The sequence below is a fragment of the Methylophaga thalassica MP genome (assembly GCF_000214595.1).
Lineage (GTDB): Bacteria > Pseudomonadota > Gammaproteobacteria > Nitrosococcales > Methylophagaceae > Methylophaga > Methylophaga thalassica.
Map to the genome: position 1 here is coordinate 519,043 of NZ_AFIG01000003.1, position 115,343 is coordinate 634,385.

Consider the following 115,343-nt stretch of genomic DNA (forward strand, 5'->3'; position numbering starts at 1 on the left):
TGTCAGAGGTCGGGATCACTTCATAAATACAGCTTGAGATATGAACAGGAATACCTAGATCTCTGACTTTCTGAGCCAGTTCACGTGGTGCGCCGTTTCTACGCATATCAATGACAGCCACAACTTCGACACCAACAGACGCTAGGTCCAGTGCTGTTCGATATCCGTGATCATTCGCTGTAACAACCACACCTTTATTAAAAGGTTTAACCGCATAACGATGAATCAGACGTTGTGCTGCCGATCCCATCATCACGCCCGGTAGATCGTTGTAACGAAATACAGGTGGTTGCTCAAACGCACCAGCAGCCACGATCACCGTTTTCGCCCAGACTTTCGTGATGCCGTCTTTACCGACTAATGGCACTAATTTATCGCCATAAAAACCGCCGGCATACGCATCGGTAATTAAACGAATATTCGGGTTTGACTCCACTTTACCTAACAGGCTTGTCAGCGTATCGGCTGTCGTTTGGTCACCAGCATAGTCGTATGTCAGGCTGCCACCCGCCTGCTTGTTTTCATCAACAACAATCACATCCAGGCCTTGCTCAGCCGCTTTAACCGCTGCTGATAAACCAGACAGACCGGCACCGATGATTAACACATCACAGTGGGCAAACTTTTTCGGTTTAATAATACGTGGGTAGTTAAAGTTAACTTCGCCTAAACCAGCCGCCTTACGGATTTTGTCTTCCCAGAACGGAAACAGACTTTTTGGTTTATAAAACGTTTTGTAATAAAAACCGACCGGCAGAAACGGTGATAAATAATCGATATATTTGTTTTTATCTTTTAATACACCACCAATAGTATTAACGGCTTTAATATCCATACCATCAGCAACAGGCCAGACATCAGCACGGATATTGGTATCCACGCCGTCTGTCATCATGGCGTTGACATCATGATTGGCAAAACTCAATACACCACGTGCACGGTGATATTTAAAACTACGGCCCAGCACATTAATACCAGCCGCCCACAGCGCACTGGAAATGGTATCGCCTTCGTAACCTTGCACAGTCTGACCTTCATATTGAAAAGTCAGTGGCTTGTCACGGTTAATCCACTCACCTCGTTTCTTAGCAATACGGCTGGTCATTTAGCTTCCTCCTGACCCAGAAGATAAGTACGGTTGACCTTATCAGTCATCGTGTTACGTTCAGCGATAAACCAAGTACCGCTGGGGGTGTGATACCACCATTCTTTTTTCAAACCAGGTGCTCCATTACGATAGTGCACATAGGCAGCCCACTCAGAATCTGAACATGTGTCAGGGTTGGGCATATTTCGATATTCTCCGCCGTAGGTGAATTCACTCATCGGCCTGATACCATTAACGGGACATTCAAGTAGTTTCATAGCCTTACTCTTAACTTAGTGACCAACTGAAGCTGCGCCTTTTTCACCGGTCAGCTCATAGTCTTCAAAACGTGATAAACGGAATGATTTAATAAGATCAGGAGCCATATCTTTGGCTATTGTCTCGGCCATGGTTTTGCCACTGATTGGCGTGGCTTTAAATCCCCATGTGCCCCATCCGGCATCCAGATAAAACCCTTCTAGTGGTGTTTTACCCATAATCGGTGCAAAGTCAGGCGTGATGTCAGCCATACCCGCCCATTGGCGTACCACTTTGACATTCGATAAAAACGGGAACATATCGGTGATATGTGTGGTGAGTCCTTCCACGAAATCCAGTGATGAACGTGTTGAATGGAATTCATAAGGATCCAGTGATGACCCCATGACCAGTTCACCACGAGACGATTGACTCACGTACACATGCAAACTACCGGAAACTAAAATGGTATCGAGCCAGGGCTTCATCGGTTCTGATACGCAAGCTTGCAGGGGATGAATCACTATCGGTGTTTTCAAATCCACCATCTCAGTGATGCGTGGTGTAAAACCTGCCACTGCAGATAGAACACGATTTGTGCTGATATAGCCTTTAGATGTGTTTACACCAACGACTTTGCCGCCTTTAGTATCAATACCCGTGACTTCCGTCATTTGGAATATTTCAACACCCATGCGATCCGCTTCTTTGGCATAACCCCATGCCACGGCATCATGACGAGCCACAGAGCCTGGTGCATGATATAAAGCGCCCAGGATAGGTGCTTGGCCACTGCAGGAGATATCCAATTGCGGACAGGCTTTGGATATCTCCTCAGGACCAACGACATAACTCTCAACCCCAACATGTTTATTCACTTCTGCACGCCAGCGCATGGTTCTCATTGCTGATTCTGTGTGAGCTAAAGTGAAGTGCCCACGAGTTGAATAAAACAGGTTCAGGTCTAATTCTTCTGATAAATCTTCGTACAATTTAACGCTGGCATCATAGAAGTTAACCCCTTCCGGTGTCAGGTAATTTGAACGTACGATAGTGGTATTACGGCCCGTGTTACCGCCACCAATATAACCTTTCTCTAATACTGCTACATTGGTAATGCCATAGTCTTTCGCTAAGTAATACGCCGCAGCCAAACCATGTCCGCCGCCACCGATAATCACGGCATCGTACGATTTCTTAGGCTCGGTACAGTCCCTAAAAAAACGTGGTGCCGGGTGTTCACTACTCAGACCATATTTTAATAGCCCTAATGGCATTCTTAACCTCCACTCATAATGCTCAATACTACTTAAGTAGTATGCGAATCTACCTCTAACTAGGTAAACAATATTTCATGTGATGAAACATGGTTCTATTTACTCATGTCGAAAAAAACATGTCAATAGCCTTGTAAACTTTTTTTCACAATAGGAAACATTTAGTGCGGATAAATAAAAAAACCTCAGGTATAATCAGGCAAAACAGCCTTAAAGAAGACGGAGTATTCTTGCCGTGAGCAAACAGCAAACGATCGTGACGACTGAAACTGCGACACATCAGTCGTTAGATAAACACCTGGGAAATACGCTGCGCCATATTCGTACTGAAAATGGATTAACGATTGCGGATGTCGCTATGCGAGCCAATGTCAGCCGCGGCATGCTGAGTAAGATCGAGAACGGACTGACCTCGCCCAGCCTGGAAAAACTGGAACATCTTGCTAATGCTCTGGGTGTAAAGCTTTCGCGGTTATTTCATGATTACGACACGCCCATGGGTGGTGCTCAATATGTGAAGAATGGCGAAGGAATGGAAGTGGTTCGCCGTGGCACCAAAAGTGGTCACACATACCATTTACTGGCGTATGACACCGGTCCGAAAAAACTGTTTGAACCGTTTTTGATTACCTTAAATGAAGAAAGTGAAGTGTTTGATCCGTTTGAACATGCCGGCACCGAATTCATTTATATGTTGGAAGGTAAACTGGAATACACCGTAGGTGATGAGCGTTTTATTCTGGAACCTGGCGATTCTCTGACATTTCATGCAGAACAGCCCCACCGACCGGAAACAAAACTAAAAATGCCGATTCAGTATCTGGCTATCATCTACTACGATAGCCTCGATGACTTTGAAGACGATAGTTATAAAAACTAGTTTGTTTTTATTGAATAACATTCAAGAGCGAAAAACTCACGGAAACTGTTTAAAAGCGTTTTTTTAATCGCCAATAAACGTAAATCATTATTCTATCTTCGTTAGATTAGCTGTCGCCGATGAAGGCTTTTCTGAGCAGAACCATGATATTTAACATTTCGTATAACGCTCGCACCAGCAGTTAACCAAGTGCCTAAACGATTAGCTAGTCTGATGCTTGCTCTTGTTAAGCTTCTGAACATATAGACTTAGCCATATCTATTGTCTCTGTACCCAACAAACCTAAATCGACTTCCGACTCATCAATTATGAGTATCAGATTGGCAATAGATTTATACGTCTTTTTCAATTGCTCAATACGCATATCATTGGCATCAACATTATTTACAGCGACACCATCAAATAATTTACTAAGCCTTTTAATCCACTTTTGTTGTTCAGGTTCTTCACTTTCAAACATGGCTTCAAATTCTTTATAGCCAATCACATCAAAAGTACGACTCTTAGACTCAGATTTGACTAGCATCAACTCACCAATGCCTGTTTGCCAATCGCGATATATCCACGCTTCTCTAATAGCCAATCTCTTTGCTACATCGAACTGTGTAGCTCTCAATTTTTCATCTGCAATTCTATCTATGTTGAGAGAATCACATAAATAATCTGCACATTTTCGAGCAACTTCTAGATTTCGGTCTGCAGATAGATCACTAATTAACTGAACCTCGCTAACTTTTAGCTCATGCTTAACAATACGTGATATTTCAGAACCTAGTGCCATTAATTCACCTTCTGGCACCTCGATACTCCAAATCTCGCACAAATATCTTGCTCTATTTTCTTCAGTATGAGGTCCATCAGCTAGTGACTTTTCTAGTTTGTGGAGTGACCCTGAGAGTTTCTTACTATCACCATCATTACTTGCTCTAATATATGACTGCTCTTTTTTAATAGCAGTTATCCAACCTAACAGCGCCCCTAGACGATATAAAGTACTGATATACTTGTAATTATCGAAGTCTGTTATAACTTTTCCTCGTTCCAAAAACTTTGACTTTGTACCGTTAGAAAAGATTTCATTCAATCTCCAAAATATGCTCTCAGCAGACTTCCCTAGTGGTTCAGCATACTTTTTGTAGATTTCAATCTTTTGTTTTTTCTCTTCTTTTGTTGCTTTCAACTTCGGAAGAAGAAAGTCTCTTATGAATAACAAAAACACTGCTACTACTGACGAAATCACTACCGCTTGTATTCTAATATCCATATATTCTCTTTAATTTAGAATCAAAAAATCAATAGGGTCAGAGTGTTTAATCAATAGGGTCATAATCAATAGGGTCAGAGTGTTTGATTTTTGGCCTGCTCACGAAATTTCTCCGATTTTCTGTCACCACCACGATTAGTTGGCTCTATTCGTCTATTAACCTGAGTTTCAATTTCTCGCTTGAAACGGTCACTACCCAAAACCCATGCTTTATTAGTTGCCGTTCTAATCAACTCTAAAGTATTGTCTGAGATGAAGTCATCAAACAAACCAACATACCGTTCAAGCCTTTCAACATTGCTCTTACCTAATTTTATATAGCGTTCATGTGGCGTGAGCAACTCGATAACTTTCCCAACTCCATTAGCTTGATAACTTGACCAAGGGTATTCTGCTGGATGCTCTACCATACCTGCTCTCACAGGATTCATCTCAATATACCGCATTACAGTTAATAAATAATTATCACTATCGACAATTGTTGATCTATACCGTCCTTCCCACAAAGTGCCTGTTCGTTGATAATTTTTATTAATGTATAAAACATAATAACGCCCTATCGATTGCATCATCTTACTGATGGCACCCTCATGTTCGGTCGAAACTAATAAATGAACATGATTTGTCATTAACACATAGGCATGTACTTTAACTTCATACTGCTCGGAGAAGTCTTTGAGTTTAGCTAAATAGACGGTGTAATCTTCATCAGAAAAGAAAATAGCTTGACGATTGTTACCCCGTTGAATGAGATGCTGGGGACAACCTTTGATAAACAATCTTGGTAAACGTGCCATAAGCAATCCTTGCTTGAATAACTATCGAATTAATTTAATCCCTTTATTTAAAATCAAATACTCTGACCCTATTGATTCTGCTATTGATTCCAGGCCGAGCGAAGCGAGGTCCAGTGCAATGCGCTTTTTGCATTGCACGATTGTGCTTGGCCTTGTTAGATTTTTGACTCATATATCCAGCAAGTAATTTTATCTCTAATTGTTTCATCTTCTTGGCTTTGCACTCTCCACACATAAGACGAGTACCCATCAAGACTAAATGGCTGAAGTAGTTTTGTTTTTACTTTCTTTACACCAGCTTTAGTTAAAGCATCTATGTAACTTGAATCTAGGTCGTCAAAAAGAACCTTGCTGCCAACCTGTATAGCAGGGCTAATTGAATCTTGGCTTATATACTTATTGACTGATGTATTGAACAACTTAGATATATTAACGTCACGACCACACAAAAATAGATATGTTGAAACGCTTCTTCTCTTTGCCAATACTGCAAGTCTCGCTATGTCCTGAATTACTTCTTTCTTATTGGACGATCTTTCATAGCTCCTCTTGATTTCAGCAATTGTGTACACATTTTTGTTTTCTGGGTTCTCCCATGGATTAAAAATAACAATATCCGCACATGGGTTTTTCGAGCTTTCAAATCCTAAATCATCTCGAATAGAAAACTCTTTGTTTTTTAAATTTGAAGATGGCAGCAGAGCACGCAATTTATTCAACGCCTCTTCCTGTAAAAAACTCTCTGAAACTTCTTTTGAATCTCCGGCCTCATCATCATCCAGCTTTGAAATGGCTTTCTTAACCAAACTACGTCCTAAAAGAACAGCCCATTCATAATCAGGGTTATAAGGCATTCTTAACAATCCTTTCGTACTTCACTCCAATCTTCTCTTCTAAGTATTCCTTACTTAAAAGGTTGCTCCAAACAGGTGAGCCATCTTCAGTAATGTAAACTCTTTGAATAGTTATTCTGTCATCTACTATCCCTGTTCCTGGTGGATATATTTCTAACCAAATTAGAATGCCCTTTTCAAATAATTCGGGGTAATTAGGTGATGCATTTGTATTGCTCTTAAGCAATGACTTCAACTTTGCAAAAAAGCTACTTTCTTGGGCAATGTTCTTTGCTAATAACTCCTTGAACTCTTCTCCATAAATCCCATTCAAACCTTCTTTACAGAGCTTCTGCAGAATGATCTCAAAACCGTTGGTTATTGAAGTTCCTGTGTAATTCTTATTTTGTGTGCAAGCCACTATAACGCAATTTTCTTTATTTTCCGGAAAAAGCAAGCTGACTGAACATTTCGATTCGACCCCGCTAAAACCAGGAAAATCAAAGCTTTCAATGTTAATTGTTTTAGACATGTTTACCTTTTGTAAAATCTAACAGTCTGTTTTATAAGGCCACTGGCCTCATAATAAATATTAAAGGGGCGGCCTTATAATTCATTTTTAAAAACATAACAAATTGATTATTAATCAATTTTTATTTATTGCTTTTGAATTATGAGGCCAATTTTTTGAACTAACAGTGAAAAATAGTGCCTGACATTACTTATTTTGGAAAGGCGGTTTTATGAAGTCAGGTAATGATTTTATTCAGGTAGTCGCAGGAAACTGGCCGCCGACTCATTACTGTTAAGATGAGGGATCACTCCCAAGCAAGGGGCATTAATTCGGCTGGTTAAGGTCTCTATCATTTCAGTTGATTCTGATTGTTCAGCCACATGATTCGCCACCCAGCCAGCCAGTTTGAGACTTTGTTGTTCAATGGCTGCCACGGTTAATAAGGCATGATTAATACAACCTAGTTTAATTGCCACCACCAAAATCACTGGCAATTGAAGTTCAACAGCAAGATCGGCCATGGTGCTTTCTGAGTTTAGTGGTACATACCAGCCACCCGCACCTTCCACAATGACTGCGTCTGCCTGTTCAGCGATTAATTCATAGTTGCCTTTAATGTTGGCAATAGAGAGTGTTACCCCCTCTCGCTCCGCCGCAATATGGGGAGCAATCGCCGGTTCAAAGGCATAAGGATTGATCAGTGAATAAGCTAAATCCGTCTGGCTTTGTTTGATTAACGCGAGTGCATCTTCATTTTTCCACTGACCATCTAACCACTCACAACCGCTGGCAATCGGCTTCATGCCAACTGTTTTATAGCCTTGTTGTTGCAGTAGAGATACCAAGCCGACACTGATGAAGGTCTTCCCAACTTCAGTATCTGTGCCTGTCACAAAAAAATGTGTGCTGGTCATAATCGTTTAATCTCACTGATCGGAATATAAACACTGTCATCATCAGCTCGGCACTGACCTGATTGAGCTAATTTCCACGCATGACCAAAAATGACTTCATAACTGGCCGGTAAACCGTCAGCTTGGCGAAATGTTTCATACGAGGAAATCACTTTTTGCATCAATTGTTTGCCTGTCAGGCCACGACGGCGTCCTTCATTCACATTACGTGCACCAAGGATTTTTAGATCGCGCATCACACTCATTGCATCGTTGTAACTTAATGTGTAAGGCTCCATATCCAGCACACAATCCGCTAAGCCGCTGGCTGTCATGGCATCACCCACATCATGCATATCGTAGAATAAATTCACATGAGGATAGCTATCGACTTCAGCCCAAGCCTGACGCAACTCCGTCAAGGTATCAGGGCCAAGGCTGGTAAACATCAATAGTCCCTGTGGTTTTAGCACCCGAAAGATCTCGCTGAAACAACGTTTAGGATCACACCACTGTAATGCCAGATTGGCATAGATCAGATCGACACTGTTATCAGCCAGGGGAATGGCTTCCGCATCCCCCGCCAATACCTGTAAACGTGGCTGTTTCGGTAACCAGCGTTTAATGCCTTGATCATGCCGATAACGCTTTTCGGCCTGCTTTAACATTTGTGGTGCGATATCGACGGCGACTAATTGGGCATGAGGATAGCGCTTTTGCAATAACGATAAATTACGTCCCGTCCCCGCCCCTAAATCCACTATCGTCTGAGGTTCAATAGTGATGTAAGACAGCCGCTCTAATAATTCATCGGCTGTTTGTCTTTGTAACACTGCCACATCATCATAATGCTCGGCGGCGGCAGAAAATGACTGAGCCACTCTTTTTTTATCGGGACGATATTCACTCATGGATAAACTGTTCTATCACTAATTGGCATTGCTGAGGCTGGGAAATAAAAGGGGCATGACCTAAGCCAGGCATCACATCAATGCGTAGTTTTGGCTGCAATGTCAGCGCGTATTCTGCTAATGACAGCGGAATGAGGTGATCATTCTCTGCCATGATTATTTGTGTGGGGCAATTTACAGTGGCAAGCGCATCTCGTAAATCCCACTCAGCCAGACACTTTAAGCCTGCCTGTAATGCATCTGGTTCTGGTTCATGCTGTTGAGCCAGTTGTTCGCTTAATTGTTTTATCACTTGTCGAGGCTGATTCGCGCCTTTCGCTTGCAGCATAATAAAACGTTGCAAGGTCTGTTGTTGATCATCAGCTAAGCTGGCTGAAAATGTGTCAAAGACTTCTGGTGCCATCGCACAAGGCCAATCATCTGTTTGAACGAAGCGTGGATTACTTGCCAGCATAATCAGTTTTTTTAAGTTATCAGGATAATGTTTAGCCATAGCTAATGACACCTGCCCGCCTAATGACCAGCCCAGCCAAATGGCCTTTTCTGGTAAAGCCTCTGCTAGCTTGGCTAATAAGGTGCTTAATTCAAAATCACCTTCGTGCCAATCACTTTGACCATGTCCGGGTAAATCAACCAGATGACAACGAAAATGTTTAACCAATAAATCAACGAGTGGTTGCCAGACACCACTATGCATACTCCAACCATGTACCAGAACTAAATCAGGCCCTTGGCCTATGCTGTTAATGTGCATACGCCTGCTCCAGAGCAACAAGCAGTCTGTCCACATCCTGTTCTGTATGGGCAGCAGAAAACGTAATTCTCAATCTAGCCGTATTTTTAGGCACGGTGGGTGGCCGGATAACACCGACTAAAATACCTTGCTCTTCTAATCTCGCGCCTATTTCCAACGCTTTTTTATCATCACCGATAATCACCGGCTGGATCGGTGTCATCGATGGCATTAGTTCTAAGCCGAGTTGTTCAGCGCCTTGTCTGAATTGCTGAATTAACTGCTGAAGTTGGTCACGTCGCCATTGTTCCTTTTCAACCAGATCCAGACTCACCAGCGTCGCAGCCGCAATCGCCGGTGGTTGTGCTGTGGTGTACACATAACTGCGTGCTTGCTGAATTAAGGTTTCGATGACCAGTTCATCTGCGGCGACAAAGGCACCGCCAGTACCAATGGCTTTACCTAAGGTGCCCACCACAATGGGGGCTTTATCTGCTGCGATTTGATAATGAGATACTGTGCCGCGACCACCTTCACCAATGACACCAAAACCATGGGCATCATCAATCAATACCGCTGCACGGTGCTGTTCCGATAGCGCCATAATCTCGGGTAATGGGGCGATATCACCATCCATACTGAATAAGCCATCACTGACAATGAGTCGGTGTTTTGCTGTGGCGGCGTTATGGAGTCGTTTGTGTAACAGACTCATGTCCGCGTGAGGGTAACGTAACTGGTCGGCATCGGTGAGACGGCCACCGTCCAGTAGAGAAGCATGATTCCATTTGTCCTGAATCACGGCATCGCCGCGAGTAAGCAGACCATCAATCACACCCAGATTCGCCATATAACCAGTGGAAAAAAGTAATACGCGCTGTTGACCCGTAAAGTCGGCTAGCTTTTCTTCCAAAGCCTGATGATAAAAACTGTGTCCGGTTAATAAATGTGCGGCGCCACTACCGACACCTTCTTTATCTACCGCTTGTTTAAATGCTTGTTTGATAGCAGGATGGGCAGCCAATCCAAGATAATCATTGCTGCAAAATGACAAAATAGTTTTGTCACCAAGTTGAATATGCACGCCCTGCTCACCGATACGAAGCCGGTTTTGCCGGTAACGCCCCGCCGCTTTGCGTTCAGCTAAAGCGGCGGTCAGTTCATTATGCCAAGGGAGTTTGGCCACTCGAAAATAAAGACGTTATGCTGCTGAAGAACAGCTGTGTTCTTCGGTTTTTTCTTCACCCACCCAAGGTGTGATACCTAAACGTTTGAACAGTTGCTGATCATGGTTGGTATCAGGATTGTCAGTGGTTAACAGTTTTTCACCGTAGAAAATCGAATTAGCACCAGCTAAGAAACACATCGCTTGTAACTCATCGGTCATATGCTCACGACCGGCTGATAAACGCACAAATGATTTCGGCATCATGATACGAGCGACAGCAATAGTGCGAACAAACTCGATAGGATCCAGATTATCAACACCATCTAATGGTGTACCTTCAACTTGAACTAATAGATTGATAGGCACACTTTGTGGTTGGGTTGGCAGATTAGCCAGGCTGATTAATAAACCAGCACGGTCATGACGACCTTCGCCCATGCCCACAATACCGCCACTACATACATTAATACCGGCATCACGAACGTGGCTTAGGGTATTCAGACGATCTTCATAAGTACGGGTAGTAATAATTTCACCGTAATATTCAGGTGAGGTATCCAGGTTATGGTTGTAATAATCCAGACCGGCTTCTTTTAAACGTTTCGCTTGGTGCTCTTCCAGCATGCCCAATGTGACACAGGTCTCCAGACCTAAACTTTTCACACCCTCGACCATTTCGGCGACACGTTCCAGATCACGGTCTTTCAGACTACGCCAGGCCGCGCCCATACAGAAACGGTTAGCACCGGCTTGTTTGGCTTCGTTGGCTGATTTCATCACTTCATCAAGCGGCATCAAAGGCTCAGCTTTTACGGCTGACTCGTGATGTGCACTCTGTGGGCAATAACCACAGTCTTCGGCACAACCACCGGTTTTAATGCTTAATAAGGTACTAATCTGCACCGCATTAGCATCAAAATTGGCACGATGAACAGTTTGTGCTTTAAACATCAGGTCGTTAAAGGGCATGGCAAATAAGGCTTCAACCTCTTGCTGGCTCCAGTCGTTGCGGATTGTTGCTTGGGTTTCTGCTACATTCTCAGGCATGATGACTCTTTACTGATTTAAAGGATTAAATTAGGTCATGTCATGGCAAATCTGCTCTCACTGACACAACAATTGCAACAATTATACAGGAAAGTATTTCCAATTCCGTGTTTACTCTGCGGCTTGGTAACAGAAGGGCAAGCGCTATGTGAGAGCTGCATCGCTGAATTACCTGTTATCCAACAGTGTTGTATTCACTGCGCGATACCCATAGAACAAGGACAGATTTGCGGACAATGTTTGAAAAAACCACCCATTCAGGATTCCAGCCTGAGTCTATATCGCTATGAACAGGCAGTCCCCAGAATGATGTCAGCACTGAAATATCATCGGCAAATTCAGCTTGCAGACATCTGTGCCAGAGAATTTATTCTGCATCACGGATTGGTTAAACCACCGGATGTGTTACTTCCCATACCACTGCACCCGAGCCGACTCCGACAACGTGGTTATAATCAATCTCTGTTATTTGCCGATACGCTCGCTCAGTTATTGAAGATTCCCTGTCGACCAGAATTACTGAAACGCATCAAGAAAACAGCAACACAGACTCAACTTAATGCCAAGCAACGACATAAAAATATGCGACAAGCTTTTAAGTATGATTCTTCTTTTGTACCTGAGCATGTAGCTATTATCGATGACGTCATGACATCCGGTGCAACCACACATGAAGCGGCACGTGTATTAAAGCGAGCTGGCGTAGAGACAATAGAAGTATGGACAATTGCACGTGCAATAAGCCATTATTAGTGTTAACTAAATCACACTTAGGCTCATAAGGCGTTTGGATGCAAGATATCGCCACCTTACAAGCTCGTTTGGATGAACTGCTTCGCATCGCTAAAAGCAATGAGCGAAAACAAACCAATTTCCAGGAATATGAACTGGCACTTCTTGCCAGTAACAATCTTCATGAGCTGTTAGGGATTGTACTTGAGGAACATAAAGAACGTTTTCAGCTGACTGATGTGACTTTGCTGTTACATGATCCGGAATATGAATTCCAGCGCTTGATCGAGGCGCAGCCCGTCAAATCATCCTGGCTCGATAAACTGATATTTACTGAATCAGCCCATTTATTAAATCAATATTTCAGCCCCTTACGTAAACCACGCCTGATTCGTTACTCTCCTCATCAACACGCTTTTTTATTTCCTGATCAAGCTGAGCTCGGTTCCATCGCCTTGCTGCCATTAATCAGACATAACGTATTAATTGGCAGTCTGAATTTAGGCAGTCGCAACCCGAATCGCTTTGAAAGTCATATCGGCACTCAATTTCTGGAACATCTGGCCGCAGTCATGTCAGCCTGTCTGGAAAATGCCCGTTTACACGAACATATTAAATTAGTCGGCTTGCGTGATCCTTTAACAGGCATTAATAATCGTCGTTTCTTCGATCAACGCATCAGTGAAGAAGTCAGTCGGGCCAAGCGGGTAAATAGTCCATTAACCTGCTTGTTTATTGATTTAGATTTTTTTAAACGTATCAATGATCACTACGGCCATCAAGCGGGTGATGCGGTACTCAAACAAGTGTCACAATTACTCAATGACCGTCTGCGTAATAGTGATGTGCTGGCTCGTTATGGTGGAGAAGAATTTGTCATTTTATTAGCGGATACCAGCGCCGAAGACGCCGCTTTGATAGCAGAGCAAATTCGCCATCGCGTCGAGAAAACTGAATTTATTATTCCATCCGGTAAAGCCATACACGCCACTCTCTCTATTGGCTCGGCAACACTTGGTCAATATGGTCATATCCATGACACAAAATCACTGATAGCAGCGGCTGATCAGGCTGTTTATGCAGCCAAATTATCAGGTCGAAATCAAATCAAACAGGCACGTTAAATGTTACTTACGACGTTTGTCATTAATACTTTTGTTTTTGTCAGCACCATATTGATCCACTACGAGACACTTTACCAGCTAGCTAAGCGCCTCCCTGCCTTGCATATTATTCATCGTTATCGGGTTTTACTCTCGGTGATGGTGGTTATGGTGGCTCATATCGTTGAGATTTGGCTATTTGCTATCGCTTATTATCTGATGATACAGGCGGATGGTTTCGGCACGCTGATGGGAAATATTGATTCCAGTTTGCTTGATTGCAGTTATTTTTCTTTCACTACTTATACCACGCTGGGGTTTGGCGATATCGAACCGACCGGTTATGTCCGCTTTTTAACCGGACTCGAATCACTGACAGGATTAGTGATGATTACCTGGTCCGCCTCTTTTGTATTTCTGGAGATGCAGAAATACTGGCCAAAACGCTAATATTTATTGGCTTATAATCGCTGAAGGGTGTCTGACATTCATATAAAACTGTTTACCCTGTCGACGAATCCAGCCACGCACTTCAAGCGTTTGATTCAGGTAATTTTTTACATCTCCAAAATAGACGATATCTTTCTTTTTGATCGCTAATCTGAAATGCGTATTCGCTTCCAGAAAAACCGTCTTTTTGCCGTATTTTATTGATTTGAGTTTTAACCTAATTCGCTGCCAGCCACGGTAGTTCTTTCCTGTTTTTAACTCGGAAAGACGTTTTACCCGATAGTCAGACAAAGCCCAGAGGGCTTTTTTAGCTTGCTCAGCTTTGTTTTGTGCAGCAATAAGTTTATCGCTGTATCGCAAATTAGGTGGAATCAATGTTAGTGAGGCAAGCCCTTGTTCAATCAGCATGGCATTTAAATAACGGCCATCCGGCAAAAAACAATGAGCTAAAGCACGATCATATTTATCTCGCTGTTGCTGATCATATTCAATAAAAAGCTCCGGCTGACTTAACATTTCTTTTAGCCACTGTTTCGCCTGCTCACCACCGGCTTCGCCATCCCGATAACGGCTCTGGACCTCAGGGGTATTGATGCCCAGTAAACGAATGACTTGTCCTGATTGTAATTCGAGGGTATCTCCGTCAATCACTCGTTTAAGACTGACGCGGTAACGGTAGGGTTTTGACTTGACTGATATTAAGGTCGCATTGTCAGAGGGCTGATCGGAAAAAACAGTCCGCCCCTGCTCATTCTGTGATTGATAAACCGATGTGGGATAACAGACGGTCGGTATGATGATGGCGATAAACACCAGAATCATTCGCATCGTTTTCCTCCATGAATAACGATAGTGATGACTAAACTTCTTCGAGCATATTCGTTATTAGTGTTTTTTGCTTAACAATCTCTTCTCTGAGATCCGTAATCAAGGATTTCAACATTTGTGCAACTGAATTAAATCGTGTCGCGTGGCTCTCTGCATGCGCCGCTTCCACAGAACAATAAATAGCTAAATAATCGCCTTTGGCCACTGCCGCTGGTAATTCTTCCAATGTTGACTTGATTTCAAATAAGAGTTTTTTCTTTTCAGCCTCTGACTGACTGTCAGCGAGTGCCAGCAATAGCTCTTTGGAATTATCAATTTCATGTTTGATTTCCAGCCCTAATTCCTGAATACCTTGGGTTAGCACACGGAAGGCATCACCTTCGGAACCAGCCCTGGCAGCCGCACTGACTGCATTGGAAGCCAGTAAACGCATTTTCTTTAACATGGGATTAAGATCATCCATTGCCCTTGCCAGAGCATCTGCTTGCTGCTGCAAACTTGAAGAAGATATTTCTGATATCGCGTTCATTTTCCCACCGACACAATACTGTAATGAATGACCAGACTGATAAAAATAATCAATCCAACCCAGTTATTATTTAAAAATGCTTGTAAACAGCGTTGTGGCTGCCGGTCTTTTGCCAAAAACTGTTGATAGACAAACAGGGCACTAGCCAGACACAACCCCAAATAAAAAATAAAGCTCATCTCTAATTGCAGGCCGACTAATACCATCACCACGATATAGGCGACTTGCATAATGCCCTGAATAATCAGGTCATCATCACCAAATAACACGGCTGTTGATTTGACCCCAGCCAACAGATCATCTTCCCTGTCTGCCATCGCATAAAATGTGTCGTACATCGTTGTCCAGATAATATTAGCCAGAAACAATAACCAGGCCATCACCGGAACCGTATTCGTCTGTGCTGCAAATGTCATGGGAATCGCCCAACCAAATGCCATGCCCAGATAAATCTGAGGGAAATAGGTGTAGCGTTTCATGAAAGGGTAAGTCGCTGCCAGAAAGACACCACCCAACGATAACCAGATGGTCAAACTATTCAGCAAGGACACCAGAATAAAGGCCACCAAGGCCATGCCTATAAAGACATACACCGCTTGTCTGGCCGTTAACTCACCCGTCGCCAGAGGACGGTTTTGTGTTCGCCAGACGCTGCCATCTATTTCCCTGTCGGCAAAATCATTAATCGCACAGCCTGCTGAACGCATTAAAATCACACCTAAAATGAATACGATTAACACCGTGAGATCAGGCATGCCTTCAGCAGCAATCCACAATGCCGATAATGTTGGCCATAACAAAAGTAAAATGCCAATCGGTCTGTCCAGTCGCATCAACTGGATATAAGGCATGATACGTTGTTGAACCTTGCTCACACATGACTCCATTTTTCTGATGGCAAAAATATTTCACACACAAGTACTGGGTTACCTTTCAAGTAAAAACATGACCGTCTTGCCCATAAAATATCAGGACGTATGTCCAACCACTCGGTCGCTAATTGATACAACCAATGCTGCGACGTTAAACACGCGACCTGAATATCACTTCGGCTTAATGTTGGCTCATCAAATAACATCTGGCCTAATGGTTTTGTACCTAGGTTATCGAACCGAGACGGCAAGACTTGATAGGTGGATTGAGGAATAATCGTTCGGGCATAAATTTCCGGTCTGTCACCATCACACAATAAAACCTCACGCTCCAGTTGAATACGCCGTAATGGTTGCTGAAGAAATAGGCTTTCTTCAGGCAAAGCGGTATGCCAGTCATAATGTAATAACTCGACATTCACTGCTTGCTCACTGACCGATTGCAGTCGCTTGGTCAGTGATCCGCTATCCGTCAGCCACTCGCGTAAGTCATACGGTAATGATGGCTTACGAGCTGGCAGCCAGTTTGTCCAATGCTTCATTCAAAATCCAACTAATTAAACATGCCCAAAATCAAGTTTGTGGGCAAACCAACGTGTTACTAAGGCCTCGGCTTTGTCCGGCGCTAACTCCAGCATTTTATTGGCCGCCTGTTCCATCACCGTTAACAGTTCCTGATCTTCCAGTAAATTAGCAACGCGAAATTGCGGCAGACCAGTTTGACGAGTGCCGAGAACTTCACCAGGGCCTCGGATTTCCAGATCACGCTGAGCAATCACAAAACCATCATTACTTTCACGCAGACATTTTAATCTGGCCTGACCGTTCTCAGACAGTGGCGCATGGTACATCAAAACACAATGACTCTCGATCTGGCCACGTCCGACCCGGCCACGCAACTGATGTAACTGTGCCAGCCCTAGTCGCTCGGCATTCTCAATCACCATCAAACTGGCATTAGGCACATCCACACCGACCTCAATCACCGTGGTCGCCACCAGCATATCCAGTTCTCCAGACTTGAACGCCGTCATCACCTGCTCTTTTTGTGCTGATTTCATGCGGCCATGGACCAGACCGATTTTCAAATCTGGTAAGCAATCCTGCAAGGTAGTCGCGGTATCTTCCGCCGCCTGACACTGCAAATGTTCAGACTCTTCAATTAAGGTACACACCCAGTAGACTTGACGGTGCTGTTGGCAAGCGGCATGGACACGTTCAATCACATCCTGCCGTCGGCCATCTGAAACGACCACTGTTGTGACTGGTGTTCTTCCGGGCGGTAACTCATCAATCACCGAGACACTTAGGTCGGCATAAGCGGTCATCGCCAGTGTGCGGGGAATCGGGGTTGCTGTCATCACCAGTTGGTGTGGCATGGTATCCACATCACGGCCTTTATCTCGTAAGGCCAGACGCTGATGTACGCCAAAGCGATGTTGCTCATCAATAATGACTAAACCCAGCTGATTAAATACCACTTCATCCTGAAATAAGGCATGGGTGCCTACTGCTACTTTAATCTCACCGGACTTTAGCTGTTCTAATACCTGTCGGCGTTCTGCTGCGGTCTGTTTTCCAGCGCACCAGCCTACTTTCATACCCAATGGCGTCAGCCATTGTGTAAAGGTCTTGAAATGTTGTTCTGCCAGTAGCTCTGTTGGCGCCATCATCACTGCTTGTGCACCAGCACTGACAGCATCAATAGCGGCAAGTGCCGCGACAACGGTTTTGCCTGAGCCCACATCTCCCTGTACCAATCGCTGCATCGGAAACGGCTTGCTCATATCCGCTTCAATTTCCGTTAGTACTCGTTGCTGCGCTTTGGTTAACGGAAATGGCAATTGATTTAACAAGGCTTCGCGCTGTGCCGGGTCTGGATTTAATGCTGGTGCCCGATGATGTTGTGTCTGCTGACGCAGCTTTTTCATGGTCAGTTGCTGAGCCAGTAACTCTTCATAAGCCAGTCGTTTTTGTGCAGGATGTTGCCTGTCGATCAGTTGCTGGACAGGTGCATCTGGCGGCGGTTGATGCACAAACTTCAAGGCCTCCGTCAGAGAAAAATCAGCCACATTGTGACAACGGGCTTCAGGTATCACTAACTCTGGCATCAAGCCATTTTCAAGACTGGCAAGCGCCTGTGTGATCAGTTTACGCAGGGAAAGTTGATGAAGTCCTTCTGTAGTCGGATACACCGGTGTCAGTTCAGAATCGACCGGCACAATTTTACCGGCATCGATTAACTGATATTCAGGATGTACCATCTCAAAACTGGAAGGCCCATTACGTACTTCACCAAAACAGCGAATCTTCCGGCCTTTTTCCAGCTGCAATTGTTGAGCTTTAGAAAAGTGAAAAAAACGCAGGATCAATGAGCCTGTTCCGTCAGAGATATGACATAGCAATGAACGACGACGGCCAAATTTGACTTGGGAGAGTTGAATGGTGCCTTCAACCAGAACTTCCTGTTGCAATCTCAATGCACCAAGCGGCATTAAGCGGGTACGGTCCTGATAGCGGAGAGGAAGATGAAACAGCAGGTCCTGGACCTGCTGTACACCAATTTTGACAAGACGTTCGGCGACTTTTCCGCCCACGCCTTTTAATGAAGTCACGGGTTGTGATAATCCATTATCCGCCACCACAACCTTAACCTCCTAAAGGTTAATAATTACGCATTAAGATGCAGAATTGCATCCATTTCCACAGGCACATCTTTCGGTAAAGAAGCCACGCCGATCGCTGCACGTGCTGGATAAGGCTGCTCAAAATACTCCGCCATAATTTCATTAACAGCACCGAAATAGCTTAAGTCGGTCAGGTAAATATTCAACTTCACCACATCCTGCAAACTACCACCAGCCGCTTTGGCTACCGCAGACAAATTATCAAATACACGTTTAACCTGTGTATTAAAGTCACCTTCGATAACGGTCATTGTTTCGGGTACCAATGGAATCTGCCCTGACAGGTAAACCACATCACCCACTTTTACTGCTTGTGAGTATGTGCCAATAGCTTCAGGGGCATCCGCTGTATGAATAATTTCGCGAGACATTCATTTCTCCATCAAAGTCTGGTTTTAATTAATACGAGTAATTCTTTCTACCATGTCGAGGCGACGTAAGCGGCGGATAACACGCGCTAAATGCTGGCGATTAGCGACTTCGATGGTCAGACGTAAATCAGAGTAGCCACCATCACGCTCATCAACGACAACATTGTCGATATTGGAATCGGACTCAGATACCACGGCTGCAATCGTCGCGAGGACGCCACGTTGGTTTTTCACATGAATCATAATATCGACCGGGAAGTCACGTGATACGTCAGGCGACCAGGCCACATCCAGCCATTTTTCATTTTGCACGCGTAAATGCGAGGTATTTTTACAGCCACGTTGGTGAATAATGATGCCACGACCACTACTGACATAACCATGAATTGGATCACCCGGAATCGGATGACAACAACGGGCAAAGCTCACCACCATACCCTCGGTACCAGCAATCATCAGTGCCTGCGCTTCTGTATCCGGCGTTGATTCATGCACCAGTTTCTGGGCAATCAATAAAGCAGAATGGTTACCGAGACCGATATCCTCTAATAAGTCATCAAATTGTTTCAGTTCAAACTCATTAATCAGCTCGTTGAAGCGTTCAACCGGAATTTCATCCAGATTAGTCGAGAACGCGGTCAGGTGTTTGTTTAACAAACGACGTCCGAGTAACACCGCTTCTTCGGTCTGCAAATGACGTAAATAATTACGAATATTGGTTCGCGCTTTCGCCGTCACCACAAAATTGAGCCAGGCAGGATTTGGATGTGAAGCGGGTGAAGTAATGATTTCCACTGACTCACCGGTTTCCAGCTGACTGCTCAGCGGCACCAGATGACGGCCGACACGGGCAGCGACACAGTTGTTACCCACATCGCTATGAACAGCATAAGCAAAGTCGACCGCTGTAGCGCCACGTGGCAGTGTCAGAATTTCCCCTTTTGGCGTCGACACATAAATTTCGTCTGGGAATAAATCGATACGCAGATTTTCCAGAAACTCCATTGAGTCACCAGAGCCTTTCTGCATTTCCAGAATGCCTTGCAGCCATTGGCGTGCTTTACGGTGGGCTAAATTATTACCCACTGATTCACCGGTTTTGTATAACCAGTGAGCAGCAACACCCGCTTCTGCCATGTGATCCATATCACGGGAACGAATCTGCACTTCAATAGGCACACCATAAGGACCAAACAACACCGTATGTAATGATTGGTAGCCATTGGCTTTAGGAATCGCAATATAATCTTTGAATTTACCTTGTACCGGTTTGTAGAGGTTATGCACCACCCCCAGCATCCGATAGCAGGCGTCCACATCATCGACGATAATGCGGAAAGCGTACACATCCATCACCTCAGAGAATGACAGTTGTTTACTGACCATTTTTTTGTACAGGCTATACAGGTTTTTCTCACGACCCTGAATATCAGCACTCAACCCTTCCTGTTCCATTCGATTCAGAATAGACGCAGTGATCTGTGTGACAATTTCTTTGCGGTTACCACGCGATTTTCTTACTGCATCTTGAAGCACACGGTAACGAATCGGATACAGAACATGGAACCCCAGGTCTTCCAGCTCACAACGCATTAAATTCATGCCAAGGCGTTGGGCAATGGGCGCGTAAATATCCAATGTTTCGTTGGCTATGCGACGGCGTTTTTCAGGGCGTAAATGACCCAGCGTGCGCATATTGTGGAGACGGTCTGCCAGCTTAACGATAATAACGCGGATATCACGTGACATCGCCAGTAGCATTTTTCTTAAGTTTTCAGCCTGAGCATGCTTTTGCGTTTCAAAAGCGGCTTTTGCTAATTTGGTAACACCTTCAACTAACTCACCGACTTCTTCACCAAATTCAGCGGCCAGGTCAGCTTTTGTCAGAGCAGTGTCTTCAATCACATCATGAAGCAATCCGGCCATGATGCATTCATAATCCATATGCATCATGGCCAGAACATGGGCGACGGCTAACGGATGGGTGATGTATCGCTCGCCACTCCGGCGAGTTTGGCCTTCATGTGCGTTATCCGCGAAATGATAGGCTCTTCGTATCGCATCGACCTGGCCTGATTCCAGGTAATTTGCCGTCGCATAGCACAAGTCATCTATTGTCAGTTTGGGTTCTGACTCCTGGATAAAATCCAGTTCAGAAGCAACGGATGGCTTGGCACTCACTGTCGTTTATTCTTCCGTTTGTAATTCTTCGTCACTGACGATGCTTTCAGCAGCATGTTCACGGGCATTGGTCTTTTCGAGAATTTCACGACCAACTAAACCTGCAGCAATCTCACGTAACGCTAGAACAGTAGGTTTGTCATTATCAATGCTGACCATAGCGTCATCACCCATGGCGATTTCACGAGCACGTTTTGAAGCAACCAGGACTAATTGGAAACGGTTATCAACATTTTCTAAACAATCTTCAACAGTAGTACGAGCCATGGTTTTTCCCAGTTAAAATTTAAAGAATCAATTTTACGAAATATCTTAGCTTTGAGCCAGTAATTCAGCGATTAAGTCCGCTTGAATATTTTTTTGAATCGCTAAGGAATGACGCTGTGCAACGATGATAGATGACAAACTGGTCAGTGCCTGTTCAAAATCATCATTGACGATTATGTAGTCAAATTCAACATAGTGCGAGATTTCATTCTCTGCATCACGCATACGTCTGGAAATGACATCCTCATTATCCTGACCGCGATTGCGTAAGCGTTGTTCCAAAGTCGCTTTTGATGGCGGCAGAATGAATATGCCAATCGCTTGCTGGAAATTGTTTCTGACTTGTTGCGCACCCTGCCAGTCAATTTCCAGAATGACGTCAAAGCCTTCACTTAATAAGGTTTCAACTGTTTCAGAAGATGTGCCGTAGCTGTTATCAAATACCGTGGCTGACTCTAGAAACTGGCCAGCATCTCGCATCGCTGAAAAGGTTTGCTGATCAACAAAATGGTAATCCTTGCCATCGATCTCACCATCACGAGGAGCCCGAGTTGTGTGTGAGACTGATAGTTTAATTTCAGCATGCTGTGCAATAAGCGCATTGACCAAACTCGTTTTGCCCGCACCTGACGGTGCAGCCACAATAAAAAGATTACCCATCATATAATTCTGAACGCTGTTAGGAATAATTGGGCAATTATGACAAAAAGTCCTGTGTTTCACCATGAAGGATCTAATGCTGCCTCTATTTTCATAAATAAACCGATCTAAATGATGAACATAAGCAACTATTTTTATTAAGCCAATTCACATTGGCACAATTATCAATCATAATGATTGTGCGCAACAAATTATGTGCACTAGTACCAAGGTACAATATAAAAATAATTGTCCATGCATATAATTATCACAGCGTAACAAACTAGTGGAATTACCGACGATTCCTTCATAACTTCTTTGAAAGCAAACTAGTTCAGCGATTAACTACTTCCTCATTTGGAGGGGAAAATGAAAATATTAAAGACTTTAGCAGGTGTGGCTCTGTCACTCTTCATTGCAGGTTCAGCTTCCGCTGCTCACCTCAGCGACAAAGTTATTTATGCGACAAAAAATAAAAAAGAAAGCACAATTCAGCACTTTGCAGGCGCTTATCAGTACGTAAGTACAGATGGTAGCTTCACCGCTGGTACAGGCCCGGATTACGCATATCAAATCAATCCAGAGGCAACAACAAACTCGGTTAAACAAGACCAGTTAAACACCGCGTTTAATGCTGCTGAAGCTTCTGGTAATTATTCTGAACTGGTTGGCTACGATGTATCAGATTTTTACAGCACGGGTTCCTACCCTGCGGCTACAGAAAGCACCGACTTTTTCACCTCAGATGTGTTTTCAACCGGCTATGTGAATACAAGCTCACTCGGTCTGACATTTGAAGGCATCATGATCAAATCAGGTAACACTACCCTTGTCGCCTTATTCAGTGATGCGATTTCAGAGTTGTATTTCAAAACCTTTATTAAACAGGGCATTTCTCATATTGCCTTGTTCAACACAGCCCCTATCTCTGCAGTGCCAGTGCCTGCCGCTTTATGGCTGTTTGCTCCAGCATTACTTGGTTTAGTTGGTTTCCGTAGAAGGCAATCAGAGATTAAGTAAGATTGTCGTAAAAGCTCAAAAAAACGCGGCCAAAAGCCGCGTTTTTTTATGTCTGATTGAAAAGATTTTCAATCACTCAATATTCTGGATCTGCTCATTGAGTAGCGGCCTAGACTCTAACCAACTCAATAACTTACCGAGAATAAACCGTTCAAAAATGCCTGTTTGCCCACCAAACTGCCCACCACTTGTCTATGGCTTTTACGAAATCTTAGTGGTTAGCAATGGAAAAACAGTGCCGTTTTTATGCTGCTGTTAGGGTTTAAAAATAGCAGTTTTGAAAGGCTTTATCGAGTACGATTTCTGTCAATATAGCTTTGCCATTTTTTCACTGGTTCTACACAATAGTAATGAGTCAGCAGAAAGCTCACTTAGCCTGAAATGGACATTATGGTGTCCATTTTAATAGGAATAAGCTCAATATGGATACTATGGTATCCAAGAGAGATAAGACTGAGTGTCGAATGATAAGCATCAGGTCTACAAATTGTTATCCCTAAGGTAACTTTGTGTAGACCTTCGGGGCTAGGCAACGCGCCTTTACCATCTCTCTGGTAAATACTGCGTGAAATACAAAGGCATCACGATATTGGTTTGTTCTAACGCTGAAGAGCCTTGTGTACCCGTTAACTTAAAGGTTTTACGGGGAGTACATTTTTCAACGTAGGATGCCAACGATTTTGCTCTTGTACGTTTACCACTTTTGACTTCAACAGGGATGATATCGCCTTCATCGGTCGCCAAAATAAATTCGATTTCGGCGCGGGCGTCATTCCATGAATAGCTTGGGTCAACGCCAATAGCTGTGAGCTCTTGTTGCACAAAGTTTTCAGCCACATAGCCTTTGTATTCATAGTTTTGTTGCTTAATCTCTTTATAACTGCTGCCCAGCATATGATTGAGCAGGCCCACATCAAACAGAAATAGTTTAACCATATTGTCTTTTTTATAGGCCGCCAACGGAGATTTCGGTAATCCTTCAATAGGGTAGTTTGGCAAAGCTAAGCGGCAGCAGTTAAGCCAATGGATCGCGGTTTCAAAATCGCTATAACGAGATTTACGCTCATGCACATGCTTAAATTTAAAGCGTTTAACTGACTCATCGCTGACAAGTGATAGCTGGGCTGGAATGCTATTAAACACCGATTCAATCAGTGTGGCGTCGACCTTGCCCGCGTACTTACCAAAATCGCGGCGATAACCTTCAACTAAATCGGCATGAATTTTTGTGACTTTTTCAACACGCTCTAGAATGCTTGAATCCTTATACTGATACCAAGCAGAAACGGCTTCCGGCATACCACCCGTAAAAAAATAGTCGGTTAGTTTATCCATCAATTTAGTATGTACCGCCGGTGTACTTGCTTGACTATCAAATGCTTTGATCAGTGCTTGCTCGTTGGATGCGTAAATAAATTCTTGGAAGGTCAGTGGTCGTAAATTGTATTGTTCTACCTTGCCCACAGGGAAGGTGTTGAGCAAACCAATATTTGAACCGCTGGCTGCGACAAAATAGGACGGTGCTTTTTCAGCAAAGTACTTTAGTGAGGTAACGGCACGTTCACATTCGCCAATTTCATCTAATATCAGCAGATCGGTTTCTGGGTTGAACGCTTGGTTGGTTAACAACTCAATGTTCATTACTAGCTCGTCAGGTGACAGAGAGCCATCGAACGCTTCTTTGTAAGCAGGGTTTTCAAGTAAGTCGATACGAAGGATGTTGGCAAAGGTGTTCCCAAATAACTCTTGTAGCAGATAGGTTTTACCTGTTTGTCTTGCACCATCGATCAATAATGGCTTGCGCACCGGTTGATTTTTCCATGCTATTAGGGCGTTTAGTAAGTTGCGCTGCATTGTCATTTCCCGCCAATTAAGACTGTTAACTGCCTGTAGTATAACTCAGTCTACACTTTTACGCGCAGAAAAGTGAGGAATTTTACATTTTTATGCGCATAAAAGTGTAATCCGCAACCTTTGGCATTCAGGGATCCATTTCATCGCCTTGGCCAACGCGCAAGCTAAACCTAAAGGTGGGATATAAATCCAATTATATTGAGTAAAGTGGGAATATAGTCCTATATGTAAATTGTTGGAGTTGCTTGGGATTCAAAGTTGGACTATATTCCCATTAAAGGTTAAATAGTGGGAATATAGTCCCTTTGGTTGGTGATATGGCTAAGCGTGACTTACACAATGTACTGTTTCCAAAGCAGCGCAAAATCCTGACGCATTTTGGTGAAGACTTGCTGTTGGCGATGAAACGACGTGGTTTTACAAAAAAGCTACTGTGTGAACGTACTGGTTTTGATCATAAAACCGTGAATAAAGTCTTCGCCGGTGATCCGGGCGTTGCCATAGGCACTTACTTAAAAGTGATGGCTGTTCTTGGCATGGAAAGCAACTTTGCAGAAATGGCCGCTCATGATGAAGTGGGTATCAAGCTGCAAAACATAAAATTGCTGGAAGGTTCAAAATGAGCCGTGAAATCGTCGAAGTCTATGCCGACTGGCAGCCAATTGAAGCGCCTTTGCTAATTGGGCTGCTTGCTTACAGTGATTCAAGCCGAGGTGGCGTATTTAGTTTTGCCTACGATAAAGCATTTTTAACCTCAGCCTATCGCTTGCAAATTGATCCCATCCTGTCGCTTCACTCCGGTGAACTCTATAACGATGAAGCCGATAAAAACTTTCGCGCATTTCTTGATTCATCGCCTGATAGATGGGGGCGTATTTTAATGCAGCGGCGTGCGGCGATTGAGGCGCGCAAAGGTATTCGAGCAACAAGTCGATTAAACGAATTGGATTACCTGCTGGGCGTACATGACTCTTATCGGATGGGGGGGATTCGATTTAAGCGAGTAGGCTCGGATGCTTTTTTGGACGACAACTCTGAGTTTGCTGCGCCGCCAATGGCTTCTTTGCGAGAGCTAGAGCACGCAGCAATGCAGATTGAAAAAGACGATAATATCGACAGTGACGAGTATTACCGCTGGTTGAAAATGCTGATTTCTCCAGGCTCATCATTAGGTGGTGCAAGGCCCAAGGCTTGTGTCACAGATGAACAAGGCCACTTGTGGATTGCCAAGTTTCCCAATCTAAATGATACCCATGACGTGGGCGCATGGGAGATGGTCTGTTATGAATTGGCTCTTGCGGCAGGTGTTCACATGTTTCCAAGTGAGATCAAGCAATTTTCGTCACAGCACCATACCTTTTTAACCAAACGGTTTGACCGCGACGGTGAAAAGCGGCTGCATTTTTCATCGGCCATGACACAGCTTCAATACTATGATGGTGAACAATCTCAAGGTGCTAGCTACTTAGAGATTGCTGAATTTATTTCCAATTCTGGTGCACAAACCGCCGCCGATTTAGCTCAGTTATGGCGTCGAATCGTGTTTAATATTGCGGTGTCCAACACGGATGATCACCTGCGTAACCATGGGTTTTTATTAACAAAGAATGGCTGGAAGTTATCACCTGCTTATGATTTAAACCCGATAGTGGGTAAGCATGGCCTGCATCTGAATATTACCGATGCAGACAACGCTTTAGACTACCAGCTAGCCTTTGATGTGAAAGACTTCTTCAGACTTTCGCAAACCCAAGCCACGCAAATTTACGATGAAGTATTAATGGCGGTTAAGCAATGGCAAACCGTTGCTAAGCGGCTAGGGATCAGCCGAGCGGAGCAAGCCATGAAACAATCAGCGTTTAACGTTTAATGAGTCAGTGAAACTATATTTTCATTTTTCAGCAGATAAAGAAGTTTTAGTTTCACTTTATGCTTTGCCTCATACTCCATGTGTTTTAACACTTCGCTCATCCCTTGGGCTTTTGGGGCAGTTTGGGCAAAGCCTTAGTTCACGCCACTTAGCCATGCACTAACTCTGCCCACAGAGCATTTATTGTTTTGGGCACTCTCTACAAACTGGGGCAAGTAGCTACTTGTACCCTCAGAAAGCTGCACGATCTGGGCATTTATCTGCCTACTGCGTCCGTTTAGTACTGGCAAACTCCTAACTGAACTTAACAGATCAGTGAGGAAGCAAACGATGAACCCAACTACACAATCATCCACCACATCAACACACCCAGCGCGTCAGCAGCGGATTTTGCGCTTGCCCGAGGTAAAGGCCAAAACAGGCTTTGGCCGCAGCACCATTTATGCCTTGATGGCCAACGGTGAATTTCCCCGTTCCATTCGTATTGGTGCGCGTGCCGTGGGCTGGTTAGAAAGCGATATCGACCAGTGGATTGAAACCCGCCGTATCGGTGCTGCTTATGGCCGTGGATAAACCATCAGCATCAACCCCGTTACCTGCCAATGAGGTGAATAACAACATGCCAACATTACCGGCTGGTTTTGCCTATAACTCGCAAAACTGGCTGGTGATGCAACTGGCTGGGCAAGATAGCCCTGTTAAAATCTGCTCTTGGCTGCAAGTAGCGGCACGCACCCGCGATCCGCAAGGAGACAACTACGGCTATTTATTGCACTGGTTAGACGATGACAATCGCCATCGCTATTGGGCCATGCCCGCAGAACTCTTAGCCGGAGACGGCAGCGAGTACCGCCGAATTCTACTTAGCCGAGGCATGCGGCTAAGTAACAGTGTCAAAGCGCGGCAGTTGCTCTCGCTGTTTATTCAACAAATGGGCGAACTGGCCACGCAAAAGGCCATCAGCGTGAACTGCATTGGCTGGCATCATCACGCTTATGTGCATCCGCGCCTCACCTTTTACCCAAGCGAACACAGCAATAACCCGCGCATGGTGCTGCAAACTATGCACCCGATAGAAGGCTTTATTCAACAAGGCAGTAGCGACAGTTGGCGGCAGCACGTTGGCTGTTATTGTCTGGATAACCCGCTATTAATTGTTGGCGTTTGTGCTGCACTGGCTGCACCTTTGTTGCACTTGTGTGGGGTGGATGGTTTTGGTTTACACCTCTATGGTGCCAGCAGTACTGGTAAAACTGCGGCGCTGTATCCGGCATTATCGGTGTGGGGCGAGCCTAATCAACTGCGCCACAGTTGGCGTGCCACGGCCAACGGTTTAGAAGGCACAGCATTAGCGCATAACGATGCCTTGCTGGCGCTCGATGAAATGGGCGAAGTTGATCCAAAAGAGGCGGGAGATGTCGCTTATATGCTTGCCAATGGCCAAGGTAAAACCCGTGCAGGCAAATACGGTGAAATGCGCTTACCCGCCCGTTGGCGTTTAGTGTTTTTATCTACTGGTGAAGTGACGCTCGAAAGCCATCTTGCCAGTATCGGCAAGCGCGTGAAAGCGGGGCAGCAAGTGCGCGTGATTGATCTCAGTGCCGATGCCGGAGCGCAAATGGGCGTGTTTAACCATTGCCATGACATGAATGCCGCCGATTTAGCCGATCACCTAAAACAGCAAAGTCGCCAACACTACGGCTGCTTGGCCTTGGACTGGTTACGTTATTTAACGCAGCACAGCGCGCAGGTGCGACCCGTTTTCCAAAACGTACGCCAACGCTTTTTAGCCAGTTTACCACCCGAGGCTGACGGCCAAGTGCGCCGAGTTGCCGAAAAATTTGCCTTACTGGCCAGCGCAGGCCTGTTAGCCATTCAAGCCGAAGTACTTGATTGGCCAGCTCAAAGTGTCGAAGCTGCCTGTTTAAGCCAGCTTAACCAATGGATACTTGCCCGCGGTGGTGTGGCCGCCAATGAAGACCAACAAGCCATTCGCCAAGTGCGTAGCTTTATTGAGCAGCATGGCGAAAGCCGCTTTACGCCTAAACAAACCGGTTACAGCAGCCAAGTACGCCAGCGCGCGGGTTGGCTTGATACTTCTGGCCCACAAACCCTCTACCTGTTTTACCCAACTGGCTGGCGTGAAGCCACCGAAGGCCTAAGCCCAGATCGCGCCGCCAAAGCACTGATGGCCGCAGGCTACCTAGTCCCCGATGGTAATCGGCCACAGCGCAAAGTCAGCCTCCCCGATAACACCCGCCCACGAATGTACTGCGTGAAAGGCAGCATCTTGGATGACTAAAATGGCGATGAATCCTGTGTAGGCTTGTCGCCTTGCAGTGTGCCGACAGTCAACCTAAGGGCTGGGCGAGGATTAAAGGCTAAGGCAGACAATACCGCCAGTGTACTGGTTGTGTACTTGCTGTGATTGGTGATCGCCATTGCGCTGAATGATGGAAAATAATCTTGTGATCTAATCAGTAGATGATAAGATGCATGGCATGTATAAATGCACAGTTATCAAGGGGCGTGTAATGGAAGAGCTTAAATTTGGGTTTAATTCTCACGATATACCAGTAACGCTGGTTAACAATACATCGCCAAACGATGCTTGCGCGTCGTTCTACTTCCGTCAGGATGGTGAGTACTATCTGCTTTGGGTTGAGCACCAAAATGCTGAGTATCGAGAGAGTGATGACTTACCAAGGTATGCCATAAGCTGCGCCATCAACGAAGGGGATGATGAATATCCCGAAATTTACAGCGACACATCCAAAAACGATATTTTTAGATCCGATGACGTTAAAGACTTGATCGCTTATTTCCATTCTTAGGTTTCATCTTCAATTTTTGTCAGTAGAGAAATATGAAAAACCTCAAACAATCGCGCTGCGTGATTGGCATTAAAGGGCAAACGCCCGACCCCGATTTCCCCGTTGATATCTGGTTCGATTCGCTGAAATCGGTGGCCAATGTGCTGTCGAAAGAAAATCAGCAGTTGTTAAAAGTAATCGCCGAACAACAGCCACAATCGGTCACTGAGCTGGCCATGCTAACAGGCCGAGCGGTCAGTAATGTGTCGAGAACACTGAAAACATTGGGCAAGTACAACTTGGTTGAAATGCAAAGTACAAAAAACATGCTTCGCCCTACCGTCACCCATCAAGAATTTTTAGTAGTAGTCAATAATGAACAATAAAATCAACGTCCTTCTACAAGCAGAAGAAATTATTAAACCCTTAGCACTTGAGCATGTGCCACAAGACAGTGTCGTTGAAGCGGTAATTGACCAATGGTTACACGCCATTGCGACTGATAGCCAGTTTTACTGCAAGCCAGATATCAGCAAGCCAGAACAGCTCAAAGAGCGTGTAATCAGCCTGCTACAGCAAAATGGTTTATACACAACAAGAGACGCGTTCTTTAATGAGGTATTTGGTGCTTTAAAGCTAAAGCCTGATTTTGACGCTAAGTTTCGTTTTATCGACTTATTTGCAGGGATCGGTGGAGTTCGACTCGGTTTTCAACAAAACGGCGGCGTTTGTGTTTTTTCTTCCGAATTTGATAAGCATGCTCAGCAAACCTACAAAAATAATCATGGCGAGATTCCATTTGGCGATATTACAAAGATCCCTGCGAATGAAATCCCTGATCATGACGTTCTTTTGGCTGGCTTCCCATGCCAGCCATTTTCGCATGCAGGCCTTAAACTAGGGATTGAAGATACCCGAGGTACTCTATTTCATGACATAGCCAATATTCTAGAAACGAAAAAGCCTAAGTTTGCGTTACTTGAAAATGTGAAAGGTTTAATTAGCCATGATAAAGGCTATACGCTCAAGGTTATTTTAAAAACGCTAACCAAAATGGGATATAGCTGCAATATTCCTAAAAGTGTTATTGAGCATGGTTCTACAAAGGAAATTCAAGCCTTAGCCAAAGAAATGGTTCTGAAGTCAGTGGACTTTGGAATACCGCAGAATAGACAGCGCATATACATCGTTTTATGGCGTGATGGCGAAGTTAAAAGTTTTGAGTACCCAAAACCACTAGGTATTGAAGTTAAAGTTGGTGATATGCTTGAGGAAAACCCAGATCCTAAATTAACTATTTCTGATAGATTATGGGAAGGCCATCAACGTAGAAAAATTGAAAATAAAAAAAATGGCAAAGGCTTTGGTTTTGGCTTGGTTACGAAAGCATCCCCCTACACCAATACTATCTCGGCACGATATTACAAAGACGGTAGCGAAGTACTGATTGAACAGGTTGGAAAAAATCCTCGGAAGATTAGCCCAAGAGAGGCTGCACGATTACAAGGGTTCCCTGATGAATTTGAACCAAGCGCTTCAAAAGTGCAAGCGTATAAACAATTTGGTAATAGCGTTACTGTTAATGTAATTGATGGATTAGCTAAAAAAATTAGGAATATATTAGATGGCATTAATTGATTTAAGTGAGAAATTCAGAGAAATCAGAAGCTCAGTTGATGGGGTCAACTTTACTGATGTTAAGCTAACAGAAGAGTTCAAAAAAGAATATGAGCTTTATCTTAGTGAGAATAGGGCAAATGGTTACTCTAAAGTAGAGTTTGCTGATTTTTCTACTAAAATCACCACATCAACAGGTAAAGCCATTTTTATAACTAACTTTTGGTTCTATATTGCTGCAGAGCTTTCTAATTACTTAGATGGTCTATCACAACAAAAAAATATTTTTAAAGATATATATAAGGATACAGATCTTCAACAAGCTGCCGTCGCTCTAAGAGATGGAGTTTCCGAACAAGAAAAAAGCAAGATTGAAAATTATTTCAGTTCAAAGGGTTATACAAATGATGATCTTGAGTGCTTTTTATCATTCGTATCGGATTACAAAAGTTGGGGAGGAGGTAAAACAATAGATCGTAATGATTACTACGTATCCCCATTATTACAGGCTGGAAATTTGTTGGCAGAAACTCAAAGTGCAGTAGCCGAAATAGCAAAGCAAATGTCTGAATATCCAGCTTTGAAAGATTCATTTACACCCATATTTGTGAATAAGCCAAGATCATTACATATTGATACGCATGGAAAAGAGATTTTAAAATCAGAAACAATAAGATCTTTTGTAAAAGAAGTTTTTCAATACTTATATCGTGAGAATCTTAGCGATCCTTTGTCCTCTTGTTTGGTGGAAGTTGAAACCGATTTAGGTAAGAAGTATCTAGAGCTTGTCAGAGGAGATCAAAAAATATACAGATTATTTTTGGTTTCTGATACCCGCTTGGAAGATTCTGAACTGACATCAGGTAGCAATATTCGATACTTCAATGAACCATTTAATAATGGTAGTCAGTTGTTGTATCTAACGAATCAGTGGGCTGATAATAACGGAGATTCAAAAAATAGTCGTGACTTGGGGGCTTTTTCATCGATATTCAACGCTATTTATCAAGACTTGAAGATAGTTAAAAAAGATGGGTTTTATGTTCTTACTAGCACAACAAATAACGTTGGACAGGGAGAATATTTATCCAAACCCTTCCTCCTTCTCGCAGGCATCTCAGGCACAGGTAAAACCCGTTTTGTGCGTGAGCAGGCTAAAACCTCGGGGCAGTTTGCTGAAACCTATTGTTTAACTTCGGTGCGCCCTGACTGGCATGAGCCGAGTGATTTGCTTGGCTATATTTCTCGTCTTGCAAAAGACGGAAAAGCCGAATACATCACTACCGATGTATTGCAGTTTATAGCTAAAGCATGGCGTGCGATTGCTGATAACGGCTTAAACATTAAGCCTGAAGAGAACGAAGACCAAGGCAAGCGTTTAGTTGTGGCCGGTGAACGCGATGAGCTAGATAAGGTGCTGCCTTACTGGCTGTGCTTAGATGAAATGAACCTTGCCCCTGTTGAGCAGTATTTTGCTGATTATTTGTCGGTACTGGAAACCCGCGAATGGAGTTGGACAGATGATAGCTTTACCTACAGCTGCGATGCGCTATTGAAACCCGCCACCATTAAAGAAGTCGCGGATAAAGAAAAGCTGCGTGAAGCGCTAGGCTTTGAGGGTTCGCAATACGATGAGCTGTGGGCTGACATTTGCCAATATGGTTTAAGTATTCCGTTTAACCTGCTGGTCGCAGGCACGGTGAATATGGATGAAACCACTCACGGCTTTTCACGCAAAGTGATTGACCGAGCGCTGAGCTTTGATTTTGGTGCGTTTTTCCCGAACGACTATCACGACTTTTTCACCCCAACCAGTTGCAATAAACGCCTTAGCTATCCTATTTGGTCAAACGCCAGCAAAGCAGACTTAGACAATACCTTTGATGCGGATGGCACAAAAACCGTTGCGTTTTTATCGGCCGTTAATGCGGTGCTAAAAAATACACCGCTTGAATTGGCATTTCGTGCGCTCAATGAACTTCTTCTCGCGGTTGCCAGCAGCCAACCACAAGATGACCTGACTCTAAAAGCTGTATGGGACGACTTTATGATGTGTAAGGTTCTGCCGCGTATCGAAGGCGATACCGACAAACTGACTACATCTGATGGTAAGGCTTTGTTGGTTGAACTTAATACTGTGTTGGCAGACCAGTTTGCCCCTATTTGGTTAGCGTCTGACGCAGACGAAGCCAATCAACGCCCTGACTTGTATCGCGAGAAAATCGTGGCCGATGGTGCTACTGAAGAGGAAAAAGTACTGCGTATACCTTGCCGTTCAAAAGCGAAGTTGCAGTGGATGAGCGAGCGATTAGCCAGTGCGACCTTTACCAGTTTCTGGCCTTAATGAGTCGGTGCTGTTTGATGCCTTCTGCAATGAATGAAACCTATAAGCAGAACCCGTACAGTGATGGTGTAAGGAGTGGTAGGGAATGCCGGAGTTAATACGATTACAAACCCCTGACTTTGAGTTTTCGGTCTGGGCGAATGATATTAGCCAGCGGTTGCGCGTGTACCAGAATACAATGGCGCACAGGGCGAGCGCTAATGATGTACAACCTAGCTACGAATTGCGCTTTGCGCCTGCGGCGCAGCTGAGCAATGCGATTGAACCGCAAGGGCTAGTTGCAGATGGCTTAGTACAAAGTGGGTTAGATGAAAGTGACTTAGCCGAAAATGAACTTGTTGCCAATGGCTTAGCGAAACACGCTGAGCTTACATTAAATTCCCCGCTGTTTTTTGAGAATACTCAGTACCAGTTTGAGTGGGTATTTTTTAGTGAAGTCACTCATGCGCGGCTAACTCACCGAAGCCAAAACGTGAATGAGGCGTTTCGTTTTGCTCCCGAAGTAAAAACCGCAAGGGGCGTAGTGCCCGCACGTTTAACCGGCACCATTAATACTGGCAATGATGTGGGCTGGTTACGCTTGCCACTTACCTTTGAGCACAATGGCAAAACACAGACTCAGCACATAGCCTTTGAAGTGCTGCCAACCAAAATGGCACTTCACCAAGACTTACCCGCCATGTACCAAGCCATAGACAAAGTTTACCCTCTTTGGCGCTTTAGTTTGGTCGAAAAAACCGAACAAGACGCTGCGACTAGCCAGCAACGCGGGCATTTTCCACTTATGTGGTTAGCTAATTTTGCCGCGTTACGGGAGCGTTTTGAGCAAGGCTTAAAAGTGATTTGTGCAGCCCCTCATAGCCGTTTGCAACCGACGGTAGCCAATATTAAAGCGGCTAAATTAAAAGGCCGCCTGCCACATAAGTTAGCCGAGAAAGTTAAGCAAGACTTTGCCAATGGCCAGTACGATAAGCGCTATGCAGTCGAAAAAAAGCAACTGAGTGTCGATACCCCAGAAAACCGTTTTATCAAAATGGCGGTGAGTAAAAGTAAGCGGCAATTAGCGGAGTTTGAACAAAAGCTTAGGCAGAGTAACCAAGCACCAGAACGGCAACGGTTGTCTGATTCATTTTTAAATGAGCTGCATAGTTGGCAGCAGCCGCTACAAAAAGTGTTAGGTCAGAGTTTTTTAAAAGAGGTGGGTGCATACACAGGGTTAAGCCGTGAGTCGTTAGTGCTACAGCAAAAAACAGGTTACAGCGCGGTCTATCGCATTTGGCAGGAGCTGAAATTTTATTTAGATGTGTTTGGCAATCAGTCGAGCATTTCAATGAAATCAGTGGCCGAGATTTACGAAGTGTGGTGTTTTTTGTGTTTGAAACAGATTTTAGAGCAGGATCTCGGCTTTGAATTGGTCGAAAACGGGGCGACTAAGCTCGCCCAGAATAACTTTTTTGAGTACCAACTAAAAGATGGTTTTGCTGGAGCCTTTCGTTTTAAACGCAGCGATGGTGTGACCGCTCGGCTGGCACACGAGCCGAAATTTACCAAAAAGGGCCAATCAATCCGCTCGTACTTGGTTAACCAAGAGCCAGATATTGTGTTGGAAGTGACACTGCCTAAAAGCGCTGGTTCAACGAAAGCAGACTCATTAGAAGAAAAGCAGTTTATTTGGTTGTTTGATGCCAAGTACCGTATTAAAACTGAGAAAAACCGCTTTGATGACAGCAATGAAGATATCGAAAGTAAGGATTACGTACCAGACGATGCCATTAACCAAATGCATCGTTATCGGGATGCCTTGATTCGGCTATCAGAGCCCCGTTTTTCAGAGCCGCGCGATTCTAAATCACCATCAAGTGGAAACGCTGGCCAATCTCCTAAGAAAAGCCGCCCTGTTTTTGGTGCGTTTGCTTTATACCCAGGCTTTTTTGATCAAGCTACAACCCCCAACCCCTACGCAGCCGCGATAGAAGAAGTGGGTATTGGTGCGTTTGCCCTCTTACCCAGCCAAAACGAACTTAGTCAAACTGAATCAACCCAGACTAAGAGCTGTTATTCTGGTCACCAGTGGTTGCTAGAGTTCTTGCAAGCGCAAATTGGCACAGCGCCGAATGTACAAACAGGGCAAGGCAATGAGGCCATGTATCCTGTGGCTGGCATGGCGGAAAGGCTCTACGTACAAGAAGCAGCACGCATACCTTATTACGGCATGCGCCAAGTGCTGTATCCTGATTTGACGATGACCGTGGCATTGGGTGGGCAACGTGGCCGTGATAATGGCTACTTTGAACAATTTGAGCAAGGCACAGCGCTGTGGTATCACCTGCCGCAAAGCACGTTTTTGCAGAAATTTAAGCAGCATATTGCCGAGGAAATTCGCTATTTAGCATTGGCATCTACCTCAGACACTCAAAGTTCAACCAAGCAAATTGACAAGCTCTGGCCAGTTAAACGAGTCACAGTGTTACCACGTTACGCCATTACCGAAGATCAAGCAGGTAAGAAGTCAGGTTCTGCTGATTTGTATTATTTATTTGAGTTAGGCAAACCACTGTCACTGCAAACGCCAGTGACCAATGTGCCGCATCGTCCAATGAAAAACTCGATGAAACTCACAACCTTAACGCGCCTAGAGAGCGTCACTAAGTTTACCGAGGTTGAAAAAGTGTACGAAGCGGCAATGGTGTGAGCGAGTGTTATTAATTATGCAGAAGATGAATTGGCCGAAAATGCAGTTGTTCGGTTATTCCGAACAACTGCTAAGTAAAATCGACATCAAAAAATATCGAGCTATTTGGCGCTTTTGATATTAAAATCGCATCAACAACACCCCTCCCGCTACCCGTTAGATCAGCGCCCCGCGAGGGGTTACTCGTTTTTAAGGCTTCTAATTTTTGCTACCGTAATCAGTTACGGCACCAAAATTAGCTTCCAACCACACATCATTCTCCGGCCCACAAATGTGGTGCAGCAGCGCTAGGTTGATTTGGTGGCTGATCACGTTGCCGTTTCGTTTTTGGCTTTCTTTTTTCAAACCTCTCAGTAATAACCCTGTGCATGATTTTCCTATTTGCTCCGGCGAACTGGGCAGGCAAAAGCCGCGGTTTTGCTGTTTGGGGTGCAAGGTAGCGCGCTTTCCTGTTTTAGACAAAGGCGTGATGCACCAAAAGATACAGGCGTTGGCCGGTGTGTTTGCTTGCAATGTTCTGGTTTGTATTGTGCCGTTCATATATACCGGTAAAAAATGTGCTGGTAACAAAACCAACCCGCCTTGCGCGTGGCCATCAACCTCAGGTAAAGGTAGCCAATACAGGTTTGGCCATTGCTCGGGGCTTTGCCATTTTTCTACGATCTCTTGTGCGCCAATGCTATTTAGCCATTGGTGAATCGGGCAGCCTGGGTGTGCTTGTTTAACGCGTGGTAACTGAAAGGTCAGCCAGCGGGTTAAGCGTTCAGCGGCATTATCGCACTGGCTTAATGCTGGGTAGAGGGTAAACGCGCCATGCCCAACCAGTAAAGTGACCACCTGCTGTATCCATTCTCTATCCCAATCGTTAGCACTTGCCCATAACACGTCACTTATCACCTTGTTGGTTCGTCATGCCGTCTATTTTCAGTCGTCGAGTGCAGACGCGGTGGTGAATTAGATGAAAGAAATGGCCATCAAACTCACCAGTCAAATCGGTTTTTTATGATGACCTGTGCGCGGCTAACTATTTGATATACATAGTCCAATACGGCTCTGTTTGGCGGCATTTGGCTAGTGAAAAAAATCGAGACGCCAAACGATCGTTTGCATTCTGGGTTTAAAAAATCAAACGGTTTGTACTTTGGATTCGAGGTTGGTTTAGGGTGAAAAAAGTGCCAAACCTTGCTTTGAGCCTGTACTGGCAAGGCCTACCAGCGTTGGATTTCAATCGAGAAGCCAAACAGTAAATGGGCTAGTTTCCCTGTTTGGCGTTTCGATCCAAAAGCCAAACGGATAGTGGTTTTGGCGTATGGGGGTAAAGGCATGGGGAAGTGTGTGGCGGCTGTTGAAACTCATGGATTAGCAAATGAGGCATATAGGGGGATTGCATCAGCTGATCAAAGTAAGTAGTTGGGTTGGTTGATTCAGCTTAAATCTGGATGTGGTATTTTGTAAGCAAGCTATTCAAATTACAGCCCATTGTCCCAACTGCCCACGGTAAGTGAGCGCGCGTTACAAGTTATCTATAATTGCATATTAGAAAGTGCTTTTTGATACATAATAGCTAATCATTCTTGTGTTTGCGGGATTGCGGTGATATGTTTTTGTATATAATTATTCTTAATTGATGCATCAAGGCGTATCGAAATGAGTTATGTAACAGAGCAGATACTAGAAAGTCTTCGAGAAGCTCGGGTACGCAAGGGGTTTAGCCAAAGAGAGTTAAGCGCACGGTCGGGTGTACCGCAAAGCCATATTTCGAAAATCGAGTCTGGCGGTGTTGATTTAAGAATATCCAGTTTAATTGCACTTGCCCGTGTACTCGACCTAGAGCTATTGGTTGCGCCTAAAAAGTCCATTCCTGCCATCAAGTCAATCATTCGAAGTGGCCAAGGTATTAACGGCATCAGCGACGAGGGTGAGCCAATGTCGCCCGCATATCAGTTAGAGGAAGACGACAATGACTAACCATGTCTCTACGCTCAACGTGTTGCTCTACGGGGAACCTATCGCAACGATCACTAACGTGGGCAATGACAGAACGCTTTTTGCCTTTATGGATTCGTACATTAATGACGAATCGCGGCCCGTGTTAGGGCTGGGTTTTAAAGATGCACTGGGTGGCTTACTGACTAATTTTAAACCGACCCAAACCAAGTTAACTCCGTTTTTCTCTAACCTTTTGCCAGAAGAAACCATGCGTCATTACCTGGCTGAGCGTGCCGGAGTGAATCCAGCACGGGAGTTTTTTCTATTGTGGGTGTTAGGACAAGATTTAGCAGGTGCGATCACGGTTGAACCTGCTGATGGCGAAGCGCTGCCGCCTAATGTGCATCAAGACATTGACGAAGAAACGAAAATTGAAGCGCCGATGCGCTTCTCATTGGCGGGTGTGCAGTTGAAGTTTTCAGCTGTACAACAGGCAAACGGTGGTTTGACTATTCCAGTAACCGGTCAAGGTGGCTCTTGGATTGTGAAATTGCCATCGTCTCGCTTTGACGCTGTGCCAGAAAATGAATATTCGATGATGGAATTGGCTCGCATGTTGGGGATGGATGTGCCAGAAACGCAGCTACTCCCGATTAACCAGATTGCTAATATCCCAGATGGTATTGGTAAATTTGGCGATGCTTTTAAAAATGCTCAGGCGTTTGTGATCAAGCGCTTTGATCGTGCAGGTGATCAAGCCATACATATTGAAGATTTTGCGCAAGTGTTTGGCGTCTATCCTCAAGATAAATACAAAAAAGCCAGTATGCGCAATATTGCTCAGGTTATCGGCATCGAAGGTCAAGACGAAGACATTGCAGAATTTACGCGTCGATTGGTGTTCAATACCCTAATTGGCAATGCGGATATGCATCTGAAGAATTGGTCTGTGATTTACAAAGACAAGCGCGCAGCATCGATTGCGCCTGCCTATGACTTTGTCTCGACCATTCCTTATATCCCCGATGATAGTGCATCGCTGAAGGTGAGTCGTAGCAAGAAATTCAGTGATTTCACGCTGGATGAGCTGTCACACTTGGCGGCTAAAGCCATGCTGCCAGAAAAATTGGTGTTAGATACTGCCAAGCAAACCGTGGCAGGCTTTCATGAAATCTGGGCGAAAGAAAAAGCGCATTTACCGCTCACGAAGTCGATGATTGAAGCAATTGAAACACATTTGCGAAGCATACCGCTACGCTAAAATGAGAACCGACGCGTACAGAAATGCAGAGGCGCCGGTCATAGTGGTTTGAAAGCTGTGTTTGAAAGGTATGTTTGGTGACTTGTGTTGTCAATCAAAGCCCCGATTGCCCCACTCCTTGGGGCGGTTCAAATCCCTCTTATTCACCTTCTATAGCTTGTATATCAAGTGTTGCCCCATTGTCCCAACTGCCCACGGTAAGTGAGCAAATGGGTGGTTTGTTAGTTTCGCCTGATGGGCCTTTTCGGCATGCGGCTGCGTTTGCCATCGAAAAAGGCTAATACTCTGAACCAATAGAGTGATTCTTCATAACCCAAGCTGTACGTTGGGCGTGCAGGCGGGATAAGCCCCAGTTTGCGTCCTAGGCTGACAATCACGTAGAACGTGAGTTTTAGCGCCAGCCAAGGGGCGAGTACCACCAATGTCGACAGGCAATACCGAGTAAGTGCGTAGCCTATACCATGAGGTTGATCGAGTAAGGCAATGCCAATACACCAACCAAGGCATGCCAGCATGGCTATTGGAAAGGTAATGGGGGCGAGTCGCATCATCAGTTGCATGTTAACGCCCTCCTGTGTTGTGCTGTGAAGTGTGCTCAAAGTTCACCAGCGGTTCAACCACATCAGCCACGGTTTGATGGGCAATACGGCGCTCTTCAAAGTAATCGTGTCGGTCGTAGATGCCCTCAACGCCTTTTAGCTTATGGTTAAGACAGCGTTCGGCCACGTTGCCTGCGATACCCAAAGAGGCGGCAAGGCTGCGAAAGGTGCGGCGCAAATCGTGTACGGTGAAGTGTTCAAGTTTGCCCATTTTATTGGGTGGCTGTTTTTTGCGACCCGGTTCTCGACCAAAGAGTTTAGAAATGGCTCGGTTCAGCGTATCTGGCCCCATATGGGGACGATGGCTTGCTCGTCTGGCCGGGAAAACATAAGGCGAGCCACAAGCGCGGATTTGCAGCTCGTTAAACCAAGCAATGGCTTGGCGCGGTAAGGGGATGCTGATTGGCACGCCGGTTTTGCTGCGTTCTTTGGGTAGATCCCACACGCCCGTGGTTAAATCCATTTCACGCCACATGGCTTCGCACAGTTCGCTTTTGCGCACGCCCAACACCAAAAACAGGCAGCAAGCGAGGTAGTTATCGCGACCAAAGCTATTGATATGGGTATGAAACACGCTAAAGGCGTAGTGAATTTCCTCTTTGCTGAGCATCCTGTCTTTACTGGACTCCACGCCACCGGCATCGTCCACGGTAAATGCTGCGGCGGGGTTGTTCAGCGTTAAGTCGAGCTTTATCGCATGTCGAAACAACTGCTTCATGTACATTAATGTGTCGTTGGCGATGGTAGGGCGGTTACTTTCTCGAATGCGCTCTAATACTTCTCGTACATGTGTGGGGCGCACTGCTTGGATAGGGAGTTGACCAATCACGGGTGCAATCTCTTTGGTAAAAACACGTTTGGGTATATTTGGGTGTTTTAATCGGCGACTTAAGTCTTTGGCATACCAGTCTTGAAACAGCTGGCTGACATTTTGGATCTCTGGGATGGTTTCAATAGCGCGAATTGCTAATGGATCTTCACCTTGCTGAAGTTGTAGCTGCATTTTAGACGATTCAAGTCGAGCCTCTGCTAAGGTCATGCTTGGATATTGACCGAGCGTGGCTTCTCGTCGTCCGTTTAGGCTGGTATACCTTAGCATCCAATACGGCATGCCAGATTTTCTTACGCAAAAATATAGGCCATTCCCATCACTGTATTTTTTGTTTGCTGTTGCGGTGCGAGCATAAGACTGCACCTGAGTTGCGGTTAGTTTTGCCATCGTTTGTTACTCTATATTCCTAAGAAATCGTTAAAATTTGCTCACCATTGCCCACCACTGTTTGTTTATCGATTGGTTCGATAGTTGAGTGATTGAACAATCTGCAAGCAGCACGATAAGTGGAGATGGCATAAGGCGGTGGTGAGATAGATGCAAAAATCTGCTCACCAGATGCCTTGACTTTTTGCTTATTGAGTCAAAAAAACAGGGCTTGCCCACCATTTTGCCCACCACTTAAACAGCAACTGGTAACGGACATCTGCAAACCGATTTGGACGGGAAAAATAAAAAAGCCCTGTATTTACAAGCAAATAACAGGGCTTTTAAGACATTCTTGGACGGGTAAAAAAACTATTCGATATTTTGGATCTGCTCACGCATCTGTTCGATTAATACTTTCAGATCAACTGAGTATCGTGTGGTATCAGTATCAATCGATTTAGAGCCTAATGTATTGGCTTCACGGTTTAATTCCTGCATCAGAAAATCGAGTCGGCGACCGATAGGCTCATTCCGTTTCAATGTATGTTTCACTTCATTCACATGATTCTGTAAACGATCGATTTCTTCTGCCACATCGGCTTTTTGCGCCAATAGCACCATTTCCTGCTCAAGCCGCTCTGGTTCCAGACTCACCTCAAGCTCAGCAATCCGGTCTGATAATTTTTGTCGATGGCTGGCAAGAATATCTGGCAGACGAATTTTAGTTTGTTCTGCAATATCGTTGATTTGCTCACAGCGTTGAATAATCATCTGTTCCAGCGCTGCACCTTCTCGCTCGCGGGTTGCCACTAAATCATCCAGCGCGTGTTTTAAAGAATTCAATACGGTTGCTTGTAAGGCATCCTGATCCAGACTTTCAGTCTGAATGACGCCAGGCCATTGCATCACCCGTAAGATATCAATCGGCGCCGCATTATCAGTAAAAGAAGCCAACTGTTGATAGTTTTCCATAACAGTTTTAGCCAGGCCTATATTCATTTGTAATGCATTCTGCGCTTGCTCAGGCACACGATAGCGTAATGCGACTTCCACCTTACCCCGACTCAGCGTGTCGCTGATCAGTTTGCGCATCGCCATTTCAAACGGACGAAAACTTTCTTCTAAACGAAAAGACACTTCCAGATAACGATGATTTACTGAGCGAATTTCCCAGCTCAAGCTGCCAAGCTCAGTTTGCTCCTCATGGCGGGCAAAGGCGGTCATACTTCGTGTCACAATCATGTCCTATTTCTGAATTAATCTGACATCTTACAGAAAACCATTGATAAAAAGCATCTGCGGCAGTGATTTAGGGCAGGTATAATAGGTTAAATTTGACTGAGGAAAAGCGAATATGCGTCCAAGTGGTCGTCAAGCCAATGAATTAAGACACGTCAATATCACCCGTAACTACACCAAACATGCCGAAGGCTCAGTACTGGTAGAGTTCGGTGACACCAAAGTACTTTGTACTGCAACCGTTGAAGAACGTATTCCACAATTCTTACGCGGTACAGGTGAAGGTTGGGTGACCGCTGAATATGGCATGCTTCCACGCTCTACCGGTAGCCGCATGCAACGTGAAGCGGCCAGAGGAAAACAAGGCGGCCGTACAATGGAAATTCAACGCCTTATCGGACGCTCATTACGCGCAGCCATTGATCTGAAATCATTAGGTGAGCGCAGTATTACCATTGACTGCGATGTGATTCAGGCCGATGGTGGTACTCGTACAGCCTCTATCACGGGTGCTTATGTTGCATTACACGATGCCATCAGCCATTTACTCAACACCAGAAAGCTGAAATCCAGTCCCCTACATGGTCAAGTTGCTTCAATTTCCGTTGGTATCTATAACGGCACACCGGTTTTGGATTTGGACTATGATGAAGATTCATCTGCAGAAACTGATATGAATGTGGTCATGAACGATGCAGGCGCTTATATCGAATTACAAGGCACCGCTGAAGGTCATGCCTTCCGAGCTGAAGAATTACAATCCATGTTGGATCTGGCTAGTCATGGCATCAGTCAGCTGATGGAAAAACAACGGGAAGTACTGGCAGTATCATGAAAAAAATCGTCTTAGCGACCGGCAATCAAGGCAAGCTTCGTGAGTTTGCAGAAATACTCGCCCCTCTCAAAATCGACATCGTCTCGCAAGCCGATCTTGGTGTCATTGAGGCTGAGGAAACCGGTTTAAGCTTTGTCGAAAATGCCATCATCAAGGCTCGCAATGCCTGTAAACAGACTGGCCTGGCAGCCATTGCTGATGACTCTGGTATTGAAGTAGATGCCCTGCGCGGTGCGCCGGGCATTTATTCTTCTCGCTATGCCGGTAAGTCTGCCACAGATAAAGACAATATTGCTGCTCTGTTAGACGCACTGAAAGATGTACCGGCTTCTGAGCGCAGCGCCCGTTTTCAATGCGTTATTGTCTTCATGCGTCATGCTGACGACCCGACTCCCCTGATATTTCACGGTAGTTGGCAAGGTCAAATAATGACGGAAGCCGTTGGTGAAGCAGGTTTTGGTTATGATCCGATCTTTTTTGTTCCCGAAACGGGCTGCAGTGCAGCAGAACTTAGCTCAGAACAAAAACATGCGATCAGCCACCGTGGCCAAGCAATGCATCGTTTTGTGGAAGAATTCCCATACAATCGCCATCAGTTTTGATCACATTTTTAGCTACTATTTAATGTGATGCTTCGATACCGGACTCCATTCATCACGCTATTTTTAGCTTTATCTGCTTGTTCATCCCCCTACGCTGAGCATCCTATAAAACCGATCCGCAGTAGTCAGAGCCTGAATGATATATGGGACAATGATTATCGTTTTTTTATTGGTCAGCCCACTCCCGATCGTTTTTCAGTCTGTCACAGCATGAGCTGCTATAAAATCAGTGAAGCGAGTATTAATAAGCAGGATTGGCAGGACATTCTCACATTGTTTGCCAACACCGACAGTGCTGAAGATGAACGACAAGCAGTTCAACAAGCCATTGCCAATTTAGAACACCTGGTCGGAATACAGATTGGCAGCCAGCATGATTTAGCTCGTAACCAGATAGCGTCTAATCGTTATGGTCAGATGGACTGTGTTGATGAGGCCACCAATACCAGTGTCTATCTGCGTATGCTTGAAAATGCTGGTGTTTTAACATGGCATACTACCGCTTCACGTATGTCACGAGGTATTTTTCAGGGTCAGGCGCCACACAACACGGCGACGATGATTGATACACAAACACAGATCCGTTATGCCGTAGACTCTTGGTTTTATGAAAATGGAAAAGCCCCAGTCATTATCAATCTGGATGAATGGATGTCAGGCTGGGAACCGGAACAACAATAATGTTCAACTTTACAAGCTTACCGCCTCTTAGTCTTTATATTCATGTGCCCTGGTGTGTGCGTAAATGCCCCTACTGTGACTTTAACTCTCATGATAATCATCAATCACTGCCAGAACAGGCCTATATTGATGCATTGATTCGCGACTTAGAACAAGAATTACCTCTGATTTGGGGACGCTCGATCAATACGGTCTTTATCGGTGGTGGCACACCCAGTTTATTTTCAGCAGAAGCGTATGACCGACTTTTCTCGTCAGTCCGTGCCTTACTGCCCTTGCAACATGATGCTGAAATTACTTTAGAAGCCAATCCAGGTACTGTTGAAGCGGGTCGTTTTAGCGAATATCGTGATGTCGGTATCAATAGGCTGAGTATCGGTATCCAGAGTTTTGATCAGGATGCACTGCAGTCTCTGGGCCGTATCCATGACAGCAAGCAAGCGATCAAAGCCGTGGAATATGCCCATCAGGCAGGGTTTGATAGTTTTAATCTGGATCTGATGTTTGGCTTACCCGGACAGGATGAGAAAAAAGCCAGGCATGATGTTGAAACCGCCATTGCCCTGGCGCCACCGCATATTTCTTACTATCAATTAACGATAGAACCCAACACGCTGTTTTATGCTCAACCGCCGAGTCTTCCGGATGACGATCCAATTTATGACTGGCAGCTTGCCAATCAGGCACGTCTGGCTGAAGCGGGTTATATGCAGTATGAAACCTCGGCCTACGCTCAAAAAGGCCATCAATGCCGCCATAATATTAACTACTGGCGCTATGGTGACTATATCGGCATTGGTGCCGGTGCTCATGGCAAAATCAGCAGTGCTTCTCCACAACAGATTCAACGGCGTGTTAAACAAAAACAGCCACAGAAATATATCGATACGGCAGGCACAGAAGCGGGATTGCTTGAGCAAACTTTCGTCAGCGAGGATGAGGTTGGATTTGAATTTATGTTGAATGCGATGCGTTTGCTTGATGGCGTTCCCACACCGCTTTTCCAGCAACATACTGGCTTGCCAATTTCTACAATAAAACAGGCTATGCAAAAAGCTGAACAGTTAGAATTATTGCAACATACTATCGAGAGAATTCGGCCGACAGAGAAGGGGCAACGTTATCTCAACAGTCTCATTGAGCTATTTATATAGGCATAGTATGCTTTTTGCACAAAGACATAAGGAAACGTTTATGGCAAACCGTTCTCTGCTAATTATTGGCACCGCATTATTGTTTTTTACCAACCTCTGTCAGGCAGAAGTGATTTCCATTACGGATCCCAGTTATGAGGTAGCTAATGATCCCTCAGGCATTGTCCGGCCCACCCGAGGAATGACAATGGTTCAGGTAAAAGAACAATTTGGGGAACCAGAGGCCGTCCGTCCGGCCGTCGGACAGCCGCCAATTACGCGTTGGGAATATACAAAGTTTGAGGTGGTGTTTGAGTACGACAAAGTAATTCATTCTGTTGTCGTCAAATAAATATCGAGACCACTAAATTAGATAGTCGCGTTAATCGTCCTGACTTGGTTCAGCATCAATATTCAAAAACCGTTTTAATGCCCATTTCGGCAGCGTTCCCATCCTTGCATGATGCAAAGAATCAGACTCAATAACAATCAACACCAATACACTGACTAGCGTTGGCAAAATTCCCAGACCACCGATCATGGCATAGACAGCTTCTTTCATCATGCCAAGATGCATATGACCGAGCACACCCAGGGTCGACACGCTGACAAGCAGTAGAAGAATCATCATAAAAAAACGACTCCAGCGACGTGCTACTTGCCAATGTGCCCAGACGAACTCACCCTCTTCACGTTTGACCCGACTCGATCGCCAGTAGGTATATCCCAGTGCCAAAAAAGAAATTAATGGCACCAGGAATAAATACTTCATATACGTTGGACCAAACGTAGATATCGCGGTAAACACCAGAATATGATTGCCAATCAGGTTGCTTAGAAAAATATCATGCGGCAACTTGGCACGTGCAATCTCTGTTTCGGTTGGTTCCGCGAAATGCGTCATATCGATTACGCCATATTGTTCAAAATGGCTTCACGCACGGCATCAAGCTCAGCATTTACGGTAACAACAGCAGATGTACTTTGTTTGATCGCTGTGTCAGGATCTTTTAAGCCGTGACCCGTTAAAGTACAAACAATAGTGCTGCCTTCAGGGATTTTGCCTGATTTAATATCACGCATAGCTCCCGCCAAAGATGTTGCTGAAGCAGGCTCACAGAACACACCTTCTTTTTCAGCTAATAACTTCTGCGCAGCCAGAATTTCTTCATCAGAGCATTCATCAAACCAACCGCCCGATTCTTCTTTCACCTGCCAGGCTTTATCCCAGCTTTGCGGGTGACCGATACGAATCGCTGTGGCGACTGTTTCAGGATCATCTACCATATGACCACGCATGAAAGGCGCACTGCCAGCCGCCTGATAACCAATCATCTTAGGACGATTTCCGACAATGGCACCACCTGCATATTTACATTTACCACCACAATAAGCACATGAATCGGTGACATGATCACCTGAATTACATGAATACTCACAGTAGCCAATCCAGTGAGCCGTAATATTACCGGCATTCCCTACAGGCAAGCAGTGATAGTCAGGCGCTCGACCCAGTTCTTCGACAATTTCAAAGGCCGCTGTTTTCTGTCCTTGTAAACGATATGGGTTTATCGAGTTCACAATGGTTACTGGTGCGTGTTCAGCGACTTCTTTGACTAACTGCATGCCCTGATCAAAGTTACCTTTGATTTGAATAACGGTTGCACCGTGCATCATTGCCTGGGCCAGTTTACCTTGTGCGATTTTGCCGTCTGGGATAAGTACAAATGCAGCGATGCCTGCACGTGCAGCATAAGCCGCAGCTGCAGCCGATGTATTACCTGTTGAGGCACAGATAATCGCTTTACTTCCCTCTTCTACCGCTTTGGTCACAGCCATGGTCATACCACGGTCTTTAAATGAACCCGTTGGGTTCAGACCTTCGTACTTCACATAAATATCGACATCCTTACCCAGCTCTTTGGTAATGTGGTTGAGCTTAATAAGCGGGGTATTGCCTTCACCAAGACTGATCAGGCGGGTATCGTCATTGACTGGTAAACGGTCGCGATAGCGCTCAATGAGTCCAGTGTAACGTGGTCGAAATGACATAATAATTTCCTCTAAATGAATTCTTTATACAGGCTTAACCACCGAGAGATTCCATGCGAATACGCATAATAGAATCCGGCACCGTATCCAATGCCTCAATTTGTGCAATGGCCTGGTCCATATTTTTCTCTACCACAGCTTGGGTCAACATGATAATCGGTACCATGCCTTCATGTTCTTCAGGCTGCTTTTGCAAGATAGCTTCAATATTGATGCCCTCATTGCTCAAAATACGGGTTATATCGGCTAAAACACCCGGCTTGTCCAAGGTATGAATACGTAAATAATACGAAGTCACCACTTCTGACATAGGCAGAATCGGCGTGTCTTTTAATGCATCAGGCTGGAAGGCCAAATGGGGTACGCGATTTTCAGGATCAGTGGTCAAAGCACGAACGATATCCACGATATCAGCCACAACAGCTGAAGCCGTGGCTTCTGAACCTGCACCTGCACCGTAATAGAGTGTTGGGCCAACTGCATCACCTTTCACCACAACCGCGTTCATCACACCATTTACATTAGCTAATAAACGACGCTGTGGAATCAGTGTCGGATGGACTCTTAGTTCCACACCAGCTGTGGTTTTCTTCGCAATACCCAGGTGTTTAATGCGGTAACCCAATTCATTGGCGTTCAGCACATCTTCTTGCGCTATACGGCTGATACCTTCGGTGTAGCATTTATCAAACTGCAACGGTATACCAAATGCAATGGAAGCCATAATGGTAAGTTTATGCGCCGCATCAATACCTTCAATATCAAACGTAGGATCCGCTTCTGCATATCCCAAGGCCTGCGCTTCGGCTAAAACGTCGGCAAAGTCACGACCTTTTTCCCGCATTTCAGTCAGGATAAAGTTACCTGTACCGTTAATAATGCCTGCCAGCCATTCAATACGATTACCAGCCAGGCCTTCACGCATGGCTTTGATAATCGGAATACCACCAGCAACTGCCGCTTCGAAGGAGATTGTGACGCCTTTTTCCTGAGCAAGCTCAAATAGCTCATTACCATGTATGGCAATAAGCGCTTTGTTGGCTGTCACGACATGCTTGCCATTTTCGATGGCTTTAATCACCAACTCTTTAGCAACACCTGTACCGCCAATCAATTCAACAACAATCTGAATCTCAGGATCGTTGATGATGTCAAAAGCATCATCCGTTAAATTGATAGCAGAAGTGTCACAGCCTTTAGGTTTATCAAGGTCACGATCAGCAGCGCGATATATTTCAATATCACGGCCTGCACGACGACTGATTTCTCTCGAGTTCCGAGTTAATACGTTGACAGTACCACTACCAACCGTTCCTAAACCCAGAATTCCGATTTTTACTGATTGCACTCTGCCCCCTACGGTTTTCTCATCATGTCACGGATCCCACGGATCGCCTGACGTGTACGATGTTCATTTTCAATCAATCCAAAGCGTACATAATCATCCCCGTACTCACCAAAACCAATACCTGGTGATACAGCGACTTTCGCTTCTTTCAATAATTTTTTACTAAATTCTAATGAGCCAAGCTCACGATATTTCTCAGGAATCTTCGCCCAGACAAACATGGTGGCTTTGGGTTTTTCTACCTGCCAGCCAATGGCATTCAGTCCATCACATAAAACATCACGACGACTTCTGTAAGTTTCCACAATTTCATCAACACAGTCCTGTGGCCCTTCCAGAGCGGTAATGGCTGCTACCTGAATCGGCGTAAACATACCGTAGTCCAGATAAGACTTCATTCGTGCCAAAGCAGCGACTAATGTCGGATTACCAGACATAAAGCCGACACGCCAGCCAGGCATATTGTACGTTTTTGACAGCGTATAAAACTCAACAGCGACTTCTTTCGCGCCCGGCACTTGTAAAATGGACGGCGCTTTATAGCCATCAAATACAATTTCACCATAAGCCAGATCATGAATCACCCAGATTTTATGCTCGCGAGCAAAGTCGACTACCCGTTGGAAAAAGTCCAAATCAACACATTGTGTTGTCGGATTACCAGGGAAATTCAAGACCAGCATTTTGGGTTTAGGCCATGAATCCTTAACCGATTTTTCCAGCTCAGCAAAAAAGTCGACATCAGGCGTCAATGGCACATGGCGGATATCTGCGCCCGCGATAACAAAGCCATAAGGATGAATCGGATAAGCGGGGTTAGGCACTAATACCGCATCACCAGGACCGACAGTAGCTAGTGCTAGATGCGCTAAACCTTCTTTAGAGCCGATAGTAACAATGCATTCAGTTTCCGGATCAAGTTCGACATCAAACTTACGTTTGTACCAGCCCGCGCAAGCTTTACGTAACCTGGGAATACCACGAGAAACCGAATAACGGTGGGTATCTGGCCGCTGCGCCGCCTCGACCAGTTTTTCTACAATATGTGCGGGTGCAGGGCGATCGGGGTTACCCATGCCAAAATCAATGATATCCTCACCACGCGCACGTGCTTTTGCTTTCAAATCATTTACAATGTTGAAAACGTAGGGCGGAAGGCGTTTAATTCTTGGAAATTCGTCGTTCAACTGAATACCTGCGATAAGCTAAAAACTGTCGGCAAACTAAGCAAAATAACTGAAATTAATAAACACTTCAAATTCATTTATCAGAAGCGATTACTATGAGCCAGCAAGACCTATTTTATAACAAAATCCTGAAAGATCTTGAGGACGGTAAACTTCTTCTACCGACATTGCCAGAAGTGGCCTTGAAGGTGAGAGAAGTTGTCGATGATCCAGATGCCACTGCAGTGCAATTGGCAGATATTATTGTAACCGATCCTGCCCTGTCAGCGCGCTTATTAAAAGTTGCCAATAGTCCGCTATACCGTGGCCGAGTCCCGATTGAAAGTATCCACATGGCCGTGCCAAGACTGGGACTTACAATGGTGCGTAATATCGTTACCAGTCTGATGATGGAACAAATGTTTAAAGCGACCAATAAACGTTTGGAAAAACGTTTAAAAACACTCTGGGAGCATAGCACTAAGGTTTCTGCGCAGAGTCAGGTGCTGGCCAGCAAACTTCCCAAAATGAATACAGATGAAGCGATGTTAGCGGGCTTAATTCACTCCATCGGCACACTCCCTATTCTAATGCAGGCCCAAGACGAACCCGGTTTATTAGAAAATCCGCAGCGTTTAGACCAGATTATCGATAATCTTTATCCGCGTATTGGCGCAGCAATCCTCCGCAAATGGGAATTTCCACAAAGTTTGGTTGAGGTCGCCGCTGAACATAAAAATCTCAATCGTAATAGTGGTCCTTCCGGTCCTGATTTAGTCGATGTGGTGCAAGTTGCCTACCTTCAAAGCTTATTTGATACTGAAAAAGCACTAGACCCGCTCACATTAAATAAAGTGATTTCTTTCGAGAAAGTGGGTGCAGATACAGGTCTGACTGTGTATGAAATTGATGAGAATAGTGAAGAATATCTGGAAGCATTAGCTTTATTTAACATCAAACCTTAAAACTAAATTTATGCATAAGGGGCAGTCATACTGCCCTTTTTGTTTATTTGGAAGCAAAGAGACAGAACTGTGTAATATGCATATTCTCCACTTAGAGATTAATCGGTTAAACCGCTATTTATGGCGCTTCATAATTCTGTCTTTACTCAGTCTGCTTGCTGCTTGTCAGACGAGTCCTCCCAACTATAGTTATAGTTCTCCACCACAAGCCATCGCATCGCTTGATCAGCAACAAACGCTTAGTCTGCTGTATCGTCAATATCAACAATGGACTGGCACACCTTATCGTTTAGGTGGTAACAGTCGCTCAGGTTTAGATTGCTCTGCTTTTGTACAGCAGACGTATCAAACACTGTTTGGTATCACTATGCCCAGAACAACGTCGCAACAAATCTTGCAGGGGCATCCGATAAAACGAAGTGAACTTGAATCAGGTGACTTGGTTTTTTTCCGTAAGGGCAGTCATGTCGGGATTTATCTGGAAGACGATAAATTTTTGCATGTGTCGACCAAAATCGGCGTTACTATTTCCAGCATGCACAACAGCTACTGGTCACGTTATTTTTGGCAAGCGGTGCGTGTCAAGCCTGTTATCACTATTTCACCATAGACGCATTGCTATATTGAGAAACTCGCGGCAATATGTGCGAGATTCATTATTCAGTGATGTATAAAACTCTAGGAGAACGTCTCATGTTTCAACGCGCTTGTATGTTACTGATCTGTTTTAGTCTGACTACTATCAGTTTCCCCGTTCTTGCTGAAACACCTAACCTCCAACCTGGCATTTGGGCTCATACCACGACGACAACCATCGAAGGTCCGATGTCACTGCAACCACAAACCAGCACTAATCAGGAATGTCTGACCCAGGCTCAGATTGATAAAGGTGTGAATATGTTGGAAATACCTCAGCAGTGTATTGTTCAACAAGTAAAGGTATTACGGGATACCGCTGACTTTGCTGTTGACTGTGATATTCAAGGTATAAAAAATCACTTTATCGGCCATACTAATTTCCACGGTGATCATATGGATGGTCAAATGAGCAGTGAAATGAATAGTCCGATGGGGGTGATGGTAATGAAGATGAACTTTACCGCAAAACGGATTGGGGCATGTCCGGCGTCAGAATAAAAAAGCTGTTGGGGTTCGTGCCTCTTACAACCTCCCCCTGCAATAAAACAGAAACAAAAAAGGCGAGTCAAAACTCGCCTTTTTTATTAACTAATTTATAAAACTATTCAGGACGCATATGCGGGAATAACAAGACGTCCCTTATAGAAGGTGAGTCTGTCAGTAACATCACCAGTCGATCAATACCGATACCCTCACCCGCGGTAGGTGGCATACCGTATTCAAGAGCACGAATGTAATCGGCATCATAATGCATCGCTTCATCGTCACCGGCGTCTTTTTCTTCCACCTGTGCTTTGAAACGTTCCGCCTGATCTTCGGCATCATTAAGCTCTGAGAAGCCATTGGCTATTTCACGACCACCGACAAAGAATTCAAAGCGATCTGTTACAAACGGATCATTATCATTACGACGCGCTAATGGTGAGACTTCGGTTGGATAAGCCGTGATGAAAGTCGGATCCATTAAACGGTGTTCAACGGTTTTTTCAAAAATCTCAATCTGGACTTTACCCAAACCATAACTGTCTTTCAGCGCGATATCTAATGATTTAGCGATTGCACGTGCAGACTCAATATCATCCAGTTGTTCAGCTTTTAATTCAGGATTGAAATGCAGAATCGACTCTTTCACGGTCATTCGGGTAAAGGGTTTGGCAAAATCAATGTCTAAACCTTGATAGTGCACTTGCGTTGTACCCAACACATCTTGCGTGATGGTACGCAGCATATCCTCAGTCAAATCCATTAATTCATGGTAGTCAGCATAGGCTTGGTAAAACTCCACCATGGTGAATTCTGGATTATGACGAGTCGATAAACCTTCATTACGGAAGTTACGATTGATTTCAAATACGCGTTCGAAACCACCGACTACCAAACGTTTCAGGTAAAGCTCTGGGGCAATACGCAAATATAAGCCCATATCCAGCGCATTGTGATGTGTCGTAAATGGACGGGCTGTGGCACCACCTGGAATTGCCTGCATCATCGGTGTTTCCACTTCCAGATAATCCTTGCTCATCAGGTAACGACGAACACCATCAACAATTTTGGTACGAATACGGAACACATCACGACTGGCTTCGTTCATGATTAAATCAACATAGCGTTGACGATAGCGTGTTTCCTGATCCGATAATCCGTGGAATTTTTCTGGTAACGGTCTGAGCGATTTTGTTAAAAGCTGAATACTATCAACATGCACCGACAACTCGCCTTTCTGGGTACGAAATAGTGTGCCTTCAGCACCGATAATATCGCCTAAATCCCAACTTTTAAATTGCGCATAAACACCTTCCGGTAATTCATCGCGTGCGACATACAACTGAATATTGCCTGACATATCACGAATGGTGGCAAAACTTGCTTTACCCATGACTCGCTTGGTCATCATACGGCCGGCAATCTTCACGCGTAATGGATTTGCCTTTAATTTTTCAGCATCCCACTCTGCGTATTCTGCCTGTAATTCAGCGTTCATTACATTACGACGGAAGTCGTTAGGAAAAGCATTGCCCTGCTCTCTTAAGTCGGCCAGTTTTTCACGGCGTTGGGCAATTAATCGGTTTTCGTCCAATTCTGTTTCATTTGTCATTCGGGTTTCCAGCTTATAATCCTGATTTGAGTGAGGCTTCAATAAATTGGTCCAGGTCACCATCTAAGACCGCTTGCGTATTGCCGGTTTCGACGCCTGTACGCAGGTCCTTGATGCGGGACTGATCGAGCACATAAGAACGTATCTGACTGCCCCAGCCAATATCTGACTTCGACTCTTCAGCAGCCTGTTTCACTTCGTTTTGTTTCATCAACTCCAGTTCGTACAGTTTCGCGCGTAACTGGTTCATTGCACGGTCTCTATTCTGATGCTGCGAGCGTTCGGTCTGACATTGCACCACCGTATTGGTAGGTACATGCGTAATACGAACAGCAGAATCCGTCGTATTAACATGCTGACCGCCGGCACCACTGGAACGATAAGTATCGGTTCTCAGATCTGCCGGGTTGATATCAATTTCAATGGTGTCATCCACTTCCGGATAAACGAATACCGATGCAAATGAGGTATGGCGACGCGCACCAGAATCAAACGGTGACTTACGAACCAGGCGGTGTACACCGGTTTCGGTCCGCAGCATACCAAAGGCATATTCGCCTTCAAACCGGACTGTGGCACTTTTAATACCCGCCACCTCACCAGCAGAGACTTCCATCAATTCGACTTTATAGTCTTGTGACTCACCCCAACGCAGATACATACGCAAAATCATATTTGCCCAGTCTTGCGCCTCAGTTCCACCAGAACCTGACTGAATATCAAGATAGGCATTGTTCTTATCCAGCTTACCGGAGAACATGCGTTGAAATTCCAGCTTTTCCAGACCTTTTTCTAATTCATTCAGATCAGCCTGGATCGCATCAAACGTGGCCTGATCATTATCTTCAACGGCTAATTCGAGTAATTCTTTTGCATCATCCAGCATGTCACGATGGCCGGATAAGGTGGTGACAATTTTTTCTAAACTTGCACGTTCCTGCCCTAGTTTCTGGGCAGTTTCCGGATTTTCCCACACACTGGGCGACTCCAGTTCGCGCGTGACTTCAATTAATCGTTCAGCTTTCTCATCATAGTCAAAGATACCCCCTAAGATCGTCACTGCGATCCCGTAGGTCTTTGATTCGCTGCATCGTTGCGCCTAGTTCCAAAGGTAACCTCTAGTAAATTTGATTGAACTACCGGCGAATCCGGCAAGCCACATATTGTAGCTGATTTGTCATAAAAATGGCGTACCCAGCGTTTATTGTTTGGGTAGAAAACGTTGTGGATCGACAGGTTTACCATTACGACGAATTTCAAAATGCAGTTGGTATCGCTGAGTACCAGTCCGGCCTAATGTGGCAATCTTTTGCCCAGACTTCACAACCTCGCCCTCTTTCACTAACAAACGTTCGTTATGCGCATAGGCACTCAAGTAAACATCGTTATGTTTTATAATCAATAAGTTGCCATATCTCGGCAAACCATTACCACTGTAAACCACTTTTCCTGAAGCGGCGGCGACTACCGGTTGCCCGGCTTTTCCAGAAATATCAATACCCTTACCACCTGAACTGCTATTGGAATATGTCGCAATCACCAGTCCATCCGTCGGCCAGCGCCATTGCAAGTTCTGGCTGCCCGTATAGCTGGAGTTTGTTGACGCAGTTGCTGGCTGGGAAGTTGGCTTCGCTTGTGTTTTAGGTTTTGGTACAGGCGTCATCGGCTTGGTCACTACTTTTTGTTTGCTGGAGCTGGAACTGGACGGCGCCCTAGTACTTGACGTAGAACCTCTGAATTTTAACTTTTGTCCGACGTATATGGTGTAAGGAGACCGAATGCCATTAATACGCGCCAATTCCTTGTAATCCATTCCATAACGCCAACTTATGGAATACAGAGTATCGCCTTTTTTGACCGTATAAGAATAAGGCGTTTTGGCTATTTTTCGCTGATTGCTTTCATAACCATAGGAACCAACTGGCGCCAACGCCCGGCTTCCACCACCACAGGATGTTAAGGTAAAAACCAGTAGTAACGGCCAGATCCATTGCATAAATTTATATGAAGATAAAATAACCTATCACCAGTGCTAACACTGTAAACCAGCCAATACGATCAATCCATAAATGAAGTTTTGACTCTAACTCAGCACCGCCCCAACGCATTAAAGCCGCCACCAGAAAGAAACGCATTCCCCGCCCAACCAAAGAACCAAATATAAATGGTAATAGGGCCATGCTGGCTACACCGGCCGCAATAGTAAAAATTTTAAAGGGAATCGGCGTAAACCCAGCAAGAAAGATGGCCCAGATTCCCCACTCATGAAACCACTCGGCAGCATGGGTGTAAGCATCCATATAACCTAGAGACACCAGCCAGGGTTCAACCATATTAAAAGCAAACAAGCCAATGAGATACCCTAACAGTCCACCTAAAACTGAGGTCACTGTGGTTAAAGTAGCCAGAAACCAGGCACGTTCTGGTCTGGCTAAGGTCATCGGTGCCAGCATTACATCGGGTGGCACAAGAAAACAGGAAGACTCGGTAAAACTGACCAAAGCTAACCAGTAGGTCGCGTACTTATGTCGGGCCCATATCATCACTTGTGCATACAAACCTGAAAATAAGCGCATTAAATCTGACCACTCAATAGAGGAACAAAACTGACAGGGTCTAACTCCGTTTCTTCGTACCTGTCACCCTGACGATCAATCACACGTAGAGACTGACCCTGACTTGTACCAACCGGTATCACCAGACGTCCACCCGGCGCTAACTGTTTTAATAATTCTAATGGGATGTGTTCAGGCGCACAGGTCACAATAATACCGTCATACGGTGCATACCATTCCCAACCCCAGTTACCATCACTGTGTTTGAGTTTTATATTATTGAGTTTAAGTTGATAAAAACGTTCGCGAGCCTGATTTTGCAGCGGTGAAATTCGTTCAACACTGTAGACCCGTTCAACCAGTTTAGATAACACCGCTGTCTGATAACCGGAACCCGTTCCGACTTCCAGAATTTTCTGGCGTGGCCCATCTTCGAGCAGGATTTCAGTCATTTTTGCCACAATATATGGCTGTGAAATAGTCTGACCATGACCAATCGGCAAAGCCGTATCTTCATAAGCACGGCTGGCTAAAGCTTCATCGACAAACAAATGTCTTGGCATCTCACGAATGACAGAAAGCACTTCATTATTCTTGATTCCACGCTCCTGTAATCGAGTTACCAATCGATCGCGTGTGCGCTGTGAGGTCATGCCGATGCCTCGGTAGTCGGTTTTCATTTCAGATATCTTTCAACCAGTTGGCAACGCCATCAATAGCATCGTAGCGTGTTAAGTCAATTTGCAAAGGAGTCACAGAAACAGCACCGCGCCGGATAGCATCAAAATCAGTTCCTGGACCCGCATCTTCCTCTTCACCAGCAGGGCCAATCCAGTACATCATACGACCACGTGGATCCACTTCTTTAATGACAGGCTCGGCTTTGTGACGATGGCCAAGTCTGGTACTTTCAATACCGGTAATTTCGTCAATAGGTAAATCCGGCACATTCACATTCAGAATCGTATCAGCGGGTAATGCAGATAACTTAAGTTGGGCAACAAGTTTCTTGGCTACCCAAGCTGCTGTCTCGTAGTGAGTGCCATTATGCGATGTGAGTGATATAGCGATTGCTGGCAAGCCAAGAAAACGTCCTTCCATGGCCGCCGCTACCGTACCAGAGTAAAGCACATCATCACCCAGATTGGCGCCAGCATTAATACCCGACACCACCATATCCGGTTCATCCTCCAGTAAGCCTGTAATCGCCAGATGCACACAGTCTGTCGGCGTGCCTTCAACGCGATAGACGCCATCTTCTTGTTGTTCAAGTCTTAGCGGATTTTCCAGTGTCAGTGAATTGCTGGCACCACTTCTGTTTCTATCAGGGGCGACAACGGTGATCTCCCCCAGTTCTGCCATCGCTTTTGCCAGAGTGCGAATGCCTTTCGACATATACCCGTCATCATTGCTTATCAGGATTTTCATTAGATTGTTTGGTCTTTAAGCTCTTGTTATTTAAGCGCTCATATCTTAACAAGATTGAGCAGCGATCGTTATAAAATCACGCAAAAACAGTCATGTGGCTGAATAAAGAATACTTTGGCTGTTCTTCAACGCTATCAGCGTCATATGACATCGTTGTCACGGTAATGAAATTTATTCAGCGACTTCCATGCCACTGACTTTCTGTAAGCCGCGTGGAAGCTTATGTCCTCTTTTACCACGACTGCCTTCATAATGGGCTAAATCAGCGGCTTTTAACGTTAAATGACGTCGGCCAGCATGTAAGGTGAGCCCCTGTTCATTAGGTACTATAACGACGGCTTGCATCCATTCTTGACCCGAAGTGAATTTCGCCTGAGGAATATTGATCAAACGAACCCCTTTGCCCTTATTCATTTCTGGAATGTCATCAGCAGGAAACACCAGTAAACGACCATCGCCGGAGGCTACGGCAATCTGTGTTTCTTTACTGTCAATAAATAACGGTGGCAGCAAAGCAGCGCCTTTTGGAATATTAAAAATGGCCTTACCTGCTTTATTTTTAGCCAATAAATTATCAAGCGTAGTAATGAATCCGTAACCTGCCGTATTGGTCAGTAAGACTGACTGTTCAGGTTCAACTACCATCACAGCCACAAACCTGGCCTCGGCAGGTGATTGTAAACGCCCGCTTAATGGTTCACCCTGACCTCTGGCAGAAGGGAGCGTGTGTGCTCCCAGCGAGTAACTACGTCCAGTATCATCCAGAAACACAATCTGTTGATTACTTCTGGCTTTTACTGAAGCAAAATAACGATCACCTGTACGGAAATTTAACGAAGCAGGATCAACATCATGACCTTTAGCAGCGCGTACCCAACCACTTTCAGATAACACGATGGTCAATGGTTCTGTCGGTAATAACTCGGTGGCATTTAATGCTTTTGCGGCCTTTCTTTCAATGATGTTTGAGCGTCTATCATCACCAAATTTTTCTGCATCAGCCGTCAATTCTTTTCGAATAAGTGTTTTTAGGCGTGTGTCTGAGCCTAGTAATAATTCAAGCTGTTTGCGCTCTTTACTCAACTCATCCATTTCGCCACGGATTTTCATCTCTTCCAGCTTGGCTAAATGGCGTAAACGCAGTTCTAAAATGGCTTCGGCTTGTCTGTCAGTAATACCGAATCGTTCCATCATCACTGCTTTGGGTTCATCTTCAGTACGGATAATCGCAATGACTTCGTCGATATTCAGATAGGCAACGAGTAAACCTTCCAGGACGTGCATGCGATCCAGCACTTTATCCAGACGATATTGCAAACGACGACGAACCGTTTCTACACGATAGGCCAACCATTCCTGCAGCATATCCAACAGATTTTTCACCTGCGGACGACCATCCATGCCAATCATATTCATATTGACACGATGGCTGCGTTCTAAATCAGTCGTCGCAAATAAATGCGACATCAGGCTGTCGATATCGACACGGTTGGAACGAGGCATAATGACCAGACGAACTGGATTTTCATGATCCGACTCATCGCGCAAATCGGCTACCATCGGTAATTTTTTTGCCTGCATCTGAGCCGCAATTTGCTCCAGCACTTTTGCCCCGGACACCTGATAGGGCAACTCATAAATGATGATTTCACCTTCTTCTTTTTTATAACATGCCCGTTGTTTTATCGAGCCATGCCCGGTGGCATACATTTTATGAATTTCATCGCGACTGGAGACGATTTCAGCTCCGGTTGGGAAATCCGGCCCTTGAATATCTTCAAGCAAATCTTCCAGAGTACTTTTGGGTGTTTTTAACAGGCGTAAACAGGCATTAACTACTTCACGCAGATTATGAGGAGGCACATCAGTGGCCATCCCCACAGCAATCCCTGTCGTACCGTTTAATAATAGGTTGGGCAGCCGGGCTGGCAACAATGACGGCTCATCCATGGTGCCGTCAAAATTCGGCACCCAATCCGCTGTGCCCTGTCCCAACTCACTTAATAAAACCTGCGAATAAGCTGCCAGACGCGCTTCGGTATAACGCATTGCAGCAAAAGATTTAGGGTCATCGATTGAGCCCCAGTTTCCTTGTCCATCAACTAAGGGATAACGATAAGAGAACGGCTGCGCCATTAATACCATGGCTTCATAACAGGCAGAATCACCATGCGGATGGTATTTACCTAACACGTCACCGACGGTTCTGGCTGACTTTTTATGCTTGGATAAGGCACTCAGACCGAGTTCAGACATTGCATAAATAATCCGCCGCTGAACAGGTTTTAGACCATCGCCAATATGCGGTAATGCACGGTCCAGAATGACATACATCGAATAATCCAGATACGCTTTTTCAGTGAAATCGCGTAGCGGCATATTCTCCAAATCATCGACGAAAGTAGTCATGGGTTATATCTCTTTATCATTTATAAAGCGGCCAGATCCGCTAAATCACCGTGTTGTTCAAGCCAGGACTTACGATCAGCAGCACGTTTTTTAGCCAAAAGCTTATCCAGCGTCATCATCGTATCGTCTTCAGCATTAATGGTCAGTCTAATTAAACGTCGGGTATCAGGTGCCATCGTTGTTTCACGCAGTTGCATGGGATTCATTTCCCCTAGGCCTTTAAAGCGCTGTGTACTGACTTTACCTTTGATTTTGTCTTTTTCAATTCGGTCGAGAATAATCTTACGTTCTTCATCATCCAGTGCGTAGAACACTTGTTTACCGACGTCAATGCGATATAGCGGTGGCATAGCAACGCAGATATGACCTGCTTCAACCAGGGGGCGAAAATGTCTGACAAATAACGCACATAATAAGGTGGCGATATGGGCACCATCTGAATCCGCATCGGCTAATATACAAACTTTACCGTAACGTAAGCCCGACAAATCATCAGAACCGGGATCCACACCAATAGCGACGGCAATATCATGGACTTCCTGAGAGGCCAGCACCTGTCCTGGTTCCACTTCCCATGTATTCAGAATTTTGCCACGTAATGGCATGATGGCCTGAAACTCTCTATTTCGGCCTTGCTTGGCACTCCCGCCAGCCGAATCCCCTTCCACTAAAAATAATTCCGTACGCGAAGGATCCTGAGAAGCGCAATCCGCTAACTTACCGGGCAGCGCCGGACCAGACTGTACGCGTTTGCGTACCACTTTTTTCGCCTGCTTTAATCTGGACTGCGCATTATTAATTGCCAAATCGGCAATTTTTTCACCATCTTCTACATGATGATTCAACCATAAACTAAAGGCATCTTTCACCACACCAGACACAAAGCCAGCACATTGACGAGAAGATAAACGCTCTTTGGTCTGACCGGAGAATTGGGGATCCTCTAACTTGACGGATAACACATAACAACAACGCTCCCAGACATCTTCCGGTGCTAACTTCACACCTCTTGGCAATAAGTTACGAAACTCACAAAATTCCCGGAGTGCTTCCAGTACGCCACTACGTAAGCCATTAACATGGGTTCCACCCTGAGCTGTTGGAATCAGGTTGACATAACTTTCTGCCAACTCATCGCCAGGTTCCAGCTGCCACATAAGCGCCCAGTCCACTTCCTGTGACTCTTCACTCATATGACCAACAAAAGGCGTTGCAGGAACACAGGGTGCATCGGTCATCGCCGTAGAAAGGTATGAATTTAAACCATCTTCGTAGCACCAGCGATCTTCCACTTTCTCCTTACCAGATAAATCAGTAAAGGTCACCACGAGGCCGGGACATAAAACGGCTTTTGCTCGCAGTACATGTCTTAGTCTGGGGACAGAAAATTTAGGAGAATCAAAAAACGGTTCTTCAGGCCAGAATCTGACAGTGGTGCCAGTATTTCGTTTACCCACCGTGCCGATTTCATTCAAGGCCTCAACCAAAGCACCACTTTCAAACGCAATTTGATACTCGGTAGCGTTTCGACGAATTTTGACTTCCAGACGCGAGGACAATGCATTAACAACAGAAACACCGACACCATGCAAACCGCCGGAAAAGCGGTAGTTTTTGTTGGAGAATTTCCCCCCCGCATGTAAGCGCGTGAGAATAACTTCAACACCTGGAACACCTTCTTCCGGATGAATATCAACCGGCATACCACGACCATCATCACTGACTTCCAGTGAATTGTCCTTATGTAAGGTAACCTGAATTTGTTTCGCGTGGCCTGCTACCGCTTCGTCAACACTATTATCAATGACCTCTTGAGCAAGATGGTTGGGACGTGCTGTATCGGTGTACATGCCTGGTCGTTTACGGACAGGCTCTAGCCCCGTCAAAACCTCAATGGCAGATGCATTGTATGTATTCGTCATTATTGAGATATCTACCTAAAATTGTTCCCACCGAAGGTTAGCAGGATAAAAGCCTAACAGACAACACAGAAGCAACATATCTGTGAAAAAAAACCGGTTTAATCCGAATTAGTGTAAATATTCCCTCGCTTTTAAAGTGACAAGTTTGTAAAGTTTTGTAAATAACCCGCTAAGAATACTGTCTTTTGTGGCATCTGGCGTATTATTCGCCCCTTAATTTGGCAGAGCGTGCAACCTGATTTAACTAAAATTGACTAAGATCATGTTTTCTTAACTTGTGTTGTGGTGGAATAGTGGCAAAGAAATTATTCACTGATAGAAAATTGATCATTGAGCTTAGCATTATGTTGGTTTGCAAGCTGTTGTTACTTTTTCTTATATGGCATTTGTTTTTTAGTAGCGCCCCCGACGACATTACCCATGACGCCGTCGCTGACGTGATTATTAATCACTCTTCAGATGGAGATTCACCTTGATTTCTGAACACTTAGTCGACTTATCCCGTTTGCAGTTCGCTATCACGGCACTGTATCACTTTTTATTTGTGCCGCTCACGCTGGGGCTATCATGGATTCTGGTGATTATGGAATCGGTGTATGTCATGACAGGTAAGGAAATATACCGTGACATGACAAAGTTCTGGGGTAAGTTATTCGGGATTAACTTCGCCCTTGGGGTGACCACCGGACTGACTATGGAATTCCAGTTTGGCACCAACTGGGCATATTATTCGCATTACGTTGGCGACATTTTCGGCGCCCCACTTGCCATAGAAGGTTTGATGGCATTTATGCTTGAATCGACCTTTGTTGGTATGTTTTTCCTTGGCTGGGACAGACTCAGTAAACGACAACATCTCACCACCACTTTTCTGGTCGCGCTAGGTTCAAATCTCTCAGCATTGTGGATTCTGGTGGCAAACGCCTGGATGCAAAATCCGGTCGGAGCGCACTTCAACTATGAAACAATGCGTATGGAGCTCACCAGCTTTGCCGACGTATTTTTCAACCCTGTCGCACAGGTGAAGTTTATTCACACCGTTGCAGCCGGTTATGTCACTGGCGCTATGTTTGTATTAAGTATCAGCGCTTACTACCTACTAAGAAACCGTGATGTCGGTTTTGCCCGCCGCAGCTTCGCTGTAGCTGCAGGTTTCGGCGTAGCGGCAATATGCTCAGTCATTTTGCTGGGTGATGAAAGCGGTTATGAAGTAGGTGATGTGCAAAAAACCAAATTAGCGGCAATTGAAGCCGAGTGGGAAACAGCAGAACCACCAGCCGCCTTTACCTTGTTCGGCTGGCCTAATGACGAAACAATGGAAACAGACTACGCCGTTAAAATCCCTTATTTGCTGGGCATAATTGCTACACGATCAGTGACTGAGCCCGTAGCTGGGATTAAAGACCTGAGAGCAGAGCATGAAGACCGTGTTCGTAATGGTATGAAAGCCTACGCGCTGTTAAAACAATTACGTGACGGCCCTGTAACAGAGGAAACCAAAGCCGAATTTGATAAAGTCAAAGATGACTTGGGTTATGGTTTGTTACTGAAAAAATATACCAATAACGTTACCGATGCGACGGATGAGCAAATAAAAGCAGCAGCGCATGATACCGTTCCACCTGTTGCACCGATGTTCTGGGCATTCAGGATCATGGTCGCATCTGGCTTTGCCATGCTGATTATCTTTTTCTTGTCTTTCTATCATTGTGCCAAGCGACAAGAATACAAAAAGAAATGGTTACTGCGTCTGGCGATGCTCGGTCTACCGCTACCCTGGATAGCGGCAGAAACAGGCTGGTTTGTTGCTGAATTTGGTCGTCAACCCTGGACCATCAGTGGCATTTTGCCAACACATATTTCGACCTCAACCTTATCTGCCAGTGATGTTCAAAACAGTTTAATTGCCTTAGTTGTGTTCTATACCCTGCTGTTAATTGTTGAACTCTATCTGATGATTCGGTTCGTCAGGCAAGGGCCGAGCAGCTTGCATACCGGCCGTTACCACTATGAAGCATCAGCAGAGAGAGGCTAATCATGATTCTTGATTATGAAACACTAAAATTAATCTGGTGGCTGCTGATGGGCGTTCTTCTCATCGGATTCGCTCTCACCGATGGCTTTGATATGGGCGTCGGTATTTTATTACCGTTTATCGGTCATACAGACGAAGAACGCCGTATTATGATCAACACGGTAGGCCCTCACTGGGAAGGCAACCAAGTCTGGTTGGTTACTGCCGGTGGTGCTTTATTCGCTGCATGGCCCCTTGTTTATGCCATGGCATTTTCAGGCTTTTATTTAGCCATGATGTTAACGCTATTTGCACTTTTCTTACGACCTGTTGGCTTTGATTATCGCAGCAAACTGGATAACTCACGCTGGCGTTCAAGCTGGGATTGGGGTTTATTTGTGGGAAGTGTTGTCCCCCCGATTATCTTCGGTGTCGCCTTTGGTAATTTATTATTGGGCGTCCCCTTTTACTTCGACGATATGATGCGTCCAAATTACACGGGTGGATTTTTACAACTGCTTAATCCCTTTGCCTTGTTATCCGGCGTGGTCAGCTTGTTAATGATCGTTATGCATGGCTCTGTTTGGTTACAAATTCGTACACTGGATAGCCTGGAGTGGCGGGCAACTCAGGTGGCTAAAGCCAGTTCGGTTGCTTTATTGATCGCATTTGCTCTTGCAGGTTTGTGGGTTTCTTTTGGTATGGATGGCTATGTTGTGAGCGCTATGCCAGCCGCAAACTCAAGTTTCACTCCGGATATGAAAGAAGTCACCACCCAAGTGGGAGGTTGGTTGCTGAACTATCAGCAATATCCATGGATGATTTTAGCCCCAGCATTTGCTTTTCTGGGGATGATTGGTGTGTATCTATTCTCTCACTTGTCCCGTCCTGGTATGGCTTTTATAAGTAGTGCCGTAACACTGACAGGCATCATTCTGACAGCTGGTTTTTCTATGTTCCCATTTGTCATGCCATCAAGTGATGCTGTGAATCATAGTCTGACCATGTGGGATGCCACCTCCAGTCTGTTGACATTAAAAATCATGTTCTGGGTGGCCATCGTCATGGTGCCAATTATAATTTGTTACAGTTTCTGGACCTATCGTCGTATGTGGCGAAGACTCGACGTGAACTTTATTCGCGGTAACCAACATTCAACCTATTAGGAATCTATTATGTGGTATTTTGCTTGGATACTTGGCGTTTTATTAGCCGTCGCATTCGGTATCATTAATGTGATGTGGTTAGAAAACTGCCCGATGGATACATTGGATGACTAATTCGTGGATAGATAAGTCTGGTGTACGTTTAATTAGTTTATTAACTGCACTGGGCTTATCTGCTGCCATATTAATTTTCCCTAACCGGCTTTTGATGGAAAATGGTAAATCGGATCATGATTTATTAATGGTGTTATTAGTTGGTGTCTGTATCGGTTTTATTCATGGTGTCGGTTTCGCTCCTAAAAAGACGCTGTTGCATATTTTACTCAGCCCATACACCTGCTGGCCGATTATGTTCTATGGCGTATTCCATATGGCTCTGAACTAATGCCTATGCGAGGTTTTATCCCTTTCATTGTTGCTTTCGGTTTAGCCTTACCCGCTTTTGCTGAAAACCAAGAGCAAATCGCGTTTGAACGTGATGCTCAGGCAGCTATTAAGGATTTGTCTACCCATCTCAAAGAAGCGTTGATGTCCGCCTTGCAGGATGGTGGTCCTATAGAGGCTATCTCAGTCTGTAAGTTGGTGGCACCTACTCTTGCTGACGAAGTCTCAAAAAAATACAGTCTTGATATTCATCGAACCAGTTTACGCGTTCGAAATCCTGATAATGAGGCAGACAGTTGGGAAACTGGTGTATTACAAAGTTTTGAAACACGTCTAAAGACGGGTGAGGCTATTCAATCACTCAGCTTCGTAGAAAGAGTAGATTCAGAGCTGGAATATGAGTGGCGTTATATGAAAGCCATTGCAACTGATAAACTCTGCTTATCGTGTCATGGCAGTCAGATTGCATTACCCGTTCAGAAGTTGATAGATAAAAATTATCCCAGAGACATGGCCACCGGCTACAAAATGGGTGATATCCGTGGAGCGTTTTCTGTGAAACGCCGCTACTCAAAACTTAAAGCAGACTGATCAGTTCTGTTCGCCCCTGCTGTCTAAAGCCCAACTTATTTTCTTTTGCCAACCAGCCAATAGCACGCTGACACAGCTTAGGCTCAAGCATCGTATCCTTGCATATACGCGTGACTGACGCTTCGCCACGGGTATTTAAATATGTCCAGATAAGGCCTGCAGCTTCACCAATTTCATCATTCATCATGGGGCTAAACTCCATTTAACTCATGAAAGAGTGTTGATTAGACTGTTTTGAGACCAGCAATAGCATCCGCCATGTTTTCCAGAGCCTGCTGGACAACTTCAAGACGTGTTCCGATATTTAATCGCATAAACCCTGAGCCATTATCGCCAAACACATACCCCGGATTCATGCCCACTCTGGCCTCTTCAATAAAAAAGCGTCTGAGCGATTCGTTATCCATACCCAGTGCACGACAATCCAGCCACAATAAGTATGTACCTTCAGACTCGATTAACTGGATCTGAGGACAACGCTTTTGAAGAAAATCTTCTACCCATTTTTTATTTTTGTAAATATAAACATTCAGCTGTTTTAACCAGTCTTCACCATAGCGATAAGCCGCTTCAAATGCGGTGATACTAAAAGGGTTAGCGGGGCTGATGTGCCATTGTTCAAATACGGCTTTAATAGCTTTGCGCTGTTGCATATTACTGACAATCAACGCTGAAAGCCCCAGGCCGGCAATATTAAATGTCTTGCTGGGCGCCAACGTCGTAATCACATTATTACTGTGTGTTAAGGTTGCAAGGCTAATATGCTGTTGCTCGGGGAAGATAAGATCAGCATGAATCTCATCAGAAATAATCGTCATCTGATAACGTTCGGCCAGTTCCAGCAACTGCTGTAATTCTTCGCGAGTCCAGACTCGCCCCACAGGATTATGCGGTGAGCAGAAAAGTAATGTTTTTGCTCCTTGTTGGGCACAGTCCTCTAGATGTTCAAAATCGATAAAATAACGATTATTGTCTAACTTTAACGGGTTTAATACTAATTCTCGCCCCGTTTTTTCTACCGATGAGAAAAAAGGGAAATAAACCGGTGGCTGAACAATGACCTTATCACCGGGCTCCGTTATCGCTTCAATGACGGCATTGATTGAAGGTACAACGCCTGGACACATAATGATATCGCTTTGCTTTATCTGCCAGTCGTAGCGCTTGGCACTCCACTCAATCAATGCTTCATACATGGAATCAGGATGAAGCGTGTAACCATAGATGGGATGTTTAGCACGCTCTACCAGAGCCTTAGTCACAGCTTCAGGGGCAGCGAAGTCCATATCCGCCACCCACATTGGGATAACATCACTACGGCCAAAATAGGCCGTTCTGGCATCAAATTTCAGGCTTTGACTAAAACTTCGATCTATTTTCTGGTCAAAATCAACCGTCATTATTTACGTTTCCAGACCGTCACCTCAGATAAGGTATGCTGAAATTTACGGCTGGTTTCACGAATAACAAACGGAATATCTTCTGGCGCGCGAATAAGTTCAAAATGAGGTTCCAGAATCGCTTTCAGCCCATCCAATGTGGTAAAGCTTTCACCATCTTTTTTGAACCCACCCAACCAATGTTCTTTTTCAGTGTGTTCATCCAGCCAGGTATAAGGTGAGGCCAACATCAGAATGCCATCCTGATTGAGTCGCTCGTGAACAGTAGCTAAAAACTGTGCAGGCTTATAAAGGCGATCAATCAAGTTAGCAGCCAGGATCAGATCATAACCTTCAAACATCGGCTTAAGATTACAGGCATCACCTTGTAAAAACTCAACTTTAGAGGCCGTATCTTCCAAACCCAGCTGTTCCAAACGGCGTTCTTTATAGTGAACCAGCTCACCTTCATCGGTAATGGTATAGCGCACCACACCCTGTTCAGCCATTTGCGTGCCGAGATTGATTAAGCGTGCTGAGAAATCAATACCAGTAACCTTGTCAAAATGTCTTGCTAGCTCAAAGCTGGCCCTGCCGACAGAACAGCCTAGATCCAGGGCTTTTTTCATTGGCCGGCCTGCCATCATCTCCACAGCCAATTCCGCTAATTTTTTAGGGAAATTAGCGACATTGAAATATTCATCACCGTAATGAAATTCAGCATACTGTGAAAGCATGATGTCAGTTTCGTAATTAGAACTGTATTCTTCCAGTTCAGCCTCTGACACGACATAACGAAAACCAGCGTGTTGGAAAAAGTGTTTACGAAACGCGTACCTTGATGCTTTACGACTCTCATTGCCAGACGAAATCCACGAACCACCTTTAATCAGATTATGTCGGCCATCAAAGGTCGGTGTTGTAAAATCATCATAAATAGGATGAACTTTAAACTCATCAAAAGGATAAATTGGCGTTTCAGTCCATTGCCAGACATTGCCAATCACATCATATAAGTCACCATGTTTAAAAAAGTTAACAGGACAAGAGGATGCCGCATAATCCAGATGAATATTGGCGGGTGCCAAATCGCTGGTTAATTCATCCAGTCCTGCAACCTCATAGAGTCGGTACCATTCATCTTCTGTTGGCAAACGTACAGATTGGCCGGTTTGTTTCGCTTTCCAGTTACAAAACGCTTTTGCTTCGTGATAGTTAACATCCACGGGCCAGTCCCAGGGCATATCAATGACTTCCGCCATCAAACGGCACTGCCAGCCTTTTTTTGTTTGAAGCCAGAATGTGGGGTGTTGTGCTTTGGTAAACTGACGCCACTGCAAACCATCCTCAGACCAGAACTCATCTGCTTGGTATCCACCGTCTTCAACGAATTCGAGAAACTCCTGGTTACTGACTAAAAACTTGGCTGCCTGAAAGGCCTCAACATCGGCTTCATGCTCACCATATTCATTATCCCAACCATAGATAGAATCTGAGTACGACTTACCTAAACTAACGCTACCTGCGGGAATATCCACCAGACTATTTCTCGGGGCCTCATTCGTCTCTCTGAACGGTTGCCAGGCTGGATGAGGTTTGACCCACTCCAGACGTTGTTGACGAATCAGTACTGAAGAGGTTTCCAGATGAATCTGTTCATGCTCAATCCCCATCATGATCGACCACCATGGATTTTCCCAGTCAATAGGTAACTTGAGGGGAGCTTGACGAATGACTTTATTCACCATCGCCTGGACTTTTTTGCGGTAGGCTTTCACCTCTTCCACTGCTGGCCAGTCATAATGATCTTCATTGAGGTCATCCCAACTCATCTCATCTACACCGACAGCAAACATAGACTCAAATTTGGGATCAATCCGCTTATCGATAAGCCCGGCCAGCAACATTTTATTTACAAAAAAGGTGGCGGTATGACCAAAATAAAAAATCAGCGGGTGACGTAGAGGAATAGACTTCTGAAAATACGCCTGATCATCAATTAACGTATCAAACAGCGATTCATAACGCTCAAAAGTGAAATTGAAGTAATCTGCAATCTCCTGTCGTTTATCTGCAGCATTACCGCCATCTAATAAAGGCGTTCTCAAATAAGAACTCTCCATCGAGGCATATTTTTTCAAGGCATTCTCAGCAGTCATATTGCTACTCCATCTCTGTATTTTTATTGTGTGTTATGACTAATGAACTGTGAATTTGTTGCGAAAATAAGTCACACACATCAGATTTGTTTGGCGATCCATGCTGTTTTTGCTGACAACTCCAGGGAACATGTCCATTTATAAGCCAAATTTATGCTATCAGCACAGGCATAGACACCATGCCCACTTACGACTGTTACTTTATAGTCCTGAAGGATCTGCGCAACTGCAGCAGGTGCCAGTTCGACATACTGCGCATAGTTGATATGAATAATTGGCACTTCTGGAAAATAATACTGGCCTTCGAAATCGATGGGGGTGAAGCTTTTTTCCTTCATCGTCATAGCGACCGTGTAAGGACCATGGCTATGAAAAAGCGCTCTAGCTTGTTCATTTTTTTGATACACCGCCACATGCAAAGGGGCATCAAGCGACGCGCCCTCACCACAATGACCATCAATGTGGCAAAGCACCAAATCATCAGTGGTTAAAGTATCAGCACAACAGCCTGTTGGCGTGACCCAGACATCATCATGCCAACGAAAAGACGCATTACCGCTATGAGAGTCATTACAACCATACTGACGCAGCCATTTATAGTGCTGAACTAAAGCCTGTTTCAGTTGCTGTAAATCAGGCAACCGGCTCATCATTTTTCTCTAACAGGCTATTAATATGTTGTAGCCATTGAGCCGCTTGTTTTTTCTGAGCCTCAAAGGAAGCCGCTTTCAGAAATTGTGCTTTGGCTTGTTCAAAGTTGTCCTGATGATAGTAAGCCGTGCCTAACATAGCGTATGTTTGGCCTAATTTTTTACCTTTCAGTAATTTTAATGCTGAAGATAAAGTATCAATGGCATTTCCCCATTGTTCCATACTGATATAGATTTGCCCCAGTTTTAACTGGGTATCACCACTATTATCCATAGGTAACATGACTTTTAAAGTATCTACGGCACGCTGGTTTTCTCTGGCAGCTAACCAACTGTCTGCCAACTTATTCAGGTTTTCAAAGTTACTGGGAATAACGTTTTGTTTCATTCCCTGCTCAAGTAACTGACCAGCTTTGTATGGTACTCGCAGATAACGATACATATCAGCCAGATTTACCAGCGTTTTAGGTTCGGTCAGATCCAGCCTTTTAGCTAACATACGCACGGCAAGAGAAGTAAATTCTTTATTCTCCTGCATATATAAAGCCGCCAGCTGATCCCAATACATTTTTTTGTCAGGGTAGCGGGTAATCAGTAATTCCAGCACCGATATAGCTGATTTGTAGTGTTTCAGCGATAGGTAAGAAGACAGCAATAATCGGTACCAGTCTTCTTGAGGTGCTTTATCGTTTTTGATAGCAATTTGTATTCTGTCGGCCGCTTTAGAAAAATTATTTACACGATAATAAGCACTGGCCAAAAGCACATAAACTGTATTATCTGGTTTTTTCTCAGCGGCTAACCAGCTCTCCATTAAAGGAATGCCTTTTTTATATTGCTCATCAGCAATAAGTAATTGCGCCAGGTTATAACGCAGTGTATGTGTGACATCTTCAGGTAATGCGTTTAAATCTAACGCCTGCTGGAATGTCTCTGTCGCTTTTTTATACTGATCTAATGATGAATATAAAAAGCCTAGAGTTTGTAGAACAACAGCCTGCTCATAACTGCCCTTTTCAACGGTACTCAGTAAACTATCAAGCTGCTGTTTGGCCTGTTGATAGTTTTCTTTTTCCATCAACTCCTGTGCCTGATTCAAGGCTTTGTATGTTTTTTCACTGAGTAAAAATTGTTTCTCATCATCAGCCGCGGATGCACTTCCCAGTACCAACAGAGATAGTGTAAGAAAAAGGATCGTTAATAATGGCTTTTTCATCGTGACAATTTAAACTCGATTTCCTGAGTGGCCTGACGCTCAACTGCCTGTCCATCCACTAATTTAGGTTTGAACTTCCACTTCAAAATAGCTTTCAGCGCCGCATCATTAAATACGCTGGCGGGTTCAGCTTTAATCACTTTTGGATCGCGTACCCTGCCATCTTTAGTGATAATAAATGTCACCGTCACCACGCCTTCAATACCACGCCGTGACGCAACACGCGGATATTTAGGTGGAATACGTACCAATGGCACCACTTCATTATCCAGCATCGGCGCGTCACTAGGTGCTGGAGCGGGTGCTGCTTTAGGGGCCGCGGAGAAATCCCCTAAATACGGTCCCCCGGTGATATTCATCGGTACATCGATCGCTGGAATATCCATTTCTGGTGTCGGTGCATCCGGCTTATTTGCCTGGGTTGGCGCAGGTTCAGGTGGCGGTGGCGGCTCATCCGGTGGAGGCGGTTTTTTGGGCAACTCACGCTTTTTGGTTTCCGGTTGCGCTTCTTCCTTTTTCAAACGCACAAAGTCCAGAATCTGAACTTCTTCAATATCGCGTTTATCCACACTCTTACTATTGGTCATATGTTCCATTAAATAGAACAAACCAAAGTTAACCAGTAGTGCGAGAACAATACCAACAACTAATCTCATCAAATCCGCCGTTAGTCGCGTTCAGCAGCAATAGACACATTGGCCACGCCCGCCAGTCGGGCTTGGTCCATAACTTCAATTAACAGGCCGGTTTTCGCTTCTTCGTCGGCCAAAATAATAACTGAACCTTCCGGGTTTTCAGCATGCATACGTTCTACATTGGCTCTGACAGCACGACGATCAATCTGGCGTTTATCCATCCAGATTTCGCCATTGGGACGAATAGAAATCAGAATATTGGCCAGTTCTTTTTTCACCGCTGTTTTTGCCGAAGGACGGTTCACATCCACGCCGGTTTCTTTTACAAACGAACTGGTGACAATGAAAAAGATTAATAAGATAAACACCATATCAATCAGTGGTGTCATATTGATTTCAGCGATACCACCACTTTGGCGTCGGGAATGTCGGTTTCTCATTTTTATCCTTTACTCTCTACGCAAGGCATCAGCCACTTTATCGACTTCACGTTCTGCACGTTGGGTTAACTGAGTGCTGAAATACAAACCTGATAATGCAGTTAACAGACCGCCCATCGTGGTAATCAACGCAACAGAAATACCACCCGCCATACCGCGGGCATTACCGGTACCAAATACAGTCATCACATCAAATGTCTGAATCATTCCGCTCACCGTGCCCAGCAAACCCAACATAGGAAGCGCCATAGTAAGTGTACGAATCGTCATCAAATAACGTTGTAAGGAAATACGACTCTCTGTAATCATGCCTTGACGTATTTGATGGGCAAACCAGCTATTTCTGTCTTTACGTTGCTGCCACTCATTAATCAAACGTTTGACCTGTTTAGGATGCTCAAACACCACAAACAAATAACGTTCAATAATCAAACTCCACATTAACACCGAAGCAAACAGGATCAGCCACAGCACACTGCCGCCGCTTTCCATCAGCAATTCAATCTGAAAGAGTCCGTCAGACAGACTGGTCATGTTGTTTTTCCGCATTACGAGCAACGATAGCAGCACTTTCTTCATCAAGAATTTGCACTAGACGGTTTGATTTGCTCGATAAACCACTGTGAATCAATAACAAAGGAATGGCGACAGCCAGACCCAGTTCTGTGGTGACCAGTGCCTGGGATATGCCACCAGACATTAATTTCGGATCACCGGTACCAAACAAGGTAATCGACTGGAATGTCTCGATCATGCCTGAAACCGTGCCTAGTAAGCCCAGCATTGGCGCAACCGCTGCCAGAATAGCTAGCGTGATTAAACCGCGTTCCAGTTTTGGCATTTCTCTGAGAATGGCCTCATCCAGTTTTAATGACAGGGTTTCGACATCATGTGCTAAGCGATCGTTGTATACAGACAAAATGCGTCCCAGCGGATTTTTCTGACTGACTTCTTTTTGTTTTTGCTGCTTGGCAATACCATGGCCATCTTTGGTCAAAGATAAGAACTGAATAAGAGCGATAATCAAACCAATCGCACCTAGCACCAGGATGATATAACCAATCCAGCCACCTTGCTCTATACGTTCTTTTAGGGTCGGTGTTTGCACTAACAGTGCCATAATCGCACCCCGGGTCGGATCAATCACCGTTGGTAGTAACTCACCTGGCTGGGCATCTTCAAACTCAGCGACCAGCTTTCTGAATCGATCCACAGGTTGCCTTGCCAGCTCAACTAAATTGCCTGTTTCTGGCAAATAACGCAGGAACAAGCCATCAGTAAACGCGGTAAACACACCAATTCGGGTAACCTGTTTGTCCTCAACATCCCCGGTAGTGGTGATTACGGGGGTAGTGAATTTTTCCACTTTTCCTGAAGCGGTCATTTCTTCTTGCAGGGTCAACCATAACTGACGAAGTTCTTCGATGGTGGGTTGCTGTTTGCTGTCGCTTAATTGATTAAGGAAATCGACACGTTCAGGATGCTGAACATTGGTCATCGAGCTTTCCAGCACAGCACGGCTATCATTGGCGACTTGTCTGACGGTACCGAATAACTCACCTAATGAACCTGATTTGTCATCCAACAGACTTTGTTGCTCGGCTAGACGCTGCTCTTGTTCATTAAAAATGGTGTTCAGTTGCTGGGTACGCTTTTCCTGGTCCGCTAATTCTTGCTTGGCTTGGGCCAAAAGACTGGCTTGTTGATCATGCGCTTTCGCAAACTCAGCTTCACGTACCTGATTTTGTTGTTGCTCAAGCACACGTTCACGTTTGACCTGCTGCAATAACTCATCAAGATTCGCCGGTTTATCCGCAGCGAATACAGGCAAACTCAGCGTCAGTAAACAAAGAAGAGAAATCAGTTGTTTCATTGTTTCTCTCCTACAGTATTAACTGGTAACACCATCAGATCCGGTGGTAATTGTTTTTTCGCTACTTTCAAGCCATCGGTTATGGGCTGAATATAATCATCAGACAATATGACCCACTGCTTCTTATCGTTATCCCACATACCCGCTTCTTTTCCATCCAGTGTGAGGTAATACAGGCTGACACGACCAATTCTTAAGAAGTCGACTGTTTTTTTCGTTTCGCCGTCTTCCAAATCAGCCTGATAGGCTTCGATGGTTCGACCATATTCAGTTTCGACCTGATAGGCTTCCATAATACGACGATACTTTTCTGCTAATGACACATCAGCGCGGCCCATCATCGTAGTTAACGCCTCTAAACGCGTTTGACGTTCCTGTTTCAGAAAAGGCACGTCCAATGACACAAACTGTTGCAGGACATCGATCATTTTCAGCATGAGCGGCACAATGTCGTGCTGTGTTGTTTCGATATTATTTAATTGCTCAGCGATGGAGGCCATTTCTTCTTGTTGAGAATTGACCAGTGACTGGAGTTGGTCATTATAGGATTTGAGACTTTGCGTTTGTCTTAGAACATCACGGTACTCCGCCAGCATATCAGTGGTTTCATCGGATAAACTGTCAATTTTCTCTTGAGACTTCTGAGCGGCAATATCGGTATTGACCTGAGTATCAATCGCCTCATCCAAGGCGCCTGCATTGGCTAAAAAAGGCAACGCAAGAAAAATACTCAACTGCCAACCACGTTTGATGGTTTGCTTGAGGTGCATAGATTTCAAATCCCATATTTGCCGTCATCACGGCAGTAAACGAAAGGAGTCATCTTAACAAGAGAATGGAAAGTGGGAAACGGTTTAGCGTAGAATTTAGACAAAAAAAAGCCAGATACAAATTGTATCTGGCGAAACCTTCATAGAAGGAGAGAGAAATATAAGACTATAGAAGCTGAAATTTCTATAAACTTGAGATACATAATACAAATCACTCCTGATTTTCAAATGAGCGACTTATCCTAATAACTCGGGAATTTATTCCTATTCCTCTTTCCTTCAATATCAATTATTTACGATGAAATACCATGGCTGATTGCAAAGCGCATCAGTTCGGCTGTTTTGCTGATATCCAGCTTACTTTTTATCTGGGTCAAATTGTTAGCCACCGTTTTATAACTGATTCCTAATACTTCAGAAATCTCAGTCATGCTCTTGCCTTCGCCCAAGAGTCGTAAAATCTCTAACTCACGGCGTGATAAGTCACTCAGAGCACTGGTGCCTGCATCAATATTCAGCATGGCCAATTGTTGAGCCATGTCCGGGCTTAAGTAAATTTTACCATCAAGCACTTTATTCACCGCTTCGACCAAGTGATCCGCCGCGTTGTTTTTAGTGATATAACCTCTGGCGCCTGACTGCATAGCACGTGATGCAAACACCGGATCTTCATGCATACTAAACATCAACACTTTGGCATCTTCACGGTTTGCTCTGATCCGTCTTAATACTTCCAGACCACCGACACCTGGCAGCGTAATGTCAAGCAACACCATATCTGGCTGCGACTCCTGAAAGAGACGATAACCCTCTTCGCCAGTTTCAGCTTCGAGAACTGTAGCCGAGGGAATTTGTTGAATCAGTTGACGGCAACCTGCTCTGACTATCGGATGATCGTCCACTACCAAAATTGTTAATGCCTGTTTCATTTTTTGCTTCACCCTTTAATGGAATCAACACCCGGACCTGTAAACCACGTCCTTCTTCCGTATCAAACGCTATACGACCACCGAGTGCTGACACCCTTTCTCGCATACCAATTAAACCAAAACCTTTGACCAGATTAGCATCCAGCCCCTTACCATCATCCGTTACAGCCACTTTGATGGTCTCTGTTTCCCGGCGTACTTCAACTTTGACATGACTGGCATGGGCATGGCGTACACAGTTGGTCGTACATTCCTGAACCAGACGGTAAATCGTTACCTGTAGCGTATCAGGCAGTGATTCAAATTCACCGACAAAGTCCCACTCCCAGTCAATTTCCGGCTGACGCTCACGCCAGTTGTGCAACATATCTCTTAATGCTTCTGTTAAACCTAAATCATCCAGCGTCATCGGACGCAGTCGGCTTAACATTTTCCTGACTAAAGATTGAATATGATTAGTAATCGTTTTTACAGAGCCTACTTTTTCTTCGATCTCGATCAGATGATTTTCGCCAGCAATTCGCTCAATTTCACCTAAATCAACGCGAATCCCGAATAAACATGGCGCTAACTCATCATGAAGTTCTCTTGCCAAATCGCGCTGTTGAGATTCCTGTAAGCTGAGCATATTACCGGCAAGTGCATGATTTTCTGCCATGGTTTTTTCTAACACGCTGGCCATATGATTAAAGCGGATCTGAATGGGATTCAACTCTTTTACAGCAGAAGTATCCACTCGTGCTGTAAAGTCGCCTTGTTCAAGATGCCCCAGCGCATCTGACAGTTGTGATAACGGCCTTAAACCTTGACGTAAAGCCAGATAAATTAAACTCAAAATCAGTAATAAGAAGAACACACCCAGCCAAAATAAGGTTTGGATATCCTGCCAGACTTCGGTGACTTCATCACTGGGATCAGCCTCTACCACCAGATAACCATAAGATTTACTGCCTTTGGTAATTAATCGTCGGAAAGCGACGGCTTCAGGCTCCATCATTCGAATAAACCAGTCCGGTGCATCGGGTTTATTAAAAAAGCCGGTTTGATCTTCCTGTCCAATCAACGGTTCGCCATGCATATCTTCAAACCAGGCACGAATATGACGGGTATGTCTGACACTATCGACAATCAGCGTCAATCGCTCACTCAGATCATTAGAAAAACGTAATGTCGGGAGCGCATTTACCAGCAAACCTTTAGCCAGCTGCGTACTGGAGGCCATTTCCTGGGCAAGCGCTAATCTGGCGTTTTGCACCATAAAATAACCGGCAGCAGCGAAGTTAATCAGCAAAATAATGCTGACTATTATTAGTAATCGTAGTTTTAAACTCATGATCATCAGTACAATAGATGAGATAAGTTTAGAATTATCGCACAGTTACAACGGAGACGATTAGGAAACAGCATGCAAAATAATCACGACTTGTTCCAACAGGCCCAAAAACATATTCCAGGTGGCGTCAACTCGCCCGTCCGCGCATTTAAAGGTGTGGGTGGGGATCCCGTATTTTTCCGCGAAGGAAAAGGCGCATGGCTGACAGATGCGACAGGGAAAAAATATGTGGACTATATTGGTTCCTGGGGGCCGATGATTGTCGGTCATGCACACCAGGAAGTGATTGATGCTGTCAAAGAGGCGGTTAATCATGGTTTAGGTTTTGGTGCACCGACAGAAATTGAAACAACCATGGCCGACTTAGTCTGTGAACTTGTTCCATCAATGGAGTTAGTTCGTATGGTGAGTTCTGGGACTGAAGCCACGATGAGCGCCATTCGTTTAGCACGTGGTTACACCGGTCGTGACAAAATCGTCAAATTTGAAGGTTGTTATCACGGCCATGCCGATTCATTATTAGTGAAAGCAGGCTCAGGGGCTTTAACCCTAGGTGTGCCCTCTTCTGCAGGTGTGCCAGCCTCATTAGCAGAACACACACTGACATTACGTTATAACGACTTAGAGTCCGTCAAAGCCTGTTTCAAAGAAGCCGGTGATCAGATTGCCTGCATAATTATTGAACCTGTTGCCGGTAATATGAACTGTATTCCACCTGTTCCCGGATTTCTGCAAGGGCTTAGAGAAATCTGCGATGAATATGGTGCAGTACTGATTTTTGATGAAGTGATGACCGGATTCCGTGTTGCACTGGGTGGGGCGCAAGCGCATTACAATATCACCCCGGACTTAACGACCTTTGGCAAGATCATTGGTGGTGGTCTGCCAGTAGGTGCATTTGGTGGCAAACGTGAAGTGATGGAGCATATCGCACCGCTTGGCCCCGTTTACCAGGCGGGCACTTTATCAGGTAACCCTATCGCCATGGCCGCGGGACTGACAACCTTAAAACTGATTCAGGCGTCTGGATTTCACGATGCATTAACAAAAACCACCGAAACATTAGTCTCAGGTTTACAGGAACTGGCTGATAAAGCGGGTATTCCAATGACAACGAACCAGGTTGGCGGTATGTTTGGTTTATTCTTTACCGAAGACAGCCAAGTGAACTACTACGAGCAAGTAGTGGCTTGTGATCAGGAGCGCTTCAAACACTTCTTCCACCTAATGTTAAATAATGGCGTGTATCTGGCGCCCTCAGCATTTGAAGCCGGTTTTGTCTCTGCTGCCCATGGCGAACAAGAAATCGAGCATACCTTATCAGCAGCAAAAGCCGCTTTCACTGCTTTATAAATCCCCATTACCGGTACAAAGCCATACATGCTCAGCAGATGTATGGCTTTGTACGTTAAGATGGTATACATCCCATCTATACAAATCTAAGATATTGAATTAACTATGAATACGCTTTACTGGCATGACTATGAAACTTCTGGCACGGATCCCCGTTATGACAGACCTTTGCAATTTGCCGGTATTCGTACAGACGAAGATCTTAATATCATCGGCGAGCCGCTGATGATTTATTGCAAACCCGCCAATGACTTTTTGCCCCATCCTCAAGCCGCTTTAATCACCGGTATTACCCCACAAAAAGCTCAGCAGGAAGGTTTAACAGAAGCCGAGTTCATTGCACGTATTCATGCCGAACTCGCAGAACCCGGCACATGTGGCGTTGGTTATAACAGCTTGCGCTTTGATGATGAGTTCACACGCTTTAGTTTGTTCCGTAATTTTTATGATGCCTATGCCCGTGAATGGCAAAACGGTAATTCCCGTTGGGACATTATCGATATGGTCAGACTCACCCGGGCTTTACGACCAAAAGGCATCAACTGGCCGGATCATGATGATGGCAAACCCAGTTTCCGCCTGGAACATTTAACAGCCGCAAACAATATCGAACAAATCGGTGCTCATGATGCCTTAGTCGACGTTTATGCAACGATAGAAATTGCCAAGCTCATCAAAAATGCCCAACCCAAATTGTTTGATTACGTTTATCAGAATCGTCGCAAAAACCATATTGCGCCGCTGCTCAACATCCATGACAGAACCCCGGTCATTCATGTATCGAGAATGTATCCGAGTGAATATTGTGGCACTGCACTGGTTGTGCCCTTAGCGAAAGATCCGACTAATCCTAATGGGGTTATTGTCTACGACTGTCGTTATGATCCTATCGATCTGATTGAGCTTGATGCAGAGACATTACAGCAACGTTTATTTACCCCCTCAGCGGATCTGGCTGAAGGTATTCAACGACCGGCCCTCAAAACCATTCATATCAATAAATGCCCGGTGGTTGTGCCGGCAGCGACATTAAACGACGATGCAGCAAAACGCTTAGATATTGATCGTGCCCAGCATCAACGTCACCTGGACATGTTGAATGCGGCAGGTGATTTAAGCGAAAAGCTGTCACAGATTTTTACACCTAAGCCTTTTGATCCGGTGGCTGATCCTGATGCCAGTCTCTACAGCGGTGGTTTTTTCAGTGACAATGACAAACGCAAAATGGAGCTGATTCGTTCAGCTGAGCCGGATATGTTAAAAACACTGTCAATCCCTTTTGAAGACTCGCGTCTGGCCGAGATGTTATTCCGTTATCGTGCCCGTAACTGGCCTGGGTCCTTAACTGAAGATGAACAAGATCAATGGTTGCAATACCGTCAACAACGACTGGCAGATGAGACACCAGACGCTATTCTTAACTTCTCACGGTTTTATTCAGCGCTTGCTGAAGCGAAACAACAAGACTTGCCTGAACAAAAACAAAAAGTCCTGGCTGATCTCACTCACTACGCCAGCCAATTAGCGGCTGAACTTGGTTACCAAGCGAACTAATATGGCTCAGCAAGTCGACATTCTGCTTACCACCCTCAATGCGCGTTATATGCATTCAGCATTTGGGCTGCGTTATCTTCTCGCCAATATGGAAGAACTGGCGTTCAAAACTAAAATGCTCGAGTTCACCATTCAGGAACAGACACTGAATATCGCCGAACAGCTATTGCAGTATCAACCTAAAATTATCGGATTTAGTGTCTATATCTGGAATATTCGTGAAATCAGCGACATTGTCACCGTCATTAAACAAATCTCACCCGACACCGTTATCGTGCTTGGTGGGCCTGAAGTCGGCCATTACCCGGATGTACCGGATATCTGTGCATTAGCTGATTTTGTGATCAGTGGTCCGGGTGAAAAAAGCTTTCGTGAGCTGTGCAGCCAAATTTTAGACAAGGCACGGCCTGAAACAAAATATATTGATGGTATCGCTACTGATTTAGCTGAATTACAACTGCCCTACCACCTCTACAATGAAGAAGATATTCGTAACCGGCTGATTTATGTCGAAGCGTCTCGTGGTTGCCCGTTTAAGTGCGAATTCTGTTTATCGGCATTAGATAAAACAGCTACCGCCTTCCCGCTGGAATCATTCCTGGCTGAAATGGACGCATTGTGGCAACGCGGTGTTCGGAACTTTAAATTTATAGATCGCACTTTCAACCTGAAAGTCTCCACCAGTATTCGTATTCTGGAATTTTTCCTTGAACGAATGACGGATGACTTATATCTGCACTTTGAGGTTGTGCCTGATAATCTGCCTGATAAATTGAAAGAGGCGCTGAAACGTTTCCCACCCAATAGTCTGCAATTTGAAATTGGTATTCAGACTTTTGACAGCGATATTCAAACTCTTATCAGCCGTAAACAAAACAATGATAAAACCCGAGAGAATATTCGCTGGTTGAGGCAACATACCGGTGCTCACTTACACACCGATCTGATTTTTGGTCTGCCCTCTGACTCGCTGGATAATTTTGCTGAGAGTTTTAATCAATTGGTCGCTCTGAACCCACATGAAATTCAGCTAGGCATTCTGAAACGGCTGCGTGGTGCGCCACTTAATCGTCATAATGAAAACTTCGCTTTAAACTATAATCCACAAGCGCCGTATAATATTTTATCGACCAGCAGCGTCGATTTTATGACGATGCAACGGGTAAATCGCTTTGCACGATTCTGGGATATGATTGGCAATTCCGGCCGCTTTATTAATACGCTGCCACTTATTCTGGGCGATGATGCATTTGCTCGTTTCATGCTGCTCTCTGATCGACTTTTTGACATTAGCGGTAGTACCTGGAAAATCGCACTCAAACGATTATTTGAACTGCTGTTTGTTGTATTGACTGAAGATTTAGCCATTGATCAACAGACAGTCAAAGATCATCTAAAGCTTGATTACGCTCGAGCGGGTGTGAAAGGTATTCCAGACTACGAAAATTTACCCAGCTTGAATAAACCGGCAAAAGCAGGGGTAGCCAATAAACGTCAGCGTTATCATGGCTAAAATTAACTCAACCATGATGCTTGTAGAACGATCAATTAATTAATTCATGTACTCATGAGAGACAAGCTATGACCAGACAATCTAACTCATCTCAACAAGTCATTCCCAGCCCTTGTCTGCGAAAATGTTGTCTGGATGAAAAAGATGTCTGTTTAGGCTGCTATCGCCGGCTTGATGAAATCACTGGCTGGTCTGCAATGGATGACACGGCAAAATTACAAACCCTAGAACGTTGCCAGCAACGCAGGCAGCTACGTTTAGCTCAAAAAAGAAAAACTAAATAATCAGTTTTGAGATGGTTTTAAACTTTGGGTGGCGGGCATCAGCAAGGCATTCAAATAACAATGACTCGATATTGGTAATCACTGCTCCGGCATCGCGAAGTCTGTTTAAAGCACTCTGATAGTGCTTGTTATCACGTGAGCATACCGCTTCTTCTATCACAAACACTTCAAACCCTTGCTTAAGCAGATCTAAGGCCGTCTGTAATATACAGATATGTGTTTCCATCCCGCATAGAAATACTTGCTGATATTCCGATTGCTTGAGCACAGCAGCAATATCATCAACCTGCCAGGCGGAAAACTGTGTTTTCTCAAAAATGGGCGTATTAGCCGGTAAGATGTCCTTTAAGGCAGCCACTGTATGACCCAAGCCTTTCGGATATTGCTCTGTGACTAAGACTGGTAAAGCAAGAACATCGGCTGCAGCGAGTAAGGTCTGCACCGATGTTTGGATCATCTCTTGCTGCTGTTGCGGCATGGCTGACAGAAGTCGATCTTGTATATCGACCACTATCAGCACACCCTTTTCAGCATTCGCTATGGATAAAGCCTGACTCACTTAAGAAGTGCCTTTACCCAGCCAGTTATTAATATCAACCAAATCATTCACACTCAAAATACCGGCGGCTTGTTTCAAGCGCAATGTATCCAGAATGTAATCATAACGAGAACGTGCGTAGTCACGCTTTGCACTAAACAGATTACGGCGCGCATTCAGCACATCAACCGTTGTCCGTGTTCCTACATCGTAACCTGCTTCTGTCGACTCTAATGCTTTTTGATTTGAAACCACCGCTTGTTTAAGTGCTTTAACACGGCTGATGCCTGACATCACGCCGTTATATGACTCACGTGTTTGTCGAGTAACGGCACGACGTTGTTGTTCTTCAACCTGCATGGTTTCGTCTAGACGATGTCCCGCTTCGCGTGTTCTGGATGATACAGCGCCACCTGAATAGATTGGCAGATTGAACTCCAGCCCCACACTTTCATTGGTCGCATTACTTCGACCATATATACCGTCGCTGTCAGAGTTGTAATTCTTCTGAGCTACGATACCTAAAGATGGATAGTGGCCGCTGCGTTGTAATTCAATTGTCTGTTTTGCGGCTTCAACATTGATATTCGCCAGTAACAAAGACGGGTTCTGAGAAATAGCGGTTTCACTCCAGGCATCGATGCTGTCCGGTTCGGGTTTTACCAGCGGTGACTCACCATAAAGCCCGACCAGATCATCAATGTACTTGCCAGCCGTTTCACGCAATTGTTCCTGCGCATTAGCAAGGTCATTTTGAGCCTGTATCACTCTAGCATTAGCCAAATCATAAGCTGCTTGTGACTCAGTAATATCAGTAATTGTCGCCATACCAACGTCAAACCGTTGTTGCATTTGCTCTAGCTGCTTGGCAATAGCCTCTCGTTCTGCCAGAGCAAAGGTCAGATCATCCTGTGCTCCTAATACACCAAAATAACGCTCTGCAACTCGTAATGTCAGGGATTGTTCAGCGACGCTATAGCTGGCATCAGCCCCTTTCATGGCAATTTCAGCTTGGGTTTTCTGTACAAAGTTTTCCCGTTTATACACAGACTGGGTCAGACTCAATGTGTAGCCATGACTGGTGTAGTCCGTGTTACCGGTAAAATTACGTGATGATGAATCCAGCCAGGTTTTTGTCTCATTTGCTGATAGCCCAATCTGCGGCAGAAAATTCGCTATCGCCTGATCATCTAGTTCACCGACCGCCTGACGAGATGCGGCTTCAGCTAAAAGCTGTGGATCGCTGTTAAGAGATAATTTGTATACATCTAATAAATCTTCAGCCCAAATTGAGCTGGAAAATAATGCCGAAGCAATCAATGCGCCTAACGCAATTTTTTTCATTTTCCTTCCTTAGGAGTCATTCAGATGATGATATTCAGTACTAATATGTCGACATCGTGGTATCGACATCAATAGCCCAGCTATTCATACCACCCTCAAGGTTAATCACATCATTAAAGCCAACATGCTCAAGAAACTGGCCGACTTGGGCACTTCGTTTACCGCTACGACAAATAATCGCAACCGTTTTATTTTGGTAAGGACCTAGCTCTTCCAAACGAGCGGGAATTTCGTTCATAGGAATATGTATTGCCCCTTCAATCATGCCATGAATCAGTTCATGACTTTCCCGAACATCAATCATGACTGGTGGAGCTTCACTTAGTAATAAAGTGCTAAATTCAGTGGCGGTCATTTCTTTCATGTTTTCTACTCTGGTTTAGAATTCAAATTGTTGGCTTGGTTCACCATGAATCATATACGGAATAACGGTCTCAAATAAAAATTGTGGCTGCCATTCTCTTTCACTCACTCTTGTGATTAGTTGAACCGACATCGCAGGTGCTGTACCTGTTACTATCAATAATTTGCCACCCACTTTCAGACTTTGTAAATAGTCATCAGGAACCTGGGCACAGGCAGCAGTGATAACGATCGTGTCAATTCGTTCAACCAACGGCCATCCCTGACTGGCATCCCCCACCGTTAACGTGACATTTCTGATATCTGCTTCAGCTAAGCGTTTAGCTGCTAACTCAGATAAATCAGCATAATATTCAACGGAAATAACGTGATTCGAGAGTTTAGCCAATAACGCGGTGAAATAGCCTGAGCCGGTTCCGATTTCCAGCACATTTGTTTCTGGTGTTAAATCAAGTGCCTGTAAAAAGCGACCTTCCTGGATGGGCGTTAACATGGTTTGCCCATGAGCTATGGCTAGCATCGTATCGGCATACGCCATGCTCACTGAATCTTCATCGACAAAGTCTGCTCTGGCGATATCCGTCATCACGGCTAAAACAGTGTCATTCAGAACATCGCTTGGACGCACCTGTTGAATGACCATATTGGTATGAGCATGATTTAGCAAAGACACATGTTGCCCCTATTATTGAGCTATGGCAGTTAGGAGACTAAGGATAAGTGCTTTATTATATAGGTGCAACTGTAGAGAAAACAGGGGAATATTAACATATGCTAATTCAGCCTTTCACTGTCAGAGCTCAATAAGCTTAGACCTGTAAGCCACGGATTATGGCGCACTCAAGACTGCCTATTTCTTACCAGTAGCCCGATGAAATAAAGGTTCATGAACTGACTCACGAGAAAAACGCCAACAAGCAATGCTTATCGCAAGCACTGAAAAAACTACCAACACTGAAATATCCGTCATGATAGAAAAATCACTATTCGCCGTCGGCACAACATGTTTCATCAAATCAACGCCATAACTAAAGGGATTGATTAATACGACATATTTCAGCATCTCGGGTAATTGATTGACTGGATATAGCGCACCGCTCAAGAAAAACACCGGGAAGATGAAAAAGTTCATAATCACCGCAAAATTATCCAAGGTTTTAGACCAGGCAGCGATCAAACCGCCTATTGCCGCACAGCATACCGCCGTCGCTAAAGCCGGTAATAATAACCATAATGCGACTTTCACTTCGATCAAACCAATCACGGTCAAAATCACTAATAGTAGAATAGCCTGGACCATAGCGGTAATGGCTGCCGCAATTAATTTAGCGATAACTATTAGATAATGAGGAATAGGAGCGATCAACATCATACGCATCACACCAAACTCTTTGTCATAAACCAAAGTTAATGCTGACAATAAAGCAGCAAATAATAAGGTCATCGCCACAATACCAGGCACCAGAAAACTAAGGTAGCCGGCTTGTTGCTCTCCCTGCAACATACTACCAACGCCAGAACCTATGACTAATAACCAAATCATAGGTCTGACCATGGCACTGAGAAGTCTTGCGCGTTGACGGAAGACTTTCGTCAGCTCTCTTACCACCACCGCCTTAACAGCAAGCATATGTGTCATGTCACTACCCCATAATCAGGTGGACATACCGTCCAGAGATACACATCATTAAGATTAGGTTTACGCCACTGCATCGCATTAACGGCATTACCCAGCGTTTTTTGTAACTGATAAAAATCGGTTTCTTTATCTTGAATACGATATGTCAGATGCTGATCTTCCCATAAAGGCTCGCCAAATTGCGGACGCATCTGCTGACTCACCACTTCAGTATCAGCACAATCAATTTCTAACATATAGGCCGCTAAATTTTTAATCAGCTTTTTAGGCGCACCACCTTTTTGTAATTGCCCTTTTTGAATAAAATCAACGTGATCGCAGGCTTCCGCTTCTTCCAGATAATGTGTGGTCAGGAATACCGTCATGCCTTCATCTTTTCTTAGCTGTTCAATAAATCGCCATATTGACCGACGATTAGGCAAGTCTAGACCAATGGTAGGTTCATCTAAAAATAACACTTGTGGTTTATGTAAAACCCCACGGGCAATATCCACAGCGCGTCGTTGACCACCTGATAAGGCGACTAATTTTTGATGGCGTTTCTTTTCTAAGCCAAACACTGACAGTAGCTCAGCAATACGCTGTTCTGCTTGCTGTTTATTCAAGTTATACAAGGCGGCAGCAAACTGTAAGTTTTCATCCACCGTCATCATCCGATCAAGGGCTGAATCCTGGAAAACCAAGCCAACTAAAGCACGTGTTTGCACTGGATAACGTTTGACTTCACGACCAGCTATCCAAGCTTCGCCCGATGACGCTGAAGTCATCGTCGTCAACATATGAATAGTGGTACTTTTACCGGCACCATTTGGACCAAGCAAACCATAAAACTGTCCAGGCTCGATACTAAGATCCAGCCCATTAACAGCAAGGGCCTGACCATATTGCTTGGTCAGGCCCTTGGTTAAAATCGCATATTGATTTTTATAAGCCACAAATTTCTTTTGAATTTTTCGGGTTTCTAAACACAAGTGGTTTGGCAATATCAGCTGGTTTCTCAGCTTCCTGCCGACCTTTCTCAATGGCTTCCAAAATAAGGTGATGATCCGGTGATTTAGTACAAACTGGATCGGCCATCGCAGGATCGCCTGTCAGCATATAAGCCTGACAGCGGCACCCACCAAAATCTTTTTCTTTTTCATCACAACTACGGCAAGGCTCTTTCATCCAGTCAAAGCCACGGAAACGATTAAAGTCATTCGACCCTTCCCAGATTTCCTTCACACTTAATTCTTTAACATTGGGTAATTCCATGCCAGGCAATTCACGAGCTGCATGACATGGCAAAGCAGTACCATCTGGTGTCACGGTCAAAAATACATTACCCCAACCATTCATGCAGGCTTTGGGTCTATCTTCGTAATAATCAGGCACCACGTAGTAGATCTTCATATTACCTTTTTGCTTTTGCTGATATTCATGAGCAATCGCTTCAGCACGGACTAATTGCTCTTTCATCGGTAATAGTTGATCACGATTATGCATTGCCCAGCCGTAATATTGAGTAGTTGCAAGCTCAACATAATCAGCATCGAGGTTGATAGCCAGATCCAAAATTTCATCGATCTTATCGATATTCTGACGATGTGTAACAAAACACAACACCATAGGATAACCGGCGGCTTTGACCGCTTTTGCCATCTCAATCTTATGCTGAAAAGCATCGGTACCAGCAATCAGGTTATTTAAATCTTCTGAACTCGCCTGGAAACTGACCTGGATATGATCCAGACCAGCCTCTTTAAACTCTTTTGCTTTATCTGCATTTAATCCCACACCTGAGGTAATCAGGTTGGTGTAAAACCCTAAATTTCTGGCTTCGCGGATAAGTTCAATCAGATCGGGACGAGTTAGAGGCTCACCACCCGATAACCCCAGCTGAGTAGCTCCCATTTCACGTGCTTGACGAAAAACATTAATCCACTCTTCAGTTGTCAGCTCTTTTTTGACGCTAGCAAAATCCATAGGATTTGAGCAGTACGGGCATTGTAAAGGACAGGCATAAGTAAGCTCTGCCAATAACCATAGAGGCTGACGAATGCTATCACGGACATTCATTCCTACAGCACCACCGGTACTGCCAGGCGCTTTATTCTGGTCTGATCCAGTCGTTGTCATGAGCTTCCTCCAAAAACTGATAGACATCATCGTCTAAGTCAGCGCCATTAAAGGCTTCTTTAAGTTCGACGATAAGCTCGCCGACAGTTTGTTTTTTTTCACTTACCCGTTTCAGGATTTCACCCGCAGCAGGGTTTAATTTCACCATACCTTCCGGATAAAGCAGTACATAACAATCCTGAGCTGGCTCCCATTGGAAACGGTAACCCAGGGCCAGCACAGGAGTCGAGTCAGCATTAAAGATGCGATCGGTCATTTTTCAACTTCCATAAAGTAAGGAGGACGTCCTTCAATATACGCCATCCACATCGCATCTAACATGGTCCATAAAATATCAAGCTTGAATTGTAATAAGTCGACAGCACGTTGTTGCTTCTCACGTGTGTCACAGTAATCAAGCGTAATTTGTAGGCCGTGATCTACGTCACGACGCGCTTCACTTAAACGTTTACGGAAATAACGATATCCACGTTCGTCGATCCAGGGATACAAATCAGGCCAGTTATCTAGCCTCGCCTGATGGATCTTTGGTGCAAATAACTCTGTTAACGAAGAGCCTGCAGCTTCCTGCCAGTTAGCCCGACGCGCGAAATTGACATACGCATCTACCGCAAAGCGGACACCTGGTAATACATGTTGATGTGATTCCAGTTCGTCTCTTGTTAAACCAACAGCTTCACCCAGCTGCAACCAGGCTTCAATGCCACCTTCTTCTCCATCATAACCATCATGATCAAGAATGCGTTGCACCCAGTGTTTACGTACTGAAGCATCTTCACAATTTGCCATAATGGCTGCATCTTTTATTGGAATCGCCGTTTGATAATAAAAACGATTAGCGACCCAACCTTGAACTTGTTTTTGATCTAGCTTGCCTGCGTGCATCAATTTATGAAAAGGATGGTTGATATGATACAGCGACTCTTTTTCGCGTAATTTTTGTTCAAACTCTTCGCGTGTCCATGGTGCTGGTTTTTCTGACATGTTTTGTTCCTCTAGAATCATCTTAGACTGTTAAAGCTCGATATCCATGCCGTCATACGACACTTCAATTCCAGCCGCTTCCAGCGTTTTTCGCTGGGGTGATTCCTCGTTGAGTATTGGATTAGTATTATTAATATGAATCAGGAATTTACGTGGTTTATCCATACCACTGAGGATCTCCATGATCCCGCCTTTACTCGACTGATCAAGATGGCCCATTTCCTGCGCACGTTTATTACTAATGCCTTCATGTGACATCTCATCATCGGTCCAAACGGTACCGTCAACGAGAACCATGTCGGCATTTGCCATATATTCCATAACATGCGGTTCTGCTACACCTAATCCTGGTGCATAGAATAAGTTTTTGCCGGTACGCGTATCTTCTATACGCATACCGATATTATCGCCAGGGACCGTATTATGACGATGCGGTGAATAAGGAGGTGCTTCACTCTTCAAAGGCACGGCAGTAAACACGAGTCCTTCTGCTGTAGGAATGGTGAAGCTTGATTCATCCGTTGCAATTTCATGATGGTTGATGCCGCGGAAATGACCAAGGATATTAAATACTGGGAATCCTGTGGTCAGATCCTCATAAACAGCCTTGGTTGTGTATACATCCCATGGCTTATTATGTTCTCTAAGGGTTAGCATACCGGTGACATGGTCGATCTGTGCATCTGTGATCACTATCGCCGAGATAGCGGTATCTCTGACTTGTCTGGCAGGTTGTAAAGCGGGAAAATCATCCAGCTGTTTTTTGATATCAGGTGAAGCATTAAACAGAATCCAGTCTGTTCCGTTTGCACTGATAGCAATGGATGATTGTGTGCGAGGATTGGCCTTGATTGTGCCCTCTCTTACACCTTTGCAGTTAGTGCAATTACAATTCCACTGAGGAAAGCCACCACCGGCTCCAGAACCTAAAACATGTACAAACATAATTATCCTTAGAAACTTGCATTAGACCAGATAAGACTTTAACAAATTTTATCTGGTATAACGTTGCCCGGAGCAGAAAGCCCCGGGCATACATCAAAACCGTGATTAACGGTTGCAGATGTACATGGTTACTTCAAAACCAAAACGCATATCTGAGTATTCAGGTTTAGTCCACATAACTATATCCTCTCTAAAATTGTTTTATTTAATGTCATCCAACCTATTTGAATGACGATTAGATAGTACACAGCAGATTGAGATGTTTCGTCAGGATTCCCCGCCTTGCCATTCAGGATTTTCCTGATTCACCGAAAAGCTGTAGAGGCTCTATCTGCTTAGTTTTAGCTAAAGCAGTAGTTTTAAAATTTGATGAAAATGACTAAATGTGCGGGAAGATCTTCTTAGCCTGGTCAGGCAAAAAACACCTAAATTTAAATGCATTTATGCTCACGACATGATTAACCATGGAAGATAGACTATTCACCAAGTTAGAGAATTTCAGCTTCTTTAATCTTTTTGTGGTTTACCACATTATTGCATTACCTATATTTCATTTAACCAGGCCCTGTGCCTGGTTTTTTTTTGCTCAAAAAAAAGACCCGACATCAAAAGATACCGGGCCTTTTATTCAGACTAAGATTACGGAGTAATCTATATCATCTGGGTCTTACAGGCTGAATACGCTCAGAATACCACCCAGGTTAGTCCAGCTAGACAGTGATTTATATGCACCGACTGCGCCCAGACCATCTGTTTCGTTTTCTAAGCTTGGAATCGCCATACCGATACCAGCCCAACCACCCACACCTGACAGTACAGAAATATACTGTTTACCGTCATGTTTGTAGGTGTTGACGTTACCGATTACACCTGATGCTGTTTTGAAGCGCCACAGTTCACGACCTGTTTGCGCATCAACGGCTTTCAGGTAACCTTCTAATGTACCGTAGAACACGACATCAGTCGCTGTTGCTAAGGCACCAGACCAGACTGAGAAACGTTCTGGGTTTGACCATACGATCTTACCTTCACGGGCATCCCAAGCGATGAAGTTACCTAAGTGTGTACCACCTGGTGCGGGATACATGCTTAATGTTGCACCAACGTATGGTTGACCCGCTACGTATTCCACTTCAAATGGTTCATAGTCCATACAAACGTGGTTGGTTGGCACATAGTACAGACCTGTACGAGGCGAGAATGCCGCTGGCTGTTGGTCTTTAGAACCTAAAGCCGCAGGACAAATACCTGTTGTGTTAACGTCTTCACCGTTACGTGCAGTAGAGTATTTCGCTACACGATCATGTAAACCGGTTTTCAGGTTCACACCGTTTGACCAGTTAACCGCTGGATCATATTTTTCAGCCACTAACAGTTCACCAGTGACGCGGTCCATGGTGTAACCAAAACCGTTACGATCAAAGTGGACAGCGGTTTTATGCATTTTACCATTCACTTTTTGTTCAGCGAGAATGACTTCATTCACACCATCATAGTCCCACTCATCATGTGGTGTCATTTGGTAAACCCATTTCGCCATACCGGTGTCTAAGTCACGACCCCATAAAGACATGGTCCATTTGTTATCACCAGGACGTTGAACCGGGTTCCAGGTAGATGGGTTACCGTTACCGTAGTAGAACATGTTCAGATCTGGATCGTATGAATACCAACCCCATGTTGTACCACCACCAATTTTCCATTGGTCACCTTGCCAGGTTTTCAAAGATGAATCTTTGCCAACTGGTTTCAGCATAGACATGGTTTTGTTAGGATCAACTAACATTTCGTCATCAGGACCCGTGCTGTATGCCGTGTACTGTTCTTTACCATCCAGGCTATAGGCTTTGATATAACCACGTACACCAAACTCACCACCTGAAATACCTACCAGAACTTTATCTTTAAATACGTGAGCCGCTGCAGTGCTGGTCGCACCACGTTTTGCATCATCACGTTTGTCAGACCAAACTACGCTACCGTCAGCGGCATTCAGAGCAACTAATGTTGTATCCGCTTGATTCAGGAAGATTTTTCCATCGCCATAGCTTAAACCACGGTTAACCGTGTCACAGCACATAACAGGCACTGTTTCATCGTAGTTTTGTTTGGGTTCATATTTCCATTTGATCGCACCATCATTATTTAAGTCCAATGCGAATACGATGTTTGGAAATGGTGTGTGAACGTACATAGTACCGTCGATAACCAAAGCGTTACCTTCGTGACCACGTAAAACACCGGTTGAGAAAGACCATGCCATGTTTAAATCTTTGACATTATCTTTGTTAATTTCAGTTAATGTTGAGTAACGTGTATTTGAATAGTTACCTGCTGGCATTACCCAGTTATTCGGATTTTTTTGCATTTCAAGCAATTCATCAGCTACAGCCAAGCCAGGCGCAGTCAATGACATCATTGCGATTGATAAAGTTTTCAGCTTCATTTTATATACCTCTAGTATTGAAGGTTTGTTTTTATAGGTGGCTAATCTATAAATAACCACTGCTGAATACTTTATTCTTATTTTTCCCCTAGCACATTAGGAGCAACTCCCTATATAAGCAGGAATTAATCATAGTTAACTCGGGATTGACTTGGCGCTAGAAATGAATTCTGATTATTCATTTAGAGTGATAACGTGATGCTTGAGTGCTAAACGAACCAGCTGAATGGGTGTCGCTATATTCAACTTTTGCTTTAACTGCGTTTGATAATTAGCCATTGTTTTGAGGCTGATCTTCAATTCTTTCGCGATGGATTCTACTTCCATACCTTCAGCAAGTAAACGAAAAATCTCAAACTCTCTAGGGGTAAGTATTGTGCTTGGCTCCAGATCATCAGCAACATTTTTTAATGCCAATTTTTCGGCAATATCCACACTCAGATATGTTTTGCCTGCAGCGACACTTCTAATGGCTAGCAGCAATTCTTCAGTTGTACTGGTTTTTCTTATGTAGGCTTTTGCACCAGATTGGATAGCTTCATTAGCAAAAAAAGACTCCGGCAGGTTCGAAAATATCATCACACGGGCGCTTGGGTATGTCATTGTAAGCTCATTAACCCTATTTAAGGTCGAGCCATAAGCCGTATTCATATCAATGATGAATACATCCGGTTGATACTCTTCATACAAGGCTGGCAGTTGATCACTCTGGTTGGTCTCTGCAATCACTAATATGTCATTCTGTTCTTCAATTAGACGTTTAATACCAGCACGTACAACATGATGCTCATCAACCAGAATGACTGTTATCATTAATATTTACATCACTTTTATCTTAGGAAAGTAAGTTGGCTTAGAGGCTAAAGACACTTAATACACCACCTAGATTTGTCCAGCTGGAAAGTGATTTGTATAAACCTACTGCTCCATCGCCATCAGCATCATTTTTTAGTCCCATCGCCATACCAATACCGGCCCAGCCACCCAGTCCAGATATCACTGAAACGTATTGTTTGCCATTATGTTCATAGGTATTGACGTTACCAATGATTCCCGATGCCGTCTTAAAACGCCAAAGCTCGCGTCCAGTTTTGGCATCCACCGCTTTTAAGTAGCCTTCAAGGGTGCCGTAAAAAACAATATCTGACCCAGTCGCCAAAGCACCTGACCAGACAGAAAAACGTTCTGGGTTAGACCAGACAATCTTGCCTTCACGGGCATCCCAGGCAATAAAATTACCTAAGTTGGGATCGTCATTTACCGGGTACATTGACAGGCTGGCTCCAACATATGGCTGACCGGCCACATACTCGACTTCAAATGGTTCATAATCCATACAAACATGATTGGTTGGCACGTAAAACAAACCGGTTCGTGGAGAATAAGCCGCCGGTTGCTGATCTTTTGACCCTAACGCTGCAGGACAAATACCCGTTGTATTCTCATCTTCACCATTAAAATCGGGCGAATATTGTTGAACACGGTCATGCCTTCCGGTGGTTAAATCAACCCCTTTTGACCAGTTCACAGATGGATCAAATTTCTTCGCCAGTAATAACTCACCCGTTTCTCTATCCATGGTGTAGGCAAAACCATTCCTATCAAAGTGAACTGCGGTTTTGCGTAGTTTATTTTTAATTTTCTGATCACTGAGAATAATTTCATTCACACCGTCATAATCCCATTCATCATGAGGTGTCATTTGGTAAATCCACTTTGCCATTCCACTATCCAAATCTCTGGCAAACAATGACATAGTCCACTTATTGTCACCGGGTCGTTGTACGGGATTCCATGTGGAAGGATTTGCTGTCCCGTAATAGAACAGATTTAAGTCAGGATCGTATGAAAACCAACCCCATGTGACACCGCCACCGATTTTCCATTGATCACCCTGCCATGTTTTCAGAGATGAATCTTTACCTACCGGTTTCAACATTGAGGTGGTTTTTACAGGATCTACCAACATCTCATCATCGGGTCCTGTGGTATAGGCTTTATACTTCACATTCCCCTGTAAATCATATGCCTGAACATAACCACGAATACCAAATTCACTGCCAGAAATGCCGACTAAAACCGTATCTTTAAAAACAAAAGCGGCGCCAGTACTGGTGGCACCTGTCCTTGGGTCATCACGTTTATCAGACCAAACGACTTTACCTGTGTGCATATCCAACGCAACCAAGGTCGTATCTGCCTGATTAAGAAATATTTTTCCATCTGCATAAGCCAGGCCTCGGTTGACCGTATCACAGCACATGACTGGCACAGTTTCGTCATAGCTCTGCTTGGGTTCGTATTTCCATTTAATAGCACCGTCATTATTTAAATCGAGCGCATAAACAATATTAGGGAAAGGTGTATGAATATATAGAGTATCGTCAATGACTAGAGAATTGCCTTCATGACCACGTAAAACACCTGTCGAAAAAGACCAGGCCATGTTCAGCTTGTTAATATTTTTTTTATTGATTTGCTTGAGTGATGAGTATCGTTGGTTATTATAATTTCCGGCTGGCATCACCCAGTTTGCCGGATCATCTTGAAGTTTTTGTAATTCATCAGCTTGGCTGGTGCCAGCATAAATTCCGACTGCAGAAGCAATTAAAAATCTTAGAAATGTCATATTACTCAGTTTATTCATTAAAAATGCGTTTTCAGGGCATGTAGGTCATCACACTCTATGCCTAAAAAACGAATGAATCACCGGCAAATCTTCCCGATCTGACCAGTCTGAGTATTTTCACATGTGACAAGTGAACCTTGGCTGAATAAAAAAAGCCCGACATCAAACGATGCCGGGCCTTTTATTCAGACTAAGATTACGGAGTAATCTATATCATCTGGGTCTTACAGGCTGAATACGCTCAGAACACCACCCAGGTTAGTCCAGCTAGACAGTGATTTATATGCACCGACTGCGCCTAGACCATCTGTTTCGTTTTCTAAGCTTGGGATCGCCATACCGATACCAGCCCAACCACCGACACCTGACAGTACAGAAATATACTGTTTACCGTCATGTTTGTAGGTGTTGACGTTACCGATAACGCCTGATGGAGTTTTGAATCTCCACAGCTCACGACCTGTTTGCGCATCAACGGCTTTCAGGTAACCTTCTAATGTACCGTAGAACACGACGTCAGAAGCGGTTGCTAAGGCACCAGACCAGACTGAGAAACGTTCTGGGTTTGACCATACGATCTTACCTTCACGGGCATCCCAAGCGATGAAGTTACCTAAGTGTGTACCACCTGGTGCGGGGTACATGCTTAATGTTGCACCAACGTATGGTTGACCTGCTACATATTCCACTTCAAATGGTTCATAGTCCATACATACATGGTTGGTTGGCACGTAGAACAGACCTGTGCGTGGAGAATACGCTGAAGGTTGCTCATCTTTAGAACCCAATGCTGCAGGGCATACGCCAGATGTATTCACATCTTCACCGTTACGTGCAGTAGAGTACTTCGCTACACGATCATGTAAACCGGTTTTCAGGTTCACACCGTTTGACCAGTTAACCGCTGGATCATATTTTTCAGCCACTAACAGTTCACCAGTGACGCGGTCCATGGTGTAACCAAAACCGTTACGGTCAAAGTGGACAGCAGTTTTATGCATTTTGCCTTTCACTTTTTGATCAGCAAGTACAACTTCGTTGATACCGTCATAATCCCACTCATCATGTGGCGTCATTTGGTAAACCCATTTCGCCATACCGGTGTCTAAGTCACGACCCCATAGAGACATTGACCATTTGTTATCACCAGGACGTTGAACCGGGTTCCAGGTAGATGGATTACCTGAACCATAGTAGAACATGTTCAGATCTGGATCGTATGAATACCAACCCCATGTTGTACCACCACCAATTTTCCATTGGTCACCTTGCCAAGTTTTCAAAGATGAATCTTTGCCAACCGGCTTCAGCATAGACGTTGTTTTGTTAGGATCAACTAACATTTCATCATCAGGACCCGTGCTGTAGGCTTTGTATTTAACGTTACCATCTAAGTCATAGGCTTGAACGTAACCACGTACACCAAACTCACCACCTGAGATACCGACTAACACTTTATCTTTGAATACAAATGCAGCACCCGTGCTTGTTGCACCACGTTTAGCATCATCACGTTTATCAGACCAAACCACTTTGCCGTCTTCAGCATTTAATGCAACAAGTGTTGTATCGGCTTGGTTCAGGAAGATTTTGCCGTCTGCATAGCTTAAACCACGGTTAACCGTGTCACAGCACATAACAGGCACTGTTTCATCGTAGTTTTGTTTTGGCTCATATTTCCATTTGATCGCACCGTCACTGTTTAAGTCCAACGCATAAACGATGTTTGGGAAAGGAGTATGCACATACATAGTGTCACCGATAACCAAAGAGTTACCTTCGTGACCACGTAAAACACCGGTTGAGAAAGACCATGCCATGTTTAAATCTTTGACATTGTCTTTGTTGATTTGAGTTAATTCAGAGTAACGTTGGTTGTTGTAGTTACCTGCTGGCATTACCCAGTTATTCGGATCTTTTTGCATTTGCAATAATTCATCAGCAGCAGCCAAGCTTGGCACAGCTAAAGTCATCATTGCGATTGATAAAGTTTTCAGCTTCATTAGAGTGACCTCTATTAATTGTTATTTAACATGACGGCAACACTGGCCGGTCAGGGAGGACTCTATTCGGCTTTTACCTTCTTTTCATTAGGGAATAATCACCCATAGTTCGGGATATATTCCCAAGCATGGCGGAAAGGCTTCCCACACAATATTAATAAGATTCCTGAAAATAATTGAAAATCTAGTATTAACTGCTGACTACACCGTACTTTATGGCTAAGCGAACCATTTCTGCCGATGAATTAAAACCCAATTTATGTTTTAACATGGTCTGGTAATTAGCAATAGTTTTCGCTTCCAGACTTAACTGGGAGGCAACCTGTGAAATGGTCAGTCCTTCAGCCAACAGCCTGAATATTTCAAACTCACGAGTACTCAATCTTTGGGTAGGGTCATCCGAGCCAGACACACTTTGCATAGCAATTTTCTGTGCCATTTCAGCACTTAAAAAGTTTTTGCCATTCATTACCTGATGAATAGCCGTCACCAGGTCTTGACTATCACCTGATTTGATAACGTAACCTTTTGCTCCAGCACTCATTGCTTGCATCGCTAATGTCACATTTTCATGCATTGAAAAGACAATAATACGAGCATTTCGAAACTTACCACAGATCCTTCTTACTGCTTCCAAACCGCCAATACCCGGCATCGACATATCAGTGATCAGGATGTCGGGTAATAATTCTGTGTATGCCTGATAGGCTTTTTCCCCGCTTGGAATTTCTTTCACAACCTGAAACTCATCGTAACTGTTCAGCATACTCGCTAGACCTGATCGTACAATCTCATGATCATCAGCCAATAGAATCTTAATTTTTGCCATCGATCTCTCCGATACCACACGGTAGCTTCACTTTAATTTTCATGCCTTGTCCTGGCTGACTTTCAATATGAATGTGACCTGATACTGTCTCTACCCGTTCTCGCATACCTAATAATCCATAGCCTTTTTTTATCAAGTTTAAATCGCATCCCTGACCGTTATCCATCACGTCGATAATAATGTCATTGTCTTTTCTGTAAAGCAGAATTTTAGCTTCAACATTGTTACCAGCGTGACGACTGATGTTAGTTAAACCTTCCTGAATGATACGGTAACAGCTTAATTGCATATGCTCATCAAGTAACCTCAAATTACAATTTATGGTCAATTCAAGTTGATGCTGCGGATGGTTATAAATCCAGTCATTAACCAACTCATGTAAACAATGTGCCAAACCAAATTCAGATAAATTAGGGGGGCGTAATTGTTTAAGATTCGATCTCAGAATATCTGACATTCTCTCGCTACGTTGCCTTAGATTAGCGATGGTATTTTCTTTTGTATTGGGATCATCTGAGTGATAAAACTTGTCCAACTCAATACGCATTGTGGTTAAAAGTTGACCAAGCTCATCGTGTAGCTCTGCCGCAATACGCTTTCGTTCGATTTCTTGTAATTCAACGGCTTTTCTCTTTTGTATGTGAAAAACCTTTTTTAAACTCTCACTTGACTCAATAATACGAAAAATAAGGCGTTTGATATTGGATAAGGATAGATAACGTAGACGTCCAGTTTTCTCTTCCTTCTGCCTTGGAAAGTTAAGTTGACCGTCAATACGCTCTAAAATGAGTGAGAACAGAAACACGACCAGGCAGCTTGATAATATGAATGTAAATAAAATGGGAATTAATAACTCGGCAATACCTATCCCAACATATTTCAGCTCATGATATATATCACTGCGAATAATGACTTCACCGACATGCCTGGAGTGAATCACTACCGGCTCAACAATATAAACAGATTTAAGATGAAAGATATCTAAAATGACTTTCATCACTTTTGTCATCACCCCATCAGTATCAGATTGATATTGATGATTACTTTCAATCATAGAACCATCTTGAGAGATGAACTCAATATTCAAACGATCTAAATTACGCCATTGTTGTAGTTCAAATATAGGAATCTGATTTTTATCTGTCTCGGCGATATTAAAATCGTCAATCTGCTCACGAATCATAGATGAAACCAAGGTGGCTTCCTGAGTAGTTTCACGATGGTTAATCAAGTAGATTTGTACTAGGGCTAAGACTTCTAAGAAAATTAGAAAGCAAATTAATCCAGCGATAAATAACGCTACTTTCTGTGCAACTGAGCCGGTCAATATTTTATTCATCAATACCCTTATCGTGAGGCTTAAAAATACCTGTAGTCCCTAACGAAATAAGTTTGGTATTTAGGTTTTCATACCCAAGCACACCTTGCTACATCAACATCCTTAGATATAAACAATGCAGTCGAAGCCGACTATTATAGCTTTTTTAACCACAGACACACCTAGAATCCCATTTTGATTTAGAGATATAAAAAAAGGCCCGACATCAAAAGATACCGGGCCTTTTATTCAGACTAAGATTACAGAGTAATCTATATCATCTGGGTCTTACAGGCTGAATACGCTCAGAACACCACCCAGGTTAGTCCAGCTAGACAATGCTTTATAAGCACCGACTGCGCCTAGACCATCTGAGCTGTTTTCTAAGTCAGGAATCGCCATACCGATACCAGCCCAACCACCGACACCTGACAGCACAGAAACGTACTGTTTACCGTCATGTGTGTAAGTATTGACGTTACCGATTACACCTGATGCTGTTTTGAAGCGCCATAGTTCACGACCTGTTTGTGCATCAACGGCTTTCAGATAACCTTCCAATGTACCGTAGAACACGACATCAGTCGCTGTTGCTAAGGCACCAGACCAGACTGAGAAACGTTCTGGGTTTGACCATACGATCTTACCTTCACGGGCATCCCAAGCGATGAAGTTACCCATGTGAGTACCACCTGGTGCAGGGAACATATTCAGCGTTGCACCCACATAAGGTTGACCCGCTACGTATTCCACTTCAAATGGTTCATAGTCCATGCATACATGGTTGGTTGGCACATAGTACAGACCTGTACGAGGCGAGAATGCCGCTGGCTGTTGGTCTTTAGAACCTAAAGCCGCAGGACAAATACCCGTAGTATTAACGTCTTCGCCATTGGCTGCTGTTGAGTATTTTGCAGCACGCTCAGGCAGACCTGTTTTCATATTAATACCAGTTGCCCAGTTAACTGCTGGATCATATTTTTCAGCCACTAACAGTTCACCCGTGACGCGGTCCATGGTGTAACCAAAACCGTTACGGTCAAAGTGGACAGCGGTTTTACGCATTTTGCCTTTCACTTTTTGATCAGCAAGAATGACTTCGTTGATACCGTCATAATCCCACTCATCATGTGGCGTCATTTGGTAAACCCATTTCGCCATACCGGTGTCTAAGTCACGACCCCATAGAGACATTGACCATTTGTTATCACCAGGACGTTGAACCGGGTTCCAGGTAGATGGATTACCTGAACCATAGTAGAACATGTTCAGATCGGGGTCATAAGAAATCCAGCCCCAAGTGGTACCACCACCAATTTTCCATTGGTCACCTTGCCAGGTTTTCAAAGATGAATCTTTGCCAACTGGTTTCAGCATAGACATGGTTTTGCTTGGATCAACTAACATTTCTTTGTCAGGACCTGTGCTGTATGCCGTGTACTGTTCTTTACCATCCAGGCTATAGGCTTTGATATAACCACGTACACCAAACTCACCGCCTGAGATACCGACTAAGACTTTGTCTTTAACAACAAATGCAGCGCCTGTGCTGGTTTCACCTTTTTTAGGATCACCACGTTTATCAGACCAAACCACTTTGCCGTCTTCAGCATTTAATGCAACAAGTGTTGTATCGGCTTGGTTCAAGAAAATTTTGCCATCGCCATAGCTTAAACCACGGTTAACCGTGTCACAGCACATAACAGGCACTGTTTCATCGTAGTTTTGTTTGGGTTCATATTTCCATTTCATCGCACCATCGTTGTTTAAGTCCAACGCATAAACGATGTTTGGGAAAGGAGTATGGACATACATAGTGTCACCGATAACCAAAGAGTTACCTTCGTGACCACGTAAAACACCGGTTGAGAAAGACCATGCCATGTTTAAATCTTTGACATTGTCTTTGTTGATTTGAGTTAATTCAGAGTAACGTTGGTTGTTGTAGTTACCTGCTGGCATTACCCAGTTATTCGGATTTTTTTGCATTTCAAGCAATTCATCGGCAGCAGCCAAGCCTGGCACTGCCAATGTCATCATTGCTAATGACAAAGTTTTCAGCTTCATTTTTAATCCCTAGTGTTTGATTACAGAACATGTCGAGAGGAATAACAACGACATGGTTCCCACACTTTATGCTCGTTATGCCCAAGAATCATTACCAAAGATTCCCGATTTTAGCGGGAACAAATCGACACAACTTAAGGAAGTAAAACCTAAACTGATGAAATAATTGTCATTTAATCAAAAATCACTGCTCCGTAATTACACCATATTTCATGGCCAATCTGACCAATTCAACCGGAGAATGAATATCTAGCTTCTGTTTGAGACTTGTTTGGTAATTAGCTACTGTTTTTTGACCGATATTTAATCGTCCCGCAATTTCTTCTACTAACTTTCCTTCCGCCAATAAACGGAAAACTTCAAATTCCCGTGAAGTTAATCTTTGCGTCGGGTTATCATCGCCAGTCAAACTTTGCAAAGCGACTTTTTGTGCCATATCTGCACTCAAAAAGCTTTTGCCTGACGCGACTTCTTTTACTGCCTTAACAAGATCCTCAGCATTACCCGATTTTGCTACGTAACCCATGGCGCCAGCGGTCAGCGACTGAATTGCATAGGTCGCATTTTCATGCATAGAGAACATAATGACTCGTGCATCAGGCCAACGATGAAGAATCCTGCGTAATGCCTCAAGCCCCCCCATACCAGGCATCGACATATCCATCACTAAAACATCCGGACGATTCTCCGGATAAGTTTGATAGGCCTGTTCTCCACTCTCCGCTTCAGCAATCACTTTTATGTCTGAATTTTGTTCGAGTAATCGACATAAACCTGATCTGACTACGGCATGGTCATCAGTCAGCATGACTTTAATTAACTGGCTCACGCATTATCTCCTTGTTTGGGAACCGTCACATCAATCGTGACGCCTTGATTTAAATTAGATGTAATATCAAAAGTGCCGCCCACACTGTCTAAGCGTTCTTTCATTCCTGCGAGACCAAAACGCTGTGTGTGCTGTGATGGTTCAAAGCCTTTGCCGTTATCACTCACGGTCAAATGAATGGCACGCTTTTCCTCTTTTAAAATGATCCATGCCTGCTTGGCTTTTGAGTGGCGGCTGATATTGGTTAGGCATTCCTGTATGACGCGATATAGTGTTAATTGGGCATTTTCTTCCAGTGACGAGAACTCACCATCAAATTGATATTCCACTTCAATATTCGGATGTCTTTCACGCCAGCTATCCACTAACTCCTGCATTGCTGCAATAAAACCTAGTTCATCGAGTCCGCCCGGACGCAAGCGCTGCAGCATGGTTCGCAGAATATCCATCATCAAGCCCACCACTTCATCAATCGCCGAAGCACTTTTTTTAGCAGCCTCAAGATCGTTGGTAGACTTAATCACCGAAGCATCAACATGAATTGCCGTCAGATGCTGACCAATTTCATCATGCAGTTCATGAGCAAGACTTTTTCGCTCAGCTTCCTGCAAACGAATAATCTGTTGTGTCAGGCGATGATTATTACGAATACTGCTTTGTAAGGTTGAAGCCATCATGTTGAATTTATGGCTGATACTGGCCATTTCGGGTAATTCAAAAATAGGCAATCTGCTATCCAGATTCCCAGTTTCGATATCAGTCAGCGCAGAAATAATCTGATCGATGGGTTTTAAGGCGCGGGCCACTACCAGATAAACCAGAATATTCACAAAGACAAAAAATAATGAAATCATGGTCAATAGTGTTTTCGTCTCATCCCAGGCCTCGGCTATTTCATTATCAGGCTTAGGTTTTATGACTAACTCACCAATTTTTTGCGAATTCACATAAACCGGCAGTCGCTCAGGTTTTAAATCATCAAGGGCAGAATACATTTCGCGACCAAACCAGTCAGGATATGGCTTATGGTCGTTACTGGTTTCATCTTCATTACTTTCGATAAGCTGATTATGCATGCCATAAAATTCGATTCTTAAATGCCTGACTCCCGTGAGTTTATTCAGCATAAAAGGTGACTCAGGCTGCTCTTTAAGCACTTTGTCTTTGAATTTAAAATGACTTAACTCGGCATTTAGCATGTGTAAGGCGAAGTCCATGGTAGAGGCGACTTCAGCCCTAACATCTTCACGAGCACTATGGATCGCTTTTACTGCGCCAATCACTAAGATAATTAACAAGACAGCTGTGACGATAAGATTGAGTCTATATCTGAGATTCATGCACTAGGACTATGTGAAATAAATAAGCATTCTAGTATTGCAGTGATGTCTTGGAGATAGGAGAAATTCCCTTTTACAAAAATGACAGACAAAAAAAAGCCCCGATTAACGGGGCTTTTTGACTTTCTTTGAAAGAAAGGCGTTTTAGCGGTTGCAAATATACATTGTTACTTCAAAGCCGAAACGCATGTCTGAGTATTCTGGTTTAGTCCACATAGTCAATTCCTCTTAATTGATTCAGTCATTATTGGCTGAATTCCATAGTTCACAGTCTACGGATTTGTGTAAACAATTCAGAGAGGTTTTTACTGGTCATGACTCAGGATTTTTCTGAATAAACTAAGCAGGATTATCTCACGCATCAAGCAAACCACTACGAATTGCCAAACGCGCTAACTCTGCAGAGTTTGAGACATTCAATTTTTGCTTGATATTGGTATGATGAGTGCCCACTGTTTTTGGACTTAAATTCAAGATATCCGCAATTTCGTTTACCGTTTTACCTTCCGCCAGCAAACGGAAGACTTCAAACTCTCGCTGACTCAAAACATCAATCGGATTCTCTGAACCAGTCAGTTTTTGCATGGCTAACTGCTGAGCGATTTCAGGCGCAATACAGGTTTTACCCTGAGCGACCATTTCTACTGCTCGTAGCATTTCTTCAGGCGCACTGCGTTTGGGAATGAAACCTAACGCCCCTGCCTGCATTGCCCTTGTCGTAAAGACACTATCTTCATGCACACTGAGGACAAGAATTTTTGCAGAGGGGTCTCTGGCAGTGATCCTTTCTATGGCGCCTACACCACCGATGCCAGGCATAGATATGTCCATAACAACAATATCAGGATGATGTTTACTGAAATCCTGAACAGCCTGCTCACCACTACCTGCCTCTGCAATCACCGTAAATTTGTCACCATCTTCCAAAAGTCGACGAAATCCTGCTCGCACCAGTTCGTGATCATCAACCAGCAATATTGTTTTTTTATCCAGACTCATAATAATCTGTCCGCTCTTAGAGGAATAACCACGCTGACTTTAACGCCATTGCCTGGCTCACTGGTAAGTTCAAACTCACCCCCGAGGCTGTGAGCACGCTCGCGCATACCCAACAATCCAAAGTCGACGTCAGAATGTAGGTCTTTAACAACCATACCTTTACCGTTGTCTTTAATCTCGATAGAAAGATTATCTATATCACTATTACTGGCTTTCTGTGTTTTTACAATAACATTGATCTGACTTGCCTCCGCATGTCTGACTGCATTGGTTATTGCTTCCTGCACCACACGGAATACCGTCATATTCATCATTTCATTCAGATTATCTAAACGACCTGACACCCGAATATCAAACTGGATATCAGGCTCACGTGCCTGCCAGCTGGTAATCGCTTGCTCAAGTGTCGGCACCAATCCTAAATCATCCAAAGGACTCGGGCGTAAACGCGTGATCATATTATGAACTACATCGTATATATGACTCGTCGTATCAATAATAGCCTGGGCACTGTTGAACACTCGCGGTTCGCTCTGCTCCGTACGATTGCGGATTAATACCGCATCGGTTTTTATCGCTGTCAGGCACTGACCCAACTCATCATGAAGCTCTCTGGCTAAATGACGCCGTTCCGCTTCTTGTACTTCATCCATATGCTGAGTCAGTAAACGCGTCTCCCTGAGTTGCGTTCTAGCGGCCTCAGCCTGTTTTAGCTCGGTGATATCACGCAGTGTACAAATCAGACCAATGACCTGCTGCTCTTTATCAAATAACGGCACCGTTGACATGAGTAAGGCCACTTTTTCGCCATCTGGTCGTAACAGCGTAGTCTCCATGTTTTCTGTGATTTCACAGTTTTCTAAAATGGAAGCTATTTTCTGATGAGACTGTTCAAAGCCCAGGTTAGCAAGTGCTTCACCTTTTAACACCAAGGTTTGTTTGGCAAATAAACGTTCGGCTGTAGAGTTACAAAATGTGATATTACCAGCATGATCCAGTGACAAAATGGCATCGCCGGACTGCCGAACTAACATGGCTAAACGTTGATTTTCTGCCATACTCAGTTCCAGCGCCTGACCCATTCTATTGAAGGTATGACTGATTTGATTCATTTCAGTCAGGCTGAAATCCGGCAGGCGTAAGTGCAAATCGCCTTTCTCAAACGCAGACAAAACTTGCAATAGTCTCTGCAAAGGCCTTAAAAACCAGTCAACACCCCAGTAAAGGAAAATACTGACAAATACAAAAGCCACCATACCTAAGGCCAGGATGCTCCGTATATCCATCCAACGGTCACTGATTTCTTGCATTGGCGCAGCATAAATCACCATATGGCCGGTGCCAAACCGTTTAGAGAGAGGTGTCACTTCGGGAAACAGCACTTTGACAAACCACTCAGGAGGCTCGACTTTGAGTGTTTCATCCGGCTCTCCTTCGAAAAGAAGCCCCTGCGAATCGAACATCAAAATATGTAAACTTCTTATCTGACTCAGCGCTTTGACCATTTCATGGATTTGCTGGTTGATACCATAATCCCGGTTAAGCGGTTTATCGGCTAAGGTCAGAGTAATAAGACGAGCTGCGGCAGCCATCGTATCTTCAACTTCAATCTGAACAGATTTTCGTGCGTTAGTAATCAGAACACCGGTACTGGCGAGTAATGCCACCAGTAAGAGCACGGTAAAAAACAGATTAACTTTTAACTTAAGACTCATCGTAACTCAGTTTCTGTTACGCCCTTAGCGCCCAGATTATCGACCCAGCGAATCATAATCTTATCGCCAACGGCTCCTCCCGCCAATTGAAAAGAGAAATAAGGATTACGAGCCGTTGCCGTGCCACATTTTATCGCCATCACCTCGTTACCATTTCGCCAGCAACGAATATCCTGAATAAATTGGGCTGGAATCAACTCACCGTTTTCATCCTTACCTCTACCGGTATGCATCGGATGGGCGAGTAATACTCTAACGGTCGTATCGCCTTCTTTTAGTTTGGCACGAATCCGGTCTCGGGCAGTTATGGCCATCAGGCACATCCTCCAATATCAACTGAGATGTCACGTGAGGTTTGATAAAGCTTGCCATCGGCACGAATGACAGCAATGATTTTTGAATCTTCCGCCACTTTTATCATGCTTTTGAATGGCAGTTTTACACCTTCTGTGAGTTCGATACTCATTGCTAATGGATTGGGATTTTTATCCACGAGAATAGCAATCCGTTCTATATTCTCCAAACTGGATATCACCTCAAATGGCACAGAGGCGCCATTAACGGCGTAGCTAGGTGGTGAGCCCACTTTAAAACTCACTTTATCTTCTGGAATATCTTGTGCCTGTCCTAATAAGGCAAGCAGCGCATCCTCAACCGTATCCGCCGTAAAGGCATCAGAGGGCCAATGTGCCAGTACGCGTTTTGGAGCCAGCAAGCCAGTACTGGCCACCAATGCCAATGTAGATGCTGAAATAGCACTTTTCAAAAACTGTCTGCGTCGCTTGTCGGCATTCTCCGTCATTATTTAATTTTCCATCTCACTCATCGCATTCTCAACTTCCCGCAATCTTGAAGCAATTTTGGAAAGTTGATATTCATCATGACCAGCCGCCTCTGCAGCCAGGTGCAATTGATCTGCAGCGGCCTTCAGTAAGCCTGACTGATAGTAATACTCAGCAAGCCATGCATGCGACTCGCTTTTTTGCCCCATATCACCTTTCGCCTGGGCCATTAGCTTATATATCTGCCGTCCTGTCTCACCCAGCTCAATCTGGGTCTGTAATAGCTTAGCCGCTTTATCGGGTCTGCCTGTTGTTAACAAGGCATGCACCTCATTCAGCGTCAATGCACGATCGTCAGGATATAGACGCTGATTGTCTTCATAAATCGCCAGGGCTGCATCGACACGACCTATTGATAATTCAATATCTGCCAACGCCAATTGATAGGCCAAACGATCAGGCTCTTTCTCAATCAATGGCATCAAACGCTGACGCGCTAGGGTGTATTGTGCACTCTTCATTAATGCCAGCACATAACCATAATTCAGCGGATCTTTATTTTCTGGTTTATCTTCCGTTAATTGCTGTTGATAATACTTAATCAAATCCTGACTATCCTGCGCCGTCATCACACGAAGCTTTTCTCTGACTAAGTAAAACTGCTCATGATCTGAAAGCCTTGGTTTTACCTTATATTGAGATGCACGACCTCTAGCATCGGCTATACGTGATGTGGTGACTGGGTGAGTTCGTAAAAACTCTGGAATCGCATCGCCACCATAAAAGCGACTCGCTTGCTGGAGCTTTTCAAAAAAACTGGGCATCGCATCAGGATTAAACCCTGATTTAACTAATGTCTGCATCCCTATATTGTCAGCTTCTGCCTCATTCGCCCTGGTATAGTCAATCTGACTCTGAATACTCCCTGCCTGCACTGCCATGATCGCCGCCGAACCGGCTTTAGGATCAGCGGCACCCAACAGTGCTGCAGCAATCATGGCAGCTGTTCGGGGAATCGTCATCCGTTTTGAATTTTCAAAGCTTCTCAATATATGGCGTTGCGTGATATGCGCAATCTCATGCGACATTACCGAAGCCAGCTCATCTTCATTTGCTGCGGTCAGAATCAAGCCTGAATTGACACCTACATACCCACCTGGCGTAGCAAACGCATTTACAGTAGCGTCAGGAACAACAAAAAAAGTGTAGTTCAAATTAGGTTCATTACTATTAGAAGCCAATCGGTAACCTAAGGACTGAATATAACTATTCACCTCAGGATCTTCTACCAAGTCAGTGCTTTGTTGTAAGCGCCAGAAAAACGCCTGACCAATCTCCTGCTCTTCTCGAGGAGAAATCAATTCACCTGCGCTATCCCCCATTTCAGGTAAGGCAATATCCAGCGCCCAGCCACTACTAAGATGACTGAAAAAAACTAAACTTACGATTTGAAATATTGTTCTCATAAGCCAAATAGACCCGCCAGTAAGGTACACGGTTCCAGTGAGACACTGAATATAAATCCGTTTATCATTGCATCATTCTAAGAAAAAATGGGATAAGTAGTATGTCAGAATTTCAAAAAGAAATTGATACCTCCGGCCTCAATTGCCCTCTTCCTGTGTTAAAAGCCCGGAAAGCACTCGCCGATATGTCACCTGGACAACGGCTTTTATTGATTGCCACCGACAAAGGTGCAAATAAAGATATTCCTACTTTTTGTAAAATGACAGGCAATACATTAATAGAAATGTCTGAAGTCGACGATAAATATCATTTTGTTGTTGAGAAAGCCTAATTTGACATCGTACTGAATGGTGGCGATTCATCACACTACGCGCCAATATTGATCACTTGCTCAGTTATGATCCGAAACAGCACATCGCCAAATACTGCTGAATAAGCGCTGAACAGAATTTACTCTATAAAAAACAGTAACTAATATCTGTTTTAATGCCAGAGTAAAAGGTGGCACCTTATCTGCTTGTTTTTAAAATGTTTTTTCATTTTAAATAATATGGAGCAGTTATTAATGAACAACATCAGTCCACTCAAACACACAGGATTCATTGCCAGTTCTATCTTTTTCACGATATTAAGCAGCCCGGCATTTGCGGAAATAAGCTGTGATTCAGAATCAACAGAAGCGAAACATCATTACATTCCGGCTAATAATAAAACGGTCCACTGGGGCTACTTTAGTAAAAATAAAGCACCACAGGCAGTTGTTCAATCTGGTGATTTTGTGACTCTGGAAACATTGACACATCATGCTAATGACGACGCAGAAAGAATGGTAAAGGGCGATCCCGGTGCTGAGAGCGTTTTTAAATGGGAAAAAAATGATAAAGGTGTGGATCGACGCGGTGCTGGCCCCATGGATGCGTCAATCTATGGTCGTGGTGCCGGTGAAGGTTTCGGAGTTCATGTTTTAACTGGTCCGGTCTATGTCTGTGGTGCAGAGCCAGGTGACGTTCTTGAAGTACGCATTCTGGATATGTACCCACGTCCCTCTGGAAACCCTAAGTATGCTGGCAAAACATATGGGGTCAATGCTGCAGCATGGTGGGGATATCACTACAACGATATGATCGAAGATCCAAAACCGCGTGAAGTCATTACTATTTTTGAGCTTGACGCAACAGGTGAGAAAGACTGGGCAAAAGCTATCTACAACTATCGATGGGTACCACAGACAGACCCAAATGGGGTTGTCCATGAAAAAATTGACTACCCTGGTGTTCCCGTTGATCACAGCACCATCACAAAAAACACAAAAGTCCTTGAGAATATTCGCGTTCCTGTCAGATTACATTTTGGAACAATGGGGGTAGCTCCGGTCGAAACTGATTATGTCGACTCTATTCCTCCAGGCTATTTTGGCGGCAACATTGATGACTGGCGTATTGGTAAAGGTGGCACCATGTACTATCCGGTTGCGGTTGAAGGCGCCTTACTCAGTGCCGGCGATCCGCATGCAGCACAAGGTGACTCAGAACTTGCTGGAACCGCTATCGAAACCTCAATGACAGGCGTCGTTCAAGTTATTCTTCACAAACAAAATGAGTTGCAAGATACGGTTTTGCAAGGCCTGGATTATCCTCTACTGGAAACAGACACCGAATGGGTTGTTCACGGCTTTAGTTATCCTAATTACCTTGAAGCACTTGGGGAAAAAGCACAGAGCGAGATTTACGCAAAATCCTCTATCGACAATGCCATGCGCGATGCTTTTAGAAAAATGCGCCACTTCCTGATGACGGCTAAGGGACTCACTGAAGATGAGGCCATTTCATTAATGTCAGTATCCGCTGACTTCGGTATTACACAAGTGGTAGATGGTAATTGGGGCGTTCATGGTGTCATTGAAAAACGCGTCTTTGCTGGCGATTCAATAAACTGATTAGCTTTAATATTTTTATCCATCAGAACACCAAAAAGGCTATCTACAGATAGCCTTTTTAATGGAACACTCCTGCTCGATGACCAGGAATAAAATTGTGATGAGGTATTTTGTTCTTCTATTTCGATTTACTAATGATGCCTGACATTAGCCAGACAGTTTTATCTGGTAAAAATGAGTCTGAAACCATAATGCTGAATCATCCATTATCACGTCAGTATCATTTTGTTAGTGTCCCAAAATTGTCCCAAATGGGCATTTTTAGGATCTGACGCTGAAACCAGATTAATGTAACTTATTGAAAAAATGAAGATTAATTGGCGTCCCCGGCAGGAGTCGAACCTGCGACCTTCCCCTTAGGAGGGGGACGCTCTATCCTGCTGAGCTACGGGGACATTGGGCAGGCATTATAACAGCGATAAGCCTGAAGCCTAAAACTCAATATTGTTTCTGAGTCATCATCACTAAAACGCGATACGCCACTGGTCAAATTAGTCTGGATTATGTGTTTTAACTCAACGTGATTTTAAACAGACAAAAAAGCCGTCACTCTATGACGGCTTTAAACGTTTGAAATACTGAAATTAATTAGACAGCTAGTTTTGCTTTACGGCGTAAGCCCATAAAACCCAGTAGTGCAGGTGCAAACAGCAAGACAGCTGGTGGTAAAGGAACCGCAGAAACTTCGAAAGAAGTAAAGCGAACTTCACCCAGGATGTTAGTATTTATCGATTGTCCTCTGTCATCCCAAGTTATGTAAGCTAAATCGTCTGCTCCAACCCAGCTTATGCCATTAGCCAACCAAGTTTGTGTGCTAATGACAATATCGCCAGTATCAAACAGGTCAGATAAAGTGAATGAGCTAGAAGCAGAGCTCCAGTTAAAAACGGAAAACTCTCCGAAAGACAATACGCCGTCGTTATTCAGATCTTCTCCCACAAAATTCCCAGAAAACGTAAATTCACCACCGTCATAAGTCGGCCATCCTGCATCAAAATTAGCTTTAACAACAGTCGCAGCAGAAGCTGTCAGAGATAACGTCAATAAACCCAGGCTTAATAGCATCCACACTATTTTTTTCATAAAAATCTCCATTTCATGCAGCCCAGCCCTGATGCCACTAATGCACAGCTGTAGGTTTTCCGTCCCTGACTCACATCAGGTTTGGCGATAATATGTTGAACAAAATTAATAAATTAAAGTTAACTTGCTATGGCGAGTAACAGATGAACACTTATATTCTGTTGTTAACAGGTTACTTAAATCGAATTAGAAAAAAAATCATCCTTAAGTATGATTTTTTTAAAAATTGACTTTAAATTCATAGTAAAAATTGAGTCAAAAAAATGTTCAGAGAGAATATTAACTCACGTCAACATATCTCTAATTGAGTTTAGATTCAGTAGAGCGAACAAATCCTCTACAAAAGATATGTTGAATCGCTAACACACTGTTTACCCTTAATTAAGCAGCAATTCTTTGGAACTCCAAAGTCACTATCGCCCATTCATAATCATTAACTTACCAGTAACGTGATAGACATCATGCTTTCGTATAAAAGCAGTTAACTTTCACTTTTCACTGCCGATATAAGATGCATACAATTAAATTGCACACTATTTGCGAAGAGGCGAAAAAAAGACATGTTTGGTAAAACAAAACAGTTAATCACCGAGAATGCGGTATTAAAAAACGAACTCACTCCCTTGCTGGAGATTTTCACCGCAATGCAGTCATCACTCGCCATTATTGAGTTCACACCTGAAGGTATCATCACCACAGTAAACGACAATTTTTCTCGGGTAACAGGTTATTCCTCTTCTGAACTGATAGGACAGCATCATCAACTGTTATGCGATAAATCCGAAGTTGAATCTTCCCGATATAAAGATTTTTGGAAGCATCTAAAGAACGGTGAGTATTTTTCAGGGGAAGTATTACGCAAGCATAAAAACGGCCATGATATATGGCTGGAAGCCAATTATTTCCCAATAAAAAATGGTGAAGGCCGTGTCGTTAAAATTTTTAAGATTGCTAACGATGTGACCGAACGTGTAGAACATTCTCGTAGTAATGATAGTTTGCTATCTGCAATCGATCGTTCAATGGCTATCATAGAGTTTGATATGGGAGGTCGTGTCACCAATGCCAATCAAAATTTTCTGAGCCTTATGGGATATAAGCTTGATGAAGTGAAAGGACAGCACCATAGAATTTTTTGTGACTCAGACTATGTAAAAAGTCCTGAATATGCCAAGTTCTGGGAACAATTGAATGAGGGACGTTTTATTGCAGACAATTTTAAACGGATAAATAAATATCAATCTGCTGTTTGGTTGGAAGCCACCTATAACCCTATATTCGATAGTAATGGCAAGCCCTATCGAGTCATTAAATTTGCCACTGACATTACTGAAAAAGTTCGCCGTTCCGAGGAAGAAAAAGCGGCCGCTAACACAGCCTATACAATATCACTGGAGACAGAAAAGTTATCCTCGACAGGTGAAGATATTATTTTTAAAACCATTGATAAACTTGAAGAATTGAAACAACAATTCAGTCATTCATCAACCGAGTTGGAACAGCTAGGTGTAGAAACCGCACAAATATCATTTATCGTTAAAACGATCAGCGATATCACTGAACAAACAAACTTACTCGCCTTAAATGCCGCAATAGAAGCTGCAAGAGCGGGTGATAGTGGGCGTGGTTTTGCTGTTGTGGCTGATGAAGTTCGCTCACTGGCTACACGGACCTCACAATCAACGGCCGAAATAGCGAGCATGATTAATAAAATCCAGTCTAAAAGTGATTCCGTCATAAAAAGTATGTCCGGAAGCATGTCGGGTGTCGAATCAGGCGTTGAGTTTGCTAATACCGCAGGGAATACCATCAGCCAAATCAGAAGCGGTGCAAAAAAAGTCGTGGAAGTGGTAGAAAATTTATCGAATCTTCACTAACACTATTAGTGATAAACCATCGAGCCGCACACAGGTGTGTGGCTCGATAATATTTATTGTGCCCTTGTCACAGGGTTTACCATGGAATAATGGTTAAACCAACAATAACAAATACTAGGGAAGCAGCCCATCTAGCCACATTCAAAGGGATCACTTTCAACATGGCTTCTCCTGCGTATACTACTGGAACATTGGCTAATAACATGCCAATTGTCGTGCCCAGTGTCACCATAAAAATATTTTGGTAGGTTGCAGCAAGCGCAATAGTAGCGACTTGCGTTTTATCACCAATCTCAGCAATGAAAAATAACACGGTGGTAACGACAAACGCCCCGTATCTAGCATATTTAATCGCATCATCATCTTCCTTGTCTGGTATCAATAACCAAGCGGCCATCGCAATAAAACTCAAGCCCAGTATCCACTGACCTGTTGGACCAAGAATAAATTGTCCAAGCCAGGTGCCCAGCCAGGCAGATGCAGCATGATTGAGGAGTGTAGCAACAAGGATTCCAGCCACGATGGCTGATTTATGGCTAAAACGTGCAGCTAGCATTAAAGATAAAAGCTGGGTTTTATCACCGATTTCCGCTAGCGAAACCGTGAGAACAGAAGTAAAGAAAGCATCCATTAAATAAACTCCGGCGGGATAACAATACCAAGACAAACAACGATCTCCCGCCAAGAGGAATCATTATTTGTCTTAGGTCTTGTCAATACCAGCAAGCTGGTACGAAACTGCCATGGACCTTGAGGGTCCAATTATGTTGACAGCTTCAAACACCGGTAGGTGAGTAGACTACTCCCCCAAGACGATGACAATATTCTAGCTGTTATCTAATTATTTGCCTATGGTTAATCTGCATTTTTTATTGGCGGCTTTTATCCAATGAGCGCATTATCCAATCGCAGGTAACAACACTCATCAACTTAATTAATCTGCTATAAACGTATACTGAAATACAATGTCTGACATGGTTATCAAACTTGCAGAGCAAAGCTACCTTCTTAAAGGAGTAGCAAAACAGATTGCAGAAAACTTGCTCACTGAAATAAATCAGATAAGCGCACTCTCCCCTTTTCGACAAATGTCGACTAAGCGCGGATATTATGTAGGAGCAAAAATGACCAATTGTGGTGACTTAGGCTGGGTAAGTGATAACAAGGGATACCGTTATACAGCTATTGACCCACTGACAAATATGCCGTGGCCATCCATGCCTGAGTTATTTGAATCGCTGGCAGAAGAAAATGCCTCA

At 44.2% G+C, this 115,343-nt stretch carries 116 protein-coding genes, 1 tRNA gene and 1 riboswitch (2 of these 118 only partly in view); of the genes, 38 read left to right on the forward strand and 79 right to left on the reverse strand.

Features of this window, described 5'->3' with window-relative positions:
* The 3 genes in view from MAMP_RS14060 to MAMP_RS14070 are tightly spaced (at most 15 nt apart) and all read right to left on the reverse strand, a layout consistent with a single transcriptional unit that may run on beyond the window.
* Window positions 1–1,105, reverse strand: the start of a protein-coding gene (locus MAMP_RS14060) for an FAD-dependent oxidoreductase (RefSeq protein ID WP_007146756.1). 1,808 nt of this gene lie to the left of the window's left edge; the window shows 1,105 of its 2,913 coding nt (coding positions 1–1,105); the start codon lies at window positions 1,103–1,105; its stop codon lies beyond the left edge, outside the window.
* Complete coding sequence (locus tag MAMP_RS14065; protein WP_040576622.1) at window positions 1,102–1,365, reverse strand: sarcosine oxidase subunit delta; 264 nt, start codon at window positions 1,363–1,365, stop codon at window positions 1,102–1,104. Before MAMP_RS14065 ends, MAMP_RS14060 begins: the two co-directional genes overlap by 4 nt.
* 15 nt (window positions 1,366–1,380) lie before the next feature.
* On the reverse strand, window positions 1,381–2,622 hold the full coding sequence (locus MAMP_RS14070; RefSeq protein WP_007146758.1) for an FAD-dependent oxidoreductase: 1,242 nt from the start codon (window positions 2,620–2,622) through the stop codon (window positions 1,381–1,383).
* 235 nt (window positions 2,623–2,857) lie between these two features.
* On the opposite strand from MAMP_RS14070, the gene MAMP_RS14075 reads away from it, so the two are divergent.
* The gene (locus tag MAMP_RS14075; RefSeq protein ID WP_007146759.1) at window positions 2,858–3,502 is read left to right on the forward strand and encodes a helix-turn-helix domain-containing protein; all 645 of its coding nucleotides are present in this window, start codon (window positions 2,858–2,860) and stop codon (window positions 3,500–3,502) included.
* 226 nt (window positions 3,503–3,728) lie between these two features.
* Here the strand turns inward: MAMP_RS14075 and MAMP_RS14080 are convergent, their stop codons facing one another.
* The 9 genes from MAMP_RS14080 to bioB all read right to left on the reverse strand — a co-directional run bounded on the left by MAMP_RS14080 (window position 3,729) and on the right by bioB (window position 11,662).
* Window positions 3,729–4,766, reverse strand: a complete 1,038-nt coding sequence (locus MAMP_RS14080) for a hypothetical protein (RefSeq protein WP_007146760.1) — start codon at window positions 4,764–4,766, stop codon at window positions 3,729–3,731.
* A 74-nt stretch (window positions 4,767–4,840) separates the two neighbouring features.
* Window positions 4,841–5,563 carry an REP-associated tyrosine transposase gene (locus MAMP_RS14085; RefSeq protein WP_007146761.1) on the reverse strand — a complete coding sequence of 241 codons (723 nt, stop codon included), beginning with the start codon at window positions 5,561–5,563 and terminating at the stop codon, window positions 4,841–4,843.
* Between the two features lie 155 nt (window positions 5,564–5,718).
* Window positions 5,719–6,417 (reverse strand): hypothetical protein, encoded by a 699-nt coding sequence (locus tag MAMP_RS14090; RefSeq protein WP_007146762.1) that lies wholly within the window; start codon window positions 6,415–6,417, stop codon window positions 5,719–5,721.
* Window positions 6,407–6,928 carry a hypothetical protein gene (locus MAMP_RS14095; RefSeq protein WP_040576623.1) on the reverse strand — a complete coding sequence of 174 codons (522 nt, stop codon included), beginning with the start codon at window positions 6,926–6,928 and terminating at the stop codon, window positions 6,407–6,409. Before MAMP_RS14095 ends, MAMP_RS14090 begins: the two co-directional genes overlap by 11 nt.
* A gap of 230 nt (window positions 6,929–7,158) precedes the next feature.
* Window positions 7,159–7,824, reverse strand: a complete 666-nt coding sequence (bioD, locus tag MAMP_RS14100) for a dethiobiotin synthase (RefSeq protein ID WP_007146763.1) — start codon at window positions 7,822–7,824, stop codon at window positions 7,159–7,161.
* Entirely contained in the window at window positions 7,821–8,714 is an 894-nt protein-coding gene (bioC, locus tag MAMP_RS14105; protein ID WP_007146764.1) for a malonyl-ACP O-methyltransferase BioC, read from the reverse strand. The genes bioD and bioC overlap by 4 nt, the downstream gene beginning before the upstream one ends.
* Complete coding sequence (bioH, locus tag MAMP_RS14110) at window positions 8,707–9,468, reverse strand: pimeloyl-ACP methyl ester esterase BioH (RefSeq protein ID WP_007146765.1); 762 nt, start codon at window positions 9,466–9,468, stop codon at window positions 8,707–8,709. Before bioH ends, bioC begins: the two co-directional genes overlap by 8 nt.
* On the reverse strand, window positions 9,458–10,633 hold the full coding sequence (gene bioF, locus MAMP_RS14115; RefSeq protein ID WP_007146766.1) for an 8-amino-7-oxononanoate synthase: 1,176 nt from the start codon (window positions 10,631–10,633) through the stop codon (window positions 9,458–9,460). The genes bioH and bioF overlap by 11 nt, the downstream gene beginning before the upstream one ends.
* Before the next feature lie 15 nt (window positions 10,634–10,648).
* On the reverse strand, window positions 10,649–11,662 hold the full coding sequence (bioB, locus tag MAMP_RS14120; RefSeq protein ID WP_007146767.1) for a biotin synthase BioB: 1,014 nt from the start codon (window positions 11,660–11,662) through the stop codon (window positions 10,649–10,651).
* Between the two features lie 42 nt (window positions 11,663–11,704).
* On the opposite strand from bioB, the gene MAMP_RS14125 reads away from it, so the two are divergent.
* The 3 genes from MAMP_RS14125 to MAMP_RS14135 are packed head-to-tail and all read left to right on the forward strand — an operon-like array spanning window position 11,705 to window position 13,947.
* On the forward strand, window positions 11,705–12,415 hold the full coding sequence (locus MAMP_RS14125; RefSeq protein WP_007146768.1) for a ComF family protein: 711 nt from the start codon (window positions 11,705–11,707) through the stop codon (window positions 12,413–12,415).
* A 38-nt stretch (window positions 12,416–12,453) separates the two neighbouring features.
* Entirely contained in the window at window positions 12,454–13,518 is a 1,065-nt protein-coding gene (locus MAMP_RS14130; protein ID WP_007146769.1) for a GGDEF domain-containing protein, read from the forward strand.
* Window positions 13,519–13,947: a potassium channel family protein gene (locus MAMP_RS14135; protein WP_007146770.1), complete on the forward strand. Its 429-nt coding sequence runs from the start codon at window positions 13,519–13,521 to the stop codon at window positions 13,945–13,947.
* A gap of 3 nt (window positions 13,948–13,950) precedes the next feature.
* Here MAMP_RS14135 and MAMP_RS14140 read toward each other — a convergent pair whose 3' ends face one another.
* Genes MAMP_RS14140 through gmk form a run of 9 tightly spaced genes read right to left on the reverse strand, consistent with a single transcriptional unit; the run spans window position 13,951 to window position 22,345 of the window.
* Window positions 13,951–14,775 carry a thermonuclease family protein gene (locus tag MAMP_RS14140; RefSeq protein WP_040576624.1) on the reverse strand — a complete coding sequence of 275 codons (825 nt, stop codon included), beginning with the start codon at window positions 14,773–14,775 and terminating at the stop codon, window positions 13,951–13,953.
* 31 nt (window positions 14,776–14,806) lie between these two features.
* Entirely contained in the window at window positions 14,807–15,304 is a 498-nt protein-coding gene (locus tag MAMP_RS14145; RefSeq protein ID WP_007146772.1) for a hypothetical protein, read from the reverse strand.
* Window positions 15,301–16,179 (reverse strand): 4-hydroxybenzoate octaprenyltransferase, encoded by an 879-nt coding sequence (gene ubiA, locus MAMP_RS14150; RefSeq protein WP_007146773.1) that lies wholly within the window; start codon window positions 16,177–16,179, stop codon window positions 15,301–15,303. Before ubiA ends, MAMP_RS14145 begins: the two co-directional genes overlap by 4 nt.
* The gene (locus tag MAMP_RS14155) at window positions 16,176–16,718 is read right to left on the reverse strand and encodes a chorismate--pyruvate lyase family protein (RefSeq protein ID WP_007146774.1); all 543 of its coding nucleotides are present in this window, start codon (window positions 16,716–16,718) and stop codon (window positions 16,176–16,178) included. Before MAMP_RS14155 ends, ubiA begins: the two co-directional genes overlap by 4 nt.
* 15 nt (window positions 16,719–16,733) lie before the next feature.
* Entirely contained in the window at window positions 16,734–18,821 is a 2,088-nt protein-coding gene (recG, locus tag MAMP_RS14160; protein ID WP_007146775.1) for an ATP-dependent DNA helicase RecG, read from the reverse strand.
* A gap of 26 nt (window positions 18,822–18,847) precedes the next feature.
* Window positions 18,848–19,234 carry a RidA family protein gene (locus tag MAMP_RS14165; protein WP_007146776.1) on the reverse strand — a complete coding sequence of 129 codons (387 nt, stop codon included), beginning with the start codon at window positions 19,232–19,234 and terminating at the stop codon, window positions 18,848–18,850.
* A gap of 24 nt (window positions 19,235–19,258) precedes the next feature.
* The gene (locus tag MAMP_RS14170; protein WP_007146777.1) at window positions 19,259–21,415 is read right to left on the reverse strand and encodes a RelA/SpoT family protein; all 2,157 of its coding nucleotides are present in this window, start codon (window positions 21,413–21,415) and stop codon (window positions 19,259–19,261) included.
* Between the two features lie 6 nt (window positions 21,416–21,421).
* A complete protein-coding gene (rpoZ, locus tag MAMP_RS16595) occupies window positions 21,422–21,682 on the reverse strand; it encodes a DNA-directed RNA polymerase subunit omega (RefSeq protein WP_007146778.1) in 261 nt (86 codons plus the stop codon).
* 45 nt (window positions 21,683–21,727) lie between these two features.
* Window positions 21,728–22,345, reverse strand: a complete 618-nt coding sequence (gmk, locus tag MAMP_RS14180) for a guanylate kinase (protein ID WP_040576626.1) — start codon at window positions 22,343–22,345, stop codon at window positions 21,728–21,730.
* Between the two features lie 345 nt (window positions 22,346–22,690).
* On the opposite strand from gmk, the gene MAMP_RS16475 reads away from it, so the two are divergent.
* Complete coding sequence (locus MAMP_RS16475) at window positions 22,691–23,341, forward strand: VPLPA-CTERM sorting domain-containing protein (protein WP_007146780.1); 651 nt, start codon at window positions 22,691–22,693, stop codon at window positions 23,339–23,341.
* A gap of 540 nt (window positions 23,342–23,881) precedes the next feature.
* Here the strand turns inward: MAMP_RS16475 and MAMP_RS14190 are convergent.
* Entirely contained in the window at window positions 23,882–25,195 is a 1,314-nt protein-coding gene (locus MAMP_RS14190) for an ATP-binding protein (RefSeq protein WP_040576627.1), read from the reverse strand.
* A 317-nt stretch (window positions 25,196–25,512) separates the two neighbouring features.
* On the opposite strand from MAMP_RS14190, the gene MAMP_RS14195 reads away from it, so the two are divergent.
* The 9 genes from MAMP_RS14195 to MAMP_RS14235 all read left to right on the forward strand — a co-directional run bounded on the left by MAMP_RS14195 (window position 25,513) and on the right by MAMP_RS14235 (window position 36,531).
* Complete coding sequence (locus MAMP_RS14195) at window positions 25,513–25,818, forward strand: helix-turn-helix domain-containing protein (protein ID WP_036984862.1); 306 nt, start codon at window positions 25,513–25,515, stop codon at window positions 25,816–25,818.
* A complete protein-coding gene (locus MAMP_RS14200) occupies window positions 25,815–27,065 on the forward strand; it encodes a type II toxin-antitoxin system HipA family toxin (protein WP_007146784.1) in 1,251 nt (416 codons plus the stop codon). The genes MAMP_RS14195 and MAMP_RS14200 overlap by 4 nt, the downstream gene beginning before the upstream one ends.
* A gap of 330 nt (window positions 27,066–27,395) precedes the next feature.
* Window positions 27,396–27,638, forward strand: coding sequence for a helix-turn-helix transcriptional regulator (locus MAMP_RS14205; protein WP_007146785.1), 243 nt, complete (start codon window positions 27,396–27,398; stop codon window positions 27,636–27,638).
* Window positions 27,625–29,367, forward strand: coding sequence for a DUF927 domain-containing protein (locus MAMP_RS14210; protein ID WP_007146786.1), 1,743 nt, complete (start codon window positions 27,625–27,627; stop codon window positions 29,365–29,367). Before MAMP_RS14205 ends, MAMP_RS14210 begins: the two co-directional genes overlap by 14 nt.
* A gap of 199 nt (window positions 29,368–29,566) precedes the next feature.
* Window positions 29,567–29,899, forward strand: a complete 333-nt coding sequence (locus MAMP_RS14215) for a hypothetical protein (protein ID WP_202796144.1) — start codon at window positions 29,567–29,569, stop codon at window positions 29,897–29,899.
* A 32-nt stretch (window positions 29,900–29,931) separates the two neighbouring features.
* Window positions 29,932–30,264, forward strand: coding sequence for an HVO_A0114 family putative DNA-binding protein (locus MAMP_RS14220; RefSeq protein WP_007146788.1), 333 nt, complete (start codon window positions 29,932–29,934; stop codon window positions 30,262–30,264).
* Window positions 30,254–31,516, forward strand: coding sequence for a DNA cytosine methyltransferase (gene dcm, locus MAMP_RS14225; RefSeq protein ID WP_007146789.1), 1,263 nt, complete (start codon window positions 30,254–30,256; stop codon window positions 31,514–31,516). The genes MAMP_RS14220 and dcm overlap by 11 nt, the downstream gene beginning before the upstream one ends.
* Window positions 31,503–33,839 (forward strand): McrB family protein, encoded by a 2,337-nt coding sequence (locus MAMP_RS14230; RefSeq protein ID WP_007146790.1) that lies wholly within the window; start codon window positions 31,503–31,505, stop codon window positions 33,837–33,839. The genes dcm and MAMP_RS14230 overlap by 14 nt, the downstream gene beginning before the upstream one ends.
* An 85-nt stretch (window positions 33,840–33,924) precedes the next feature.
* The gene (locus tag MAMP_RS14235; protein ID WP_007146791.1) at window positions 33,925–36,531 is read left to right on the forward strand and encodes a restriction endonuclease-like protein; all 2,607 of its coding nucleotides are present in this window, start codon (window positions 33,925–33,927) and stop codon (window positions 36,529–36,531) included.
* Between the two features lie 198 nt (window positions 36,532–36,729).
* On the opposite strand, the gene MAMP_RS14240 is transcribed toward MAMP_RS14235, so the two are convergent.
* Window positions 36,730–37,416, reverse strand: a complete 687-nt coding sequence (locus MAMP_RS14240) for a hypothetical protein (protein ID WP_007146793.1) — start codon at window positions 37,414–37,416, stop codon at window positions 36,730–36,732.
* Between the two features lie 762 nt (window positions 37,417–38,178).
* Between MAMP_RS14240 and MAMP_RS14245 the strand changes: the two genes are divergently transcribed.
* Window positions 38,179–38,499: a helix-turn-helix domain-containing protein gene (locus MAMP_RS14245; RefSeq protein WP_007146795.1), complete on the forward strand. Its 321-nt coding sequence runs from the start codon at window positions 38,179–38,181 to the stop codon at window positions 38,497–38,499.
* Window positions 38,492–39,721: a type II toxin-antitoxin system HipA family toxin gene (locus tag MAMP_RS14250; protein ID WP_007146796.1), complete on the forward strand. Its 1,230-nt coding sequence runs from the start codon at window positions 38,492–38,494 to the stop codon at window positions 39,719–39,721. The genes MAMP_RS14245 and MAMP_RS14250 overlap by 8 nt, the downstream gene beginning before the upstream one ends.
* Before the next feature lie 221 nt (window positions 39,722–39,942).
* Here MAMP_RS14250 and MAMP_RS14255 read toward each other — a convergent pair whose 3' ends face one another.
* From MAMP_RS14255 to MAMP_RS14265, 3 genes are all read right to left on the reverse strand, one after another.
* A complete protein-coding gene (locus MAMP_RS14255; RefSeq protein WP_007146797.1) occupies window positions 39,943–40,281 on the reverse strand; it encodes a hypothetical protein in 339 nt (112 codons plus the stop codon).
* A gap of 1 nt (window position 40,282) precedes the next feature.
* On the reverse strand, window positions 40,283–41,539 hold the full coding sequence (locus MAMP_RS14260; protein ID WP_007146798.1) for a tyrosine-type recombinase/integrase: 1,257 nt from the start codon (window positions 41,537–41,539) through the stop codon (window positions 40,283–40,285).
* Between the two features lie 351 nt (window positions 41,540–41,890).
* Window positions 41,891–42,757, reverse strand: a complete 867-nt coding sequence (locus tag MAMP_RS14265; RefSeq protein ID WP_040576693.1) for a YicC/YloC family endoribonuclease — start codon at window positions 42,755–42,757, stop codon at window positions 41,891–41,893.
* A 118-nt stretch (window positions 42,758–42,875) separates the two neighbouring features.
* Here MAMP_RS14265 and rph point away from each other — a divergent pair, with 118 nt between their 5' ends.
* The 5 genes from rph to MAMP_RS14290 are packed head-to-tail and all read left to right on the forward strand — an operon-like array spanning window position 42,876 to window position 46,363.
* Entirely contained in the window at window positions 42,876–43,595 is a 720-nt protein-coding gene (rph, locus tag MAMP_RS14270) for a ribonuclease PH (RefSeq protein ID WP_007146800.1), read from the forward strand.
* On the forward strand, window positions 43,592–44,197 hold the full coding sequence (gene rdgB, locus MAMP_RS14275; RefSeq protein WP_007146801.1) for an RdgB/HAM1 family non-canonical purine NTP pyrophosphatase: 606 nt from the start codon (window positions 43,592–43,594) through the stop codon (window positions 44,195–44,197). Before rph ends, rdgB begins: the two co-directional genes overlap by 4 nt.
* A gap of 27 nt (window positions 44,198–44,224) precedes the next feature.
* The gene (locus MAMP_RS14280) at window positions 44,225–44,878 is read left to right on the forward strand and encodes a hypothetical protein (RefSeq protein ID WP_050797568.1); all 654 of its coding nucleotides are present in this window, start codon (window positions 44,225–44,227) and stop codon (window positions 44,876–44,878) included.
* Complete coding sequence (gene hemW / locus MAMP_RS14285) at window positions 44,878–46,032, forward strand: radical SAM family heme chaperone HemW (RefSeq protein ID WP_007146803.1); 1,155 nt, start codon at window positions 44,878–44,880, stop codon at window positions 46,030–46,032. Before MAMP_RS14280 ends, hemW begins: the two co-directional genes overlap by 1 nt.
* Window positions 46,033–46,072: 40 nt before the next feature.
* The gene (locus tag MAMP_RS14290; protein ID WP_007146804.1) at window positions 46,073–46,363 is read left to right on the forward strand and encodes a hypothetical protein; all 291 of its coding nucleotides are present in this window, start codon (window positions 46,073–46,075) and stop codon (window positions 46,361–46,363) included.
* Window positions 46,364–46,393: 30 nt separating this feature from the next.
* Here MAMP_RS14290 and MAMP_RS14295 read toward each other — a convergent pair whose 3' ends face one another.
* From MAMP_RS14295 to alaC, 4 genes are read right to left on the reverse strand one after another with little or no spacing between them, the layout of a single operon-like run.
* Window positions 46,394–46,915 (reverse strand): hypothetical protein, encoded by a 522-nt coding sequence (locus tag MAMP_RS14295; protein WP_007146805.1) that lies wholly within the window; start codon window positions 46,913–46,915, stop codon window positions 46,394–46,396.
* Between the two features lie 5 nt (window positions 46,916–46,920).
* Window positions 46,921–48,063, reverse strand: a complete 1,143-nt coding sequence (thrC, locus tag MAMP_RS14300) for a threonine synthase (RefSeq protein WP_007146806.1) — start codon at window positions 48,061–48,063, stop codon at window positions 46,921–46,923.
* A gap of 34 nt (window positions 48,064–48,097) precedes the next feature.
* Entirely contained in the window at window positions 48,098–49,411 is a 1,314-nt protein-coding gene (locus MAMP_RS14305) for a homoserine dehydrogenase (protein ID WP_007146807.1), read from the reverse strand.
* Window positions 49,412–49,419: 8 nt separating this feature from the next.
* The gene (gene alaC / locus MAMP_RS14310) at window positions 49,420–50,598 is read right to left on the reverse strand and encodes an alanine transaminase (RefSeq protein ID WP_040576629.1); all 1,179 of its coding nucleotides are present in this window, start codon (window positions 50,596–50,598) and stop codon (window positions 49,420–49,422) included.
* Window positions 50,599–50,693: 95 nt separating this feature from the next.
* On the opposite strand from alaC, the gene MAMP_RS14315 reads away from it, so the two are divergent.
* The 3 genes from MAMP_RS14315 (at window position 50,694) to MAMP_RS14325 (ending at window position 52,679) form a co-directional block, all read left to right on the forward strand.
* The gene (locus MAMP_RS14315; protein ID WP_007146809.1) at window positions 50,694–51,542 is read left to right on the forward strand and encodes an HDOD domain-containing protein; all 849 of its coding nucleotides are present in this window, start codon (window positions 50,694–50,696) and stop codon (window positions 51,540–51,542) included.
* Window positions 51,543–51,618: 76 nt separating this feature from the next.
* The gene (locus tag MAMP_RS14320) at window positions 51,619–52,152 is read left to right on the forward strand and encodes a C40 family peptidase (RefSeq protein ID WP_007146810.1); all 534 of its coding nucleotides are present in this window, start codon (window positions 51,619–51,621) and stop codon (window positions 52,150–52,152) included.
* Window positions 52,153–52,235: 83 nt separating this feature from the next.
* Window positions 52,236–52,679, forward strand: a complete 444-nt coding sequence (locus tag MAMP_RS14325; RefSeq protein ID WP_007146811.1) for a DUF3617 domain-containing protein — start codon at window positions 52,236–52,238, stop codon at window positions 52,677–52,679.
* Window positions 52,680–52,782: 103 nt separating this feature from the next.
* Here MAMP_RS14325 and lysS read toward each other — a convergent pair whose 3' ends face one another.
* The 8 genes from lysS to parE form a co-directional block, all read right to left on the reverse strand.
* Window positions 52,783–54,276, reverse strand: a complete 1,494-nt coding sequence (gene lysS, locus MAMP_RS14330; protein WP_007146812.1) for a lysine--tRNA ligase — start codon at window positions 54,274–54,276, stop codon at window positions 52,783–52,785.
* A 13-nt stretch (window positions 54,277–54,289) separates the two neighbouring features.
* A protein-coding gene (prfB, locus tag MAMP_RS14335) for a peptide chain release factor 2 (protein WP_139031940.1) occupies window positions 54,290–55,367 on the reverse strand; the annotation gives its coding sequence in 2 pieces (ribosomal slippage) (window positions 54,290–55,312 and window positions 55,314–55,367; 1,077 coding nt in all).
* Between the two features lie 110 nt (window positions 55,368–55,477).
* Window positions 55,478–56,272 carry a peptidoglycan DD-metalloendopeptidase family protein gene (locus tag MAMP_RS14340; protein WP_007146814.1) on the reverse strand — a complete coding sequence of 265 codons (795 nt, stop codon included), beginning with the start codon at window positions 56,270–56,272 and terminating at the stop codon, window positions 55,478–55,480.
* Between the two features lie 4 nt (window positions 56,273–56,276).
* The gene (locus tag MAMP_RS14345; RefSeq protein ID WP_007146815.1) at window positions 56,277–56,852 is read right to left on the reverse strand and encodes a YqaA family protein; all 576 of its coding nucleotides are present in this window, start codon (window positions 56,850–56,852) and stop codon (window positions 56,277–56,279) included.
* The gene (locus MAMP_RS14350) at window positions 56,852–57,511 is read right to left on the reverse strand and encodes a protein-L-isoaspartate(D-aspartate) O-methyltransferase (protein WP_007146816.1); all 660 of its coding nucleotides are present in this window, start codon (window positions 57,509–57,511) and stop codon (window positions 56,852–56,854) included. Before MAMP_RS14350 ends, MAMP_RS14345 begins: the two co-directional genes overlap by 1 nt.
* Window position 57,512: 1 nt before the next feature.
* Window positions 57,513–58,259 (reverse strand): 5'/3'-nucleotidase SurE, encoded by a 747-nt coding sequence (gene surE, locus MAMP_RS14355; protein WP_007146817.1) that lies wholly within the window; start codon window positions 58,257–58,259, stop codon window positions 57,513–57,515.
* Window positions 58,260–58,430: 171 nt separating this feature from the next.
* Window positions 58,431–60,668, reverse strand: a complete 2,238-nt coding sequence (gene parC, locus MAMP_RS14360; RefSeq protein WP_007146818.1) for a DNA topoisomerase IV subunit A — start codon at window positions 60,666–60,668, stop codon at window positions 58,431–58,433.
* A 20-nt stretch (window positions 60,669–60,688) separates the two neighbouring features.
* Window positions 60,689–62,590 (reverse strand): DNA topoisomerase IV subunit B, encoded by a 1,902-nt coding sequence (gene parE / locus MAMP_RS14365; RefSeq protein ID WP_040576630.1) that lies wholly within the window; start codon window positions 62,588–62,590, stop codon window positions 60,689–60,691.
* Between the two features lie 293 nt (window positions 62,591–62,883).
* Here parE and cydP point away from each other — a divergent pair, with 293 nt between their 5' ends.
* From cydP to MAMP_RS14390, 6 genes are read left to right on the forward strand one after another with little or no spacing between them, the layout of a single operon-like run.
* On the forward strand, window positions 62,884–63,066 hold the full coding sequence (cydP, locus tag MAMP_RS16625) for a cytochrome oxidase putative small subunit CydP (RefSeq protein WP_379006734.1): 183 nt from the start codon (window positions 62,884–62,886) through the stop codon (window positions 63,064–63,066).
* Window positions 63,063–64,625 carry a cytochrome ubiquinol oxidase subunit I gene (locus tag MAMP_RS14370; protein WP_007146821.1) on the forward strand — a complete coding sequence of 521 codons (1,563 nt, stop codon included), beginning with the start codon at window positions 63,063–63,065 and terminating at the stop codon, window positions 64,623–64,625. Before cydP ends, MAMP_RS14370 begins: the two co-directional genes overlap by 4 nt.
* Before the next feature lie 2 nt (window positions 64,626–64,627).
* Entirely contained in the window at window positions 64,628–65,770 is a 1,143-nt protein-coding gene (gene cydB, locus MAMP_RS14375) for a cytochrome d ubiquinol oxidase subunit II (RefSeq protein ID WP_007146822.1), read from the forward strand.
* Between the two features lie 9 nt (window positions 65,771–65,779).
* Entirely contained in the window at window positions 65,780–65,884 is a 105-nt protein-coding gene (gene cydX / locus MAMP_RS15985; RefSeq protein ID WP_040576631.1) for a cytochrome bd-I oxidase subunit CydX, read from the forward strand.
* Window positions 65,877–66,155: a cyd operon YbgE family protein gene (locus MAMP_RS14385; protein WP_007146823.1), complete on the forward strand. Its 279-nt coding sequence runs from the start codon at window positions 65,877–65,879 to the stop codon at window positions 66,153–66,155. Before cydX ends, MAMP_RS14385 begins: the two co-directional genes overlap by 8 nt.
* Entirely contained in the window at window positions 66,155–66,745 is a 591-nt protein-coding gene (locus MAMP_RS14390; RefSeq protein ID WP_007146824.1) for a Tll0287-like domain-containing protein, read from the forward strand. The genes MAMP_RS14385 and MAMP_RS14390 overlap by 1 nt, the downstream gene beginning before the upstream one ends.
* Here the strand turns inward: MAMP_RS14390 and MAMP_RS14395 are convergent.
* The 12 genes from MAMP_RS14395 to MAMP_RS14450 all read right to left on the reverse strand — a co-directional run bounded on the left by MAMP_RS14395 (window position 66,732) and on the right by MAMP_RS14450 (window position 78,129).
* On the reverse strand, window positions 66,732–66,932 hold the full coding sequence (locus MAMP_RS14395; protein ID WP_007146825.1) for a winged helix-turn-helix domain-containing protein: 201 nt from the start codon (window positions 66,930–66,932) through the stop codon (window positions 66,732–66,734). The genes MAMP_RS14390 and MAMP_RS14395 overlap by 14 nt on opposite strands.
* Before the next feature lie 37 nt (window positions 66,933–66,969).
* Complete coding sequence (locus MAMP_RS14400) at window positions 66,970–68,145, reverse strand: pyridoxal phosphate-dependent aminotransferase (RefSeq protein ID WP_007146826.1); 1,176 nt, start codon at window positions 68,143–68,145, stop codon at window positions 66,970–66,972.
* The gene (ovoA, locus tag MAMP_RS14405) at window positions 68,145–70,283 is read right to left on the reverse strand and encodes a 5-histidylcysteine sulfoxide synthase (RefSeq protein WP_007146827.1); all 2,139 of its coding nucleotides are present in this window, start codon (window positions 70,281–70,283) and stop codon (window positions 68,145–68,147) included. The genes MAMP_RS14400 and ovoA overlap by 1 nt, the downstream gene beginning before the upstream one ends.
* An 80-nt stretch (window positions 70,284–70,363) precedes the next feature.
* A complete protein-coding gene (locus tag MAMP_RS14410) occupies window positions 70,364–70,933 on the reverse strand; it encodes a class II aldolase/adducin family protein (protein ID WP_040576632.1) in 570 nt (189 codons plus the stop codon).
* Window positions 70,917–72,149, reverse strand: a complete 1,233-nt coding sequence (locus MAMP_RS14415; RefSeq protein WP_007146829.1) for a tetratricopeptide repeat protein — start codon at window positions 72,147–72,149, stop codon at window positions 70,917–70,919. Before MAMP_RS14415 ends, MAMP_RS14410 begins: the two co-directional genes overlap by 17 nt.
* Window positions 72,146–72,805 carry an energy transducer TonB gene (locus MAMP_RS14420; protein ID WP_007146830.1) on the reverse strand — a complete coding sequence of 220 codons (660 nt, stop codon included), beginning with the start codon at window positions 72,803–72,805 and terminating at the stop codon, window positions 72,146–72,148. The genes MAMP_RS14415 and MAMP_RS14420 overlap by 4 nt, the downstream gene beginning before the upstream one ends.
* Window positions 72,806–72,816: 11 nt before the next feature.
* Window positions 72,817–73,224: an ExbD/TolR family protein gene (locus tag MAMP_RS14425; RefSeq protein WP_007146831.1), complete on the reverse strand. Its 408-nt coding sequence runs from the start codon at window positions 73,222–73,224 to the stop codon at window positions 72,817–72,819.
* A 9-nt stretch (window positions 73,225–73,233) separates the two neighbouring features.
* Complete coding sequence (locus tag MAMP_RS14430) at window positions 73,234–73,758, reverse strand: MotA/TolQ/ExbB proton channel family protein (protein ID WP_007146832.1); 525 nt, start codon at window positions 73,756–73,758, stop codon at window positions 73,234–73,236.
* On the reverse strand, window positions 73,742–75,097 hold the full coding sequence (locus tag MAMP_RS14435) for a MotA/TolQ/ExbB proton channel family protein (protein ID WP_007146833.1): 1,356 nt from the start codon (window positions 75,095–75,097) through the stop codon (window positions 73,742–73,744). The genes MAMP_RS14430 and MAMP_RS14435 overlap by 17 nt, the downstream gene beginning before the upstream one ends.
* The gene (locus MAMP_RS14440) at window positions 75,094–75,867 is read right to left on the reverse strand and encodes a DUF3450 domain-containing protein (RefSeq protein WP_007146834.1); all 774 of its coding nucleotides are present in this window, start codon (window positions 75,865–75,867) and stop codon (window positions 75,094–75,096) included. The genes MAMP_RS14435 and MAMP_RS14440 overlap by 4 nt, the downstream gene beginning before the upstream one ends.
* A gap of 293 nt (window positions 75,868–76,160) precedes the next feature.
* Window positions 76,161–76,796 carry a response regulator gene (locus MAMP_RS14445; protein ID WP_040576633.1) on the reverse strand — a complete coding sequence of 212 codons (636 nt, stop codon included), beginning with the start codon at window positions 76,794–76,796 and terminating at the stop codon, window positions 76,161–76,163.
* Complete coding sequence (locus tag MAMP_RS14450; protein WP_237701235.1) at window positions 76,690–78,129, reverse strand: LapD/MoxY N-terminal periplasmic domain-containing protein; 1,440 nt, start codon at window positions 78,127–78,129, stop codon at window positions 76,690–76,692. Before MAMP_RS14450 ends, MAMP_RS14445 begins: the two co-directional genes overlap by 107 nt.
* A gap of 72 nt (window positions 78,130–78,201) precedes the next feature.
* On the opposite strand from MAMP_RS14450, the gene hemL reads away from it, so the two are divergent.
* From hemL to MAMP_RS14470, 4 genes are all read left to right on the forward strand, one after another.
* Window positions 78,202–79,482 (forward strand): glutamate-1-semialdehyde 2,1-aminomutase, encoded by a 1,281-nt coding sequence (gene hemL / locus MAMP_RS14455; protein ID WP_007146837.1) that lies wholly within the window; start codon window positions 78,202–78,204, stop codon window positions 79,480–79,482.
* Between the two features lie 105 nt (window positions 79,483–79,587).
* A complete protein-coding gene (gene sbcB, locus MAMP_RS14460) occupies window positions 79,588–81,036 on the forward strand; it encodes an exodeoxyribonuclease I (RefSeq protein ID WP_007146838.1) in 1,449 nt (482 codons plus the stop codon).
* Between the two features lies 1 nt (window position 81,037).
* Window positions 81,038–82,549, forward strand: coding sequence for a B12-binding domain-containing radical SAM protein (locus MAMP_RS14465; protein WP_007146839.1), 1,512 nt, complete (start codon window positions 81,038–81,040; stop codon window positions 82,547–82,549).
* 68 nt (window positions 82,550–82,617) lie between these two features.
* Window positions 82,618–82,833: a DUF1289 domain-containing protein gene (locus MAMP_RS14470; protein ID WP_007146840.1), complete on the forward strand. Its 216-nt coding sequence runs from the start codon at window positions 82,618–82,620 to the stop codon at window positions 82,831–82,833.
* Here MAMP_RS14470 and MAMP_RS14475 read toward each other — a convergent pair.
* The 26 genes from MAMP_RS14475 to MAMP_RS14595 all read right to left on the reverse strand — a co-directional run bounded on the left by MAMP_RS14475 (window position 82,826) and on the right by MAMP_RS14595 (window position 109,187).
* Window positions 82,826–83,392 (reverse strand): isochorismatase family protein, encoded by a 567-nt coding sequence (locus tag MAMP_RS14475; protein WP_007146841.1) that lies wholly within the window; start codon window positions 83,390–83,392, stop codon window positions 82,826–82,828. The genes MAMP_RS14470 and MAMP_RS14475 overlap by 8 nt on opposite strands.
* Window positions 83,393–84,715, reverse strand: a complete 1,323-nt coding sequence (locus MAMP_RS14480; RefSeq protein WP_007146842.1) for a TolC family outer membrane protein — start codon at window positions 84,713–84,715, stop codon at window positions 83,393–83,395.
* A 40-nt stretch (window positions 84,716–84,755) separates the two neighbouring features.
* Complete coding sequence (locus MAMP_RS14485) at window positions 84,756–85,079, reverse strand: rhodanese-like domain-containing protein (protein WP_007146843.1); 324 nt, start codon at window positions 85,077–85,079, stop codon at window positions 84,756–84,758.
* A gap of 15 nt (window positions 85,080–85,094) precedes the next feature.
* Window positions 85,095–85,751, reverse strand: coding sequence for a protein-L-isoaspartate O-methyltransferase family protein (locus MAMP_RS14490; RefSeq protein WP_237701236.1), 657 nt, complete (start codon window positions 85,749–85,751; stop codon window positions 85,095–85,097).
* Window positions 85,752–85,928: 177 nt separating this feature from the next.
* Entirely contained in the window at window positions 85,929–86,717 is a 789-nt protein-coding gene (locus MAMP_RS14495) for an ABC transporter permease (RefSeq protein ID WP_007146845.1), read from the reverse strand.
* Entirely contained in the window at window positions 86,714–87,652 is a 939-nt protein-coding gene (locus MAMP_RS14500) for an ABC transporter ATP-binding protein (RefSeq protein WP_007146846.1), read from the reverse strand. The genes MAMP_RS14495 and MAMP_RS14500 overlap by 4 nt, the downstream gene beginning before the upstream one ends.
* The gene (gene pqqE / locus MAMP_RS14505) at window positions 87,642–88,835 is read right to left on the reverse strand and encodes a pyrroloquinoline quinone biosynthesis protein PqqE (protein WP_007146847.1); all 1,194 of its coding nucleotides are present in this window, start codon (window positions 88,833–88,835) and stop codon (window positions 87,642–87,644) included. The genes MAMP_RS14500 and pqqE overlap by 11 nt, the downstream gene beginning before the upstream one ends.
* Window positions 88,807–89,091: a pyrroloquinoline quinone biosynthesis peptide chaperone PqqD gene (gene pqqD / locus MAMP_RS14510; protein ID WP_007146848.1), complete on the reverse strand. Its 285-nt coding sequence runs from the start codon at window positions 89,089–89,091 to the stop codon at window positions 88,807–88,809. The genes pqqE and pqqD overlap by 29 nt, the downstream gene beginning before the upstream one ends.
* Window positions 89,088–89,819, reverse strand: a complete 732-nt coding sequence (gene pqqC, locus MAMP_RS14515; protein WP_007146849.1) for a pyrroloquinoline-quinone synthase PqqC — start codon at window positions 89,817–89,819, stop codon at window positions 89,088–89,090. The genes pqqD and pqqC overlap by 4 nt, the downstream gene beginning before the upstream one ends.
* A 30-nt stretch (window positions 89,820–89,849) precedes the next feature.
* Window positions 89,850–90,764 (reverse strand): pyrroloquinoline quinone biosynthesis protein PqqB, encoded by a 915-nt coding sequence (gene pqqB, locus MAMP_RS14520; protein ID WP_007146850.1) that lies wholly within the window; start codon window positions 90,762–90,764, stop codon window positions 89,850–89,852.
* Window positions 90,765–90,869: 105 nt separating this feature from the next.
* On the reverse strand, window positions 90,870–90,941 hold the full coding sequence (gene pqqA / locus MAMP_RS16575) for a pyrroloquinoline quinone precursor peptide PqqA (protein ID WP_081443609.1): 72 nt from the start codon (window positions 90,939–90,941) through the stop codon (window positions 90,870–90,872).
* Between the two features lie 490 nt (window positions 90,942–91,431).
* A complete protein-coding gene (locus MAMP_RS14530) occupies window positions 91,432–93,210 on the reverse strand; it encodes a methanol/ethanol family PQQ-dependent dehydrogenase (protein ID WP_007146852.1) in 1,779 nt (592 codons plus the stop codon).
* A 174-nt stretch (window positions 93,211–93,384) separates the two neighbouring features.
* Window positions 93,385–94,023 (reverse strand): response regulator, encoded by a 639-nt coding sequence (locus MAMP_RS14535; RefSeq protein WP_007146853.1) that lies wholly within the window; start codon window positions 94,021–94,023, stop codon window positions 93,385–93,387.
* 40 nt (window positions 94,024–94,063) lie between these two features.
* On the reverse strand, window positions 94,064–95,839 hold the full coding sequence (locus MAMP_RS14540) for a methanol/ethanol family PQQ-dependent dehydrogenase (RefSeq protein WP_139031941.1): 1,776 nt from the start codon (window positions 95,837–95,839) through the stop codon (window positions 94,064–94,066).
* Between the two features lie 224 nt (window positions 95,840–96,063).
* The gene (locus MAMP_RS14545; RefSeq protein ID WP_007146855.1) at window positions 96,064–97,842 is read right to left on the reverse strand and encodes a methanol/ethanol family PQQ-dependent dehydrogenase; all 1,779 of its coding nucleotides are present in this window, start codon (window positions 97,840–97,842) and stop codon (window positions 96,064–96,066) included.
* A gap of 190 nt (window positions 97,843–98,032) precedes the next feature.
* Window positions 98,033–98,671 (reverse strand): response regulator, encoded by a 639-nt coding sequence (locus tag MAMP_RS14550; protein ID WP_007146856.1) that lies wholly within the window; start codon window positions 98,669–98,671, stop codon window positions 98,033–98,035.
* Window positions 98,658–100,010 (reverse strand): sensor histidine kinase, encoded by a 1,353-nt coding sequence (locus tag MAMP_RS14555; protein ID WP_007146857.1) that lies wholly within the window; start codon window positions 100,008–100,010, stop codon window positions 98,658–98,660. Before MAMP_RS14555 ends, MAMP_RS14550 begins: the two co-directional genes overlap by 14 nt.
* Window positions 100,011–100,277: 267 nt before the next feature.
* The gene (locus MAMP_RS14560) at window positions 100,278–102,056 is read right to left on the reverse strand and encodes a methanol/ethanol family PQQ-dependent dehydrogenase (RefSeq protein ID WP_007146858.1); all 1,779 of its coding nucleotides are present in this window, start codon (window positions 102,054–102,056) and stop codon (window positions 100,278–100,280) included.
* A gap of 184 nt (window positions 102,057–102,240) precedes the next feature.
* Window positions 102,241–102,885, reverse strand: coding sequence for a response regulator (locus tag MAMP_RS14565; protein WP_007146860.1), 645 nt, complete (start codon window positions 102,883–102,885; stop codon window positions 102,241–102,243).
* Window positions 102,882–104,225: a sensor histidine kinase gene (locus MAMP_RS14570; protein WP_007146861.1), complete on the reverse strand. Its 1,344-nt coding sequence runs from the start codon at window positions 104,223–104,225 to the stop codon at window positions 102,882–102,884. The genes MAMP_RS14565 and MAMP_RS14570 overlap by 4 nt, the downstream gene beginning before the upstream one ends.
* Window positions 104,226–104,369: 144 nt before the next feature.
* The gene (gene pqqA, locus MAMP_RS15995; RefSeq protein WP_081443609.1) at window positions 104,370–104,441 is read right to left on the reverse strand and encodes a pyrroloquinoline quinone precursor peptide PqqA; all 72 of its coding nucleotides are present in this window, start codon (window positions 104,439–104,441) and stop codon (window positions 104,370–104,372) included.
* 138 nt (window positions 104,442–104,579) lie between these two features.
* A complete protein-coding gene (locus tag MAMP_RS14575) occupies window positions 104,580–105,224 on the reverse strand; it encodes a response regulator (protein WP_007146862.1) in 645 nt (214 codons plus the stop codon).
* A complete protein-coding gene (locus tag MAMP_RS14580) occupies window positions 105,221–106,939 on the reverse strand; it encodes a PAS domain-containing protein (RefSeq protein ID WP_007146863.1) in 1,719 nt (572 codons plus the stop codon). The genes MAMP_RS14575 and MAMP_RS14580 overlap by 4 nt, the downstream gene beginning before the upstream one ends.
* Window positions 106,936–107,253 (reverse strand): thiosulfate oxidation carrier complex protein SoxZ, encoded by a 318-nt coding sequence (soxZ, locus tag MAMP_RS14585; RefSeq protein WP_007146864.1) that lies wholly within the window; start codon window positions 107,251–107,253, stop codon window positions 106,936–106,938. Before soxZ ends, MAMP_RS14580 begins: the two co-directional genes overlap by 4 nt.
* Window positions 107,253–107,741: a thiosulfate oxidation carrier protein SoxY gene (locus MAMP_RS14590; protein WP_007146865.1), complete on the reverse strand. Its 489-nt coding sequence runs from the start codon at window positions 107,739–107,741 to the stop codon at window positions 107,253–107,255. Before MAMP_RS14590 ends, soxZ begins: the two co-directional genes overlap by 1 nt.
* A gap of 3 nt (window positions 107,742–107,744) precedes the next feature.
* Window positions 107,745–109,187 carry a M48 family metalloprotease gene (locus MAMP_RS14595; RefSeq protein ID WP_007146866.1) on the reverse strand — a complete coding sequence of 481 codons (1,443 nt, stop codon included), beginning with the start codon at window positions 109,185–109,187 and terminating at the stop codon, window positions 107,745–107,747.
* 101 nt (window positions 109,188–109,288) lie between these two features.
* On the opposite strand from MAMP_RS14595, the gene MAMP_RS14600 reads away from it, so the two are divergent.
* Both MAMP_RS14600 and MAMP_RS14605 read left to right on the forward strand, forming a co-directional pair.
* Window positions 109,289–109,519: a sulfurtransferase TusA family protein gene (locus MAMP_RS14600; RefSeq protein ID WP_007146867.1), complete on the forward strand. Its 231-nt coding sequence runs from the start codon at window positions 109,289–109,291 to the stop codon at window positions 109,517–109,519.
* Between the two features lie 234 nt (window positions 109,520–109,753).
* Window positions 109,754–111,124 carry an acetamidase/formamidase family protein gene (locus MAMP_RS14605; RefSeq protein ID WP_007146869.1) on the forward strand — a complete coding sequence of 457 codons (1,371 nt, stop codon included), beginning with the start codon at window positions 109,754–109,756 and terminating at the stop codon, window positions 111,122–111,124.
* A 318-nt stretch (window positions 111,125–111,442) separates the two neighbouring features.
* Here MAMP_RS14605 and MAMP_RS14610 read toward each other — a convergent pair.
* Window positions 111,443–111,519, reverse strand: a tRNA-Arg gene (locus tag MAMP_RS14610).
* A gap of 193 nt (window positions 111,520–111,712) precedes the next feature.
* Window positions 111,713–112,207, reverse strand: coding sequence for a hypothetical protein (locus MAMP_RS16165; protein ID WP_007146870.1), 495 nt, complete (start codon window positions 112,205–112,207; stop codon window positions 111,713–111,715).
* Window positions 112,208–112,220: 13 nt separating this feature from the next.
* Window positions 112,221–112,303, reverse strand: a riboswitch (cyclic di-GMP riboswitch).
* A gap of 464 nt (window positions 112,304–112,767) precedes the next feature.
* Here MAMP_RS16165 and MAMP_RS16580 point away from each other — a divergent pair.
* Window positions 112,768–114,084: a methyl-accepting chemotaxis protein gene (locus MAMP_RS16580; RefSeq protein ID WP_007146871.1), complete on the forward strand. Its 1,317-nt coding sequence runs from the start codon at window positions 112,768–112,770 to the stop codon at window positions 114,082–114,084.
* Window positions 114,085–114,160: 76 nt separating this feature from the next.
* On the opposite strand, the gene MAMP_RS14625 is transcribed toward MAMP_RS16580, so the two are convergent.
* The gene (locus tag MAMP_RS14625; protein WP_007146872.1) at window positions 114,161–114,715 is read right to left on the reverse strand and encodes a TMEM165/GDT1 family protein; all 555 of its coding nucleotides are present in this window, start codon (window positions 114,713–114,715) and stop codon (window positions 114,161–114,163) included.
* 334 nt (window positions 114,716–115,049) lie between these two features.
* Here MAMP_RS14625 and alkB point away from each other — a divergent pair, with 334 nt between their 5' ends.
* A protein-coding gene (alkB, locus tag MAMP_RS14630) for a DNA oxidative demethylase AlkB (RefSeq protein WP_007146873.1) crosses the window boundary here: on the forward strand, window positions 115,050–115,343 show its 5' end (the start). The gene runs 339 nt beyond the window's last position; only the first 294 of its 633 coding nucleotides appear in the window; its start codon is at window positions 115,050–115,052; its stop codon lies beyond the right edge, outside the window.

Coding starts and splice junctions, on each gene's coding strand:
- MAMP_RS14065 (WP_040576622.1), bottom strand. CDS start 1,365: ATGAAACTACTTGAATGTCCCGTTAATGGTATCAGGCCGATGAGTGAA.
- MAMP_RS14070 (WP_007146758.1), bottom strand. CDS start 2,622: ATGCCATTAGGGCTATTAAAATATGGTCTGAGTAGTGAACACCCGGCA.
- MAMP_RS14080 (WP_007146760.1), bottom strand. CDS start 4,766: ATGGATATTAGAATACAAGCGGTAGTGATTTCGTCAGTAGTAGCAGTG.
- MAMP_RS14085 (WP_007146761.1), bottom strand. CDS start 5,563: ATGGCACGTTTACCAAGATTGTTTATCAAAGGTTGTCCCCAGCATCTC.
- MAMP_RS14090 (WP_007146762.1), bottom strand. CDS start 6,417: ATGCCTTATAACCCTGATTATGAATGGGCTGTTCTTTTAGGACGTAGT.
- MAMP_RS14095 (WP_040576623.1), bottom strand. CDS start 6,928: ATGTCTAAAACAATTAACATTGAAAGCTTTGATTTTCCTGGTTTTAGC.
- bioD (WP_007146763.1), bottom strand. CDS start 7,824: ATGACCAGCACACATTTTTTTGTGACAGGCACAGATACTGAAGTTGGG.
- bioC (WP_007146764.1), bottom strand. CDS start 8,714: ATGAGTGAATATCGTCCCGATAAAAAAAGAGTGGCTCAGTCATTTTCT.
- bioH (WP_007146765.1), bottom strand. CDS start 9,468: ATGCACATTAACAGCATAGGCCAAGGGCCTGATTTAGTTCTGGTACAT.
- bioB (WP_007146767.1), bottom strand. CDS start 11,662: ATGCCTGAGAATGTAGCAGAAACCCAAGCAACAATCCGCAACGACTGG.
- MAMP_RS14125 (WP_007146768.1), top strand. CDS start 11,705: ATGGCAAATCTGCTCTCACTGACACAACAATTGCAACAATTATACAGG.
- MAMP_RS14130 (WP_007146769.1), top strand. CDS start 12,454: ATGCAAGATATCGCCACCTTACAAGCTCGTTTGGATGAACTGCTTCGC.
- MAMP_RS14135 (WP_007146770.1), top strand. CDS start 13,519: ATGTTACTTACGACGTTTGTCATTAATACTTTTGTTTTTGTCAGCACC.
- MAMP_RS14140 (WP_040576624.1), bottom strand. CDS start 14,775: ATGCGAATGATTCTGGTGTTTATCGCCATCATCATACCGACCGTCTGT.
- MAMP_RS14145 (WP_007146772.1), bottom strand. CDS start 15,304: ATGAACGCGATATCAGAAATATCTTCTTCAAGTTTGCAGCAGCAAGCA.
- MAMP_RS14155 (WP_007146774.1), bottom strand. CDS start 16,718: ATGAAGCATTGGACAAACTGGCTGCCAGCTCGTAAGCCATCATTACCG.
- MAMP_RS14165 (WP_007146776.1), bottom strand. CDS start 19,234: ATGTCTCGCGAAATTATTCATACAGCGGATGCCCCTGAAGCTATTGGC.
- rpoZ (WP_007146778.1), bottom strand. CDS start 21,682: ATGGCTCGTACTACTGTTGAAGATTGTTTAGAAAATGTTGATAACCGT.
- gmk (WP_040576626.1), bottom strand. CDS start 22,345: ATGATGGGTAATCTTTTTATTGTGGCTGCACCGTCAGGTGCGGGCAAA.
- MAMP_RS16475 (WP_007146780.1), top strand. CDS start 22,691: ATGAAAATATTAAAGACTTTAGCAGGTGTGGCTCTGTCACTCTTCATT.
- MAMP_RS14190 (WP_040576627.1), bottom strand. CDS start 25,195: ATGCAGCGCAACTTACTAAACGCCCTAATAGCATGGAAAAATCAACCG.
- MAMP_RS14195 (WP_036984862.1), top strand. CDS start 25,513: ATGGCTAAGCGTGACTTACACAATGTACTGTTTCCAAAGCAGCGCAAA.
- MAMP_RS14200 (WP_007146784.1), top strand. CDS start 25,815: ATGAGCCGTGAAATCGTCGAAGTCTATGCCGACTGGCAGCCAATTGAA.
- MAMP_RS14205 (WP_007146785.1), top strand. CDS start 27,396: ATGAACCCAACTACACAATCATCCACCACATCAACACACCCAGCGCGT.
- MAMP_RS14210 (WP_007146786.1), top strand. CDS start 27,625: ATGGCCGTGGATAAACCATCAGCATCAACCCCGTTACCTGCCAATGAG.
- MAMP_RS14215 (WP_202796144.1), top strand. CDS start 29,567: ATGTATAAATGCACAGTTATCAAGGGGCGTGTAATGGAAGAGCTTAAA.
- MAMP_RS14220 (WP_007146788.1), top strand. CDS start 29,932: ATGAAAAACCTCAAACAATCGCGCTGCGTGATTGGCATTAAAGGGCAA.
- dcm (WP_007146789.1), top strand. CDS start 30,254: ATGAACAATAAAATCAACGTCCTTCTACAAGCAGAAGAAATTATTAAA.
- MAMP_RS14230 (WP_007146790.1), top strand. CDS start 31,503: ATGGCATTAATTGATTTAAGTGAGAAATTCAGAGAAATCAGAAGCTCA.
- MAMP_RS14235 (WP_007146791.1), top strand. CDS start 33,925: ATGCCGGAGTTAATACGATTACAAACCCCTGACTTTGAGTTTTCGGTC.
- MAMP_RS14245 (WP_007146795.1), top strand. CDS start 38,179: ATGAGTTATGTAACAGAGCAGATACTAGAAAGTCTTCGAGAAGCTCGG.
- MAMP_RS14250 (WP_007146796.1), top strand. CDS start 38,492: ATGACTAACCATGTCTCTACGCTCAACGTGTTGCTCTACGGGGAACCT.
- MAMP_RS14255 (WP_007146797.1), bottom strand. CDS start 40,281: ATGCAACTGATGATGCGACTCGCCCCCATTACCTTTCCAATAGCCATG.
- MAMP_RS14260 (WP_007146798.1), bottom strand. CDS start 41,539: ATGGCAAAACTAACCGCAACTCAGGTGCAGTCTTATGCTCGCACCGCA.
- rph (WP_007146800.1), top strand. CDS start 42,876: ATGCGTCCAAGTGGTCGTCAAGCCAATGAATTAAGACACGTCAATATC.
- rdgB (WP_007146801.1), top strand. CDS start 43,592: ATGAAAAAAATCGTCTTAGCGACCGGCAATCAAGGCAAGCTTCGTGAG.
- MAMP_RS14280 (WP_050797568.1), top strand. CDS start 44,225: ATGCTTCGATACCGGACTCCATTCATCACGCTATTTTTAGCTTTATCT.
- hemW (WP_007146803.1), top strand. CDS start 44,878: ATGTTCAACTTTACAAGCTTACCGCCTCTTAGTCTTTATATTCATGTG.
- MAMP_RS14290 (WP_007146804.1), top strand. CDS start 46,073: ATGGCAAACCGTTCTCTGCTAATTATTGGCACCGCATTATTGTTTTTT.
- MAMP_RS14295 (WP_007146805.1), bottom strand. CDS start 46,915: ATGACGCATTTCGCGGAACCAACCGAAACAGAGATTGCACGTGCCAAG.
- thrC (WP_007146806.1), bottom strand. CDS start 48,063: ATGTCATTTCGACCACGTTACACTGGACTCATTGAGCGCTATCGCGAC.
- MAMP_RS14315 (WP_007146809.1), top strand. CDS start 50,694: ATGAGCCAGCAAGACCTATTTTATAACAAAATCCTGAAAGATCTTGAG.
- MAMP_RS14320 (WP_007146810.1), top strand. CDS start 51,619: ATGCATATTCTCCACTTAGAGATTAATCGGTTAAACCGCTATTTATGG.
- MAMP_RS14325 (WP_007146811.1), top strand. CDS start 52,236: ATGTTTCAACGCGCTTGTATGTTACTGATCTGTTTTAGTCTGACTACT.
- lysS (WP_007146812.1), bottom strand. CDS start 54,276: ATGACAAATGAAACAGAATTGGACGAAAACCGATTAATTGCCCAACGC.
- MAMP_RS14340 (WP_007146814.1), bottom strand. CDS start 56,272: ATGCAATGGATCTGGCCGTTACTACTGGTTTTTACCTTAACATCCTGT.
- MAMP_RS14345 (WP_007146815.1), bottom strand. CDS start 56,852: ATGCGCTTATTTTCAGGTTTGTATGCACAAGTGATGATATGGGCCCGA.
- MAMP_RS14350 (WP_007146816.1), bottom strand. CDS start 57,511: ATGAAAACCGACTACCGAGGCATCGGCATGACCTCACAGCGCACACGC.
- surE (WP_007146817.1), bottom strand. CDS start 58,259: ATGAAAATCCTGATAAGCAATGATGACGGGTATATGTCGAAAGGCATT.
- parC (WP_007146818.1), bottom strand. CDS start 60,668: ATGACTACTTTCGTCGATGATTTGGAGAATATGCCGCTACGCGATTTC.
- parE (WP_040576630.1), bottom strand. CDS start 62,590: ATGACGAATACATACAATGCATCTGCCATTGAGGTTTTGACGGGGCTA.
- cydB (WP_007146822.1), top strand. CDS start 64,628: ATGATTCTTGATTATGAAACACTAAAATTAATCTGGTGGCTGCTGATG.
- cydX (WP_040576631.1), top strand. CDS start 65,780: ATGTGGTATTTTGCTTGGATACTTGGCGTTTTATTAGCCGTCGCATTC.
- MAMP_RS14385 (WP_007146823.1), top strand. CDS start 65,877: ATGACTAATTCGTGGATAGATAAGTCTGGTGTACGTTTAATTAGTTTA.
- MAMP_RS14390 (WP_007146824.1), top strand. CDS start 66,155: ATGCCTATGCGAGGTTTTATCCCTTTCATTGTTGCTTTCGGTTTAGCC.
- MAMP_RS14395 (WP_007146825.1), bottom strand. CDS start 66,932: ATGATGAATGATGAAATTGGTGAAGCTGCAGGCCTTATCTGGACATAT.
- MAMP_RS14400 (WP_007146826.1), bottom strand. CDS start 68,145: ATGACGGTTGATTTTGACCAGAAAATAGATCGAAGTTTTAGTCAAAGC.
- ovoA (WP_007146827.1), bottom strand. CDS start 70,283: ATGACTGCTGAGAATGCCTTGAAAAAATATGCCTCGATGGAGAGTTCT.
- MAMP_RS14410 (WP_040576632.1), bottom strand. CDS start 70,933: ATGAGCCGGTTGCCTGATTTACAGCAACTGAAACAGGCTTTAGTTCAG.
- MAMP_RS14415 (WP_007146829.1), bottom strand. CDS start 72,149: ATGAAAAAGCCATTATTAACGATCCTTTTTCTTACACTATCTCTGTTG.
- MAMP_RS14420 (WP_007146830.1), bottom strand. CDS start 72,805: ATGAGATTAGTTGTTGGTATTGTTCTCGCACTACTGGTTAACTTTGGT.
- MAMP_RS14425 (WP_007146831.1), bottom strand. CDS start 73,224: ATGAGAAACCGACATTCCCGACGCCAAAGTGGTGGTATCGCTGAAATC.
- MAMP_RS14430 (WP_007146832.1), bottom strand. CDS start 73,758: ATGACCAGTCTGTCTGACGGACTCTTTCAGATTGAATTGCTGATGGAA.
- MAMP_RS14435 (WP_007146833.1), bottom strand. CDS start 75,097: ATGAAACAACTGATTTCTCTTCTTTGTTTACTGACGCTGAGTTTGCCT.
- MAMP_RS14440 (WP_007146834.1), bottom strand. CDS start 75,867: ATGCACCTCAAGCAAACCATCAAACGTGGTTGGCAGTTGAGTATTTTT.
- MAMP_RS14445 (WP_040576633.1), bottom strand. CDS start 76,796: ATGAAACAGGCATTAACAATTTTGGTAGTGGACGATCATCCGATAGTC.
- MAMP_RS14450 (WP_237701235.1), bottom strand. CDS start 78,129: ATGAGTTTAAAACTACGATTACTAATAATAGTCAGCATTATTTTGCTG.
- hemL (WP_007146837.1), top strand. CDS start 78,202: ATGCAAAATAATCACGACTTGTTCCAACAGGCCCAAAAACATATTCCA.
- sbcB (WP_007146838.1), top strand. CDS start 79,588: ATGAATACGCTTTACTGGCATGACTATGAAACTTCTGGCACGGATCCC.
- MAMP_RS14465 (WP_007146839.1), top strand. CDS start 81,038: ATGGCTCAGCAAGTCGACATTCTGCTTACCACCCTCAATGCGCGTTAT.
- MAMP_RS14470 (WP_007146840.1), top strand. CDS start 82,618: ATGACCAGACAATCTAACTCATCTCAACAAGTCATTCCCAGCCCTTGT.
- MAMP_RS14480 (WP_007146842.1), bottom strand. CDS start 84,715: ATGAAAAAAATTGCGTTAGGCGCATTGATTGCTTCGGCATTATTTTCC.
- MAMP_RS14485 (WP_007146843.1), bottom strand. CDS start 85,079: ATGAAAGAAATGACCGCCACTGAATTTAGCACTTTATTACTAAGTGAA.
- MAMP_RS14495 (WP_007146845.1), bottom strand. CDS start 86,717: ATGACACATATGCTTGCTGTTAAGGCGGTGGTGGTAAGAGAGCTGACG.
- pqqE (WP_007146847.1), bottom strand. CDS start 88,835: ATGACAACGACTGGATCAGACCAGAATAAAGCGCCTGGCAGTACCGGT.
- pqqD (WP_007146848.1), bottom strand. CDS start 89,091: ATGACCGATCGCATCTTTAATGCTGACTCGACTCCTGTGCTGGCCCTG.
- pqqC (WP_007146849.1), bottom strand. CDS start 89,819: ATGTCAGAAAAACCAGCACCATGGACACGCGAAGAGTTTGAACAAAAA.
- pqqB (WP_007146850.1), bottom strand. CDS start 90,764: ATGTTTGTACATGTTTTAGGTTCTGGAGCCGGTGGTGGCTTTCCTCAG.
- MAMP_RS14530 (WP_007146852.1), bottom strand. CDS start 93,210: ATGAAGCTGAAAACTTTATCAATCGCAATGATGTCATTGACTGCGCCT.
- MAMP_RS14535 (WP_007146853.1), bottom strand. CDS start 94,023: ATGATAACAGTCATTCTGGTTGATGAGCATCATGTTGTACGTGCTGGT.
- MAMP_RS14540 (WP_139031941.1), bottom strand. CDS start 95,839: ATGACATTTCTAAGATTTTTAATTGCTTCTGCAGTCGGAATTTATGCT.
- MAMP_RS14545 (WP_007146855.1), bottom strand. CDS start 97,842: ATGAAGCTGAAAACTTTATCAATCGCAATGATGACTTTAGCTGTGCCA.
- MAMP_RS14550 (WP_007146856.1), bottom strand. CDS start 98,671: ATGGCAAAAATTAAGATTCTATTGGCTGATGATCATGAGATTGTACGA.
- MAMP_RS14555 (WP_007146857.1), bottom strand. CDS start 100,010: ATGAATAAAATATTGACCGGCTCAGTTGCACAGAAAGTAGCGTTATTT.
- MAMP_RS14560 (WP_007146858.1), bottom strand. CDS start 102,056: ATGAAGCTGAAAACTTTGTCATTAGCAATGATGACATTGGCAGTGCCA.
- MAMP_RS14570 (WP_007146861.1), bottom strand. CDS start 104,225: ATGAATCTCAGATATAGACTCAATCTTATCGTCACAGCTGTCTTGTTA.
- MAMP_RS14575 (WP_007146862.1), bottom strand. CDS start 105,224: ATGAGTCTGGATAAAAAAACAATATTGCTGGTTGATGATCACGAACTG.
- MAMP_RS14580 (WP_007146863.1), bottom strand. CDS start 106,939: ATGAGTCTTAAGTTAAAAGTTAATCTGTTTTTTACCGTGCTCTTACTG.
- soxZ (WP_007146864.1), bottom strand. CDS start 107,253: ATGGCCATAACTGCCCGAGACCGGATTCGTGCCAAACTAAAAGAAGGC.
- MAMP_RS14590 (WP_007146865.1), bottom strand. CDS start 107,741: ATGACGGAGAATGCCGACAAGCGACGCAGACAGTTTTTGAAAAGTGCT.
- MAMP_RS14595 (WP_007146866.1), bottom strand. CDS start 109,187: ATGAGAACAATATTTCAAATCGTAAGTTTAGTTTTTTTCAGTCATCTT.
- MAMP_RS14600 (WP_007146867.1), top strand. CDS start 109,289: ATGTCAGAATTTCAAAAAGAAATTGATACCTCCGGCCTCAATTGCCCT.
- MAMP_RS14605 (WP_007146869.1), top strand. CDS start 109,754: ATGAACAACATCAGTCCACTCAAACACACAGGATTCATTGCCAGTTCT.
- MAMP_RS16165 (WP_007146870.1), bottom strand. CDS start 112,207: ATGAAAAAAATAGTGTGGATGCTATTAAGCCTGGGTTTATTGACGTTA.
- MAMP_RS16580 (WP_007146871.1), top strand. CDS start 112,768: ATGTTTGGTAAAACAAAACAGTTAATCACCGAGAATGCGGTATTAAAA.
- MAMP_RS14625 (WP_007146872.1), bottom strand. CDS start 114,715: ATGGATGCTTTCTTTACTTCTGTTCTCACGGTTTCGCTAGCGGAAATC.